The sequence below is a fragment of the Veillonella sp. CNR 79/14 genome (assembly GCF_003992185.1).
GTDB lineage: Bacteria > Bacillota > Negativicutes > Veillonellales > Veillonellaceae > F0422.
Genome location: NZ_RQVH01000003.1, coordinates 115,344 through 230,686 on the forward strand (window position 1 = coordinate 115,344; position 115,343 = coordinate 230,686).

Here is a 115,343-nt window from a genome sequence, read left to right on the forward strand (position 1 = left end):
ATCGATCAGATGAAAGAATACCAAGTATACCCAAAGCAATCAAAATAAGCGGCAGTTCAAACGTAATTCCAAAGGGTAAAATAAAGGCAATCACAAAATCGATATATTGCCCTATAGAAAATAATGGTTGTAATTCATCTGTACCAAAGCCAATAAAAAACTGAATAGCCATAGGCAATACTAAGTAATATGAAAATAGTACACCTACCACAAATAAGACCACCGCTGTAGGCACCACCATAAAAGTGACCCTCTTCTCGCCTTTCGACAAGGCCGGTACAATGAAAGCCCAAATCTGATAAAACCATACAGGACTAGATACAATACAACCTGCTACTAAGGAAATCTTCATATATGTAAAAAAGGCTTCTGTTGGTTTTGTATAATATAATTTTCCTGCTGGTGCCACTAAAATTTGCAGAATATCTTCCACATAATAGTACGCCCCCAAGGTACCTATAATAATTGCCACTATAGCGATTACTAAACGTGTGCGAAGTTCACTTAAGTGGTCCACCACAGACATGGAGGACGCCTCTTGCATAAGTTTCGCTTCTGTTTCCGTATAGGTATCCTGTTGCAACAAGGCGTCTTGCTCTACCTGTTGTTGAGCAAGACGCTTTCTTTGTTCTATGACACTATTCAAGGATGGACGTTTGGCACTCATTTCAAAGTTTTTTACTTGAAATTCTTTCATACTACACCTTACGGTTCGACAATTTATCAAGAACAGTTTGCAAAATATCTTTTCCTTTGAAAGATGGTAGTTGTTGTAGGGCTGTCTCCGCTTGTTTACGATATGTTGCCTCAAGAGCTAAGGCTTGATCGATACCACCTTTAGCCGTCACATACTCCATCAATTCCTTTGTATCTTTTCCATTGCGAATGTCTTCAATCATATTCGTTACATGCGTTGTATTGTCAGGAGTTACGACAGATAATAAAGGATATGTCAAAATACCTTCTTTCACATCTTTGCCGACTGGCTTACCTGTAGTGACTGTTTGCTCACGATAGTCCATCACGTCATCAGTAATTTGGAAAGCCATGCCTAAACCATGACCATAGGTGCGCAATAATGAAATATGCTCCTCTGACCATCCACCAAGAATGCCACCTAATGCTAAGCAACCTTCAATGAAATCTGCTGTTTTCTTTTGTGTTTTTAGTAGGTATCGTTCTGTACCTTGATCTAATCGGTACACATCTTCCATTTGCATAAATTCGCCTTCTACCAAGGCAGAAATAATTTCAGAAAAAATGGTTAAACATGGAATGGACCCGATTTCAGCTACAATACCAAATGCTTTAGCAAACAAATAGTCTCCACTAAGGATGGCCACTTTATTGCCTTTTGTGCAATGAATAGACGTAACTCCTCGGCGTACTTCTGCTTGGTCTAACACATCATCATGAATGAGTGTAGCCAAGTGCAGCATCTCAATAGCTGCCGCCATACGCACTCTATCTTCTTGATTAGAATCTCCACTCAAAGCAATCAACAAACACAATTGCGCCCGTAATCGCTTGCCGCCCCCTGCGGAAAGAGGACGAATGAGTGCATTAAAATCCTCTGCACCAGTTTGTAGAGATTGTTGCAAATATGTTTCTACACGCTCTAAATCTTTAGATACGCGCAGTTTCATTTGTGCATCTGTAAGAATACTCATTCCTCTTCCCCCAATAAGACTGCATTAATACGTGCTAATAAACGATCACGACCTGTATGCTTTAAAGAGCTGTACAAAATTGGTGGATACCCTGTTGGGTATCGCTCTTCAATAGTTTTTAACTGTTTTTGTCGCTCATTCATTTTTAACTTATCCGCTTTTGTTACCACAATTTGCAAAGGTACGCCGTGTGATTGCAACCAATCAAAGGCCTCCTGATCAATGGGCAACTCTGGATGACGCCCATCAATGAGTAAACAAAGTAGCATCATCCGTTCGCTTTGTAAAATGTAATTAGCAATAAAAGAAGACCAAATATTGGTATTGGAGCCTCCTGTTTTAGCATATCCATACCCTGGTAAATCCACTAAGAACCAATCAAAACGACGTTCCATATCATCTGGTAAATCTTCTTTTGATTCTATACTAAAGAAGTTGATCGTTTTCGTTTTACCCGGCGTACCACTGACCAGTGCTAATCCTCTATAATTACATAAAGAGTTAATCAAAGAAGATTTTCCCACATTGGATCGTCCCAAAAAGGCGATTTCAATGGTATCACCTTCTGGGTATTGATCCGCCTTTACCGCAGACGCTATATATTTTGCTGCGATGATGCGTGGACCTGTTATCTCTTTTCTAGTATACACTGGTTTTGGATGGCGTTTTACTGCTGGTTTTTTCTTCATAGTAATGCCTTTTCTAATACTTGTTCCATCGTTTTTACAGGAGTAATAAGCAATCCTTCTTTTACGATATCTGGTAAGTCTTGGATATCCTTTTTATTGCCTTCAGGAATAAGTACTTCTTTCACTCCATAGCGAAGTGCAGCTAATAATTTTTCTTTCAAACCACCGATTGGCAACACTCTACCACGCAAAGTAATTTCACCTGTCATGGCAATATCAGATCGTACTTTTCTACCGGTTAACGCAGATACAATAGCCAAGGTCATCGTAATCCCTGCAGATGGGCCATCTTTAGGCGTAGCCCCTTCTGGTAAGTGCACATGAATATCCAGTTCCTTATGGAATTTTTCTGGTAATTTCAACTCACTTTGGCGATGACGAATATAAGACATAGCCGCTTGACCAGATTCTTGCATGACCTTGCCTAAACTACCGGTTAAGTTTAATTTCCCTGTGCCTTGCATGGTTGTCGCTTCACATGGCAATACCACGCCACCTACAGAGGTCCAAGCAAGACCATATACAAGACCTACTTGAGCTTGTTTTTCACGAGACTCTTCTACAAATTTAGGGGTACCTAAATAATCTTCCAAATTCTTTACCGTTACTTTTGGTGCTTTTTCACCTTCTGTAACCACAGCAAATGCTAGTTTTCGACAAATCTTAGCAATCGTTTTTTCTAGGGTACGTACACCAGCTTCACGAGTATATTCAGCGATAACACGTTTTAATACAGCATCGGATAGTTTCACTCCTTGCTCTTGCAAACCATGTTTTTCAATTTGTTTTGGCACTAAGTAGCGTTTAGCAATTTCTAGTTTTTCTTCCTCTGTATAGCTGCTGAGCTCGATGATTTCCATACGATCCAATAATGGTCTAGGAATATTCCCTGCTACATTAGCAGTAGTAATCCAAAATACATCAGAGAAGTCAAATGGAATTTCAATGTAATGGTCACTGAATGTACTGTTTTGTTCAGGGTCCAACACCTCTAATAAGGCAGAGGATGGATCCCCTTTATAATCAGACGCTAACTTATCAATTTCATCAAGCAAGAATACAGGGTTTCGAGTACCAGCGTTCTTTAGTCCTTGAATCATACGACCAGGCAAGGCGCCTACATAGGTACGACGATGGCCACGAATTTCAGCTTCATCTCGAACACCACCTAAGGAAGCACGGATAAACTTACGATTCATTGCTTTTGCAATGGAACTAGCCAAGGATGTTTTACCCACCCCTGGAGGCCCTACTAAACATAAAATAGAACCGCCTTGTTTACCAGATAACTTGCGCACTGCCAAAAATTCTAGAATCCGTTTCTTGATTTTTTCTAAACCATAATGGTCACCATCAAGCACCTCGCTGGCTTCTTTCAATTCTAAGCGATCATCAGACAGTGTATTCCAAGGGAGCTGCAATAACCAATCAATATAATTACGCAAAATATTGGATTCTGGCATCATTTGTGGCATACGACTATATCGCGTAATCTCTTTGTCGATACGATTATGGATATCCTCTGGCAACTCTAGTTTCGCTAGCTCTTCTCGTAACTCTTCTGCCTCTTGATCAGGATCCATTTTGTCACCTAATTCATCATGGATAATACGAATCTTTTCACGCAAGAAATATTCTTTTTGTGCTTTTTCCATAGATTGACGAACTTGGTTATTGATAGAGTTTTCCATATCATTGATTTGCAGTTCTGTATTTAATACACCAACTACCATATTCAATCTACGGCTAACAGATAACTCTTCTAAAATGCTTTGACGCACCTTTGTTTGGATAGGTACAAGAAAGGCTACCTGATCTGCCCATTCACTAGCATCAGCACTGCCTAATACTTGGTCCAATCCTTCATCTGTTGTTGGTTTAATAACCTCTACCCATTGAGCAAATTTAGATTGCAAAATGCGACGATATGCTTCTTCTTCCATTGGGTCTTCATGAATAACCTCTAATGGTGTTACAACGGCTTCGTAAAAAGGTTCAGTACTTAGAATAGTATCAATGTTAACACGTGTCACACCTTCTACTAAAATACGAACTACACCACCTGGCAAACGAAGCATTTGATTTATTTTAACAATTGTCCCTACACGACCTAACTCTTCTAATGTAGGACTTTCGATACTTTCATCTTTTTGAGTAGATACCACTAAATATTGATCTTTATCCATAGCTGCCTTTACAGCTTGTACAGATGTAGTACGACCAATATCTAATTGTGTTACTACTTTGGGAAATACGACCATTCCACGTAAGGGAACCATCGGTAATGTCATAGGTTTAGTTTCCATTGAACCCCCAGTACTATATGATAAAAAGAAACCCATTCCGCCTATGAAATGAGTTTCTTTGCCTTTACTATCTGATTTCTTCAGCGTGGACTCATTTATTGAGTATTGGCTCTTCTTCGCCACGAACCGCTTTATCTGTTACGATGCATTCTTTTACATCTTTCATAGATGGTACTTCATACATCACACGTTTCATAACTTTTTCGATAATGGCCCGTAATCCGCGTGCTCCCGTATTGCGTTCTAAGGCTTCTTTCGCAATCTCACGGAGTGCATCTGATTCAAAGACTAATTTTACATCATCTAAAGACAGCATTTTTTCGTATTGCTTAGTCAATGCATTTTTAGGCTCTGTCAAAATTTTAATTAATGCCTCTTCATCAAGTGGGCTGAGCGTAACCATCACTGGCAATCGTCCGATAAATTCAGGAATTAATCCGAATTTTTGTAAATCTTCTGGTACGACTTCTTTTAAAATAGAGGCTACATCTTGTTCCTCTTTCTTTTGAATGTCTGCACCAAAACCTAATGTTTTTTTCGCAGTTCGTTTCGTGATCACTTTTTCCATGCCATCGAAAGCACCACCGCAAATAAACAAGATATTTGTTGTATCTAAGTGTAACATCTCTTGATTTGGATGTTTCCGTCCCCCTTGTGGTGGCACAGAGGCTACTGTTCCTTCTAGGATTTTCAGTAATGCTTGTTGTACCCCTTCACCAGATACATCACGAGTAATAGACGGATTTTCTGATTTGCGAGCAATTTTATCGATTTCATCAATGTAGATGATACCGCGTTCAGCTAGCTCTATATCATGGTCGGCAGCTTGGATCAGTTTAAGAAGAATATTCTCTACATCTTCCCCTACATAGCCTGCCTCTGTCAAACTAGTAGCATCTGCCATAGCAAATGGTACTTGTAACATTTTTGCTAATGTTTGAGCCAATAATGTTTTACCACTACCAGTAGGTCCAATAAATAATACATTGGACTTTTGTAGTTCCACATCATCGATGACATTATCATGTTGCAAACGTTTGTAATGATTATATACGGCTACAGCCAAGGAAACTTTAGCGTCATCTTGACCAATTACGTATTGATCAAGATGAGCTTTAATCTCTTTTGGAGTCGGGATATCGTTTAAATCAAACGTCTCCGGTAGTTCTTCAATTTTGTCTTCCTCAATAATATGTTGGCATACATCAATGCATTCATTACAAATGAATACATTAGGGCCCGCTATTAATCGTTCGACTTCTGTTTCTGCTCTACCACAAAAATTACAACGTCTTTCTTTATCGTCTTTATTCAAACCCCTGTCTCCTTATTTTTCTGTTGAAGATGGACGAGTTAACACTTCATCAATTAAGCCATATCGTTTTGCATCTTCTGCAGACATGAAATTATCACGATCTGTATCTTGTGCAATCACCTCAATAGGCTGACCTGTATGATGTGCTAACACGCCATTCAATTCTTCTCGCAAACGCAATATCTCACGAGCATGAATTTCAATTTCAGAAGCTTGCCCTTGGACACCGCCCAATGGTTGGTGAATCATAATACGAGAGTGAGGCAATGCATAGCGTTTACCAGGTGCTCCCGCTGTGAGCAACAATGAACCCATACTAGCCGCTGAGCCTACACAGATTGTAGACACATCAGGTTTAATGTACTGCATAGTATCGTAAATCGCCATACCTGCTGTTACCACACCACCTGGGCTATTGATGTATAAATGAATATCTTTATCTGGATCTTCAGATTCTAAGAACAGCAATTGCGCTACGATACTATTTGCTACCGTATCATCAATGGGGCCACTTAATAGAATAATTCGATCTTTCAATAGACGAGAATAAATATCGTAGGATCGCTCACCACGACCAGTTTGCTCTACTACGATTGGCACATACATAGACATCTAACACCTCTTATACATGTACCTGCATTAGCAATTATTCAGCTTTTTCAGCACCTTTAGCATTCTCTATGATGAAACGAGCTGCTTTTTTACGTGCTACAGAACTTGCTAACATAGATACACGACCTTCTTTTACAATGATATCGTATACTTCTTTAGGGTCAGCACCAAATTGTTGGGACATAGCAAAGATTTCATAGTTCATATCTTCTGGAGTAACTTGAACGTTTTCTGCTTTTGCAATTTCATCTAATACTAAGTCAGCGCGAACGTTTTCAGCTGCTGCGGCTTTATTTTCTTCACGTAATGCTTCGATAGTTTTGTTAGAGAATTTTAAGTAGTCTTCCAATTTCAAACCACGGCCTTCAAGATTCATTGCTAATTCTTGAACCATTTGCTCAGCACGGTCTTCAATCATGATTTCAGGAATATCTACTGTTGCATTTTTAACAGCTAGTTCCACTAAACCTGCATTGTATGCGTCAATAGCGCGACGTGCAGCATCATCTTCCATACGTTTGCGAAGATCTGCTTTGAATTCTTCTGCTGTATTGTATGCTGGTTCAGTTTTACCTTGACCTACAGATACGGAACGTACGAATTCATCAGTGATTTCAGGCAATTCTTTACGTTTAATATCATGGATATGACATTCAAATTTTGCTTCTTTACCAGCTAATTCTGCTACGAAATAGTCTTCTGGGAAAGAAACAGTGACAGTCACATCCTCACCAGCTTTGTGACCGATTAATTGATCTTCAAAGCCAGGGATGAAGCTGCCAGATCCGATTTGTAATGGGTAGGATTTACCTTCACCACCATCAAATGCTTCACCATCGATGAAACCTTTAAAATCGATTGTTGCAAAATCATCCTTTTGTACAGTTGCATCTGCTGGGGCTGCTACCATTTTAGCTTGTTGGCTACGGATATTATTTAATTGTTCTTCTACTTGTTCGTCAGTAACAGTAGCATCTTGTTTTTCTACTTCTAAGCCTTTGTAGTCGCCTAATGTAACTTCTGGTTGTTTAACTACTGTAGCCTTGAAAATCAAATCTTTACCTTCTTCGAATTGTTCACGATCGATTTCTGGCTCACTAACAGGAATAATTTCATTTTCACGAAGTGCTTCTGTATAAGCACGACCTGCTAATAATTCAAACGCTTCTTCAGCGATAGCTTCTTTACCATAGTTCATTTCCAAAATTTTACGAGGTGCTTTACCTTTACGGAAGCCTGGAATATTAACTTGACCAGCGATGCGTTTTACAGCTTGTGCAAAGCCTTTTTTCACATCTTCCGCTGGAATTTCGATTGTAATAGATACCTTGTGCTGATCAACAGCAGTTACAGTTGCTTTCATGAAACTATTTCCTCCTTAGGGTATAGTACACCCAAATTATAAGTTTTAATATTGCATTCTTAATATTATCATAAAGTTGTCAATAGTGCAATTATTTCCCTATTTACCTTGTTCTTCAGCAATAAGTTTCATAATATCATGACGGCTTACCATACCAACTAGATGATATGCATCATCAACAACTGGTAAGTTTTTTAAATGCTTTTCTACCATAGCTCCTACAGTCACTTCTACTTCTGCATCTGCATAGGCAGTAATCACTTCTGTAGTCATGATTTCTTCAACATGAGTAGCCATTAATTTTTTAAATTGTCCATCGTATTCACCGATGCCACCATAATAAATATTAGCACCTAAGATATTGATATAATGTGGCGCATGAGGACGAACTTTTTTATACAACAAATCCCCTTCCGACACAATACCGATTAATTTATTCTCTTCATCTACGACAGCAATGGCTGTTAAATTGTGTTTTACCATCAATTTAGCTACATTTGTAATTTGTTCATCTTTACCAACAGTAATTGGATATTTGTTCATAATCTCTTGTAATGTCATGGTTACATCCTCCTATTTCATATATACATATGCAGCAAAGATAGCAATCACTATCGCTGTTACAACCAAAATGGCAGTCAAACTTTTACGGTTACCACCATCGCCCCCTTCTTGAGTTCCGATGTGGTTTCCTTCCACATCATAAGCATGACGATATTGCCCTTCTAAATCCACGTAATCTGTTACATCTTCTATTTTCGCTTGTTGACGTAATTCTTGCAATCGCTTTCTACGTTCTTCTACATCATTTGTTACAGAATGAACCTGTACTTTCATCACATCTTCTCGTAACCCTTCGAGGCGAGGTACCATTAATTGTAATCGTTCCACTAACAATTTATTGATATCTACACAAGTACTCAATGCTGTCTGATGTAGAAATAAAATATGCACTGTCTCCTCTTCAGATACAGTGTGCTTGCTCTCTAGCATAGCTTTTACCACATCTGTTTCCTTTGCAAGCATATCCACCACTGTAGAAATATAATAATCTACACGGTCAAAAATTTTATTCAGTTCTACATTCTGTTCTAATAATTCTTGTTTACGATGCAATAAATACGCTGGATTACCACCAGAAGTTTCCATTTGATGAATCATATTAGCCATATCTATATAAGTATCTAAAACGGTGCAAATCGTAGCTGTTACATTTTTATACTCACGTATATTATCGCTAACCATACCATGATGTTCGTCTAATGTCTCAGATTGCCCTATTTCTTTTAATTCGACAAAGAGAGCCTCATATCCTTGTACCAAATTTTGGATTTCACCTTCAATGGCAAGAATATCTTCCTTCCCTTCGGTTAATTCTGTTTTATAATGCCCAATAAATTCAGGATCCTCCAAGGGTAGTTCCTGTATATCCGCTGACACATAAGTAATTCCTTTTTCAATTGCACTTGCCATGCATATCTCCTTTCCTACCAATGATATGGTTCATTTCGATTAATCTTACAAGCTCTATATAATTGTTCTACTAGCACAAGTCGCACCATTTGATGGGTGAAAGTCATGGGACTAATGGATAATTTCCACTGTGCCCGCTGTCGTAATTCTTCCGATACACCAAAGGCTCCTCCAATGAAAAAGATCATCTCACTATGCCCTTGTACTTCTAATTCACTAATCCGCTTTGCCAACTCCTCTGAGCTCATTTGTTTGCCGTACACATCTAGCAACACAACAAAGGCTTGGGGATTGCAATATTTCAATAACCGTTGCCCTTCATCATAGAGTGCTTTTTGCTTATCTGATGGGCTAGGTTTATCTCCTAATTTACTTTCCGGCAGTTCTGTAATCGTCACTCCCCCATAGGGTTGCAATCGTTTAACAAATTCCGCTACTCCTTCCCGCAAATAAGGTTCTTTTAACTTTCCTATACAATAGATAGAAAATTTCATACTATCATATCTCCTAAGACGTTTACTATATTTCAAACTAAGACGTTTTATATATGACTAAACTACACCAATCGAGGTATACTCTTTGGGATCCCCATGATATGCAGTAAATCCCATTTGTCCTTGTGTTTTACACCACTTTAACAAACGATCTGATAATTGTTCTACTAAGTGGAGAGAATTATTCTGCTCTGAACGATGGGCAAAAATAACTTCCATATTCTTAGGTCGTCTCAAGGCTGATAATACTTTCATAGCCGTCATATTACATAGATGACCTGCATGACCCTTCACTCGACGTTTTAAATCTGGTGAGTATGGCCCATATAACAACATATGCTCATCATAGTTGGCTTCCAATACCAACAAATCTGTATCATGTAAATGCTCTAGCATCTCCTTTGATACCATGCCTGTATCCGTTAATAAAGCTGCTTTTGTCTGCCCTTTATAACAAGTGATACCAATGGGATCTACCGCATCATGACTCGTAGAAAATGGTTGCAGTACCATATCTCCTATGGTTACTTCTTTCGTCCCTAACGTTTGAAAGCACTCTGCAGATACGCTAAATTTATCCATAAGGCGCCGTGCTGTATTAGGTCTCGTGATAATAGGTAAACCCATTTGCTTAATCATTTGTGGTACCCCTGCAATATGGTCAGAATGTTCATGGGTAATAACAATCCCTTCTACCATATGTTTGGGTATCTCTAAATCCTGCAAAGCATTAGTAATCCTTCGGCAACTAATACCTGCATCAACAATCACTGCACTGTGAGAACTGCGAATAATGGTGCAATTCCCTTTACTACCGCTAGCCACGACATGAACTTCTAACTCTTTCTCTTTTGTTGTCATTGTTCCTAGCTTCTTTCTAATACATCTATGAAAGCTTTCATATTCTCTGTTAAATCTGGTCCTCGTCGGAACATATCGCCCCCTACAAGGAACATGGTATCTTTGCCGTAAATGTTTACCAACTCTGGCAAACGGGCCTCAGTCACGCCACCACCTGGAGATGGACAAGACGATTTAATCGACGCCAATGGTCCACGATTACTATCACAAATTTGACGACACAAGTCTGGTTTAAATGTAAATCGTCCACCATAAGACACGAAAATATTCATATCCCCGCCGAAAATACGTGGCAATAAGCCCATCCAAATCGTAGCGGCAATTCCTGATGTACCGGGTAATGTGAATCCACCCATCATAGCAGGATGCACGATGAGCGGCAAGTTCAAAGAATCATCGGTAGCCAATCGATGTAGCCAGCCAAATCCGATTAAGGAAGGGGCTACCATCAGAGCTGTAGCACCTGCTTCTTTCGCATAATGGGCCCGCTCTAGCACATCTGTACCATCCCCAGATACATTGGCTGCATAGAGGGTGTGATGACCACTTTTAGCATTCGCCTCCTGTACTGCATGGGCACATCGTGACACACGATCTTTGAAGGGCGAAAAAGATTGATTCGTCAATCCATGGTCATCCTTGATCACATCGGCGCCTCCCATAGTATAGGCATGACACATACGAGCCAACTCTTCATTGGGTGTCCCCATAGGTTTAATCACGGCTTGAATCATGGGGCGAGTTGGGGTCTGGCATAATTCTCGAATGCCAGCTAAGCCGAACTTAGGCCCTGTAAACACATCTAGCAAACTAGGACTAAACTCAATATCCACTACCCAAATGTGTGGTTGTAGGGAAGAATTGCCAAAGACTACATTTAAAAACTGTGTTACTTCAAAGCCTGATGTTTCTACAGGATAGGCGATTTTTGCCAAAAAACAATCTTCTTTTTCTTCCAAGGAAAGCAATTGTCCCACCATTTGACGACGTGGGTCGCTTTCCCCTAATAATTCATAAGGAAATTCAATGGTTTGCTCCACCTGTATGGACCAAGCCACTTGCTTCGCCTCTTCATACGTTGGAACATGCAATGCATAGGTAACGGAAAATGTTTCCATCGGTAACTCCTTTCCCATCATTACAATATACTCTATTTTATCTTTTTATAATCAATCTGAAGGTCTGTTACCAAAATGCTACGGCAACAGTGTTTGAGAATCTGTTATCTGATTCTCTATCTTTATAGTATGACATAAGTTCTTATGAAATGCTATGTCATACCTACAATTATACACTATATGCAATAAAAAAGAACCTCTAATCCACTAGGTTCTTTTCTAAGAATGTGGTACACTGTTACTATTATTTATTCTATCATTCTACTAGGTGTTGTGACCGCCTGTATACACTCTTAAGAGCAACTATCCATATCAGTCGGCACAACATCCTGACATTTGACATAGAGATACATGCATCATGTATCAGAAAGGACAATCTATGAACTGGAACAATTATCTTTCAACTATGACACAAACATTGCCCCCTTCTGGGATTCGTAAATTTTGGGAAAAAGCCATAGCTATGGACGATGTGATTTCTCTTTGCGTTGGGGAACCCGATTACATCCCACCACAACCTGTACTAGATGCACTGGTAGCCAGCGTGGAACGAGGGGAAACGAATTACTCCCCCAATGCAGGCATCTTGCCATTACGCGAAGCCATTAGCAATTGGTACAACCGCCGTTACCACGTACACTACGGCACAGATGAAATGATGCTCACCATCGGTGCTAGTGAAGCCATCGATTTGTCTTTACGTGCCCTCTTGAACGAAGGAGACGAGGTGTTAATCCCAAATCCATCCTACGTAGCTCACCAAGCAGAAGTTCACATGTGTGGTGGCAAAGCAGTTCCTGTACCCACACATTTAGAAGATGGCTTTAAACTTCGTGTAGAAGAATTGGAAAAGCTTGTAACAGAAAAAACAAAAGCTATTTTAATGTGTTACCCAAGCAATCCTACAGGAGCCATCATGGACTACGAAGATTTATTGCCTATTGCAGAGTTCGCTAAAGCCCATGACCTGATCATCATCTCTGACGAAATTTACTCAGAGCTCACCTACCACAAGGATCATGTATCTATGGCGTCCTTACCGGGCATGAAAGAGCGCACTATCATCTTAAACGGTTTCTCCAAGTCCTATGCTATGACAGGTCTTCGCATCGGCTTCCTTTGTGCACCTTCTGAGTTTATTACAGCTTGCATTAAATTGCACCAGTACAGCATCGTCGCACCTGCTACACCAGTGCAACACGCTGCCATCGTAGCTCTAAACGAATGCGATGACTCCGTTATCGCTATGCGTCAAGATTACCTAGAGCGGCGCGACATGATCGTGAAAGGATTCCAAGACATGGGCCTACCGATTGCCGTACCAGAAGGAGCTTTCTATGTGTTCCCAGATATTTCTCAAACAGGTTTATCCGATGAAGATTTCTGCGAACAGTTATTAGAGCAACAACATGTAGCCGTTGTACCAGGCTCTGCCTTCGGCACCTGCGGTGCTAACCGCATCCGTTGTTCCTATGCTTCTTCTAAGGAAACCATCCAAGAGGCATTACGCCGTATTAAGTTATTTTTAGATACTATCCATAATTAATATATACATAAAACAACATTGGGAAATAAATGTACTCTTAGCAATTTTCTTCTATTGTATATGGTACTATCTATGTATGTATCATCTTATTCATGGAATCGCTTAATTGCATTACATCTTATCCTAAATAACATGTAAACAACTATGCATACCACAAAAGGGTTGTACCAACACTACTACAGTAGTTCGGTACAACCCTTTTTCTATCTCTTCGATATGTAATTAGGCACGTTCACAAGAGGCTGTCGTGATATACACAGAGTTGTTTTCCACTTCTAGGAATCCTCCTGGAAGGATAAACTCTTCACTCTTGCCATCATGGTCAATGCGAATCGCCCCTGGCGCCAAAGCGCTCACTAAGGGCATATGATGTGGTTGGATACCAAACTCTCCATCGAGAGCTTTCCCTACCACCATCGTTGCGTCTCCAGAAAACACTGTTTCATCAGGAGTAATAATTGTTACATGCATGGTACTCATAGATTATTCTCCTTTCCCTAACATGTCCCTTCCTTTGGCAACAGCTTCATCGATAGTTCCCACCATGTAGAAAGCACTTTCCGGTAAGTCATCATGTTTACCTTCTAGGATTTCACGGAAACCGCGCAATGTTTCCTTCAATGGCACATATTTACCAGGACTGCCTGTAAATACTTCGGCTACGAAGAATGGTTGACTCAAGAAACGTTGAATTTTACGAGCACGAGCTACGGTCAATTTATCCGCTTCAGACAATTCTTCCATACCTAAGATGGCAATGATATCTTGTAAATCTTTGTATTTTTGAAGTACTTCTTGTACGCCACGAGCTACGGAGTAATGTTCTTCCCCTAATACTAATGGATCCAAGATACGGCTTGTGGAATCCAATGGATCCACAGCTGGGTAAATACCAAGTTCTGCAATGGAACGAGACAATACTGTAGTAGCATCCAAGTGAGCAAATGTCGCTGCTGGCGCTGGGTCAGTCAAGTCATCGGCAGGTACATATACGGCTTGTACAGACGTAATGGAACCTTCTTTTGTCGATGTAATACGTTCTTGTAAGGCCCCTACGTCATTGGCCAATGTTGGTTGGTAACCAACGGCAGATGGCATACGACCTAGCAAGGCAGATACTTCGGAACCAGCTTGGATGAAACGGAAAATGTTATCTACGAATAACAACACGTCTTGTTGTTGCACATCACGGAAATATTCCGCCATCGTCAAACCTGTTAAAGCTACACGCATACGTGCTCCAGGAGGCTCATTCATCTGTCCATAAACAAGCGCTGTTTTAGACAATACGCCAGACTCTTTCATTTCATTCCAAAGGTCATTCCCTTCACGGGTACGTTCACCAACGCCTGCGAATACGGAGTAACCACCATGTTCTGTAGCGATGTTATGAATCAATTCCATGATTAGAACTGTTTTACCTACACCGGCACCGCCAAATAGACCGATTTTACCACCTTTTACATATGGCGCAATTAAGTCTACGACTTTAATACCAGTTTCTAAAATATTAGTTTCTGGTGCTAATTCATCAAATTTTGGAGCCGCACGGTGAATTGGCCAATGTTCATTCACTTTCACTTCTGCTGGATCGTGGTCTACTGTTTCGCCTAATACGTTGAAAATACGACCTAGTACACCATCACCAACAGGAACGGAAATAGCGGCTCCTGTGTCCACTGCTTCCATACCACGAGTCAATCCATCAGTGGAACTCATAGCAACACAACGAACTGTGTCATCACCTAAATGTTGCATCACTTCTACAACAATCTTAGATGCTTGTTCGTCGCCTTTTGTAATAGTAATTGCGTTGTAAATAGCAGGCAATTCACCTTTTGGGAAGACTACGTCTACCACCGGTCCAATAACCTGAACTACTTTACCTATATTTGTACTCATATACGAGATACTCCTTTATCTATTATTGCAATGCGTTTGCACCGCCTACGATTTCAGAAATTTCGTTAGTAATACCTGCTTGGCGCAACTTATTGTATTCTAAGTGCAAGGTACCAATCAATTCGCCTGCATTATCAGTAGCGGATGTCATGGCCGTCATACGGGCACCTAATTCACTAGCAGCCCCATGTAGCAATGCATTATACACAGTGCTTTCTACATAGGCTGGCAACAATTGTTCCAATACAGACCCTTGATCCGGATAGAATAAACTTTCACCGTTCTCTGCTGTATCGGACTCTAATGAAAGAGGTAATAAGCGCTCATGAGTCACTTCTTGCAATAAGGAGTTCACAAACTTAGTGTATACCAATACCACTTCATCCACCTCACCAGACAAGAACATGGTTTTCACTTGTTCCACAATGTCTTGAGCATGATGAAAGCCTGGTTTATCAGAAAAGCCTTGCAACTCAGAGACTACAGAATAGCCATGGCCTGTGAAATATTCGGTTGGCTTACGACCCACTGTGAATAAACCATAGGCATCTGTTGGCGTATCCTTGAGCAAGGATTGCACGTATTTAATGATATTACTAGTATAAGCACCAGCCAAACCTTTATCAGCACCTACCACCACATAGGCTACCTTATTCACAGGACGAACTGTGAGTAGCGGTAAATCTGCGCCCCCATCTAGAGAGGACATGCTTTGATGCAGCATGTGGCGGAGACGTTCAGTATAAGGTTCAGTACCTTTCGCTTTTTGTTGTGCACGACGTAGACGAGCAGATGCTACCATTTTCATAGCTTTTGTAATTTGCTGCGTATTAGTGACACTTTTTATACGCTTGCGTAAGTCTTGTGCACTACTCATAGATTACGCCTCCTCTGGTAATAATTCGTGAGTAGCACCAAAGACATCAATACATTCTAAAATCGCTTGTTGCAATGTTTTTTCTGTATCTTCTTCTAATTTCTTAGTATCTCTAATTGATGCTAATACATTGGCATAATTACCATGTACATAGTGTAATAAGGCATCTTGGAATGCTGGTACATCATGAACAGCTAATCGTTTGAAATAGCCATTAATACCTGCATATAAACATACCACTTGTTCTTCTACTTTTAACGGAGAGTATTGTGGTTGTTTCAACATTTCAGTTAAGCGTTCACCACGATCTAATTGTGCTTTTGTGGAGGCATCCAAATCAGAACCGAACTGCGCGAAAGCCGCCAATTCACGATATTGTGCCAATTCCAAGCGCAATTTACCAGCTACTTGTTTCATCGCTTTAATTTGCGCACTACCACCTACACGAGATACGGATAAACCTACGTCAACTGCCGGACGAACGCCAGAGTAGAACATATCTGTACCCAAGAAAATTTGTCCATCAGTGATGGAGATTACATTCGTTGGGATATAGGCAGATACGTCACCTGCTTGTGTTTCGATAATTGGTAAAGCTGTAATAGATCCGCCACCCAATTCATCAGATACTTTTGCCGAACGTTCCAATAAACGAGAATGTAAGTAGAACACGTCACCAGGGTACGCTTCACGTCCTGGAGGACGACGTAACAACAAACTCATCGCACGATAGGCAGCAGCTTGTTTTGTTAAATCATCATATACGCAAAGTACATGTTTACCTTGGTACATGAAATGTTCACCCATAGCTACCCCAGAATATGGTGCTAAGTACTGCATAGGAGCCCCTTCAGAAGCACCAGCAGACACAACGATTGTATAGTCCATAGCCCCTGCTTCTTCTAATTTTTGTACTACACGAGCTACAGTAGATTCTTTTTGACCAATCGCTACATAGATACAAATCACATCTTGTCCTTTTTGGTTCAAGATCGTATCAATAGCAATCGCTGTTTTACCAGTACCACGGTCACCAATGATCAACTCCCGTTGACCACGACCGATTGGTACCATCGCATCAATGGCTTTCAAACCAGTTTGCATTGGCTCAAATACAGATTTACGATCTGCAATACCAGGTGCTGGGTATTCTACAGGACGATATGTTTCTGCCACAATTTCACCTTTACCATCGATAGGTTGACCAAGGGCATTCACAACACGACCAATTAAGCCATCTCCTACAGGAACCTGCATGATGCGGCCTGTACGGCGCACTTCATCACCTTCTTTAATCAAGAAGTCATTACCTAGGAGAACGGCGCCTACATTATCTTGTTCTAAATTGAGTACCATGCCATATACGCCATGAGGTAACTCTAACAATTCGCCAGCCATGGCTTTTTCAAGACCGTAGATATGCGCAATACCGTCCCCTACTTCCAGAACAGTTCCTACGTCATCTACGTTTAATTCAACATTATAGTCCTGAATCTGCTGTTTAATAATGGCAGTAATTTCTTCAGGCGTCATTTTCATAATTAACCATTCACCCCAATCTTATTGGTACTTGCATTAAGCAATGATTTTTTTAATTCTTCCAATCGTCTAGCCATACTTCCATCAATCCGAGTGTCTCCCACTTGAATGACCATGCCACCTAAGATGGATGGATCCACATATTCTTCGATGACACATTCTTTGCCAGTGATCTCTTGTAACTTACGTAATACTTTTTCCCGCATTGCCTCTGAAAGTGGTTCTATAACCGTTACTTTCGCTTCCAAAATACCGCGACTTTCACGGGAGCGTTTTACGTAAGCACGAGCTGTTTCCATGATATAGGGACTGCGACGGCGGTCCACCATAACATTGAGAAAATTCATAATCAATGGATGCACTTCACTACCAAAGATTTGTTGTAAAATTTTCTTTTTTCCCGCTACTTCTAACATAGGATTGATTAAAATTTGGCGTAATTCCTCATGGGTGGAAAATAAATCTTGCACATAGGAAAGATCTGTATCAAATTGTGGTAACAAACCTGATTCCTGTCCTAATTCAAATATAGCGGAGCTATATGTTTCTGCAATTCTTTCTACACTCATCGTATCACGACCTTATAGTTGTACTATCAAGTTTTGCAATGGTATCCTCTACAAGAGCTACATTATCAGCACTGGAAAAGTCTTTTCCAATTAACTTACCAGCCACTTGTACAGACAAATTCACAACTTCTGCACGGATTTGTTGCATTGCTTTTTCCCGTTCCCGTTCAATTTCTTGGCGGGCGATTTCTTTTTCTTTCACTAGTTGAGCTCGTAACTCTTTGATTTGTGCTTGTGATTCTGCTTCTGCTTGTTGTTTTGCGGTCTCGATAATCCCTTGTGCTTCTTTACGAGCTTCTTGCAATTGCGCTGTATATTCAGCTTTCAACGCAGCCGCTTCTTCTCTAGCTTGTTCTGCACTAGTAAGATCATTCTCAATGCGACGTTTCCGTTCTTCCATGGTTTGCAATAACGGTTTATACGCATACTTTGCTAAAATCAACACTAGCACAATAAAGTTCAAAATCTGAAGTACGAGTGTGCCGTTTAAATCTACCAACGGTCATACCTCCTCTTAGCTAATGTCTATTATTTAAGTAAGTCTACCAATGGGTTTGCGAACACTAATACAATCGCGATAACTGCTGCGATAATAGGCACCGCTTCGATTAAGCCTACAGAAATTAACATATTTGTAAATAATTTACCAGATTGTTCTGGTTGACGAGTCATACCTTCTAAAGCTTTACCAGATACAAGACCGTCACCAATACCTGCACCAATCGCAGCTAAACCAATTGCTAAACCAGCGCCAATGGCAGAACCAACCAATACATACGCTTTTGCTAATAATAATTCCATTATGATTTCCTCCTAAACTATTAATGTCCATCTCCAATTGTCATCCCCAAATACGAGGTAACGAGCATGGCAAAAATAAACGCTTGAATAATACCGATTGCTAGACTAAAGGCTAACCATACGATAGGAAGTACATAGGGTACCAAGGCATATAATAATTCTAAAAGAATTTCTCCCGCTAGTATGTTACCAAACAAACGGAAGGCTAATGTGACAGGTTTCGCTATTTCTTCCATTAAGTTGATGATGATAAATAATTTAAATGGCTGCACAAAATGCTTAAAATAGCCAATTCCTTTGACTTTCAAGCCTACAATCCATACAAGAATTGAGCTTGAAATGGCTAATCCCAAGGTGGTGTTAATGTCATTTGTTGGCGATGCCAAGATATGCGGACTTGGAATCAAGCCCAATTCATTACTCACCAAAATAAACAGAAAATACGTAAATAGGATGGAGCTTAAAAACTTCCACTGATTGCCTAGGTTCGTTTTAAACTGACCAGTCAATCCTTCTAGCACGCCTTCCATCACATTTTGAATCCCCTGTGGTACCATGGCCCGTGACCGTGTAGCTAATAGTGTGACTACAATAATGATTGCCATCACTAACCACGTCATGTATAGCGTATCCATATTAAAGGATATGCCCATCCATTGAACAACATGATGATGCCCTGCATGTAACTCCATATTCCCACCCCCTTTCACATAGATGATTCCCTATTACGTTGACGTACATACATACTATACTCAACATATTGCATAGGAACAAACACACAGATTCCGCCTAGTACACCTTTCATGGAAATAGAAGGGATCTGCGTGCTTATGCCTACTAACAATACGATTAAGCTAAACCGACTCATAACACCAATCCAAACTCGACGTTTCACATCGTCTAAGGTGGCGCCTTTCATCTTGTAGGTTTGAAAGGCTAAATACAAGAAATATACAACATATGTCATCATGCCCCATAGCCAACCCGTGATGTGCTGAGTCCAGTCCAGTATCCATAACACGACTACACCTAGTATAGCCACTGACAGTATCCATCGGCAATGACTTTTGATATAGGTTATATATTCTTTCATACAGTCTCCTTACATACACTGACGTATGACACCGTAGAGGCCTAGAAATCCACCGATTAATCCACCTAGGAGCACGCCCCAAGGGTGCGTTCCCACATAGTGATCAATGGCATAACCAAGACCCATACAGATACCGATAGAACAAAGTATGGTAAATCCCGTAGTTGATGCTTTGGAGATAGCCATCCATAGATCTGATTTTTCTTTCCCCATAGACATACCTCCTATACCTCTAACATCGTAGATTATACCACCAATGAAAACAATTTTAACAATATATAAATTTTATATCTATCAAAACTTTCCATACGATTTGATTCAAAACCGTGTACATTCCTCAATTACACAGTCAATGAAAGTAGCTATCAACTTAATTATAACTAGAATGCATACATCGACTATTATTTTCCAAAGGACGATGGTTTTTCTTGATGCTCAAAAAATTCATGCCGTAAGGCTTGTACAATTCGTTCTGATGCTAATCCATCCCCATAAGGGTTCACTGCATTTGACATAGTAGTATACATTTCTGCATTCGTAATTAACTCTTTAGCTGTGGAGTATACAGTTGCTTTATCAGTGCCCACTAATTTTACTGTACCTGCTTGGACTGCTTCAGGTCGCTCTGTCGTATCACGAAGAACTAGTACAGGTTTACCCAAAGATGGCGCTTCCTCTTGAATACCACCAGAGTCTGTCATAATAAGATAGGTCCGATCCATTAAGTTTGCAAATGGTTCATATTCTAATGGCTCAATCAAATGTACACGTGGCATATCACCTAGTACCTCTTGTACAATACTGCGTACCTTTGGATTTCGGTGCATAGGGAATATAACTTCAACCTCTTCATGTTCTCCAATAATATCACGAATTGCCTCATATACATTACGCATTGGATTGCCTAAATTCTCACGACGATGAGTGGTGACCAAAATAACCTTTTGGTTCACGTAATCAATTTTGTTCAGCAACTCTTCAGTAAATGTGTAGTCTTCCTTTACTGTAGTTTGCAGCGCATCGATAACCGTATTCCCTGTTACATACAAGTGATCTGGATTTATATTTTCTTTCAATAAATTCGCTTCCGATGTAGTGGTGGGTGCAAAATGGTACGTCCCAATAGCACCTGTCAACTTACGATTCATCTCCTCAGGAAATGGAGAGTAAATATTACCCGTCCGAAGACCTGCCTCCACATGCCCAACAGGAATCCCTTCATAAAATGCCGCTAGCGCCCCCACAAAAGTAGTGGTCGTATCGCCATGAACAAGAACCACATCAGGTTTTGCTTCTTTCAATACCTCTTGCAGTCCCATTAAGGCACGGCAAGTTACATCATACAAGGTCTGCCCTTGACTCATAATATTTAAATCATAATTAGGTGTTATGGAAAACAAATGCAACACCTGATCTAACATTTCTCTATGCTGTGCCGTTACCGTAACGATGGACTCCATATCAGGCGCTGCTTCCAAAGCCTTAACAACTGGTGCCATCTTTATTGCCTCAGGACGTGTCCCAAATATGGTCATGACTTTTAACATAGTACCTCCCACATATTTCGTTTACTTCCTTTACCATGAAAGCCGTCATATACAAACTTTCCTAAATCACTTTATTAAGCTTTTTCAATTATCTCTATTGTATCATGTACAAGCCTTCCATACTAGTAGAAACTGTAAAGAAGTACATCAAAATAAAACGTCACAACCCTCCCCTCACAGAGTGAGCAAACACTAGACAAAACGCCATAAGCGTAAACAACATGGTGTAATATGCCTAATTTTGCAAACGCCAGAAAGCGTGGCACCTCCTCCCCTACAGAGTGAGTAAGCACTAGACAAAACGCCTTCAACCGCAAAGTAGATTATCTAAGGCATATGGCATTTCATTACTTGCCTTAAGAAAATGCAAAAAAACCGCGGTATGTTCCCACTCCTCCCCTACAAAGTGAGCAAACACTAGGCAAAACACCATAAGCGTAAGCAACATGGCGTAATATACTTAATTCTACAAACACTAGAAAGCGTGGCATGTTCCTGAACAAACATTATGAAATACCGTTTGTGAAGGAATGTGCCACGCTTTCCCTTTGCCTAAAAGCAAAAAACGCCATGAAGCCTGAGCTCCTGGCGTTTTGCATAGCTATTTACGAACGTCGTTGTCTTTGGATATAATCCCAATTTTTGTTGCTGTCCACACGCATGCACAAAGTATAACAAGCACTAGCAAGACTCCTATGACAAAGTTTGCTTTTGCCGCCACGATAGACACACAGCCTAAAAGTGCGGTGATGGCATACATGAGCAACACAGCTTGTTTTTGTGTGAGCCCCATCGCCAGTAGACGATGATGCAAATGTCCTTTATCTGGTTGGAATACAGGGCGTCCATTAATACGTCGACGTACAATGGCAAATAAAGTATCTAAAATTGGTAATCCTAACACAATCACAGGTACCACCAATGCCACAGTCGCTGCCGTTTTTACACTACCCATGACAGAGATAGCTGCCATGGTATAACCCAATAGCATACTGCCTGTATCACCCATAAATATTTTGGCAGGATTAAAGTTGTAGCGCAAGAATCCGCAAGCCGCCCCAGCTAATGCCAAAGTAATGCAAGCCAATTCGATTTGCCCCATTTGCAAAGTCACGATACAAATCGTAATACACGCAATGAGAGAAATCCCTGCTGCCAATCCATCTAATCCATCAATGAGATTCACAATATTCGTAAATCCTACAATCCAAAATACCGTCAACGGTATAGCAAAATATTCTAAATACAATAGATGGTCACCAATGCTAATAAAATGCACCGCATTGCCAAATAGTGGCAACATAAGAGCCGCCAAAATTTGTCCCATCAATTTTGTTTTGGGACCAATTTGCTTAATATCGTCCCAAATCCCTACTGTTACTAGGATGATTGAACCTACAATCAATCCTTTGACAGAAGACACATCTTTCACACTATATAGCAAAGATACCATATAGCCAATATAGATGGCCAATCCACCTAATCGTGGAGTTGACACTTGATGCACCTTACGTGCATCTGGTTTATCAATAGCACCTACCTTAACAGCAAATTGTTTCACCAAAGGCGTGCAAATATACGTTACTACGAGAGCAATGACAAAGGCCCATAAATATACTGTCATTCCACCACCTCCATACGTGGTATTTCATGATTATAACAAGTGATTGTCAATAGTCTGTTATTCGAATACTTAGTTCATTGTATATAGACCATATTTATTAATTATATCAGTTAAACACTGGACATACAAGAACAGACTCAGTAAGTACATGGACTCCCTTCTCTTTATGGACATGTTAAAGACGGTTACCAACTAAACAGATTTTGTTACTAACCCTTCAATAATGCGTTTACCATCTTCCATCAGCTGCGCCAGCCCTTCTTCGCCTAAATAGGACTCTGCATACATTTTATATAAGTTTTCTGTTCCTGATGGTCGTGCTACAAACCAACCTGTATCTGTCACAATTTTAACACCATCGATAGGTTGTTCTTCAAACAAAGAGGTCGTACGAATATCTAGAATCGGACTGCCTCCTAATTTTGTCATAGTCACATCACTAGGTTTCATACCTTTTAAAGCACTTTTTATTTCCGCTGTACAAGGCATATCCACACGTTGGAACACCGGTGTTCCCCATTGTTCCGTCATATTTACATAGTGTTGTGCAGGAGTTTTCCCTGTAGTGGCTACCATTTCCACCGCTAAAAGTCCTAAAATGATGCCATCTTTATCAGTAGTCCATACGGTTCCATCCTGTTGCAAGAAGGACGCTCCTGCACTCTCCTCTGCCCCTAGGCCTATGCGTCCATCAAATAATAATGGAGCAAAATATTTAAAACCTACTGGCACTTCATAGACTGGATGATTGGAATCTTTGCAATAGGCATCCATCAAGCTTGTCACAACAGCTGTTTTTCCAACACCTTTTCCTTCCCAAGGGCGAGTTTCATTCAAATACTTAGCAGCTACTACTAAATATTGATTGGGTGCTAACAAACCTTCTTCTGTGACGATGCCATGACGATCATAGTCTGGGTCATTGCCAATAGCTAGTTCATGATCACCTAAATTTTTTGCTACCTCTGCCATAGCATATGGGGAAGAACAGTCCATACGAATAGCACCATCATGGTCATAGGACATGAAGCTAAATGTTGGATCATAGTCACTATTAATGATAGTAAAGTTTAGGTTATACTCCTCAGCAATGGCATGCCAATAGGCCCCTCCACTGCCTCCTAACGCATTAATTAACACCTTTGGATTGGCTTCTTGGATTGCTTTCATATTGATAATCTGAGGCAATTCTTTTACATAGGCCATTTTAAAATCATATGGTTCTAAATATTGTCCCGCTTCGTCTATAGAAATCGCAGCAGGTGCTACTGCTTTCTCTTCTTCATGATGACAGCAACCACAATGAGCACTTTCATGAGCCCCCACTAGATGATGAAAGGAAAATCGTTGAATGCTATCTAATCCTTTTTGCAAATATTCGTTAGCTAAGGCTTCAATTCGTTTGGTTACAGCTGTATCTGCTGGGCCCCCATGAGGTGGGTTATATTTAATCCCGCCATGTTCTGGCGGATTATGCGACGGCGTAATAATAATACCATCTGCCACATTCTCTACTGTCGTATCTGCATTGTGTCGCAAAATAGCCCGAGATACACTTGGAGTAGGCACAAATTCACGATGTGCATCCACACGTGTTTTCACACGATTTCCCAACAAGACTTCAATGGCTACTTGCAAAGCTGGTTGTGATAAGGCATGTGTATCTTGTCCAATATAGCAAGGTCCTGTAGCACCAAATTCTTGACGCACATCACAAATTGCTTGTACAATGGCTGCCACATGAAGTTCATTAAAGGTCCCTTTGGATGCAATCCCTCGATGTCCAGACGTACCAAAGCTTACTCGTTCTTCTAAAGTCTCATGATTAGGAACAATGCGAAAAAAGTCTTTCACAACTGTATCTACATGAATCAAATCTTCTTTTTTTACAGGTTGTCCTGCCAATGGATGTACCATATTAGTGTTCCTCCTTATGCTCTTGGGAAGGGATTTCATTTCTTGCCATTTGCACTTCATGAATCATTTGCTCTGCTTCAGCCGCTTTCACTGGATCACAGGTTTGCAATACCCGTTCTACAGCACCATTCGTAGACCTTGCCGAGAAACCTGTGCCGATAACCTCTGCTGCATCCGTGATAACCATAAATGCTGTTGGATCTTCCGCTTCTACGGCAGCTTTCAAGCGAGCCACTTGCAACAAACTTACTACTACCATAATAACCTGTTTAGGCTGATGTGTATAGGCGCCTTCTCCATTCAAAATCGTAGCACCACGACCGATTTTATCAATGATTAAATTACAAATCGTCACTGGTTTATAGGAAATGATAAACATTGCCTTGCGTTGGTTAAAACCAGTAATTACCTTATTGGTTACCATCGCTGCTAAATAGGTACTAATCAAAGTGGTAGCCGCCGCCTCAATATTGATAACAATAGCACCAACGATGAGAATCATCATATTAATACCAAATAAGATACTGCCTATTTGTAATCCAAAACGATTCCGAATAATCATAGCAATGGGATCCATACCACCCGTATTACCGCCACCACGGTATACGATACCAAGACCCAATCCAGAGAATAGACCCCCTAAGATACCTCCAATAATTGGATTCTTTGTTAATTCCAAGGCTTCCAATGGAGACAATAGGTTGATCAAAATAGACATGATAATAGTGCCTAAGATGGTAATCCCTAGGTGCCAACGTCCTAACCATCTCCATGCCGCGTACAGCACTGGTATATTCAAAAGAAAGTTAATAGAACCTAAACTTAATATACCTTGTGTCACATAATAAATAATCAAGCTTAGACCACTAATTCCACCACTTAAAAGTTTATGCGGTACAATAAATCCTTGTACCCCTACTGCAAACACCGTCGATCCAATAATAATATGTATTATGGCTTTCACCGTACTTAAATATTTTGGTTTACTTAACATAATTTCACCTATTCTATCACTACTTCCATCATCTGACCATAAGCAAAAAGCTGCCACATTAAGAGTCAATCATAATGTAACAGCTTTTTAGTACTTATTAAACCGCTTATGGTATAATACAATATACTATTCTGCTAGGGCAATCACTTCTACTTCTACTAAGAAGTTAGCTGGTAATGTTTTGACTGCCACACAACTACGAGCTGGTTTAGATGTAAAATACTCAGCATAAATAGCATTAAATTTGGCAAAGTCACCCATATCTGCTAAAAAGCATGTTGTTTTTACAACTTTAGAAAAATCAGTGCCTGCTTCTTTTAAGATAGCTTCGATGTTTTTCATCGCTTGCAATGTTTGTGCTTCCACGCCACCTTCTACTAGAGCGCCTTGTGCTGGATCAATACCGCCTTGACCAGAAATGAACACAAAACCATTCGCTTTGTAAGCTTGAGAATATGGTCCTAATGCTGCTGGTGCTTGCTCTGTATACACTTGTTTCATAGTTGTCCCCTTTCATTACCATAAGACATTTATAATATATCACTAGTATAGCATGTAATGGTATCGAAGTGTAGCTATTTTTCATACTTCTATTGTACTTTATTTGCATACCTCTATAAGGAGTACCTATATGTCTATTATTTATACTACTTATGAAAGCCCTTTGGGCACTCTTACACTATATGCCACAGCCTCTGCCTTAGTAGGGCTCACATTTCCAACTCAATCTGTAAATTTTCAAGAACCAGTGGTCATAGATAAGACTATTTCTTCCCCCATTTTGCAACAAACTATCCAATGGCTAGATCAATACTTCGTCGGACAAGTCCCAACGATGATGATTCCTTTAGCACCTCAAGGCACAACGTTCCAACAAAAAGTATGGTCTCAGTTACAACATATTCCCTACGGCACATCCCTTACCTACGGAGAGCTAAGCCAACGTGTATTTAACTCCCCTATTCCTAAAGGAGCCCAAGCCATAGGATCTGCGGTTGGTGCTAACCCTATTTCTCTCATCATCCCTTGTCATCGTGTGTTAGGCAAAGGAAACGCCCTCACTGGTTACACAGGAGGGCTATCCATTAAGCGAGCCTTACTATCCATCGAAAATATATCTTTCGTAGACAAGTAAGATTACTTCATATGTTGTGATTGATATAACATTTTAACTTAACTAGGATCTCCTACTTTTTCCAGTAATAATTTAGATTTTAATTGATGTAATTCTTCGCTGATGTTAACTTTCACCTCTGGTGCTCTACGAAGTCGTAAAAATTCTGGCCATAGTAATTGAATTTGCTCTTCTCCATAGGCTTTCACCTGTGCCAAGGAAGGTAGATTGTACACCAATTCTCCATCTACAAAAATAGGCACTAATAGTTCTTGTATTTTAAAGCTATTTGCCTTTAATACAGTTTGTTTCCATGGATGCAATGGATTTTTAAACACATAATCCTGTGTGGGGTCTACTGTTTCGTGGTCTAAGCAAATTAAATCACCAATGAGCTTATGATTTCGTACATTGATGAGGCGCAATACTTTTTTCTTGCCAGGATTTGTTACCTTTTCAATATTATCTGAAAATTTCATAGCTGGCATAAAGGTGTCCCCTTCCCATTGGCCCGCTAATTTGTATACACCACCTAGAGCTGGTGTTTCATCAGCAGTAATCAGTTTTGTACCTACACCCCACGCTGTGATCTCTGCTCCTTGCTGTTTCAAGTCTGCAATTTTATATTCATCTAGATCATTGGTGGCAAAAATTAATGCCTCTTTAAATCCTGCCTCATCTAGCATCTTACGAGCCTCGATAGATAAATATGCCAAATCTCCACTATCCAAGCGAATACCATAAATGGACGGCATCGTGCCCCCACGGCGTTCACGAATCTCTTGGAACACTTGGATGGCCGCAGGCACACCTTTATGTAGTGTATTATAGGTGTCCACTAAAAACACCAAATTATTTTCGTATTGGTCTGCATACGCACGGAATGCATCAATTTCAGTAGGAAAACTCATGACCCAACTGTGTGCCATAGTCCCTACAGGTCGCATGCCATACAAAGCAGCACTGTACACATCACTAGTGCTATCAAAGCCTCCTATGAAAGCTGCTCTAGCTCCTTGTACAGCTGCGCTCACCCCTTGGGCTCTTCGCATACCAAACTCTGCTACTCCATCCTTGCCAATGACAGATCGGATACGACGTGCTTTGGTCGCAATCAAGGACTCATGATTTAAAAACATAGATAATGCTGTTTCCAATAAAATGGCCTCATCCTTGGCAGATTCTACTCGAAGTAACACTTCCCCCGGGAATACCACAGATCCTTCTGGGGCCGCATAGATAGTTCCAGTAAAGCGGAATGTGCTTAAATATGTCAAGAATTCTTCTGTAAACACACCCGTTTGTCGTAAATAGATAATATCATCCTCAGAGAAACGTAAGCCTTTCACATACTCGATAACTTGTTCCAATCCAGCGACCACAGTATAGGCGCCTTGAAATGGATTCATCCGGTAAAAGCGATCGAATACACAACGAGTACGATGTTTGTTTTGCGTAAATAAACCTTGCATCATGGTAAATTGATACATATCTGTTAATAGAGCATGTGTAATCATAAACAACTCCTATATCTACTCGCAACTAGTGTTATCTCTTGCATCACCAGATCATTACGAGTTAACCACTTATATACTTATAGTGTTTCTATTATTTTTTATTATACCCTATATTTCAAATTATACACTATATTTTTTATTTATCAACATAGGTGCTTTATCATTTCCTCCTTATTGCAACGAGGCCTCTGCATATTGGTTTGTCACTATACTTGTGGTATGATAATTATATTATTTACAGCGAGTACATCTTGCTAACATGAGCATACATTAGCTGTTAAAGATCCACATAACATTTTGAAAGAAAGGACACTCTATGAATCTTTCACAATTCTTTGCATTAATACGTCCACGCACCTTGACTGCAGCTTTCAGTCCTGTTGTACTAGGCGCTGCTATGGGGGCTACGCAGTTTGAAACCGTACAACCTATTTGGCTATCCTTGGTGTATACCGTAGGCATTCTAATTTGTGTGTTAAGCGCGCAAATCGCAGCCAATATTTGGAATGAATATTTTGATTTTAAATCTGGTCTTGACCTCACACAAGCAGCTGGAAATAGTGGTTCTATTGTCCGTGATGGCATCTCTCCAGCGATTATCAAACGTTGGGGATATATGACGACTATACTTCCACTCATCTTAGGCATTGCCCTCGCTAAGGCTGTCACATGGTGGTATATTCCTGTAGGCACGCTTTGCATACTGACTAGCATCTTATACTCTGGTGGACCTAAACCCATTTCTCGTACCCCTTTTGGTGAACTCGCCTCTGGTCTTGCCATGGGTTTTGCCATCGTGGGCATTACCCTCTTTGCTTGGACTCACACCTTGCACTGGACCTATCTAATTCCTGCCGTACCGTCCACCATCTTAATCGGTGCTATTATGATGACTAACAATTTACGTGACTTTACAAACGATGCGAACCACGGTCGTCGTACCTTAGTCATTCTTCTTGGCCGTGAAAGAGGCCTCCAACTGTTACAAGGGCTCTTCCTCATTAGCTCTCTATGGATACTAATATGGACTATCTGCGGAGTTATCCCATGGCCTTCCTTAGTAGCTTTACTTTCCTTACTGCCTGCTATGAAAGTCATCCATATCTTCAACACCTATGCAGATCCAATACGATTAAACGAAGCTATGAAGTTTACTTCTATATCTTGTACACTGTATCACTTCTTGTGGGCTATAGGACTCCTATGTAATACAATCATATAAAACTAGCATTCTTTATGAGGGGAGTCTTTATTACTTTCACAGTAGTAGCCATCTAATTCATAGTCAATAACTATAACACCTTAGATATATAACATATTTTACTTATAACAAAACTCTTGTTATACTAAGCAAGTAGAAATTCACTATGTAAGTACACAAAGAAAAGGAGATAAGACATGAAGAAATTATTTAGTTTAGCCGCTACGGCTGTATTAGGCGCTGCCTTATTGTTAGGTGGCTGTGGTTCCACTGGCACTAGCTCCACTGGTTCCGATGCAGGTAAAACATTGAAAATTGGTGCTTCCCCAGTACCTCACGCTGAAATCCTAGAGCAAGTAAAACCAATCCTTGCTAAAGAAGGCATTAAATTAGAAATCATCGAGTTCAGCGACTATGTACAACCAAACGTGTCCTTGAATGACAAAGAAATTGATGCGAACTTCTTTGCTCACATTCCTTACCAAGAAAACTTCAACAAAGAAAAAGGTACTCACATTGCAACAGCAGGTGCCGTACACATCGAGCCAATGGGCATTTACTCTAAAAAAGTAAAAGATTTGAAAGAAGTACAAGATGGCGCTCAAGTAGCAATCCCATCTGATGCGACAAATGGTGGTCGTGCATTACTATTGCTTTCCAAAGCTGGTTTAATCACTTTGAACGATCCTAACAGCATTTCTGCTACAGTACAAGATATCAAAGATAACCCTAAAAACTTAAAATTCGTTGAATTAGAGGCGGCTCAATTACCTCGTACATTAGATGATTCCACAATTTCTGTAATCAACACAAACTTTGCATTAGGTGCTAACTTGAACCCAACAAAAGATGCATTGTTCTTAGAATCTAAAGATTCCCCATATGTAAACATCGTATCCGTTCGTGAAGGTGATGAAAAACGTGAAGATATTCAAAAATTGATCAAAGCTTTACAAAGCCCTGAAATCAAAAAATTTATCGAAGATAAATACAAAGGTGCTATTCTTCCAGCATTCTAATGGAATCGCTTAGAATAGACTCCTCCAAATAAAAAAACACTAACAACTATCATACATACTTAACTATACAACAACAGAGGCAAGTTGATTCGCTCAACTTGCCTCTGTTGTTTTTGCATATACCCTTGTTCTTCTATACAAGCTCACAAACCATCATACTCATTTCTAGCATACAAAAAAGGGTCCCGAAGGACCCCTTTTATTATTTACGAACAATTGTAAAGTATCTCCATCAACCATTGATATTATCACATTCTCAATGATACAGGTTGAGCAACGGTTGAGCAACCGACACTGAAATAGCAGAATGGAGCCTGTATTTATATTTAACAATAATAAATAATTAAGCCTACCAACCTATTACAGGCGGTAGGCTTTTAGTCTATTTAGTCTTTTCTTTTCCATATAATCGAGACATGCCAGCTACTGTGACTAACCATGATTTACCAGACTTACGACATTCCTCATCGGTAAACTGCTTTTTAGGATATCTCTTTAGGCAACATTGTTTAATTGAATCCGAAGGAATCCCCCAACGTTCGCCCGCTTCTTGTGTAGTCATTACATCCTCAAGTTTCATTACAGCACTCCTAATACCATTAATAGCGTGCTATTCATAAATTTTTATTTTTATAAAAGAGTCTCTCTGTATTATCTATAGAGATTTTACTTATTATAATTTCTATTACTTAACAGGAAAAATGAAATGATCCTTATCATACCACAAAGGGTAAAAAGTCCCCCTCAATACATATCCAATTAATCTCTTTTTCCCTGTTAACCGCAATGAAAATACTTGTTCGAACTCCCTCATATAGCCTGATGCTATATATTGCTCTTTATATTCTTTTGGCAATTTATTAGCCAGGATAGAGTGATTATTAGTACCATTACCCTCACCTTTGCCTCCTGATGCAGATTTCACTGCGGACCACGTTTGTGTAGCATAATCCTCTAACTTATGAATAATATTAGTGATAACATCATTACCTTCTAACTCACACCAGCATTTATGTTCCTTATAATACGATTTGAAAGACCATTTAAATAACTCTGCGTCATGGTTGCGCCCCTTAGAAATTGGTTTTGTAGAACGCTTTATTGTAGTCCTACCTTTTTTAGTTGCCATATCACCAATTTCCTTGATAATACTCTTCCATAGATTGTTTAGAGATAATTCTATCGCAATGTGCGCCAACTGGCAATCCATCTCTAGCATCTATCCAAGGTCTTTCGGAATGTGTCATTTGACTTAACTCATATCCGGACACATCTTTAAGACTATTGCAAACCGCATTTATAGTATCTTTGTGATCTTCGCTTATTCTGTTAATATCTGGTTTATATATATCTAAAAATTCTGCACTCTCGATCATAAACATCCCTTTATGTGCTTGAAATAGAGTTCTACAAACTGGCCCCTTAGACCATGCTTCAAAATCATCTTCAAAAATTGGAACGTCATCCCACACTAATGCCATTGCTTGTGAATAGAAAGCTAACTTTTGTAATTTCATCGCTGACATTGGTCCAAAGTTATCAATTATATATTTTGCTACATCATAGATAGTACTTTGTTGCCCTTTTCCTTTCATTATATTTACACCCCTTAACTCTACAACACTTGATAAAGCAGTATATACCCCTTTTGTTAAGCTTACACGCAAAATGATTAAAAGTAAAATTTATCTTATACTACTTTCGTTAATAACTTTATTATCTTGCAATATTATTATACACCTTATCATATGTAGAGTTAAGTGTTTCCTTAAATTTCAACTAAAAATATATCAATTATACATTAATGGCTGGTAGGCTTTTTTATTATATTAAATTTTATTTTACAGCTAATCCAACAAGTAATAAACCGCTAACGATTGCCCACCTGTTGCGTTGTCGGTGTAGCCGTTGTTCTGTCGCCTTGTTGCGCTTGATGTCCTTGCTCAACATCTCTAACGAGCTGTTCATTTCGTTCAAGTAATCTTTCTGCCTCATCAAGTCGTTTTGTGCTTTCATCAATTCTTGTGATTGCTTGATGTTGATAGACTTCAATTCTTTCAATTCGCTCGCTTGCTTCACGGTTAAGGCTTGCGCTTCTGTCAACGGAAGCCTTGATTGTCTGATTAAGGTCAAGGCTTTCTCGTTGTTGCTCTTGAGCTCGTTCCAAGTGGTCAGTGGCACGTTGATAGTCTGAGTCGTTACCTCCATCGAAGATAAATCTGCCGAATAAGAGAATGAACACGGCAGCGCAAATGTAGTAAATCCAAGAATAACGGCTAATATAAGTTTTGATGCGTTCATACATAGCTACTCCCCGTCATACATGTAGTTGACATCAACTTCTTTACCAGCTACCATTCCGCAATCGCTATATTGCCATATTCTGATATTTGGATAATCGCATTGCGAATCATATTGGGCACACCATACAGGGACGCTAGGCATTTGGCTATATGCATATGTTTCATCCCACAATAAGGAATATCCACTATACACACCTACATTTTTAAAACCAGCTCCCCATAATATATTTACAAACTTGCTAATACAATTCGTCATTTCTTGGCTTGTCAATGCCCCAGCATTAATCATGTTACGTAGTTGTCTATGCTCTTCATAATCATACCAAATGCCCGCTTGTAAATGATAGTCAGTATATCCATAACTATTTAACGTATTAAGTACCCATTCTGCTTCTTGTACTGCAGTTACCTCATCGTATGCATGGCTGAAATAATACACCCCTACTTCAAGGCCCGCATTTAATGCTGCTGCGATATGCTGCTCAAAGAATTCATCAACAGTATAGTTCTCGCCCAATTTAATAATTACGAATTCATTGCCTTCGTCTTTAGCTTGTTGCATACGGTGCTCATCATAATAAGGTATTCCGCTTTCCGTCTCTTGCCATGCTGAAATATCAAATCCTTTTTTCATCGTTTGTCCTCCTTTTCTAACTGATCTGGAATGCCGTCCCCGTCTCTATCCACCCATAGGGCAAGGAACCCTACTAATGCGGTCAACACTGACGGAATAAAAATATGGTCGATTATGTTAATACCGACTGTAATTAGCTTGCCAAGGTCATCCGATACATGTCCTTTCACAAAGGCAAGCATGTATTCAACCACTACTAATAAGATAGGTACTAACATAACTAGCACCAATAACCGTGTAGCCAACACACCAGTAGGGTGGATATTGGCTATTCTGATATTTTGGAATATTCGCTTAGCCTTACCAATCAATTCTAGCTTATCTATGGTCATTAACAATCCCTCTTTCGTTTAACTCATTAATTCTTTTATGTGCTGACTTAACACTTTCCTTTGTTGCGCTTTGCTCTGTCGCAAGGTCTACAATTTTATCTTGCATTAAATCCACCGCACTATTTAATTTATCAATGCTTTTCGCAAGTGTTGTAATTGCTTGCGTATTGAGTTCTAAAGTATGAGTGTTGCCTTTGTAAACTTCCTCAATCTCTAGTCTTAACTTTAGTAGTTCATTTTCTCGTTCTGTCTGTACTTTTAAATCGTAAAGATGCACTACGACTGTTGAGATTCCTATCGCACCACTAATTAGTGTAATGGTTTCTATCAAATTGTATCCCCACATTATTTATCCTTTCCTAATTTCCGAAATAGTCAAACGGCCTTGGAGTGGGTCGTTGATTTCTTTAGTCGGCGGGTTATCTTCTGTTAACCACGTGCACACCCCTAACCGTAGTAATCGTGTAGGAATTGCATTCCTTGCTTGTGTTCCTTTTCCATCAAAATGGAAGCGGATCAGCCTCTGATTATCGAGGTCGCCGAACATAACCGACCCTACTGTTAAGCCATTGTCGTTTACTAAGTCAGCATACACCGAGCTGATTGGAGTAAATCCCTCGGGAATTATATAGTTCCCTTGAAAGGCTCCCCCATTAGTAGGTTTCTGAACTATTAACCACGTCCCTCCACGACCGTTGACATCTGACTCACGTTTAGGCAGTTTAGCAAAGTTTTGGTCATTGGGAGGTGTAATCGAAATGGTCGCCCATGGCGCCCCCTTAGCACCTACTACAACCGAATTCCCTATTCTCGTAAGTAGGAAATGACTATCACCATCCATCCATGATGAGCCTTTTGGTGTTTTGTATGTATATTTCTTTTGTGTAGTCGATTCTGCCGCACTACCACCACTTGATGTGGTCGGAATGGTAACTGTATTCCCTCCACTGATTGATAGTTGACCGTTGTTGAATGATAGAGTTTGAGGTGTTGCATTAGCACCAGCAGGACCAGGTGGACCTTGAGGACCTATTTCTCCTTTTGGTCCTTTCAACGAAAGTAATTGCTCAGCCGTAAAGTCTGAGTATCGGAATGGCTCGCCTTTATCCCCTTTGGGTCCTATAGGACCTGTGACACCTTGTGGACCTTGTTCACCTTGTTGCCCTCGTGGACCCACGTCACCTTGCTCACCTTTAGGTCCTGTTAATCCAATTGGCCCTTGTGGGCCTACATCACCTTTAACCCCTTTTAAAAGTTCTAATTGTTCTGTGGTAAAATCAGAGAATTTGAAAGCCTCTCCCTTTGGTCCTGGTGGTCCTTGCTCTCCACGGGGTCCTTGTTGTCCATCTTCGCCCTTAAGGCCTCGCTCGCCAATGTCTCCCTTAGGACCTACTGGGCCTTCTGGACCACGTTCGCCTTTAGGACCTTGTTCACCTTTATCGCCTTTAGGACCACGTGGACCGACGCCACCTGATCCCGAATAGTCAGCGACCTTGACGATATCGCTCTCTTCACCATCAATAATGCGTACTACGTCACCCATTCAATCGCCCCCTATCTGAGATACTAGCTTTTATCAAGATGTGTCCTTTTAAAATTTTAGATTTAGGCTTATTATTTGAATCATAAACAAAGACATCATAGATGTATCGACCGTGAGGAATATCACCATTCAATGTCAATTTGAATGTAACAATGGCATCTTCACTCACATTCTCTACCTTTGCAATGTTGAACTTTGCCACGAACTCCTCATCACTAGCATTGCCCCTCACCACGGCGAATAGGTTATCCGCCTGTATCTCCTTGTTATACTCTAACAAGAAGGAGCAAGGCACGCCCTGCTCCATCACGAAATTATGCTGTTTGATTTGATTCATCTTTCTTTTCCTCGGATTCTTGCTTGGGTTCTTCTTCGGCATCTTGTAACGCATCTAGCAATACATTTTGTACACAACCCTCAATAGGGCAACGTCCGTTTTCCAATAATACCGAACCGCACCATTCACAATATGTTTCTTTCATAATGAGTACCTCCTATTTCAACTCGCGGATTTTCTTGATTAAATCAATATCAATTTGCTTGAACTTATCTTTGATGTCATCAACGGGTAGCCCCTTCATCTGTTTTGTGAGGAAGGCTTCCTTCAATTGTTCTCTTTCCTTTTCAGCTTCCTTCTTTAGCACTTCGATTTTATCTTTTTTGGATGGCTCTACTGCCTCTGGCACGTAGTCTATGAACTCGCCGTTTACATAGCATTTGTAGTCGATGAATTGACGCTGCATTTCATCCCCACCTGTAACATACGTATGATTAGGGTAGTCACGTTTTGCAATCTCAATACACGCCTCTTCTGTTTCGCCATGCACACCGACTAATAAGGATGTGATACGTGTACCTTTTTCATCCAATACAAATACATATTGATTTTCCATGTTTATTCTCCTTTCTAAGAGATAAAAAATTGCACAAAAAAAGCACCTATACGGTGCTAGTATGTTATAATTGTCATAAGAACTCGATGTGAGTTAGGTTCATCACCGAAAGGTGGTGATACTATGCGTAATTATGAAAAGATTCAATTAATCATTTCCATTCTTACTTTAGTAGTTGCCATATTACAGTTACTTAAATAGTTTCTGATAATACAACGACCCTAGCGCTTACACGTTAGGGTCATCACACTGTGAATTGATTTTAAGATGAACCTAACGCCTTCACACATCGGGTTCTTCTTATTTGTAATTTCATTATATCATATTCTCCGCTCTCGTCAATGGACGAGGGCTTTTTTATGTTGAAAGAGGAATACAATGAAACTTATACAAAAAATAAAGCATGCTACGAAACGTCCTTATGTGGTATATTCTGTCCTAGGCTATTACTCCACCTACGATGAAGCGGTTGATGCACTCCAACAATCTCGCCAATCCCTAACACTTCATGAAGTCTACGAAATGTGGATACCGTCGCATGCTAAGAGTGTAAGCACTAACACTCTTAACAACTACGGCTCCGCCTTTGCGCACCTGGTTAGTATTCACGATGTAGCAATTGGTGACATCTCTTACCTCCAATTACAGTCAATCATTGACAACATGCTTAGTACTGGACTATCTTACAGTTCCTGCAAGAAGATCCGAACCTTAATTAGTCAATTATTTGACTATGCAATAATCAATGGATGGTGTACCACTAATTATGCCAAGTTCCTAAACCTTGGCCATAATAAGCCAGTACGACCACACAAGCCTTTCACTACCCAAGCAATCAACCGCTTATGGCGTTTAGAATCACCACTGCATGATATTCCATTGATTCTTCTTTATACGGGAATGCGTGCATCGGAATTGATTAATCTGAAAGCTCGTGATGTTAACCGTAAGCAACGAACGATTAAAATCACATCGGCCAAGACTAAATCAGGCATCCGTACTATTCCTATCCACGAACGAATATGGCCTATCATCGAGCGTAGACTCAATACTATTTACGTAATTCAGGAATGTCGTACCTATTCATCTCTAAGTAGAGAATTTGACAAAGCAATGAAAGCCATTAATGCCAAACACACCACCCACGATTGTCGCCACACCTTCGCTACACGCCTTGATAACGAGGGCGCCAATTACAACGCCAAGCGATTACTGCTTGGCCATGCTAGTGGAAACGTTACCGACGGAGTGTATACTCACAAATCATTAGGTCAATTGCGTAAGGCTATTCGCTTACTAAAATGACCAAGGGGGAAAAGCCAATGTTGAAGTATCCTCCAGGATATTTGCTGATTTCATTAACTTTCCAATAACATTTACAAGAACGTCAATTGTTTCAGCTACCAATGTCGCTGAAACTCTTGATCGAGACGAATGGGCAACCAGCGCAATATCTGCAATCAGCTTAACAAAATTTAAATATCAAAGTGCCCAAAACGGAGTTACTAAATTACATTGGATTGCCATTGGTAGTTAAATCCCTAACGCTACATATCTTACGGCGGGTGTTATTCCATCTGATGAGTAATCATTCCCCAAGCCACATAAGAACCTAGACTTATCCACAACTTTGCACCATGCTCCTACATTGAATTGAGGCAAAATTGATATTGCATTTGCATAAAAACATTTAGATTTGAAAGAAATAGGATATGTTTTATACCCATATTCACCGACACTCTCAACAGATATTCCCCCTTGGATAATTAGCCCCCCGAATGCCTCGCCAAAGCAGATATACCAGGCATTCTCGTTGCTAAAGTCGTACCGAACTCCTTTGGATTTTAGTAGACTCGTTACATCCAAATTAATATCACCAATTAATGCTTTTACAACCGCTAGTGTTGGTGCAAGGGCGGTGTTAGTATCTGCTTTATTTGACGTTAGTAGTTGAAGATCTGAGGAACTGTTGCCCTTTCTTACCGTAAGCCCTGTGTTATTCTTTGTGACGGTTACCTCTTTCGCATTAACGTCCGAACGGACGGAATTAACCGAGGATTCTACATCCCCAATAAGAGATTTGACAACGGCTAATGTAGGTGCTAATCCTGTATTGGTCTCGGCCTTATTTGTTGTTAATAGTTGAAGGTCAGATGTAGTACTACCTTTGCGAACTGTCAAGCCAATAGTGTTTTTTGTCACGGTCACTTCTTTCGCATTAACGTCCGAACGGACGGAATTAACTGAAGCTTCAACGTCACCAATAAGAGATTTAACTACAGCTAATGTAGGTGCCAATCCTGTATTTGTATCAGCCTTATTTGTCGTTAATAGTTGAAGATCTGAGGATGAGGATCCTTTCCTTACGCTAATACCCGTATTATTCTTAGTGACCGTTACCTCTTTATTCATAACATCGCTACGTAAAGTTCTAACAGAAGCTTCAACCCCACCAATAAGGGACTTTACTACTGCTAAGGTAGGCGCCAAACCTGAATTAGTATCAGAACTGTCTGTGGTTAGTAAATTAATTGGTGTACTATTCCCACCCTTATTTACATTAAAACCTTGTGTCGTTTTGGTGATTGTCACATCGCCATTACTAATTGACGAGTTTACCCCACTAATTGACGAGTTTACACCTGCGATTAACTCCTTCACAACTCCAAGCGTTGGTGCCAAATTCGTATTTGAATCGGATTTATTTGTAGTCAACAATTGTAAGAATGTAGGTGAGCCGTCACCCTTCTTAACGTTAATTCCAGTAGTAGATTTTGTAATGTCAGTAATTAAACTATCCCAATCAGCTAAGTACTGCCACGATGACCAGGCATTATAGAATGTCCGAGTCGCTATTTTAATATCCTTGCCTTGTCCGTAAGAATAAAAGGTCTGATTAATTATGTTCCCTTCCGTTTTGGTCACTTGAATTTGACCATACGAATAAATTTTGCTTGACGATGGCGCATTAGCCCACCCAAAATTACGAGCGTTTCCTTCGTAAATTCCTGGGGTCGTCAAGGAATTCCAGTCGCTTATCCCTGCTGGAATTGGTGTACCGCCTGCATATCTGCTGAGGTTATGGGCATTAGGGTCTGACTTATGTGCATTCAGCTGGCTTTCTAAAGAATTTTTAACTCCATCTACCATTTCTTTAGTTACATATATTTGACTGTTTAAATTAATGGTTACATTCTCTGCATTGCCGACATAAAATGTAATAGTAATTAACTTTTCATCCAACGAGGTTCCGGCTGTAGTATAACTCGCCTGTGATCCCGCATTAGTGTAGGCAAACAGTTTCTCTGTACCACTCTCACCGACCTTTGCAAATACGCCCAATTCACGAGCATAAAATCCTGTAGTTAGTCTACTGTTAGAAATAGTAGCTACTACATCAATTTCGCCATTCCCTTTTTTCTTAACAGCCTCAACCCCATTATCACAGATTTTGTGCTTAAGGTCAGTTAATAGCTCTATGTTTTCATTATCTGATACAGCGCCATCACCTAATGCAATTTTTGTAAAAATCAAAGGTTTTTTCTGATTAATGGACTCTACAAGCATGTTGTTACCAGCTAATGTTGTGGTTATTTTATTATAATTACTCACTACTTCCTCCTTTAAAACTGTAACCGACTTCTAATAGCGATTGCGCCAACTGGTTTACTTATAGGACCATTTGTCGTGATCGTTCTATCAGATTTTTGCGGCATAATATAAATTCGTTCAATTTGCGACACCGCCCCACTAATCCTCATAGGGGCTTTGCCAGTAAAGGCATGACTAAGCAAATACGATAGATGCGCGGGTTTATAAATCTCTACGACTCTTCTGATTTCATCAAGTGCATCTATTGTATTAACGATAATCTTAAACGTATTAGGACCTGTATTTTCTAGTACTATCGCATTCTTTGGTGGATACACCAAATTTACAATCTCTTGTAATTGACTTTCCGTAATTGTTTGTGCTCCACGCATTTTGACTAACAACAAATTACGCCGTTGGTCTATGGGCAAATGCTTATTCTGTAATCCATATACTCGCTCCCAATCATCTAAGCCCCAGGTTGCACTTTCCACAAATAGCTGCTTACATATATCAATAATAAGCAACCGCTGTTTCTCATGTTCTTCGCTTAAGGAATCTTGCGCTCCTTTAAAAGTATTGTCGTTGCTCAAGAACTTAGGCAAATATCGCAAGACATCTACTTTATAGGTTCTCAACAAATTAAACATCATACGACTTGTACCTCGCCTAATACAGCTAATTGATCCACACCTAATGTAATAGACTCGGTTCGACCATTTACCAATAATCTCGTATAATCTATCGCTCCTGCATCTAGTGCCAAACTACCAATTTTAGCAACTGATAACTTAACTGTCTGATTACCTTTAATTACCTGTTGTTCCAAAGCAATAAAATATGCTTTGACCAATTCCTTAAATACGTCTTTGCTAAATGCGCCTTCAGGGTGAATAGATAGATTAATTGTTGTAGGTTCCACCGTTTTTACTGTAACAACAGCCCCCATTGGGCGCACCTTGTCAACGTAAGATTGTACCTTAGCAACAATATCTTTGGATGCAGCTTTATATTCCGTATCTACGACAATCACTTTTACTGTTCCTGGGCCATTCCACGTAGGAATAACTTTAGCCCCTCCGACTCCTGCCACTGACATCGCCCACTCATAATAATGGTTAACATTACCTGATGTGCCAGGATTTCGTACATGATTTAGGTATCTTGTTCTAAGTTCTTCATCCGTCTCCGCTTCAAAACCGTCTTGCATAGGTTCGACATTTGAAACACTTAGCATCCCTGGTATCGACATAGGTATTACAGAAATCGCTTGCGCCGTTACATTACCAATACTACCAGGTATCACAGCCTCCACTTTCACAGTAGCCTGTGTATCCACCGTCACAGCCTCTAAGGTTTCAAACAACACGCCTGTTTGTGTTGCAAATTGACTCCCTTTAGGAAGTTCTCCATTGCCTTTTACCGTAACAAATCCAACAGCCTTTGTAGATTCTTTTCGAATTACTCCACTGTCGGCGGCCTTTCTTGTTAAGAAATCACCATATGCCGTATCACCAAATGCTACTTTGTATAGTTCTCCAAGTTCTACATAGGTTTTCATAAATTCAATAGCATTTGACGAAAATACATCGTACTCAAATGTACCCTCAAATTTGCTAAATGGTGATGTACACTGGTTTTGTAATTCCTTAAGTATTTCATCTGAATTAGGTATTTTAAACATTAATATTTAAACCTCCATATATTGTCGTAAGAGTGACAAAGCACTCTACTTTGTCCTGAACCTCTTCAAATTCAACACTATCAACAGATTTAATATACGGATTAACCATTAGGCATTCGATAATCACACGTTTCAACTCGCTATAGCGCTCACCTACACTCATCACATCACCAATAAATGGTTTAAGTTCTATTCCATATCTCCTAGAATAGGCTAGATATTGATTGCGTTCCGTCATTAAGGCTTTATAAACCCAAACCTTTAGTGCATCATCAGCAGTCACTTTAATTCGATTACCAAGACTATCGAGTTTGAAAGTATTATGTTCAAAATCCCAATCATATTCAATGAATACGGGTAATTCTTGCTCTCTTTCTTGTATGGTTAAGCCACCTACAAAAGGGAACTCCGCACTCATAGTTTCACCACTTTCTGCCCAATATAATATAATTGTTCTTCTTGACCGTATACAGGGAATACCGTTACCTCATCCCCTACTCGGAGCGTATCCGTCATAATGATAGTATCTGTATAATCGTTATGAATATCATGGGTATGGCTAGCGAACTCAGCATATCCACCACCACCTGAACGAGGCTGTGTTGCACTTATGATATGCCCTTTTGCTTCCCGATAATGATCTGGCTTCCAATAATCATTAATATAAATCTGTTCGTTGGTAATATCGATGTTATCGACCCTAATTACAAGGTTTGGATATGGAGAGGTAACAACACCTATACGCATTCCCATAGGTTGTTCGCCTTTTGCAATTCCATGGATAGTGTCCACTACCTTTGCCATAGAATGCGCCGCGCTCGGTATATCATTGTACATAGTGTATCTCTACCTTTCTTTTACTTTGTTTCTTTGTTGACCGCCGGCCTTTCCCTTGAGCGGCCTTTTCAGTTTTTTTAACTTCGCGCTCATTTCGTTTTGCTTCCTTTTCTTCTAAAGAATGATCTACTTTTTCTTCGGTCATAATATTTTCAAACTCAATCTCTAATTTCATCGTGTGTTGCCCATTTTGGAAAGTATGGGTATCACTTTTAATCCAAAATTTACCGCTCAATTGAGCAATGATATCGCGTATCTCAATTGAATACGAAGATAAAGCATCGTAATCTCCTAAGCAATCAATCGTACCACTACGCTCTGGCCCTTTAAAGATCGCCTTTACCTCTTCAGCGGTGTTTTTGTTTTTACTCTCCTTGTAAACCTCTTGTATCATGGAATATCGTTTGATATGGTCGTCATTACTTTCATAACGAATTAAGTTACCTTTATCATCCGTAACCATCACCTTATTGACCATGTTTTCGATACTTTCCTTGTAGGATGAATCCGTAATATTCCTATACTGGTCGATTACTAAGCCCTCAATTAATGAGCCTTTTTCTATAACATCTAACTCATCGCCCTCCATCATGGTTTGGTATTTCTTGCCAGTCTTTTTAGAGGCCTCTGTATATGCCATAACAATAATCTGGTACCCTGATTTATTATTCGCAATAAAGGTCATCTTTTCTTTTGTTTCAGCCAAATTACCTACTTTAATTCCCATTTCCTTACATACAGCCTTAGTGATATCCTCAGCTGTCATGTTAGTAAACTTCCTAGTAGTTTTTGACTTACTTAATACAAAGAGATTATCGTAACATGTCACCGTAATCGCTGATGCAGATGTTTTACGCTCCGTTGCATAAATATTACCTACAAATTGAAGGTCCCCATCTTCGGAATACGCCTTTACTGTTTCCCCTATATTCAGCGCATATACTGGAAAGTTCGGATCTCTTGGATCTTGCGTATAAGAAAACTCTAGTTTTCTAGCCGCCTGTATCCTTGAACCTGACCATGTAGCAGAATTAACTAAATGAGTAATGTCATTTTCAACAGAATCTATATGTTTAATAATCATCATTTCACCTTTAGCTTTCTAAGTTGGCTTAGATTATTAATCGCCAAGTTCTTTAAATCATTAGATTGGATAATGCGTTCATATTGTTTGTAATTTCCATAAGCTTTTTTGGCTGCATCTAATACATCTGAACCTCGATTAAATAAGGTTGCCGTTGTTGGCTTACTTTCCATTGTCGGTCTATCTTTTAAACCTGTAGTAGAATCTACCGCCTTTGTTTCATCACTTACGGTGGATGTGTTCAAATCTTTGTACTCTTTAAAACTAAGAGTAAAATACAAATCCCCTGTATTTTCTTGTTTCTTCCATGGAAATGACATAATTGCCATCATTAAATTAATAGGCCCATCGGAAATAATCACACGAACTGGCTTTTTAGATACTGACCACTTTTCAATAAGCGATACAATTTCTGATGGCTTTCTTTTATCACCTACGATAAAAGGGTAATCTTTCGCTGGAAAGAATCCATCAAACGAAAGTGTCTTTAGTTTAGGATTGCCAAATAATAAGACCTCACCAATTTGTGTAATGTCTACAGATTTATGTTCTTGTTCAAATCCTACATCATACTTTGTAGGGGTCACGGGCAAGACTAACCGTTCATTCCCTTGGGATAAGATAATAGTAGGGTACTGATTGCCACTTTTACCCATAATAACGGATAGGTAGGACAATGCCCTACCTATTCCTGCTACTAATTTTGCCATTAAACACCTCCATAGTTCGTTTCAGCGGACGCAATCATAGAAAATAAAGAATGTGCAATTCTATCAATATCAGCCTCTTCACGTACTACAAATGTATTGCCACTAATAGAATAGTTATTACCGCCACTATTCGCACCGCTAAATTGTTCAGTTAACATTTTTTCGGTAGTTGCATGTGGGTATATTCTTGATCCGCTAGGTAAATCTACAATCTCACCGCCACGTTCATTAATTTCAGTCCAGCCACCGCCAAAGTAATTACTACCTGTCGCATGGCCACTTAATTTTAAACCTGTAATAGATGAGCCTTTTTCCATAGCAGAATTTATTCCACCACCAATGGTAGATAACGCTTCTTGCCCAAATTGTTTTAACGGCCCCCATACATTTTCATTGAACCATCCAACGATTCCGCTCCACGCTCCCTTTACCGCACTACATGCGCCATCAAAAGCGCTTGTAATTGCATCGGTAGTGCTTTGCGCAAAATTGCTAATTGGTTGCCACACGGTAGAGCTAAACCAATCTGCTAACGGTGAGCATATAGAAACGATACCATCATAAGCCATTGCGACTACACCCACTATCGTATTAATGATAGGTGTACATGTGCTAACAACAGTATCCCATGTATCACTAAACCATTGCTTAATGCCATCAAAATTAGAAACAACACCATCATATATGCTTTTCCATGTATTAGAGAACCACTGCTTTAATCCCTCAAGATTATTTGTGATTCCTTCATAGATACTGTTACCTATTTCTTCACCAAAGATAGCGCCACCAACACCGCCAATTAAGCCCCCTAACGCACCACCTACGGCTGTACCAATGCCAGGTATGATAGAGCCTAATGCCGCTCCACCCATAGCTCCTAATTTGGCACCAGCTAAACCACCTGCCAAACTACCAGCCATGCCACTTGCAGCTTTTCCTTTATTCTCAGATGTAGCGATATCATAAGCACCCATGGCCAAAGATAAAGGTATTGCCGCCTTGCCTCCGACTTTCATTAAGCCTTCTTTGCTTATTCCTTTAAAAGACTTAGCAGACACTTCGCCAATGCCTTTCCTGATTTCATTACTAATGCCCCAAGATTTTTGTGCAGTAGATTTAGCAACCCCTAAAGACTTGCTTCCTACGATTTTAATAACATCACGAGACTTGCCGCCTAAAGCTTTAGTCATATCCCAAGATTTACGTACTGCGCTTTTAGTATTATCCCAGGCTTTTCGACCATACTTGCGACCTTTGCCACTAGCAGGAGTTGAAGGTGTATTAGTAGGATAGTTATTCGGATAATTAGGGGTTGTGTTCGGTGGATAATTTGAAGGTCGCTTGCCTCCGCTGCCTCCTGGCAAGCCCGGTAAATTACCTTCACCAACTCCAGGCAATAGTTTGGCAGCATTTAAAGTGACCTGTAGGGCATTTACTGTCATTTCGCCAACAGTTCCATCTCCACCGCCAGAGGAACTTCCTTTACCTTTCTTAAATAGGTTCTTTATTTTCTTTCCGAATTTAAAAGCTCCCACGCCAGCTACCGCCAACGCAATTCCAGATAAAATGGATGGCAGGCCTTCCATTTTTACGGTTTGCCCTACTAGCTCTTTAACCGCAGATGTAATGCCGTCTATGATAGATTTAACATTGAGCCCATTTGTCTCCACATTCTCAGCAAATCCAGCGAACCAATTATCGATGCCTTGTACAATCTCACGGAAACCTCCAATACCACCGCCCATAATTTTTGTAGTGAAAGAGTCCCAGTCTCCTGATAGTTGCTCCAAATCACCTTTTAGGCTGTCCATTCTAATGTTGGCCATGTTTTGCGCAGCACCATTAGAATTATCAATCGCACTCGCTAACTTATCAAAATCTGCATCTGAGGAATTAACCAAAGCCAATAACCCAGACATAGCTTCTTGACCTGCCAACATAGCTGCCACTGAAGCTTTACTTTCTGGAGTTAACTTACTCATCCCGGAACGAATATCTTTAATAATATCTCTAAAAGGCTTCATTTTGCCATTAGCATCTAATATATTGAGCCCTAATATTTGCATCGCTTCAGCAGAATCATTTGTAGGTTTGACCATTCTTGTCATCGTAGATCGTAACGCTGTACCAGCTTCACTTCCTTTGATGCCTTGGTTAGCCATAAGACCAATTGCAGTTGCGGTATCTTGAACTGTGAAACCTAAAGCACCAGCTACTGGTGCAGCATATTTGAAGGTTTGCCCCATAAGAGCAACATTCGTATTCGAATTAATAGCAGCTGCTGCCAATACATCCGCAAACATAGCGGAGTCTTTAGCTTGCAAACCAAAAGCAGATAAGCTATCTGTCACAATATCAGCAGTCATAGCCAAATCTTCACCAGATGCCGCAGCTAAGTTCATGATACCCGCAATACCGTCTATCATCTCTCCGGTCTTCCAGCCGGCCATCCCCATATAACGGAATGCTTGAGCTGATTCTAATGCGCTGTACTTTGTATCCGCACCCATTTGGATTGCTTTCTCTTTAAGCCGATTAAATTCATCACCTGTAGCTCCTGAGATAGCTTTTACCGCTGACATCTCTTCTTCAAAGTCTGCATAGCCTTTTACAGCATCAAATACGCCAAATCCAATGCCTGCCATGCCTGCCATTTGTGCAGTTGCACCAAACATTGCTCCACTTACCGTATCCGCTGCCTTACCTGCGACACCAGATAAGTTCTGCTTCACATTTACGGTTGCGGTATAGACCTTGCCTTTAAATTTGTTCAGTTCATCTTTTATCTTTTTAACGGTAGGAGTAGCGTCATCCTTAACTCGAAGCTTAACAATAGTATCCCTTGCTGCACGTTTAAACTTATCTAATGTACCGTTAGCCTCTTTGATTTTATTACTGATGCCTTGGGCGGCGCCTGAAGCCGTCCCCATACTCTTTTCAACAGAGGATAATCCCGGAACTAATGCTTTTGTTGACTGCGATAACCCATCTGTGGAATTTTTAGCTTTCTTTATTCCGTCTGTAAATCCCTTGTCATCAAGAGATATTACAACGCCTAATATTTCTGTATCAGCCACCGAATACCTCCTTTATAGCAAGTTTAGCGACATTTACCTGATCTTCTCGTTCTTTGTTCATTCCTACATAGCACATCACTTTTTCTGCCATAGATAGGTTAAAAAAGTATTCAAAAGTATGACCTTTCAGTACTAGATAGGCGGCCGTAGCCGCCTCCCAGTCTTCTTCTATTACTTTTTTATTTCATCTAAAATAGCGTAGTCAAGCTTCTTGCCCATGCCAACTGCACTAATTAATATAGTTGAAATCCCTTTGATTTCGCCGAAGTCAAACAGTTTGTTCACAATATCGATTGGATCATGACAATCATATGCCTCCTGTAATTCTTTGTCCTTCAAATTTGGTTCTTCAATGCAATTATAAACTAAGTATTCATCGCCACCTTCGTCCAGCCCAAATGCCTCTGCCATTAAATACGCAGATGGTTTCTTTGCCACTACCTCACCAATAGAAGTCATAATAGTCATTTTTTGAGCCTTGCGCTCTTTAATCTCTTCACGTTTTGCAATTAAATCACTGATTGATACTGCCATATTTGTAATCCCTTTCTATTAGTCAATTGATTCAATATACTTTAAGTCTTCTGGTGTAAAACCAAACGGAATTTCAGTTTCCACGACTTTACCTTTTTCAAAGTGTAACGGCGTTAATTTCGTAAACCACACATTATCAATAGTAAGGCGCTCTTTTTGACCCTCTACCGCATCAGGATCATCAAGCAACCCAGAAATGACGGAACGAGGATCATGCCCTGCACACCATGCCTCATGTAATTTTCGGAAGTTTCGATTGATAACATTTTTGATCTTAAACGTACCCTCACCTTTTAACGCTGTAGTTTTTGAGTCAACAGAATTACCGATAATTACATCTTCACGTTGTGCCTCTACAGTACACTCAAAACTCTCAATTTCAAACACTAACTCGCCGTCTAACCACACTTTGCCGTGAGATCCATTCCAACGACGACGACCTCTGTATTTTACATCTTCGCTTGCTCTTGCCATGTGTTATTGCCTCCTATTACATCGTAAAGCTAATTTTTAAATCTTCCATTGCATCCACGAATTTAACCTTACCAGCTAATCCAATTTCAGAACCAGTGTTGTATTCACGGATTTGCATTGGAGTCATTGTAGATACATCCTCGCCTTTAATGATGGCATAGTCTTTTTGGAACTGTTCATCAATATCTACGGTGTTGCCTGCTCGATTATCTAATACATTGCCTTCCAATTGTCCGAAATATACCAAAATTGCCGAAATAAATAGCATTTTATGGTTGTAATCATTGATGTATTTACCAACATAGTATTTTTTGAACGTATCCCGGATATCGTCTGTTACCATGTCCACGCCTTCCATAATTTTGATTTTACGGAACTCTTGGCCTTCATCAGTAGTGAATGTTTGTAAGGAATTGCATGCACGTGCGATTTTAACTCCTTCACCATCTTCTTCATCAAATAAATGTAACTCTCCACGATCAATGCGGTCAGTCAAATCTTCAAATACTTTAACAGATTCTACCTCTGTCAATTTAAAGTACGTTGCTGAGCGGTCTAGTGCAAGACCTGCAAGAATACCTGCAATACGGGCTGTATATTCAATAGCAGTATACGTTTTGTATGTAGGTTTACCGGAGCTTTCCTTGCCTTTAACCACCTTAATTTCATCTGCACAGAAATTAATAATGCCTTTATGATCTGCTGCCACATTAGCAACAACAGCTTTCACTGTTTTACGAGCATTATTACGCTCCGCTTTTACATAAGATGCTAAATCTTGTTGATCTTGTTCCGTACCTGTAGGCGCTGCAATGTAGTTGTATCGAATGTGCTTCAATTGTTTTAACAATGTAGCTTGTGTGTGTTGTGCACCTACTACATCTTCTTTCGGTAATGTATATACTAATACTCGCAATGGAGTTCCATCTAAACACTTTTTAATCAAGTCTGTAGTCGCTTCATCAAATACTTTGCTTGGGATTTCAGAAACATCTGAGATGCGATATTTGTTACTCACATCTGTTGTTTCACATTTTAAAATCAGCACTACAACCCCACGCGCCGACCGTTTAATGGCTGTTACCCCCTTAGTTTTAAAGTCAATCAAGACCTGCGGTAAACCAAATTTTTCTGTTTCATTCGCCATGTTCATTCTCCTTTAAATTAATATTATTTAAACGCAATGACAACGTTTGCATTAACTCTGCTTTTATGAATCCAACCTCTTCATCTGTAAAGACGTCGGCAAACTCTAAATTAAAAATGAAGTGCAATACTTCATCCATAAACGTATGCTCAAAGCCATTGATAGTAATATGCCTATCATCGACTGCGAAGCCTGGTCTAATTAAGCATTCCAAACTATCCGACATATCATATAATTCGGATCGCTTAATTCTTCCTTGCTTATCCTCCATCGTCCTAAATGCGATATCAATTTGCACCGTTCTATCAAAATAGGTATCGTCTCCTATCCCAGTATGCACAAACATTTCTACATAAAAATAAGGCACATTCGACTTTTCTACGTTGTCGAAATATACCTTATAATTTGGATATTTACTTTTTAAAAGCTCTAACAGAGCCTTTTGTATGTGCCGTAATCTAATCATCTAATAGGTTCCTCATAATCACCCTGGTATTGTTAAGGAATTTACTTTTAAACCCTACCATAGACCTATGCAGCATTTTACGACCTTTCACAAATCCGCCTTTTGGTGTCCGATGACCATACTCAACATGGTTCGCATACTCTGTATTATTGTACACTTCTACAGACCCACCATTAACAGGTGTACGTTTCCATGCATTACGAAGTGTACCTGTATCAACAGGGGTTTTCATCTTCACATCATTGGTGAGCAATTCTGCTTGTTGTGCCAACAATGTATCCCTATGCTCTGGATGCTTTGCAAGTATTCGTTTCCATTTTGAGTTCAGTTTATCAAAACCATTAATTGTTACTCCCATACTACGCCTCACTAATCCTAAATAATGCTATCTCTTGATGCGACATGTACTTGAACGGAGTATCAGAGCGCATAACAAAGGTCTGTCCTTTATGCTGAATGGTGATGATGTCATTCTCTTTCACATCATATCCAATCGGCAACGATAGTCGCAAATGGTCTTGGATCATAAACGCCCTATCTGTAGATTGTCCATTCATGCTACTTTGACCGGTTTGCCCTAGCTTGCAAGGTACATTCGTATATATATCTTTCATTTCATATACGTCTGCTCCTATATCATCGGTTGTTTCTACTTGCCTAGCAATCGTACATCTGTCCTTATACATGTACTGAGCAAGTAACGCACTACAGGGGTTAAGCATTAGACCATACCACCTTACGATACAAATTCAGCTTAGGCTTGATAGAATTGAAGTCTTGTTCACTAATACATCCAATCGGTGACATATCAGTTACAGCCCATGTAAACTCTACATCATTTTCTTTTAGGGACTTCAACGGACCTTGTGATTGGTTCAATGTATCCTTGCTATACTTAACGGCAAGTTCAGCACCAGTATACACCAACGAACGAGGGAAATCTGTCCTATGGCAATAGTCCATACAATCTAATACGAATTTTTCAGCAAATAAAGAAATAGGCTCTAGGCTTTTTTCATGCACAGCAGTATCCACCATAAACAACATTCGATTAGCAGTATCTGTAATACACTGGACCGCCTCTTCATAGCTTATATATTTCACATTTCCCATGCCACACCTCCTTTTGGGTACTAAAAAAGCACCCTATGTAGAGTGCTTAAAATATAATTTCTTGCCATAATTCCTCTGGCATTTGTTCAAAAGGTTGATTATTTGCAATAGCATTAGCAAGTTTTCTTGTGGTTTCATTTATGCTATCTACAGAATCATCTAATGGGTCGCAATAAATAGCTCTATCTAAAGAATGTTCACCGAACGTAGATAAATATAAATCATGCATTTTATTGCATCTCTCTATTGCTTTATAGTATTCTGTATCATTCATCAACTCCACCACCTTTTACGCCTTTAAAATCATGCCAACAATAAAATGTAAATACTCAATATCATCTGAAATTGTAGCATATTCATAAGAGTTTGTTTTGTAATTAAACTTCTTTATATGTCCATTTTCGTTGGGAGAAAAAACACTTTCAAGTCCCATGCTTAGAATTTCTGAAGCATGCTCACCATAATCCTTACCTATATATGGGTTTATAAAATTATCAGCATATGTGAGCTCTCTTCCATATCCTTTATAATTTAATAGCTCGCTAAGATATTGTAAATGCTCCCCTTGTACTCTAATGCTTCTATACTCTAGAGATAATCTCAATGCATCTTTATTGAAATGTTCAACCATATGACCAATTTCATGGTATGGTGTAGTTTTTTTTACGCCATTCATCGCAATGGTTATATAGTTAGAATCAGAATCATATTTACCCTTAATAAAATCAACTCTGCCATTAGGAGTTCCATAATGGAAGTATCCTCTACTAGCTTTATGGGCACAAATTTTACAATTATTGTCTTGTACATATTGCAACCAATCACTCGGATAGAATGAAAACGCTTCTTGCAGCATTGTTTTATTTTGCTTATTGCCATATTTAGCCCACATCTCTTTTGGTACGACAGAGCCCATCTCTCTGTATTCACTGAATACTTTCTTCAACGCCTCTTTATCCCCTATGATGTCGACTATCGAATGTTTCTCAGCAACCATTTTACCTAAGTTTATTATATCTTGAGGATTAGCTTTTGACAAATCAATATTAGCCATTTTTTTGCGTATCATATCTGCTGTGATTTCTTTTGTAGGCTTATCTGATAATACTTCTTTTGTTGGTTTATTTGCCTTTTGTTCAGTACGCCACTCACCAAACGTCTTAGATTTATCTACATACACCGCTTTCCAGTCTTCATAAGCCATATTTCGTGGGACTTTAGTATATTTTACTGTATCCCCTTTTTTTGAAGGCTCTACTTTTACTGTACGTGATCCACTAGTTCCCTTTTTAGGCCCTAATGCACCAGCTATGGTAGAACGGCACCTAGGATGTAATGGCGGTACATTACTGCCTACCTCTGCTTCATCCAAAGGGTATACATTATTATCGTGATTCCGACATACCGACGATGTTCGCTTATCCAGGGTTGCAATAAATTGAAAATACCCCATCTTAGCCTCTCGTAATGAGTCAAGAGTAGCTTGATTATGAATATAGTTGAGTTCCGTCCGAACCAATCGAACAGCATCGCTTTTGCCTACTTCCATTCGTTTTTGTACTTCTTTGGCTAGCGTATTAACAGATACACCCCGATGCACGCCATTCACAATAGTAGCTTGTATTGTTTTGGCGAGCTTATCGGAGTTCTTCCATATCCGTTCACTATAGTTTTTACCGCTCCAAGGGGTCCTTAGCACATCTTGCATACGTTTACTATCTACAGCAACTTGCAAGGGCCCATTGCCACGTTTAGCGAGTTCATATGCAGAATGTAAGCGGTTGTCTTTATACGCCTCTTTCAGAAACCTTGTTACCGCCCTATCTGCATGCTGACCTAGCTTATCTAGCTCAATGAGCGTTTCACTATACAGCTTATCTAGTCTAGATATACGGGACCTCATAGCAAGAGTATTGAGTTCTAGTAATGTTTTTGGATTGCCTGTTTCTTTGTATTCCTTCACATATTCTTCAATATCTTTTCGCCAAGTCCTATATTCTGTGCCAGTAATCAGCTTTCTAGCCTCTTCCTTACTTAAGCCGTTATCTCTAGCAAACTTACCGTACAACTTTTCTATATTCCCCTGGATGCGTATCGCTGACCTCTCATATTGGGATGTCAGCTCTTTTTCGATCGTTTCACGGCTCTTTTTATTCCATTCTTCCTCTCGTTCGATACTGCGCTTTGCCCAATATGATTCAGCGCCCATAGTCCTAACCTAATTTGTGTACGAATTTAACGATGCGAATTTGTTTAGGCTCGTATACACGTTTCCAGTTTTTAGCATCTTTTAACTCTGTACGAGATACAGACTCTGCATGTGCACGGGATTTGTTTTGCCATGCTACTCCACGTGGATGCATAATAAACGCTTTACGCATGATTAAGTAATCAATACCAGAGCCTTTCTTTTCATCACGATCAACTGCCGCTTGTTTTAAGCCCACTGGATTACCTACCCCATAGGCAATTGCACCCTCGCCAAATAAGTATGTTGTGTATTTATCTGTTTCAACAGGGCAACTATCATCCACGATAACACGGCGACCCATGTATGTATCAAAAGATAACGCATCAGATTGACGAATTGTTTGGATTAAATTCAATTTATCCAAATAAGACTTTGTAGCAGAGTGCATCACTACTGCTGTTAAGGAGTTTCGTGCGTCCCCCATAAGTTGCATTGCATCAATGAAAGCCTCCCCTGAGAAGTTTCCTGCTTTACCTTCTTTCACAGAAATATCAAGGATATGATCTGTCATACTAGTAGAAGCGAACACACCATCAAGAATATTCAACAACTCTTTTTGATGGTCGCGAGCCCAGAATCCTGCTGCCAAATCACCAATCGCTTTCATTGGGTCTGTACCTGCCAATTGTGCAGCTAAGTCAGTAGAGCTCCACATTTTAGCACGACGAATAGTAGTAGATGTATCCTGGTTAGATGTAATTTTATCTGCCGTTAAGTCTTGCCCTTCCACTACATCTTCAGAATCTCCAGTTAAGTCGTTGAAAAACGGCATATTGTGAACTTGTGCAGGTTCGCTTGCTAATTTGTCAAAGCGAGAATCGCGAGTGATAATTCCAGATTGGAAAATTGCAGATAATTGAGCCGTACGATTGACTACATAATTCGCAAAAAACGGCGTAGGATTAATGATGTCTTGTAAAGTTGTTCCCATTAGTTACCTCCCATGGTTAAAAATTAATCTCGACACCTGCTTCACTTGCTAATTGTTTAGCTCGCACAGGGTCTTTAGAGAATAGTTCTGCTTGTTGCGTTAGATTGTAATGTTCTTTAGAGAATGGGTTATTTGTAGGCGTACCGCTTCCTTTATTAGGGTCATATTTGAATTTAGGGTCGCCTTCAGGTTTGAACAAGAATGCTTTATTTGTTTTTAATTCCTTCAATTGTTCATTTAAGCCAGTTACTTTGCCATCTTCACCAAGAATGAGTTTAGACTTATCAATCAAGTTAGCTACGAGTTCAGCGTCCTGAGCCGTATCACCGATTGCTAATTGAACAGCAGTAGATATTTTCAAATTCTTCAAATCTTGCTCCGCTTTTAAAGCATTAGCTTTATTTTCGGCTTGCAGTTTAGTGATTTTATCTTTAAGAGCTGTAATATCACCCTCACTGTCCTTTAATGTCTTTAACTGCTTATCACGATCTGCAACAGCAGTTTCAAGGTTTTTCTTTTCCGCGTTAACCTCGTTAAAACGCGACTTCGGAACATATTCACCATCGAGAAATTCTTTAAATTGTTTTGTCGCTTCGTCAATTTTATCCTCTGCGATACCCAATTTTTCTAATAGTTCCTTAAATGTCATATGTTTTCTCCTTCCGGTTTTTACCGTGGTTTACCTGCCACGAGTTACTAGAGATTAAATTTATATATATATATGACTATTGGTCCCCGTGTTCATCATCGTCATCATGGTCGTTTATAGAGCCATTGTCACGATGTTCATGTTGCCAATCATCATAAATACCATTGTTAGATTCCGCCTCTTCGGCTTCAATTTGTTTAAGTTCCTCGTTTACATCTTCAACAAATGGGTGATGTGCGAGAATACTGCGTTTAGAAACAACTCCCATTGATTGAGAGCACATGTTAACTAAATCACTATCATTCTTAACCGATGTACGAGTCCATGTTTGATTGATGGTTATCTTGTCATTACCATGAAATTTACAAATAGCACGAATGAGTTGATTAAATCCTAACTGGAATTCTGTTTCCATCATGCCAGCTTTTAATTCAAGCAACGTATACAAGAACTTCATTGCCTCGCCACTTGTTCCATCTAAGCCTTGTTGCTGTGGATCCACACCTTGCCCCATATCGAAGATAGCTTTACGAGTAATAGCAAGAAGTTCTTTACGTGCTTCAATCGGAATATCAATCGTTAATGTAGAAATACCGCTTTTATCATCAGGACCAGTAGAGTCCATTTGAATTGCCTTATATTTCTTCATTCCATTTAAAAACTCGGCTAAATCTTCGCCACCATAATTAGTCAGGACAAATATAACTTCTTGCACATCCTCAAGATCATTTAAGAAACCGCTGTATGTTTTGTCATACACATCAATAAGTTTCTTAATTCGGTTTAAATCAGGCGTATATGTAGCATTGTTAGCAAACGGAATAAAAGGAACTGCGCCCATATCATGTGGCATAATATCGACTTCAACCATAGCACCAGTAGGGTCAATCATTGCAAATGCTAAATAAGGTTGGAGCTGGTCTACTACATCACCGCTTCGAATAGAGAAGGCTTGTACTTCTTTATCGTTCCAAAATTCATAAACCGTGATGTTTTCACCTGCTTCGTTTGTGTCTTCATACACCCTAAACACGCCCTCTAATTTAGTATTGATATGATTATTCCATACAGGCACGATTTGAGTTGCCGGAATGGTGCCCCATTGAAAGTTCTTCTCTTCATCTATCCAATAATGAACCCAAGCGATACCGCCATTTGTAGCTTTAACGCATAAATCTTTACATTTCTTTTCGTAAGCGTCACCTAAATCTTCAAGAATAGCATCGTTTAATGCATCATTCTTAACGTCAAATATAGGTGGAGCTGTAAACATGTATGCGGTTTTTTGATCCACAAGCAAAGGGTAAAAAGAATAGGCGATACGATTATCTGCTTGATGCATAGGGTTAAACGTGTCGCCTTTTCGTTGTGCCTCTTCCTGGCTTTTGGGTTTTTCTTTTAGATAGTTGATATCGTTATCTACCATGTAATAGCGTTCAGATACCATCATTTGTGAAATTACATCACCATGTCGAGGCATGTGCTTTTTAATTAGCTTTTTAATTAATTCAATGTCCAATCTTTCACCTTCCTTATTTCAATATACGAACGCCCTTACGCCCATCAAAATCTTCCATGGCGTATCGCATGGCATCCATTAAATGGTTAAAATCATCAATAGGCTTGTTGATTCGATTATCGAATTTATCTACGTCCCAAGTGTAACTATTTATTTCTGTTAAGAAGTTCACACATCTAGGATGAATGATAATCTTATAATCTTGTATTAAAGATATACCCGCACGAATAGAATCAGCCCCTTTCTTTGCACTCCGTATATTCCTAAGGCCATGCTTACGCAAATAGGCAATAGATTTGGGTTCGGCACTATCTGCACGTATCCGTTCTTTGGCATAGCCCATTTCTGTCACTTTAGTCAGGATATCTTCATTACTCATACCCTTTTGGTACATCTCATCGAATACATATATTTCACGGGCTACCGTATCCACCAGCCCACAAAATAATGTACTGGGGTCGTTGACATACCCAAAATCCATACCAAATGCGGACTTTACACTCGGCCGTTTCGCTATTTCTTCTACATCGAATACTCGCTCTTCCCAATTATCGAATACTAGCCCTTCTACTATGCCCCAATCCTCTTTCGAAGAATAGACTATATCTTCATAGCTCTTAGCTATGCCCACCGTTTCGAGCGTTTTGCTCTACTCTACTCAGTTCACTTTAACAAGCGCTTTTCGATAGTCGTTAGACACTATAAATATCTCACGATATACCCTTTGCACGTAGACATTTTTAATAACTCATTATTTTTAGCGCATTTGTCTACTGTACTTCTACTGCATCCGATTTCACGGCTTAGTTGCGTACAACTATCGCACACAATTTCTTCTCCAGTAATTTCGTTTATCGCTACAACTCTTCTAGCATTAGATGGCTTGTAATTTCGTTTAATAGTCATCAAACCAGTAGCATATGCATGCTTTTGATTTTCAGAATAAGTACTCCATTCAAGATTTTGCACATTATTGTTTAGCGCATTTCCATCTATATGGTTTACCGTTTCTTTATTTTCAGGATTTTCTAAAAAAGCACTAGCAACTAACCGATGAACCTGTAGCAATCTAGATTTGTTATTTCTCCATAACTGTACCCTTGCCCTAGGTTTATGCCCTCGGTTATCAATTTTACTTATTGTAAAGAATAACTCCTTACCTTTCAGCTTCATCGGTCGCCCGTTTTTATCATTCACAATTCTATCTACGCTGCGAACCTTTCCTGTGTTAGAAACCTCATAAAGACCTTCATATCCTTTAATAGTTTTCCATAGCTCAATCATTGCTTACCTCCTATTTTTGAAGTAATAAATATTTAATTGGTACGGGATTGTACATCACTGTAGTTCCCCCGTTTAGATGGGTTTATTAACGTCTCGGCAATCGGGGTTTTCCACCGAGACCTGCTGTTCTATATCGACGAGGGTTCTTTTTCATCTCCTCAAACAGTATTAGGTCAGAGTCACTCAAGAACTCGTTACACAGATAATTCGTTGTAATGGCTAATATATTAGGACTATCTGCGTCAAAGAATCGCTTTTTCAACCAATGTTTATCCGACCAGGGGTTAAAGGTGAGCACTACTTGATGATACATTCCTTCGGGCAATCGTCCACGTATGGATTCATCCAATCTATCGAATGCTTCCTCTGATGTTATCTCAAAAGCTTCTTCAATCCACAATCTACATAAGGATCCCACATCAACCGTAATAGATGTTACTTTTAGCGGATCATCCAACCCACGAAATAATATTTTCTGCCCAGTCGGTATATAAGTGATTTCTAATGGAGAGGTAGAGCATTTGAAATATCTATCCAACTGCAAGCGTCGTATCGCCCATTTTAACTGGGCAAAACAACTATCACGAAGTGTTCGCTCTACCTTACGCACTACGAGCCAGTTGATATGTGGATTCTCCACGATCTCTGTGATGACCTTCAACGATTGTGTAGAGGACTTCTTGCTAGCACGGCTACCTTTTACCACTTTATACCGCCCCTTAAATCGCCAAAAGTCGCCATAGCCCTTTCCTACGATATCAGGTAGATATACGGTATTAGTCCGCAATCTTATCACCGCCCATAATGATTACTGGCTGTACATCTATGGTCGTATCTCCACTCAAAATCCTATGACGTTTAGCCATTAACTCTAGTGCTTTAAGCCTTGATTTCTCATCAGGCGGCTTATCGATAATACGGGCTTCTGAGATTCCCTCGCCTAGACCTTCGATGACAACCTGCTTTTCATTCGATAGCCCCAATGCAATTTTAGTCAATTCATACTCAACCTGCTTTGCCGTCATAATATTTTCATCTAAGTAGGCATCTCGTAATTCTGCAACTCTTTGTTTAATGTTTGGATTTGTTAATAAGGTGCTACCTTGTGACCTTGCTGTTTTTTCAGAGTAGCCGGCTCTAATAGCGGCTTGTGTCGCATTCATATCTTTCACATATTCAGTACAAAATTTTTCGTGCTTTTTGTTATGTAACCCAGCCACTATCTCACCTCCTAACTACTTTAATACGTGCTTACCTGCAGCTGTTTTTCGTCCATTTGTACGCACCGTCCTTTGATGCCTCCCATTCATAACTGAAGAGGGTGAAGCATATGACCGACATGCACCATCAATATGAATCGCTTTTGCTTTGCACCATCCTTTACAATTATTTAGGCACTGCTTTCTATCGCAATGTACATCTGTCATATATTCACCACCTTTCATTTTTTTTGCAACAAAAAATGACGTCGCAGCTTTTGACGTCATTTCTTGTGTGTTAGGTTTTATAAAATTTGTAAGGAGTGTAAAACGTTGAAAACTCGTAACCAACATTCTTACAGTACTATAATATCACATTGCCTTGACATTGTTGGCAATTTTGGCATAACTTTTTTTAAATTCTTTTAAGGCCGCCTTATGCAGCTTCGTTCGGAGTTTTTCACGGCTAATATTTAGTACTTGTTCAATATCTCTCCACGATTCATTGTACAAATAGTGATTCCGTATGATCGTTGCATACTCCATTGTTGGCATATTGTCCAATACCTCGTTGATTGTATCAACGTAAGTATATCGTCTTTCAATCAATTCCTTGAGTCGCTCAATCCTATCCTCTAGCTTGATAACTCTGTCATCAATGCCCGTTGGTGTACCGCCTTGCACCTTGGGAGCGCTATAATCAGTCGCCTTTAAGCCGTCGCACTCCGCTCTGAGTTTTCGTATTTCATCACGTAGACAATCAATTTGCCTCGCTATACTCCTCATTTCTTCGAGTATATTCTCTATCTCCAACCTATCCCACCTTTCACGGTTCAACCACGCTGTAAAACTCAAATTTTAGTGTCATATTGCTCGACTTTGTGAACTTTGGATAGATTTCCTATCATCCACAAAATCGAGCTTATACGCCACATTAGAACGGAATTTCCTCATGTGATGTCGTCATGCTGTCAAAGTTGCTCGTTGATGTTTGCGCCCCTGGTGTCTGTTCTTGACCTGTGCAGAAGTCTACCACGACTTCTGTTACATAACGTTTTGAACCGTCTTGCGCTTCATAGGAACGTGTTTGTAAGCGCCCTTGAACGAATACCTTTTGCCCTTTCATGAATTGGCTCATATACTCGCCATTCTTTCCCCATGCCACGCAATTCACAAACGCCGTAAGTTCTTTCGCTTCACCAGTTTGTCCTTTATAGGTAGTAGTCGCTGCTACCGTAAATGTAGCTACCGATGAACCACTTTGCGTATATCGCAACTCCACATCTCTAACCAAATTTCCTAACAACTGTACGTTATTCATTTGTTTCCTCCCATATCACTTCCACATAATCAGTATGTAATTTTTCCACATCTCTGTAAATGTAATCTGCCAAATGTCGTACGAACTTAGGGCTATCATTTTCCAACAAACCAGCTTGCACCATGCCATCTAATACGAATTTCTTAGCAAATGCTATATTATCGCTATCGTGACGGCCCTTCACATGCCACTTGAAAATCATATCTACTTTACCTTTTGGCTTAACAATCAGTCTGTCTTTACATTGCCACGCTACCTCATTAGTAAGCTCGTCCTTAATCTTAGCAGCTGCGTATTTGTTCCTTCGCTCTGTATTAATGTACTCGTTTAGGTAAACAAAGTCGCAATAAATTTTAATTGTATTTACCATCATTCCACCTTGTAGGGGCAACCATCGGCGCATTCATCATATACTGGTACACATGCGTGAATGAAGGCTGTCCGTAATTCGCAATTCGTAAAATCTTTCCTATTGCAGTTTTTGCAAGTACCACCTAACGCATGATCCACTAGCACCGCTAGATATTCGTCGCTTTCCTCTTCCTCTTTCTTTGTATAGGCGGATGTCTGCACTGTCTTTACACCATAATGCGCAACTAACCGCATCACCTGACGACGTTGCTCCATATCCAAATCTTCAATGACATGTTTCATCAAACTTTCAGCAAACGTCGCTATCGTATTCGCCTTACGTTTCCATTCGCCCTGGAGATTAAACGATTCAATCATATTCTTTGATTCTTGGTTCATACAGGCCAATAACAGCACGTTTTGTTTGTTGCGACTATTTAAATATCGTCTCTTCACCTACTCACCCCTCCACCCAAATAATCGCTTGTTCATACATTTCGTATAATTCTTCAAATTCAGTATCATCGAGTACAGGCTTCAACTGTTTTAGTAATGGCAATGCCTGATACTTTACCTTCCAAAACTCTTCATCATTGTTACCTGGCCAATATGCCATGGTCATGATTAAATCTAAGGCTTCCGCTTTCAATTCTTCAATTTCATATTCTGTCATAACTTACCTCATTCTTTTAAAGCGGTTTCAATAATCGCCAATGCATGGCCTACTACTATGCGTTTTTTGCCACTCAAATTACAACCATCCATTAATTTGCTTACATATGCCTTTAATCCGTTAATATCAACTATTGTACAATTATTACTAATTACTAAATGCTCTGTTACTTCTTCGGTGATTATAATCTCGTCATCATATCCAGCCAAATATTCCTCGCTAACTCCTAACAGATCAGATAGTTTTGTTAGGTTTACACCTGTCAAGCTTGATGTGCCATTCTCCCACATTCTAACGCTTTGAATGGATACCGCAATTTGTTGCGCCATTTGTAATTGTGTTAGTCCTTTAATAACCCTTGCCTCTCTAAGTCGTTTAGAGAACGTTACCAAATTCTTTACTTTCATGTTTTACTCCTTATTTATTAAACCTTCATCCTTTATTTGTTATAAATCCATGTATCTCGTTCCCTAAGTGTAACTGATTCACCAAAGTCTCTTAAAGCGTCAATTATCCACTCGAAACTAGCCCATGCTTCATCACTGTTCTCACAAACTTCTAACACGTCTCGCAATTCCAATACCCTGCTGGTGTAAACACTATAGAGCAAATAGTAACATCCCATCATATCAACAACGAATGTATCCCATTGATATATCGCCTTTGAGCGACTCATAGTATATGTAGCAATTGTATCGCATACATGATATAACACCATCGCTTGCGCCTTAATCTTTTGGCGATAACTGTGGTTCATGATAGTTTGCATTTCACGCTTTAAAAGCTCTGCATGGTCATGTAATTTTTTGATTGCATCGTAATTAATTTGTACTTCTTCCTCAGATTTCAAGCCATCCTCACCACCAATCCACTTCAATTTCAATCGGTTTTGAATGCAACCAATTATCTATGCGCTCCCTTTCTTTAATCGCCTTCTGTAATTCACGGAATTTACCACCGAATTGTTGCAATACGGAAATAGACTCTTTCATATTCTCTTTTGATACAATTCCCTCATCGATTAACTTCATTTCTGAATCGTATTCAAAATCAATTTTTGTCAGGGTTAAAACTTCATCCCACACCGTTACATCATATGCAGTATCTGCATCAAAATGTAATGATGTGCTAGTGTTTTTAATTTTCTTTTCATTGGATCCAAGGATAACTTTGTATGCCTCACCATTTCCAAATCGTTCATCCCAAATTGGCAGTAATAAAATGTTCATTACATCAACTCCTTAACAAGCCACTCAAAAATTCCATCTTACTCTTATGAGTTTTACAATACGCCGTCTTTCTCTAAAACACGTCCAAAATTTTCTAACTTCTCGTTATACTTGACTTGTCGTAACAACCCTTTATACTCACTAGCAACATAGTATGCAATTATGCAATTCAATTTATTAATCTCATTTTGGTCCTTATGATACTCCGAAATATAATCCTCCAATAGTTTCAATCTTTCATTGTATCTCCACTCTAAATAACGTAGTTGGTGCGGTAACAAAAGTTCTTCAAAAGTCTTATTTTCTTTCTCTGCCTTGATATTTGTTAACACTTTAATTTTACGCTCTAAAAATGCCACTGCCTTTTGCAAGTCCTCAATCTCTTTTGATGGGTCTTTATATCCAGCACGAGCAATATACTTGACCGCATTCCCTGTATGGTAATCCAACCCTTGATCTTCAATAAATTCCCACACCTCAATCTTTCCTCGATTGTAATGTGATGGATTCTTTACATTATCGCTCATTATTTTCCTCCTTATTTACTCGTAAGCTTTGACCTTTAAATTTAAGTACTCCGCATGTTTCTCTCAATCTATCGTATATTCTAGTGTTATACCGTTCTACTAAGGCTTCATGGCTTAAATTCGTCGTAATAATAACAGGTAGCATTCGGTCGTATCGTTCGCCAATAATGCTTTCCATTTTCTCTACGAGCCATGAATGGTTGTTTCTGTCAGATTCTGCGCCAAAATCATCAATTACTAGCAACGGTACCGTTCTAAGAAGGTGATCATAATTCGCAAGCTCCTTACGATCACTGTTCAGCAGGTTGAGTAGCTTATCATTTAGGCTGATATTGTTTACAAATAGACAACGTATGCCTTGTTCTACTGCCTTGCGCATAATCGCAATAGCCAGTGTAGTCTTTCCAGTTCCTACTAATCCTTTTAACACTAGTCCTTGCCCATCATTTATGTGGTTGTATATTTCTTTTCCATATAAATAAGCTTTTCTATAGCTTTCTCTGTCACACTCATTAAAATTATTATTATCAATAATCCACTCAAATGTAATGTGTTGCTGTCTTTTTTGAACCCCATATTTACCTAATATAGGTCTTGGGTCTATATATACTGGTTCGTCATACTGAGGCTTGTCAAAAAAATACTCTTTAGGATTGCTATTTTCTTTATCTAATAAATTAGCGATAAACTTAGATCGCTCGCTAGAGTCCATCTGGCTCTGTGCTCCAATCAATTTCCCTACGCTTTCCACGGATTACACCACCTCCATTTTTACTATCTATCTCCTTATTCCTTAAAATGCCCTGCACGTAGTTCAACATAGGCTTACCTTTATTTACAGCAGTCTCCATTGCATCAAGTACACTAGATTCTCCAAAATCGTCAACCATCGATGCCAATAGGTCACTAGTAAATGCGGTAAGCTCTCCAAAATGATTCATAAAATAAGAAACAACACGATTCACTTCTTTTGTTTTGTTTTCTTTTATTTTATTTTCTTTACTTTTCTTTTCTTTACTTTGTTCATTATGAGATACATTAATTGAGTTAATGTCGACATTAACTAAGTTATTGTGCCCATTAATAGAAATAAGCAGAAATCTCCCGTCGTACTGAACCCCTTTTCTTTTTTTTGTTGCTTCAAAAAAAGTCTTCTGGATAGACTCGGAAGTCAGTATTCCAAAGTCGTCCAACATATTGGCATCAAAGAATCCAAGCTCAATCGCTTTCTTAATTATCTCTTCAACAGCGCCCTCACTAATCCCAGATCGCAATGCGTCCGAAATAAGGAAAGCAAGGTCGTTACTCCGCTCAATGTAGTACCCTTTACCTTGGTAGATACGACACAGCAGCTCAATAATCACTGCGATTGAGTTGATTCCTTGTGCACTTATTAAGCGCCTTACCTTTAAATTAGTAAGTAAGTTAACGTCTAAGGGGAAGTAGTCAAGGCCTTGTTTGTTAGGTCTTGCCATTAGTTGCCCTCGCTAACTATTTACTAAACATGGATTCCATGTATTCCCCTGTTTCAGTATCCACAGTTCCACCATCTTCGGTGGTAATTACCGTTGGTTCTTCATCATAAACTACCACCGCATCGGCTTCAATGGAGTCTCCATCGAACTCCGCTTCCAGTGTTCCATCATCGTTCATTACCATCTTTCCGCCGTCATTGGTGATCGCATCTACCATTGGTTGCCCTTGCATCTCAATGGATAGGATGCCGTATTTGCTGATTAACCGTTTGAGTACGGTTTTAATGGCCATGCTGTGGAAGTCTGTGATGCCCCATTTGTTAGTCCCGCCTTTATAGTTCTTACTGAACTTCTTGGCATGGGCTTGCATTTCCTCAATGCTCATATACAAGTACTTTTCAAACCCGTTAACCAACTTGAAGTAGGCGATATATCCCACGATCTTATCAGATGTCTTTTCACCAAACTCGTATTCGCCTGTAAAGCGGTTTTGTTTGACGATTTCACCCTCATATACCTCAGCTGCATTGATAGTCTGATATTGGCCAGTCCGCATTGCCAATTGAATGTAGCCTTTGTACCCCATTTGGAATTGGGCCTCATCTTTATACGGGATAATATAGGCGAATCCTAAGTTTTGATTAATTGGTAAGTCTAATGATGCCGCCATAGCACCAGCTGCGATGACCGTCTTCGGGTCTACCCTTGATAGCAGTTTGTTGTTATTTACTACCGCTAGTAAGCTACTAATAAACCCTGGTGCTTTCTTTCCCAGTAACTCTTCAAATCGTGCCTTTACACTATCTTGGGACACCAACCCTTGGATGGTCACCGCCTTTTGTGATTCTGCCGTTTGTACAGCACCCTTCTTGATGCTTAACCCTTGTGATACGCTTGCCATGTTGTAATTCCTCCTTATTTAATGCTAAATGTTGAACGAGTATCTTCGCCTTTTACCATGTATTGCTTATGTAATTCTGGATGATCCGCTTGGAATTGTTTTGTATTGAAACGGCTTGCACCTTTTCGCATTTTCCAAGTAACCTTGAACCCGCCAACAGTTCCTACCTCATTTTCTCCAAGCAAGGATTTCAGGATATTTTCAGCTTCATCCTTAGCCTCTGTGGCTTCTTTAATCTTTGCCTTTGCGGTGTTGTATTGGTTAATGTAATTCACCGCCACATCATCAAGTTCTATTGTCTGTTCGTTGGATTTTCCGTACATCATCTTGAGTGCTTCGGAGCTTGATTCGCTACCAGTAACAGCAGGCACTGTAGCGCTTTCAACCATATCCCAAAACACTTTACCCTCTCGAATGATAGCCTCGATGACTTCCTCATTTCTTGGGATTTCCTTGTATATAAAGGTGTTGCCACCAAGTAAGCAAGCAATCCACCAAGATGACTTGCCTGTAACTGCCATATAGTGCTGACATTGGATATAGTAGGATGTAGGAACTTCATCCCCTTCCCACTCATCCTTTTTAAAGGCATTAGCAGTTTTACATTCTAACCCCGCATCGATGCCAACGATCTCACGATCAATGTTGGCCAATAGGTAAGGATATTCCGTTGATTGAAGGGTGTAATTATTGTTTCGGATTTTCCACCCAGTCCTTTTCGCAAACTCCTGGGCGACCACTTCCTCAAGTACGTTTCCCCAATACATTGGTTCGTTTTCCTCGACTGGTGGTAATTCTCCACGTTTATCGAGCCACACACTCACCGCATCACGGTATTTGTTAAACCCTAGGATTGCAGCCATATCACTGCCACCAATGCCTTGTTTACGAGCCTCTAACCACTCATCATGAGTGGCATTCTTGCCGTTAAAGATTTTCTTATACATGTTTTAGTGAACCTCCTCAATTTCATCTATTTCAGCCTTGATGATATATGGGATATTGCTATGCAAAATGAAATCAGCATAATCGCTATCATCAAAGTTATCTGCCACATCATCAGGGTCTTGCCCCTCATTGAGGGGGATGGTGATATCAATTGGCACCATTGCGTACCCCCTCATTCGATACGTTTTACCACAATTCATCGCTTTTCCTTTCTATTTGTTAGCGAATAGTTTTTTTAACCCTGAAACGTCAGTAAGCATCACCTTACTGGCGTTTCTTTCATACTCTCTATTCACCTCTATTACTAATGCATCCCATTGATGTTTCGGAATGCCCTGTAACATATCAATTATTAGATACAATTTTTTGCTATTATCTTCCATGGTTCCTCCCACCTGTGATATACTATAGTTACATTATTTTAATTAAGTCCCTCGATGTTAGCGCATCCTTGAGGGGCTTTTTCTTTTAAGTAGAACTTTTGGCTATCCATAAATACGGCGTAACCGCTTGTTACCTCTGATGGTTTTAATCCTAAGAATTTACAAAACTTCATCAACTCTAGAATCGTTAGGTTAACTGGTTTACCATTAACCAATCGACATAGCCTATCTTTTGGGATGCCAACCAATCTAACAATTCTACTTTGCTTGATTCCTAGGCCTTTACAGTATGCTTTTAAATCCATATGCTTACTCCTTGATTGCTCTAACTCTGAGCGTCATTCCAGGATGAATTGTTCCATCTTGCAATTTGTTGGTAGTCATAATCTCCCTAATCGTTTGGCGCACATCTTCCGATTCTCCCACCGCATCTTTTGCGATAGTCCACAATGTATCACCGTTTTGAACGATTACCTCACGGTCTTCATACTCAACCACATTGCTAGGGAATGCCGCATTATATAAAGCTACTGTCATGATAGGCACCATAGCAACCATTGCCACCCTATCCCAATAGATTTTAAAATTCTTCCGTTTCGAGCATTTGCTCGATTTTTTTTGTTTTTGCATCACTTTGTCCCCACCATTCTTTGAATTTGTGCCAGTACACGTAGTATGTGTACGCTTTGCCATGCATCTGAACTGCATCGCCCCATTCCCATTTGTTGGCACGCAGTCCGCACCGAACAAATTGGGGTGATACGCCCATGATGTCAGCAATATGTGTAGGTGTTACCTTCATGTTGCCTCCTTAAAAGAAAACCGACTTAACAACTTGCGCCAATACATAAACAATGAATGCCACCACTGCCAACCACACTAAAAATGTTGTTAGTAAACCTCCGATTAATTTTGCCAGTTCTTTAGCCATAATTACCTCCTAAATAATAATTGAAATAAACCATGCGATTAAGATCACTACAAACACTAGTGTGATTGTTGCTCCTATATTTTCTAAGCGTTTATTATGCTTGCTCTCTTCATCTTCTTGGAGTTGCTTACGCTTACGCTCTTCTTGCTGTTGAATATAAGCGAGCTGTTGCTCCACTTTCTTTTCAACCTCTAGCTTTTTCTTGTGCTTGGCCATAATGTGGTACGGCTTTTGCTTGCGTGTTCTTGCGTTTTTGTTTCTTCTTGGCATTAACCCTCCAATATTTTGTATATGTGACTTAATATAAATAATCCTACTCCCGCACCAAATCCAAGCGCTAAAAACATATAAGTCATTTCTAAGAAATCCACTGCTTTATCTGCCAATTTCCCCATTAGAGTTTTCTCTAACTTATTGTTGCGGGGCACTAGTGCCATATTCTTTTGATGGTTATCTTTAATCTCTTGAAGCTCTTGCTTCGCTTTAAGATACTCCAATGGTGCATATCTATTTAATAAGATATGGAGTTCCTTAGCACATTCTAAGCTAACTTCTATTCTCCGGATAAGTTCTTCACTCGGATTATCCTTGCATTCATTGATGCAAGTATTTGCTAATTGTAAGTACGCATCTCGTCTATTAGCAATAAATTCCTCTTGTTCTTCGCTAAGGGTCCCAGCAAATTCTCCTCTATCCATTTACATCCTCCATCTATATTCAATTTCCAATCGTAATAACTCCAGCAACGTATTCACATCGCCTTTTGAAAGTGCTATTCCATCGTCTTCAATGCCATCAGTGATAGATGTAGCAAGTTCTTTCAGCTCTATGTATTTGTCTTTTACATAGTTACCAGTTTTTGGGGTCACATTGTTGTTTAGTAAAAGGTTAAGTGTACCTTCACCATTTTGGTAAAAGCTCATCTTTCCACTTCCTTCCCATATCATCGGTTCTCCGTCATCATCACCCAGATACAAACGATCAGGCGAAATATCTAAAGCCTTTGCAATAAGTAATCGCTTATCTTGCTTTGGCAAATACTTCCCATTAATCCAATCAGATATGGTTGATGCACGAATGCCTGTTAGTTTAGCAAGGTCAGTTTGAGACAATCCTCGCTCTTCTAGCAAATTGGATAAGTGTTTACTAAAATCTTCCTTTGTCATTCTCCTTCACATCTCCTTAGTTACCCCTTATCAAATCTCAAAAGCTCAAAAGTTACATCCATTGAATACTCAGAAGCTTTCTCACTTAAATCGCTTGCATCACTTCCCGATAAGAATTTAAACCAATTTGCAGCATAATATTTTTTCTCGAACTCAACTAATTCTCTTAAATTATTTTGAACATACTTATAACGCTCAAAATGCTTAATCGCCTCTTCTAACTGCTTTTCATATCATTCTTGTAAATATTCCCGTTGTTCTTTCGTTAATGTTCTTACGAAGTCTTCATTTATCATAATCATCTTTCTGCCACTTATTCATTCTTATTAATTCGCATTAGCAAAGTGTGCGATTGCTTGTACTGCCTCATCAACAAATGCATCAATCTCACTTTCACTGCAAATACTTCTTAAATCTTTCAAAACAAATGAAATGTGAGTGCTTTTATATCCGAACTCTTCCATATCTTTAGCATTCAATAATTCATTCAAAGTGCTATAAAAGTCTTGTTTTAATCTAATTTGTTTTTCTATCATGTTTTACTCCTTATTAGCGAGCCTCTCTTGCAGGGGTCTATTTACTTTTTCTTGTAATTCGTGTAACCTTTCCATTTCTTTAATTGCTTCATCTAATTCTGTTTTATCTACTGAAATAGTGATTGCTACTTTGATTTCTTTACTCACCTCATCACCTCACTTCCGTGGTTGCTATACTTTAACCATACAGTTTACTTTTAGTGAACTATGTGGCTAAAAAAATAAGCTTTGAACTGACGTATCAAAAAAATGCGCTAAGCGAACTTTTACTTCATCTCTTGGCACTCGTTCATTTGCTTCATACATAGCGATTGCAGATGCTGATACTCCAACTCTTTCAGCTAATTGTCTTTGAGATAAATTCATTTTTAATCTTAACTTCATAATTTTTTTACCGATTTTATTGTTCATCATTACACCTCCTTTAAGTTCACTTAAAGTTTACACCCAAAACAATTCTTTGTCAATCACTTTTTGTGAACTTTTTTCTTGAACTTTGTTCACAAAATGTGATATATTATTTATGAAAGGAGTGATGAATATGTCATTCGGTAAAATATTAAAAGAATTGCGTACCGAACGTAAGGTTACACAACAAGAACTTTCAGACTATTTAAATATATCTAAAAGCATGATTAGTATGTATGAATCCAATCAAAGAAAACCTAGCTATGAAATGTTAGAGGCTATAGCAGATTTTTTCAATGTTGATATGAATAGATTATATGGAGCGCCAAGTAATGCTTATTACATCGACCCAGCAGTCAGTGCCAAAGCAGAATATGCAAGGGCTCAAGAAGGTATCTTATTAGATGCAGCTAAAGACCTAAGCGATGAAGATTTAGATTATGTGGTTGATTTGGTAAAACGATTAAGGGGGAAATAATCATTTATAACATAACGATCATATACCACGACTTGCCAAGCTCAATCAATGCTACATTATGCACGAGCGAGGATACAGATTGTTACACCATATTAGTCAATAAGAATAAGCCTATTGATGTGTTAAGGGAAAGCATCGCCCACGAGGTGTGCCACATCATGGAGGGGCATTTTACACAAGACATGCATGCAGGGATTATAGAATCCCTCTTACATGGAAATGAAATAGGGTTCAATGAAGATGAAATAAACTTCTTCTATCAGTTTGTAGATTAAAAAAACTCCCCTACTCCACGGTGATGAAGTAAGGGAGAGCCCTATATACAATGCGTATCCGCACGAATTTGTTGAGGTCAACAAAATGCACACCAATCAAGTAGCACAACTTATACTGCTTCTAAATCAATTTTTTATTATTGATTTTTTATGATTTCTTCCATATAATAGAGACAAGATAAGTGCAGATGTTATCCCTCAGGGGACCTGTATGAAAAGTAACCTTCTCTATTATATCGAGTAATAGAGGGGGTTATTTTTTTTGAAACCATTCTTTAATTATTTTCATATATATATTTATTCGCTTTTACCATGAGGTTATTCTATGAAAATCACTAAATTAGATATTCATTCATTTCGATTATTTAAAGATGTTTCTCTAACTTTAGGATCTAGAATCACGGTCATTACTGGTACTAATGCCGTAGGAAAATCTACTATCCTTGGGTTATTAGGAAATTCCAGTGAGTTAAAGAAAAAAGAAGGAGCACCCATTCTAAAACCTCGATTCCGTTGTGAGTTTAGTGAAATTTTTAAAATGTCACAAGAGTTTGACAAAAAAGAGCCAAAGGTTGCAACTGTTACCTTTGATACTGGTAAAGAACTCTACTATCGTATATCTTGGCAAAAAAATAAAGATAAAGATACCAATCGTGGTCGTTTAATCCCTAACTCTGAGGTAGATGGCTCAAAAAGCAGCGCTAAGAATAAATGGCCTGTCTTATATTTAGGCTTAACCCGCCTTTACCCTTTAGGTGAAGCTATTCTTTCTACCAATAAAAATAAACCATTTAAAATATCTGAGGACTTATTAAATACATACTCTAACATTTTATCTCTACATGAAACGATTGAATATACTAATGAAGTGCATCTAACTGATATTCAAAAAAAGGTTTCCTTTGGAGTTAATACCTCGACCTATAATTACATCTCTAACTCTGCAGGTCAAGATAATTTAGCTCAAATTTTGTTAGCAGTAGAATCATTTGCAAAACTAAAGGAAAAACAAGGTGATGATTACCAAGGTGGTTTACTACTAATTGATGAACTTGACGCTGCTCTACACCCTTCTGCACAAGTTAAACTTTTCAAATATTTATATGATATTTCTAAGAAACTATCGTTACAAATTGTATTTACCACACACAGCATTACATTACTAGAATACGCTATAAAAAAACGTGATGAAAGTTATCATAGTAATGCAACGGAATCACCTATTCTAGTTCATTATTTTTCACGGGCTAATCATGAAATATCCCCAAAACACTATGACTCACCAGATATTGATAAAATACGTGACCTATTAACTGAGTCTATCTCTATGGTTTCTAAACCCAAAGTAAAAATTATCTCAGAAGATGCTGAAGCTCGTTGGCTAATAAAAGAGCTTATCCCTGATGAGTATATTTCTAAAATAGATTTACTTGATACAACTGTTGGTAGTAATGAAGTCATATCACTAGCCAAGTGTGATAGAAGCTTTTTCAATAATAGAGTTATTATTATTGATGGAGATATTAGAACTGAATCATCTAAAATTAATGAAATTAACTCTTTAAATGCTCAAAAATCTCATATTCTGATATTACCAACGTCAACCTCCATCGAAAAGGGCCTATTGGATTTTCTATTAAGTGATTCAACAAACATAGCGAATTACTATGAAAATGAATGTGCTGATAGATACAATATTACAAAAAATGCAATCATCAACAAAGCAGAAGAACTCGAACATCTATGCACTAGAAGAACTGATCGCGAGGTATATAAGGAATGGTTTAATGAGTTCCTAATTATTTTTAAAGAAACACATCTGTTAGAATATTGGAAACTAGAACACCAAGAGGAAGTCAATACATTTATTGCCGAGTTTACTCAAGCTGTAGATGAGTTATATTAGTATGCTTTTTATATATTGGCCAACACAACTAGTTCTGAGTTATCCTTAGATAAGGAGGTGAAATTATGTCACATACAAAATCTATTTTACGGTACCCAGGTGGTAAATCTAGTCTCTCTAAGTTCGTATCTCATCTATTAACAATTAATCATCTAGATAAAGGAATTTATTGTGAACCTTTTTCTGGTGGAGCAGGAATTTCAATAGATCTTCTACTTTCCGATACAGTAAAATCTATCATCCTAAATGATTTAGACATCAGTATTTTCTCTGTTTGGAATGCTGTACTGAATGAAACTGAACAATTAATTGATTCTATCATCAATACACCTGTGACAATTGAGGAATGGCACAAGCAACGAGAAATCTACTTACAACATTGCAATGATGCAAATTATAGCTTTGAACTTGCCTACGCTACTTTCTTTTTAAATCGTACTAATAGAGCCGGTATTATTACTGGTGGCCCCATTGGTGGTCTAAAACAGGCTTCAACATATTCCATCGACTGTCGCTTTACAAAGCAGACTTTAATAAAAAAAATATCTCAAATCTCTAGCAAAAAAGATAAAATCCAGCTATATAATCTCGATGCCTCCGACCTCTTAACTTCTGTTATTAGACATATACCGCCTAATGAACTATTTGTATTTTTTGATCCACCTTATTATAGACAAGGTAAAAACCTCTATAAAAACTCTTTTACTCATCAAGATCATGTATCGTTATATCATGCAATCCGAAACTTTGATGAGTATAATTGGATAACAACATACGATAAAACTGATGAGATTTATGATATTTATAAAAATCTTCCCTCTTTTACATATTCATTACAATACTCTGCCAATGTGACAAGGTTGGAAAAAGAATATTTGTTTACTAGTCCAACTTTAAAAGTAGAATCTTATAAAAATATTCAACTATATCCAGTTTCATAACTCTTATTTACCTCAGTAAATTTTATATAAAAAATACCTCCCCAGCGCCAACTGGAGAGGTAGAATATGAACATACCTAAAGGGTGGTACATCACATATATTCAACACATATATTGTACCACTTTTTAGGTGTATTTGCTACACATGAAAGGTGGTTATTTTTATGGCATTAAAACGTTCTAACGGATCAGGTTCCGTTTACAAAATGAAACATAAAAAACTGCGCAAGCCGTTTCGTGCAGTCATCACAACTGGATGGACTGATGAGGGCAAGCCAATTCGCAAAACTCTAGGAACCTATGCGAGCCAGAAGGAAGCCTACGAAGCATTGGCACTATTCTCTAATGACCCAACGGCGCTAGAGAGAAAACGAGTGATTACTGTTGAGCAGTGCTTTCAATGGTACTTTGAAGAAGCGGAGCGAATGGGGCTTTCAGCTGGTCGAATAGAAGTCATTGATTCCGTTAAGAAATTAATGAAACCTATTCACCACATGGATATTACCATATTGAAAACGGCGCATGTGCAAGCTATATTTGATAAGTTTACTTATAGTCAATCATACCAACAAGCTATCAAATCTGTTTTAGTTAAAATTTGTAATATAGCCATTAAAAATGAAGTAATTTCTAAAAATTATATGAGTGATATTATTATTAGCAAGAAGGCTGCTCCAATTAAGAGAGCGACACCGTTTACTCAAGAAGATATTTATAAGTTATGGCTACACCAGGATGATCTAACCGTCCGCATCATTCTTATCTATATTTACACAGGAGTCCGCTTAAACGAACTCTTAAATATGAAAGTGGATGATATTCACTTGAAGGAACGGTATATGGTTGGCGGTTCAAAGACAGACGCAGGGCGTGACCGTATCATTCCTATTGCAGAATGTATCGTACCGTTTGTACAAGAATTGTACTCCACAGCAAAATTTAAACGGTCAATGCATCTATTTGATGGAGTGATGGGAAAAACAAATTACAGGGGTAGACTCGCATCAGTTTGTGAGAAATTAGGTATAAAGAAACGCAAGCCACATGATACACGTCACACGTTCATCACATTGTGCAGCGACTATGAAATCCCAGAAATCATAGTAAAGCATATTGTTGGGCATGCTACATCTAAGAATATCACCCAGGGCGTGTACACCCATAAAACAATCGAGCAATATATCGATGCAGTGAATAAACTTCCACATGGTGATGACCTCAAAAAGGTTGAGCAACGGTTGAGCAACCGTGTCGAAAACTCATAAAATTAGAGCAAATCATAAATGAGAAAACCCCGTAAACACGCATGGTTACGGGGTTTATATATTTTACTGATTATTTACGAACCATAGCTCGTAATTCTTGCATTTCCTGTTGCAATGTCACAATATCTTGACGTAAGTTATCATTTTCCGCTGTCAGAACTGTAAGTTCACGACCATAGGCTTCTTTCATAGCTACCATTTCATCATGCAATACTAGCACAGAAGAAATTGGGCCATTACGATAACGTTCTGGTATAGCTTTTTTCTCTGGACTATTACCAAATTTAAAAGTTGCACCACCATTAACCATAGTGCCACCACGTACCATAGATACACCAGCATGGAACATAGTAGATTCTTTAGTATAATGAGCCACCCCTAATGCTACGGCATTCACATTTTTATAATGTCCAACGCCAGCCATAATTTGTGTTGGTTCTAATGGATCATATTGAATTGGTTTTAATGCAGATAATGCAGCGCCTAGGGCATCACCTCTACGGCTTTCCTTACGTAATTCTTGTAAATCACTACCAAGTTCACCAATTTGGCGCTCTAATTTTTCATAGTTATGATTATCTCCTTTAGAACCGCCTTCTAAAGATTTACGGAAATCATCTTCTGTTTTATTTTCATTACCTTTGATTTCTTTCCAGTATTCATAAGCGGATTTGCCTTTAGCGCCATCTTTACCGGCTTTCCCAGCATCACCTTTGTCGCCTTTAGGGCCTACTACGCCAGTTTCACCTTTATCGCCTTTAGGTCCTACTGCACCTGTTGCGCCGGCTTCACCTTTTTCACCTTTAGGACCTACTGCACCATCTTTACCTTTTTCACCTGTAATGGCCTTGATAAAGTCGTCTTTTGTCTTGCTTTCGTTACCTGGTAATCCTTTCCACACTTCGAAAGCAGACTTACCTTCAGCTCCATCTTTACCAGCTATGCCAACATCGCCTTTGTCGCCTTTAGGTCCTGCTGCACCAGCTACTCCAGCGTCACCTTTTTCTCCCTTCTCACCTTGTGGCCCTTCTGCACCATCATTACCTTTTTCACCTGTAATGGCCTTGATAAAGTCATCTTCTGTCTTGCTTCCGTTACCTGGCATGTCTTTCCACACTTCGAAAGCAGATTTACCTTTAGGCCCTACTTCACCTTGTATCCCTTGATCACCTTTAGGACCTACTGCACCTGTATCGCCCTTAGGACCCTGAACACCTTGTGGGCCTTGTGGACCTACTCCACCAGTACCACCACCAGCACCACCTGGCCCCTGTGGTCCTTGTGGGCCTTGAGGACCTTGTGGGCCTACTGCACCGGTTTCACCTTGCGGACCAGTAATAGCTTTGATAAAATCATCTTTTGTCTTGCTTCCATTGCCTGGCATTTCTTTCCATACTTCAAAAGCAGACTTTCCGTCAGCCCCAGTATCACCTTTGGCTCCAGTTTCACCTTTTTCGCCTTGAATGCCTTGGTCACCTTTAGCACCTGGATCGCCTTTATCACCTTTATCACCTTTGAAGTCTGGATCACCTTTTAACTCATCCTTATTTAAGCTGAAAGTATATGTTTTACCATATTCTCCACCGTCATTCGTAGTAATCGAGATACCTTTACCTGGTTTTAATACTTCTTTCAAGGAATCTACAGTCAATACAGGGCTTGTAGTAGAGGAAGAACCATCTTTACCGCCTGTAGTCAAAGTTAATTGACCTTTATCGTTTCCACCCAAGGTAATATTCATTGTAGGATGAGCAAAGTTAACACCTGTAAACGTTGGCGTATTAAGCATGCCAATACGCAAAATAGAGTCTGTTGGGTCTTTATAAGTAATTAGATTATCAGAGCTATATAACGTTGGTGCCGCATACTCGCTTTTACCATCTGGAGCTTTGGCACCAGCTTGTGGAGCAACTCCATACACAGTATTTGCCTTGCCTTGGATCTTAATCTCTTTATCACCTGGTGTGTACACACGTGTATCAGGTGTTGTAGTAGCTACAGTTCCATCTGCATTGAATGGCACATCATTACCTGCCAAAATAGTATTACGTTTTTCTAAGGCTTTTAATTGCGCTACATTGACAGCATCAGTATCTTCTCCACCGGCTGCTACATTAATAATTTGGCGAGTTTTACGATAGCCTGGACGTCTATCACCTACAGACACAGCGGAATTAGTTGCTTTCCACGTAGGATCATTTGCACTCGCAAATGCAGCACTGGAAAAATGTGGACCATGTAAAGCTGCATCATAACCATTAGTAGAGGCATCATTCGTCCCGCGATCCGCATAGGACTCTCCACCTAATGCAACACCATGTCTTACAAATGTCTTCGCACTTAAGCCAAGGCTAACACCAGCATAGGCCTCCTTATTTTTTCCTGATTCTCCAACCTCACTACCATGACCAATAGCAATAGCCCCATTTCCATAGGTCTTTGTATTGCCACCTACTGCAATGGCTGCAAAATCATTTGCATAAGCACTATATCCCACGCTTACAGACTGACTTCCCTCTGCATGTGCGGAATCACCTAGCGATGTTGCACCTACTGCAGTTGCAGTCGCTGTACGACCTACAGCGACTGTATTGTCTGCACTTGCCTTGGATGAAGCACCGATAGCCAAGGAGGAGTTTGCAGCCAATGCACGAGTACCCACCGCTGTACTATGTTCTCCTGCTGTTCTTGTGCCTTCACCAATATTGACACTATAGATACCAGTTTCACTAATTCCTTTACCAATAGCTACTGTATTTTCAGACTTATCGCCAATTTGTACATTACGTCCAATCGCAATGGCATTCTCACTCTTAGAATACGCCCTTGGACCAATGGCAATAGCCCCCTCTTTGGTAGCTCCATTATTTTTCTCATTGCTATCTACCCCAAGGTCTCGACTTTTTATAGAAATGTAACGTGGCTTTTCACGTTCTACACGATTGCGAAGTACTTTTAATTGTCCCACTGTGGCAGCATCGGTATCTTCAAAGCCTGCTGCTACATTAGTAATTTGACGAGTATGTTGTCCATCAGCTTTAGTACCACCTACAGATACAGCTCCATCAGTAGCATTCCAAGCGCTACTAATAGCCGCATTGCCAGCTTCATTGGCTTTTTCTATAGCATCTGCATAGGCCTTTTCTGCAACTACCAAATCTTGATCTGCTTTTTTCTTTTGGGCCTCCGCAGCTGCTATTGCAGCATCTGCATCACTCTCTTTTTTTTCTTTTTTACTCTTAGCTCGTTCAACATCTTCTTCTGCTTGTAGCACTTTATAATTCGCTTGACGAATCTTTTCATATAAAGCTTCTAGCGCTGGATTATCTGCTCCCGCTTCGCCTACTTTATAATGTGTGTTACTCATTGGATTATAACCAATGTAATCATTACTTTTGCCAACACGATCTGCAATAGAACCACTGCCTAGTGCTACGCCACTTACTGCACTAGTAGTTGCCTCATATCCTATGGCTAATCCATCCACTGCATTCACATTAGAACTAGCACCTACAGCAATGGCATTCGCACCATCGACCTGACCACCAGTTACTGTATACTCTGTACTAGCTGCATAGCCTGCTATATGGCCTCCCAAGATTAATACACTTGCTGCATATACTGCGGCATTATGTTTTCTCATACTACACCCCTTATAGTTTGATAAAATCCTTAATTCATGCTAACAAATCGCTATGAATTAAGTTGAAACATTTCTTATTAATATTGATTATATACCACTTTTGTATACTATTCAAATCGAATTTTTTAAACATTATCGATGACTTTTGACATATAAAAAGCCTCTGACTTTTACAAATATGCAAAAGCCAGAGGCTAATACCTTACTGCTCTAGATTATTTACGAGCCATAGATTTACGTACGTCGAAAGCAACCGCTACGACAATAATCAAACCTTTAATAATCAACTGCCAGTATGGTCCCATTCCAACGAATGTTAAACCATAGTTAATAACTGTAAAGATCAACACACCAGCGATGATACCAGGTACAGTACCGATACCACCAGTGATGGATACACCACCTACAACAGATGCTGCGATAGCATCTAACTCGTACATGTTGCCATAGTTATTAGTAGCACCACCAGTACGAGCTGCTTCCAAGATACCACCTACGCCATACAAAGCGCCAGCGATAACGTAGATAATCACTAGTGTTACTGCTACGTTGATGCCAGATACGACAGCTGCTTGTGGATTACCACCAATAGCAAACATGTTTTTACCAAGAATTGTTTTGTTATATACCACATACATGATTAAAGAAATCACAGCAGCGATAATAACAATGTATGGAATCGTCATAAATCCAAGGTCTAAAGAGCCTGTACCAATTTGTGTAAACTCTGGACGTAAACCACCAATCGGTTGGGAATTATTCGGCTCCATATCAAAATATAAGGAACAAATACCGTAAGTAATAACCATAGTACCTAGTGTGGAAATAAATGGTACGATTTTTAAATACGCTACGATCACACCAGAAACTAAACCGATGATAGCACCCACCACGATAGCAATCACGATTGGTAGAATCAAAGGCAATTCTGGTAAGTGTTCAAAGAACGGACGTGGATAATCTGGCAACTGAGTTAAGGACGCAGATACCACTGCCGTCAAACCAACCACACGACCTGCAGATAAGTCACACCCTGCGGTAATCAAGATCATAGCAGAACCTAATGCAATGATAATACGTGGGGAAGACTGAATTAAAATATCACGAAAACTTGTGACGGATAAAAAGTTCGGGCTATACATAGAAATAGCCGCTACTAGTACTACTAGTACCAAATAGATAATATTCTGGGAAAGAAACTTTCCTAATTTACCTTGGCTCATACGATACCTCCTAGACTAAACCAGCTGTCGCTAGTTCCATTATTTTTTCTTCTGTCGCTTCATGTGCATCCAAGATGCCACTCATATATCCATTACTCATAACCATAATGCGATCACTCATACCCAATAACTCAGGCATTTCTGAGGAAATCATAATGATACTTTTACCGGCACTAGCTAGTTCATTAATAATGGAATAAATTTCATATTTCGCCCCTACATCGATGCCCCGTGTCGGTTCATCCAAGAGTAGGATTTCTGGATTCGTATTTAACCAACGGGCAATCAATACCTTTTGTTGGTTACCACCAGAAAGACTTTGAATTTTCGTTTCTGTAGATGGTGTCTTCACTCGCAAGGAAGTCACACCTTCTTTTGTATCGTCTAGTCGTTTTTCGTCATTTAATAGTTTGAACTTATTTTCATATTTCGGTAGCGCTGCCATCGTTGTATTATCTACAATGGTGAGCATTGGGAAAATCCCTGTAGTACGGCGTTCTTCTGTAAGCAATGCCATACCCAGTTTTTTCGCATCTCGAGGGTGACGAATACGCACTTCTTTGTCGTGTAAATAAATCTTTCCAGATTCAATGCCACGAAGACCAAATAAGGCTTCGATAACCTCTGTTCGTTGCGCTCCTACTAGACCACCTACACCAAGAACTTCACCTTTACGAAGAGAGAAGCTTACATCTTTAAAAGAATGTGGATGAATAGATGTTAATTTTTCTACACGTAATACTTCTTCACTTGGAGTATTTGTTTTTTCAGGGAATAACTGAGTCATTTCACGACCTACCATTCGTTGAATGATAAGATCTGTCGTTAATTCATCAGCATGCCAAGTACCTATATATTGACCATCACGCATGATCGTTACTTCATCAGATATGCGTAGGATTTCTTCCATTTTATGAGAAATATATATAATTGCAACTCCTTTTTTACGTAAGGAGTTAATGATTTTGAAAAGATGCTCTACTTCATCACTCGTTAAGGAAGAGGTAGGTTCATCCATAACAATAATTCTAGATTGGTGGGAAACTGCTTTTGCAATCTCAATATTTTGTAGCTTAGAAACAGATAAATCACCAGCTAATTGTTCTGGGTCGATATCTACATCGATTTCATTAAACAAGGCCAGTGTGTCTTCTTTCATTTTTTTATGGTCCACAAATGTAAAAGGACCAATTTTTTTGGTTGGGAATCGACCTAACCATAGATTTTCCATAACATTACGCTGTAATACAGGGTATAACTCTTGATGGATCATGGAAATTCCCATTCCAAGAGCTTTTCGGGAATCTGTCATTTCTACTACTTCGCCGTCAATGACCACGTCCCCTTGATCAGGCTTATAAATACCGAACAGGCATTTCATAAGAGTAGACTTTCCCGCGCCATTCTCTCCCATTAGAGCATGTACGGTGCCTGGTCGGACTTTGAAAGTGACATTATCCAAGGCCTTTACGCCAGGAAATTCCTTCGTAATTTGGCGCATTTCTAATATGTACTCGCCCATACATTTTCCTCCTACTAATCAGATAATAAAGGGGGCAAAATGCCCCCTTACTGCATTTTCTTATTTGTCACCTAAAATCTTATCCGCATTTTCTTTTGTTACGATTTCGTAAGGTACCCAAATATATTTACCATCAACAATATCAAAACCTGTATTGTCTTTATTTGGTGTTTCGCCTTTAGCTAACACATAGGAAAGATTAAATACAGCTTGACCTTGTTTTTTAGCATTGTTTAATACTGTACCCAATAATGTGCCGTCTTTCAACGCTTGTACTGCTGGAGTTGTAGCGTCAACGCCTACTACTGGAATGTATTTGCCATTTGTGAAGTAGCCTGCTGCTTTCAACGCTTCAATAGCACCTAATGCCATGTCGTCATTGTTACAGATAACAGCATCAATTTTATCGCCGTAACGGCTCAAGAACGCTGCCATTTTTTCTTGACCTTTAACGCGGTCCCACATACCTGTATCGCTAGCTAACTCTTCTACTTTCATACCTTCTGCTTTAAGAGCTTTAACGGAGTGTTCTGTACGAAGTACTGCGTCTTGGTGACCTGGTTCACCAGTAATCATAACATAGTGGATAACACCATCATTGCTATGGTATGCTTCAGGATGTTTTTTGAAGTAATCTGCTAAGATTTTACCTTGCATTTCACCACTTTGTTCAGCTTTCGCACCTACATAGTATACTTTATCCCATTTAGCCATATCTTCTTTCAATGGTTCACGGTTCAAGAATACCAATGGAATGTTAGCTGCTTTCGCTTTATCAATGATAACGCCTGCTGCTGTGCGGTCTACCACGTTAACGCCGATTGCTTTGTACTTCTTATTGATGAATAAGTCAATCTTTTCGTTTTGTGTTGGTTGAGAGTTTTGGCTATCTACGATATCCACTTTAGCTTTGTCTTTGGCAGCTTTATCAATTTCTGCACGAACGCCACTCATGAAAGTGTCATCAAATTTGTAAATAGCAACCCCAATTTGAGGTTTGTCACCGCTTGCTCCTTGATCGCTTCCGCAACCACCTAACACAAGTGCACCTACTGCTGCAGATGCAAGCATCGCTGCTTTCCAAGATCGTTTCATAATAATATCCTCCTTTTAGATATCCTATATACCTATAAGACTAGTGTATCTAGTCGTGGTACCTACCGTAACCAAGCTTCTTCAGCTCGTTTTGCACTGACAATATCAATCATACCTAACAATGTATAATAAGAGCCATTGCCGGAATATTCTAGATTAATCGTATGTGCTTTGTATGAATTGCGTTCTAATACACCTCGCAAAATAGGATCCATTACTCCTACTGCATTACCCATAGCACTGCTCAAAATAATCCGCTCTGGATTAAATAAGTTCGCTATATTGGCTAAAGCAATTCCTAAATAATGCCCTACTCTTGAAAGAGCCTCTAAACACACTTCATCACCTTCTACTGCGGCCTCATAAATAGGCTCTACACGAAATGCTTTGCTCACAACCAATGGGTTATCTTGTACCGACGTATATCGGCCTTTTTCCATTTGTTCCACTACATAGGAATGAATCGATGTTTCCGATGCGATATCTTCCAAGCGCACTTCATTGCCCTCTTCATCTAATCGAATCACACCATATCCAATTTCACCAGCACTATCGTTAAAACCGCGGTAGAGTTCACCATGATAAATCAAGGATATACCGAGTCCATAACTAAATTTAAGGACAATGAGATTATCCATTTCTTTACCACTGCCATAGTAATATTCACCCGTTGATAAACAACGAACATCATTTTCTACATATACCGGCACATGGAATCGCTCTTCTAAGATATACTTGAAAGGAATATTATTCCATTTTCCATTAGGAGAGTAAATAGAAATCCCTTTTCCTGAATCTACAGGTCCACGCAAAACGAGGCCTATACTTTTAATTTTATAGTCTTCTTTGAAAATATCCTGTATGCCACGATACATATGTTGCATGATTTCATCAGCACTACAACCAATAATAGATGTTTCTAATTGCTGTAAAATTTGACGTCCTACTGTAGCCACATAAAAGACAATCGTATGTGTTCTTATATGGACAATCAAATAGGTTTCAATATCATGATTAAAGTCTAACAACATTGATGGGCGTCCCAATGCAGACCGCTCTTGACGATCTTCATAGACCAATCCTTTCCGAATTAAATTCGTACAAATATTAGTCACTGTGGGAGGCGTTATTTTGGTCTGTCTTGCAATCAAGGCCTTTGATACGGGGCCATGACGCCTGATGTAATTCAAAATAATTTCATCATTGCTTATTTGTGGCTTTATCATGATTCTATCTCCTTTACAGTGAATACACCCCATCACCAATTTCAGCAATATATAGACTAGGGGTAACACCTATTTGTTTCTCGTACTCTTCTGGAATAGCTCTCATAAAAGCCTCAACATGCTCATCTTTTACAAGGGCAATGGCACAACCACCGAAACCTGCACCTGTCATACGAGATGCAATACAGCCTTCTTGAGATCGTGCTAACTCAACAATCGTATCCAATTCTTTACCTGTCACTTCAAAGTCAACTTGTAAAGATCTATGAGATTCATTCAAGCAATGTGCAATCCCTGTTAAATCAGCGGCTTCCAAAGCTTTCATGAAATCTAATACACGTAAATTTTCAGTGATGACGTGACGAGCTCTACGCATCAACACATCATCAGAAATAGATTCTAAATCATCCAATGTAGCCAATGCCAAGCCAGAGATATCTTTATGCTTGCGGATAATTTCAAGAGCTGCATCGCACTCACCTTTGCGCTCATTAAATTTAGAATCCACAAGACCTCTTTGTTTATTTGTATTCATGATGACAAGAGTATGTCCATGCCAGTTCAAAGGAACTAGTTTTCGTTCCATATGCGTGCAATCTAACAAGACACCATGGCCTTCTTTACCGTGTGCAATAGCATACATATCCATGATGCCTACTTTTACACCTACGAAATGGTATTCTACATGCATGGCCATTTTTGCCAATTCCGTACGATCAATTGGAGTTAGACCCAACTCTGAAAGCAACATATAACTAGTTAAATCTAGCATACATGCAGAAGAGGACAAGCCTGCACCAGCTGGCAAATTACCATTATAATAAATGTCCATACCTGGTACCTTGTGACCCTTATCTTTTAAGAATTGAATCACACCTAATGGATAATTAGCCCAATCGTGTTCAATATTATATTGGAAAATTTCATTTACATCAACCACTACAGTCTTTTCCATATTATCAGAGTGTAAACGTACCTTGCTATCTTCACGTAAACGGATGGCTCCATAAATACCTACTTTAAGTGCCGCTGGGAATACATGACCACCATTATAGTCTTGGTGCTCACCAATAACATTCACGCGACCTGGAGCAAAATAACAATGCACCTCTCCTGAACCTTCGCCAAAGAAGGGCAGAAAACGCTGTTGTAATTTTTCTTTATTCATTTGCTTGTTCAACCTCACTATATAGTTTGCGCAATTCCGGTGCTGTTTCTTCTACGGCACTTGTATTCGCTGCTGCCCATGCTCCCATTTCAGAGGATGCATAGTATTTAATTTTATTGGCTTCTCTGAAAGGAGGATAGAATTGAATATTAAAGTGATAATATTCTTCATGTCCTGCATATTCAAGGCTATTTACAGGATTTTGATGATATACCATCATGTATGGGAATGGCATATTAAATAAACGATCGAAGGCTTCCGTTAATGTTTTTAACATATGCGCCAAATCTTTGGTTTCTTTTTCAGTACAATCTGTGATGTAATTCATGTGACGTTTTGGCACGACAAATACACCATAGGGATAATCTGTAAAGAACGGAATATAGGCTAAGAAAGAGTCATTTTCTCCTACAATGCGAGCATCTTTTTCTTTCTCAACTTGATTCATTTTACAGAATAAGCATTCACCATGTTCATGATGATGATCTTTCGCACTATCTAGTTCCACTTGTAGCTTCTGCGGTACAAAGGAATAGCCATATAATTGACCATGTGGATGTGGCATTGTCACACCTACAGCTTCCCCTTTATTTTCAAAAGGATAAATATATTTAATTTTTTCATCTTTTGCTAATTCACTATGACGCTCTTTAATAAGGTTTAGTAATTTAACAATATGATCTTCGGATAATTCGTAAAATTTAGCAGTATGCTCCGGAGAATATAAGATAACTTCGCATTTCCCATAGTTTTCTTGACTTTTGTAAAAGTCATTACCATCTTCATAAGGAGCCTCTGGCATTTGCGTTAAGGCTGGAAAGTCGTTATCATATTTCAACACATCATAATCTGCAGGGACTTTTTTATTAATACCTGGGCAGAATGGGCACCAATCCTTTGGCATCGTTGGGCGTGCTTTACGGTTTGAAGCGACCATTGTCCAAGTCCGCAATAAAGGATTCCATCGTAATTCCGACATGGAATACCTCCAATCTATAGTTATATGCTTTAAAAAATGAAAGATAATTTTTATACATACCTATTCTTTCATATTTTAACATTTTTTTCAATACTTAATTAAATAATAAGTTATATGATTTACTCATAATTTAATCTTTTTTCATGTTTTTCCACTTTTTTGATATCTTATGATACAAAACAATGCCACATCCCCCTTCTCTCACTGCATTCTGAATGTTCGTTCAGGGGAATATGGCATTGTTTTTTCTTTATTTGGGGATATCAATATATATTGAAACTCCTGTAATACGCACAAATTATGAGTAAATCATATGGGGGCTTATTCGGAGGGAGAATGGGATAATGTAGTATATTTACTATTATCTTTTCTTCCAAAGATAATTAGTAGTTAACTCCCCTCTATTTTTCTTATATCATAGGCATGTATCGTTTCGATATCTGTAGGACTCCTATCCATATCATACAAAATATTTTTTAAATATTTTTCTTACTTTTATATATACAAATACAATTTACTAGTAGTATGACTAAATGTAATAGATACTAAAGTTCACTAGAAGAAGGTATCTTGTGTGCCGCTTTGTTTGACTTCCATTTGGGCCCGTCGTTCATCGGTGATGAAGGAGTCTGTTTTCATATTAATGACATGCAACAAGCCTCGCATGGAATCTACACCTTTTTCTTTCGCTGCTGCAATGGCTACTTTGGCACATACTTCAGAGTCGTCCAAGGCATTGTGATGGTTAAATTTGATACCTAAGAATCCGCCCAAGGTATTCAACTTATGATTCACTAAATCAGGCCATACTTTTCGTGTGATGCGGACGGTGCAAGTATATTCTAAATCAGGCCATTCAATATTGTAGTGGTCCAAGGTGGCACGTAACACGTCGATGTCGAACTTCGCATTGTGTGCTACTAACAGTTTACCTTTTAAATGGTTATTATAAATCGCCGGCCACAACTGATCAAAGGTAGGCTTATTCAACACTTCTTCCGGTTGGATACCATGGATACCAATGAACTCTTGGTTGAACTGCATCACTGGGGGCTTGATTAAACTATAGCCACGTTTTGTGATCCGCCCATCTTCCACAGTCACCACAGCTAAGGAAATAGCACTATTCTTACTTTCATTAGCCGTTTCAAAATCTAAGGCCACAAAATTTAACATATATCCTCCTCACGCAAGACTTTAACATCTGTGATTACATCAAGAAAAAGCAGATGCATCATAGCATCTGCTTTTATTATATAGTATTTTTAATGAAAGTAAAATCGATTATTGAATCGCTTTCTCAAACACTGCTTTGATTAAAGATTTTGTTTGTTCGTAGCTTTCACCAGGTTGTGCCTCATATTGTTTGTCCAAATCAAACCACAAATTTGGATAGTATTCGTATGGATGTGTTTTGAACAATTCTACAGCATCTTGATCTTCTACCCAGTTAATTTTGATTTCTTTGAACGCAGGGTTTTCTGCTTGCAATTCTTCGATAGCGCGGAATGCGTTAGCGCAATATGGACAATGATGTAAATGGAAACCTAAAATTTCTTTCATAGTATACTCCTTTCATCGAATCGATATATTATATCGAATTTATTCAATTATAAGATTAGTATACCACAAGAAAATTCATTTTACAACTATAAGCCAGCGTGGTATGTCAAAATTGCAGTCCAAGATGTATGAATCCAACTAGACACATCAACCGTTGTATGTAGTGCAACGGCTAAAAACATGGCTCCTGTAATTACGGTGGCAGCAGTACTGCTCATAATCGCATCAATTCGTTCTAACATAAGAACACATCCTCTCTAATCTCTTACTTTATACGGCTGAAAGTCATCACTATACCCAGTCTTTGTAGTAGATGCTCTCAGTTAAAATCTAAACTATCTTTCATAATAACAAAGATATGAAACACTTTGTCACTTATGATATACTATTAGTATAGTGGAATTAAAAGATTTGACAAGAATCACTTTTTCTATTTTGTTATTTACGAAACATATATAGAAAAGTATCCTATATTGAATAAGTATCTCATTTTGTTTGATTCATATATGTAAGGAGGAATTATGGATAAACGACAAATGAAAACTAGAAAAGCTATTTTCGACGCCTTTGTTAGGCTTTTAGAACATAAAAATTATAATGCTATCATCGTGCAAGACATTATCGATGAAGCCCTCATTGGCCGTAGTACATTTTACGCACACTTTGAAACAAAAGAAGATCTATTAGAAGCGCTCTGTCACGAATTATTCTCTCATATTATCGACACTGCATCAGACTTCTCCCATGCTCATGGCTTATATAAAAACAGCCACATCAAGGAAGCTATCTTCCTCCATATCTTGCAGCATTTAGAGGACAACGATAATAATATTTTGGGTCTTCTTTCCTGTGAAAGTAACGAACTCTTCCTACGTCATTTCAAGAGCAGTCTGAAAGAACTCATCCAAAGTCATTTCTTAAACAATCAAACTTGTCCACACAACAATATCCCTCATGATTTTATCTCTAATCACATTGCAGGATCTTTTGTAGAAATGGTTCTTTGGTGGCTGGAAACTGGTCGAGAGTATTCCATTGAAGACATGTCACGATACTTTTACCATATTACAGAACCATTGATTTTGGAACATCAACATTAATACCATAAACAAACGCAACAAGGCGCTACCTTAAGCAAATTCGCTCATCGGTAACGCCTTTTTGTAGTAATATCAACTGTATATGTTTTTAATTGTCATTAAGATATTCTTTATGGCATATTGTTGTGCCGACTAGAATGTAAAACATCCATCTACTATCGATTACGCTATTTTGTAAAACAACAATTTTCATTAGAAACATATTAGACCGCCAAGGAAAACCGTTTTTTTGCCAATGGAAGGAACAGCACTAAAATGATAGATTCTAATAGGTACGTGAGCACATAGGTCATCCATATGCCGTCATTACCGAATGGAGGGATCAGTAATTCTTGCATGCCTACAAAGAAGACCACTGCAATGAACATCATATTCCGGATAGATGCGGTCTGACCGATGCCATTATACATACCATATAATAATAATCCTACTGCCGCACAGATAGGATAGAGCAATAGATAATGGGAATATTCCAAGGCCATCGTGTAAATCTCTGGTACTGAGGTCATAACCATAATGATATCATTACGGAATAATCCCAGCACGATTTCTACAATAACCACATATACCGCTAAGCATTGCAGGGAAATCTTCAACGTATCTTTCCAAAGCACCAAGTCACGTTTTCCAAATGCTTTTCCAGTAAATACGCTGACTCCGTTCGCCTGTCCATCTGTGAAGTATGCCATGATAAAGATAATCTCCAAAATCACCGCATTCGTCGCTAATACATCACTGCCCATAGCACTGCCTGCTTTGGCAAACAAATTGTTGATAGTCAACAAACAAAATGTACGAAGCATAAGGTCTGTGTTGACTTTCATGATAGATAGGAAGGGTTTCACTCGTTTTAAGGTATTCCATATATGGGGTGTTAGGTCTAACCGTTCACGAACTAAGTACATAGCACCTAGGCCTACTAAGAACGCATAGATTTGGGAAATCAAAGAGGCCCAAGCCACCCCCTTTACTCCAAAGTCAAAGCCAAATACAAAGAGAAAGGACAAACCAATATTCAACACATTCATGGAGATTTGCATGATCATAGTGGCGCGAATCATCATCTGTCCCATAAGCCAGCCTAACGTAACATAATTGACCAATACAAAAGGAGTTCCCCAGATTAAAATATCTGTATAGTCCGCCATCAAAGCGATCACCTCTGGGTCGGGATGCATAAAACTTGCATAGTAATCAAATATCCAAGGATATCCCACGATAAAAGCGGCACTGATAAGTAAAGCAATGATGAGAGGCCGAAAAAAACTTAAGGATGCACTTTCCTTCGATTGTTCTCCCAAAGCCTGTGCAGAAAAAACTGTTGTGGCCACCCGCAAAAATCCAAAGAGCCAATACATATTATTAAATAAGATAACTCCTAATGCTACTGCAGCGATGTACATAGCATTATCCATATGCCCCATAATAGCCGTATTCACGGCCCCTAATAAAGGTTGTGTCACGGTAGAAATCATAAATGGAACTGTCACTTTTAAATACTCTTTGTAGGTCAATCGTTCTTCCATCTTACCCTCACAAAAAAAGAGGAACACCTAGGTGTTCCTCTTGAAACATTTTCATACACCATTTGATACGTTTATTATATCAAAGTATGTTCATATAGCACAAATATATCTTATTCATACAATTTATGTTATATTACAAAACAATCTATTCATCTAATGAAAAATAATGTTAGCCATAGATTAGCGCTCTAAATTATAAACCGCACTTAACAATTGTTTTGTATACGGATGCTGCGCCTCTGCTAAGGCATCTCCATTCAGGCGTTCTACCACTTCCCCTTTATACATGACCACAACTTTGTGGCAGAATAAATGGACTAATGCCAAATCATGGCAAATAAATAGGTAGGTAATGCCTTTTTCTTTTTGTAACCGTACCAATAGCTCGATGATTGTATCTTGTACAGATACATCTAGAGCACTCGTGGCTTCATCGCAAACGATAATTTCTGGTTCTAATGCTAATGCTCTAGCAATAGCCACACGTTGCCGTTGCCCGCCACTCATATTATTCGGATATCGGTCTGCAAAATCTTCTGGTAAATCTACCATTTTTAACAATTCTCTAGCTTTCGCATCTACATCTGCTTTGCTAATGAGATCAAAGTTACGCAATGGTTCACAAATGATGTCACGCACTTTCATCTTCGGATTGAAAGCGGCTGTTGGATCTTGGAATACCATTTGAATATGACGATAATTTTGGCGTTTTTCTTCACCTGTTAATTTCGTAATATCTTTACCTCGGAAAATAACAGAGCCAGATGTAGGCGCATGCATATTCATAATAGTCTTCACCAAGGTAGACTTACCACACCCAGACTCCCCTACGATAGCTAAGGTTTCGCCTCGCTCTACATCGATAGAAATGCCATTACATGCACGCAAGGTAGAACCGTCAGCGAGAGGAAATTCTTTCACAATATCTTGAATTTGCATAATAATCTCAGACATAGCGTTTTCCTCCAATTTCTGGCACAGCATTGAGTAATTGTTTCGTATACTCCGCTTGTGGGTTGCGAATGATTTCCTCAGCTGGACCATATTCCACCACAGCCCCTTGTTTCATCACCATGATTTTATCAGACATATGAGCTGCTACGCCAATATTATGAGTGACAATAATCATGGAAGTTTTATTTTCACGGTTAATGCGCAATAATTCTTCTACAATTTGCGCTTGTGTTGTTACATCTAGGGCTGATGTAGGTTCATCTCCCAATAATAACTTAGGAGAGAATGTGATGGCCATGGCAATCCCAACACGTTGGCGCATACCACCACTGAGTTCAAATGGATAGGACTTCATGATGGCCTCAGGATGTGGCAAATTGGTGAGCGCCAACATTTCGATAGCTTTTGCCTCTGCCTCTTGTTTAGACATCGTGCTATGCAATTGAATGAACTCTACAAATTGTTTGCCAATCGTTTGGATAGGATTCATCATATTGCCACTATCTTGGAAAATCATAGCAATGTGATTGCCCCGCAAATCCAACCAATCCTTTGTGGAAAACCCTAATAAGTCTTGCCCATCAAAGGTAATACTCCCTTCAGACACACGACCTGTATTTGGTAATACACCTAGCAATGCACGGATGACCGTTGTCTTACCACTGCCGGACTCCCCCACAATGGAAACTATCTCCCCTTCTGCTAGATCTAAGTTAACCCCTGCAATCGTAGGATTTGAATTATTTCCGTAGGTAACGGCTAAATTTTTAATACTAAGTAACATATAGATCCTTTCTGACTATTTCGTGAGTATGGTACTGAAAGTTACTGCTACATGCAACAAGGGGAGGCACAGTGCCTCCCGATTGTTGCGGACATCTACAAAGGATTATTTTGCTGGTTTAATATTTTTCGTCAACCAGTAGTAGTCTGTTGGGTACATCACTACATTTGTTAACCAATTTTTATTGACAATATTTGCTTTAGCGTAACCTAAGAACAATGCCGCACCATCATCCAATAAGATTTGTTGTGCTTCGATAATTAAGCTTCGACGTTTAGATTTGTCGAATTCAACTGCTAATTGATCCATGATGGCATCGAATTTAGGATTGCTGTAACCAGAACCATTTTGAGGGTTTTCACCATTCAAGTTAGTTTTCCAGTACCATTTCAAGAAGATTTCTGGGTCACCAGTGTTCGCTGTTATGGTGTTGGAAATCAACAAGTCATAGTCGCCATCGATACCCATTTTATCTAGTAAATTATAGTCAACAGTTTCAATATTTACTTTAATACCGATTTTTTTCATATCGGATTGAACGCCTTCTGCATAGATTGGAAGCTCTTGACGACTGTTGTAAACTACGAAACGTACTTCTAAGTTTTTGCCGTCTTTATCTACATAACCGTCTCCATTAGTATCTTTCCAGCCAGCTTCTGCCAACAATTGTTTGGAACGTTCAGGATTGTATGCATTAGGGTCTTTCAACTCATCGAAACCATAATCCAAGCTTGGTGGAATTGGAGCTTTACCAGGAATGAAAGTACCTTTCAGCAATACTTCGTTGTAGGATTTACGGTCAGTACCACTGATAAAGGCAGCACGCACTTTTGGATCACCTAATACACCTTTTTGGTTAATACGAGCTAATACTGTACGCAAGGATGCCATTTCTTCTACGTTGAATTTGCTGTCATTACGCAAAGTTTCAATGTCGCCAGCAGCGATGTTAACTGCCACATCTACGTCGCCGTTTTGCAATGCTAAGGCACGAGTTGTAGGGTCATCGATGGATGGGAATTCTACCGTTTTGAAAGGAACTTCCCCATCCCAGTAGTTTTCGTTAGCCTCTACCACTGCTTTTTCTTTAGTGAAGGATTTCACTTTGTATGGGCCAGTACCGATAGGACCTTCTTTCGCGAAGTTACGGCCAGCTTTTTCAGCGGACACATCTACGATGATAAATAATGGGTCAGCCAAGAAACCAGGCACATTTGGATAGGCTTTATCAGTAGTGATAATCAAGTTTTGACCTTCTGCTTTGATATCTGTGTATTGGAAGAATGTAAAAGCACGTTTATTTTTCTCAAACGAACGCTCAATGGATGCTTTTACCGCTTCAGCAGTCACTTTATTGCCATTGGAGAATTTAGCTTTGTCGTTGATTTTAAAAGTCCAAGTCATTTTATCGTCAGATACAGACCAGCTTTCCGCCAACCAAGGTTGTGTATTCATTTTTTCATCGAATTTAACTAATGTTTCACCAATACCGTAACGCATAACTGTCCAACCGAAGTAGTTTTGTGTTGTCTCCAATGTGTCTGCGAAGTTTGTAACCCCAAATTTTAACACACTTTTGTCAGCTGGTGCCGCATTGTCGTTACCACAACCTGCCATCACACCTAACGCCGCTACTGCCATAACACCAAATGTAGCATTACGAAGCCATTTTTTCCAACTTTGTTTCATCTTAAGTTCCTTTCTATAAAACTTAACTACTAACACATTAATGTGAATCTTTACTACGTGGATCTAAGATATCCCGCAGCGAATCGCCCCATAAATTGAAGATGGTCACCACAATGAAAATGGCCATCCCTGGATATAACATCAATTCTGGTGACGATAAAATATATTGACGGTTCTCATTGAGCATTAAACCCCATTCTGGCGTCGGAGGCTGTGCCCCAAAGCCCAAGAAGGAAAGTCCCGCAACTTCCATCATCATAGTCCCAATATCCATAGCCCCTGTGATAACAATCAGAGGCAGAACATTCGGTAAAATATGGCGCCATAAAATGGTCATTTGTTTTGTTCCATTCACTCTGGCTGCCGCAATAAAATCGTTATGGCGAAGTTTGATCACGGCAGAACGGGTCATTCGTGCATATTTCGCCCAGCTCACCACCACGAGAGCCAAGATAGCATTGATGGCGCTACCACCCATAATGCCGGCAATGGCAATGGCCAATACCACCCCTGGAAAGGATAACATAATATCTGTAAAGCGCATCAATACAAGCTCTACTTTACCTCCAAAAAATCCAGACAAAATTCCCACTACTGTACCAACAATGGCTGTTAGAATTACTAGAATCATTGTCATGAACAAGGAAGTTTGTGTACCATAAATGATACGGGAGAACGTGTCACGCCCTAATTTATCTGTCCCCATCAGATGTTCCGCAGAGGGCTTTAAGAAAGCTTTTGACATATCTGCATTGAACGCATCATGTGGTGTGATATAGGGAGCAAATATAGCAATTCCTACTACGATAGCCACTAAGAGGGAGTAGAAAGAAAAGCGTTTGTGTTGCAAAATAAATTCTTTCATCTTATCCCCTCCCTTTCAACCGTGGATCTAATATAGAGTAGGACAAATCTACTAAGAAGTTGACGGCTGTATAAATGAGAGCTACCCATAATACGAAGCCTTCAATCAACGGATAGTCACGCATGGCAATGGAATAGACTGCCATTTTACCCATCCCTGGCCAAGCGAATACGATTTCAATCACCGCAGCCCCTGCCAAGAGCCAACCGACATGCATACCCATGATCGTTATCAATGGTAATATAGCATTGGGCAATACATGTTTCCACAAAATTTGAGATTCACTCATACCACGTGCACGAGCCCCCATCACATAATCTTGATGCAATTCTTCAATGATGACAGTCCGCACTTGGCGCGTAAACTTTGCAGACATAACGCAAGCCAATGTGATAGCCGGTAAAATCAAAGCTTTAAAACTGATTGCCGACGTAGCAATCGGCACCAAGTGCAATTTAAAACCGAAGATGTACAGCAGAATCATGCCTAACCAGAAACTAGGCATTGATACATTCACAAAAGCAAAGAATCGAATGATAAAGTCTGGCAGTTTATTGGCTTTCACAGCCGAATAAATCCCCATTGGTATGGAAATGAGTACATTTAGTGCAAAGGCTGACACTGCTAATAAAGCCGTAGCGCCCAAGCCTTCTAATAATTTGTCGGTCACTGGTTTTTTCCCTGAATAGGAAATCCCCAAGTCACCTTGTACGGCACCTGCTACCCAGTGCACATACTGTTCCATAAATGGCCTATCTAAGCCCATCTCTTTTCGTGTAGCCTCAATCATTTCCTGCGACACAATAGTGTCCCCTGCTTCTAACACCATCAAAGCTGGATCCCCAGGAGCAATGTAGGTCAAGCAAAACGTCAGAAACGTAACACCAATTAATGTAATTAGCAATTGTGACACCTTACTTAGTATAGTTTTCAATCATCCACATCCTTCCCTTAAAATTAGTGAGCATGCATTCATATTTTCAATAAATACCCAAAAGAAAAAACCACCCTTTGGGTGGATCTACATTAAGTTAGCAAGGGCTATAGTTTAGACAATCTTGCTCCATCTTGCCCATAACCCTATACAACTTTTAGCAATATCTCCCCCAAAATATTCTTCCCTTATTTAAGGTATTCATAGTCAATATCTACGCCCAACTATATTATAGATATTACATAAATATGTTAATTTCTTTTATCAAAAAAGTCAAATGACTAATGTGAATATTGCAAGACATGGAGTGCATACTTGTTTGAAAGTGTACATTTCTAGCTATTTATCTGTGATTTATATCATTTTAAATCATCGTTTTTACACAAATTGAAAAATATCTATATAGTAATTTTATTCATTTTGTATAATATTAATGACTTTTAAAGATAGATATAAGAAACTTTCATAATTAACCTGAATCGTGACATAAGAAAACACACCCCAGGGAGCCCCTTAGGTGTGTTCCATTTTACTATGCAATTAAAAGAAATCGTTTTTCCAAAGCCAATAGCCTGCCAGGGCTGCAAAGCTTATACCAATACCAATCACATACTCAAAGCCATATTCCATATCAGCAAATGGCACCGGTACATTGATACCCCACAAGCTAAAGATGGCCGTTGGTACAGCTAACATAATTGTCATGGCTGCCAATAATTTCATAACTAAGTTTAAATTGTTAGAAATAATGGATGTAAAGGCATTCATCATATTCATCAAAATATTAGAATACATTTCAACCATTTCCACAGCCTGCTTGTTCTCAATGATCACATCTTCTAATAGATCCTCATCTTCTTCATAGATTTTTAATAAGTATCGCACATCATCATGGCGGCGAATGCGTAAAATCCGTTCCATTACCGTACCATTACCACGCAGTGCGGAGGTAAAATAGGTCATGGATTTTTGTAATTCCAACAATTGAAACAAATCTTTATTCCGTGTCGTATGTCGTAATGTTTTTTCAATGTCATCCGTACGGCGGTCAATTTGTTGTAAATATCGCAAATATAGTACCGCTGTGCGATACATGATTTGGAACAGAAATCTTGTCTTTTTAAAAGTATAGAAGGTTGGCATTTGATTGCTCAAGAACGGATATAGCACTTCTGCTTCTTCTAAACAGATGGTAATAAAGAAATCTTCTGTCACAAATACACCCAAAGGTACTGCATCATATACATCAGAACCGCGCAGTACCGGAATGTTAATAACGACGAAAATGTATTCATCTTCAATTTCTACGTGAGACCGTTCTTCCGTATCCAAAGCTGCTTTCAGTACGTCCGTTGGAATCTGTGTCATCATATTGACGATAGCCAACTCATCGGGGTCTGGGTTCACCAAATTTATCCATGAACCTTTTGTAGCATCTTGTACAGTGGAATCTGTAAATAATTCCCCCTCTACGTGTTTGTGTACCGTTAACATGTGACACCTCCTTAACGTCTTAATAACCCTACCCTTTATCTTAATCAATCGAGGCCGATTCGTCAATTTTTTTATGATTTCTCGTGAAAGTTTCTAACAATCTTTTACTGTTTCCACTCAATCAATGTATAGGGGTAAATACGATACCCATGTACAACAAAAAGGACCTGGCCTAATACCAAGTCCTTTTTGCTGTATAGTTGTTATGTAGTGATATATGCCTTGTATAACTACAAGGAGGGAAGATATCACAATGCCTCCTGCTACATAGTTGGGCGTACATGCTAGCAGGAGGGGTTATGTTATTTGCTGTAGAAAATACGGATAGAGTTCAAGATACAAAGAATGGATACCCCTGTATCTGCAAAGATAGCTACCCACATATTAGCAAAACCAAATACACCTGCTACCATAACGATGATTTTTACAGCAATAGCGAAGAAAATATTTTGCCATGCAATAGATAAAGTACGATCCGCAATACTTAAGGAGCGCCATACAGAATCTAGGTTAGAGTTCATGTACACTACGTCTGCTGCTTCGATGGCAGAATCTGCACCACTACCCATAGCACCGCCTACGTCAGCACCTGTCAATACAGGCGCATCGTTGATGCCATCACCTACGAACATAACAGAACCACGATCATTACGTAGAGACTGTACCACTTCTAATTTATCTTGTGGTAATAACTCAGCACGCACTCCTTGGATACCTACTTGTTGAGCAATATACTTTGCACTAGCTGCCACATCACCTGTAAGCATCACTGTTTGATATCCTTTGCCGTTCATGCGACGAATGGCTTCCTTAGAATCAGCTTTTAAAGCGTCAGCGATGATGATACGGCCTATGTATTGACTATCAACAGCTACGAATACTTCACTACCATACACATAATCAATCAATGGGGTTGCAATATTTTCTTTCGCCAACAAACGAGCATTGCCGACTAATACAGCATGACCTTCTACGTTGCCTACCATGCCGTGACCGGAAATTTCTTTTACATCCTTGGCCGTAGTAAACTCTACCCCTCTACGTTGTACTTCTTCTACGATAGACATCGCAATTGGGTGTGTAGATACGGCTTCTAAGGCTGCTGCATATTGCAACACTTCGTTTTCTGTATAGCCACTAGCTACTTCTACTGTTTGTACGTTGAAAGTACCAGTTGTGATGGTACCAGTTTTATCAAATGCAATCGCTTTCACACGGCTCATAGCCTCGATTGCTTTACCACCTTTAAATAAGATACCTTGTCGAGAACCAGCACCAATGCCAGAGAAGAATGCCAATGGCACAGATAATACTAAGGCGCATGGACAAGATACTACTAAGAATGTTAAAGCTGTATAAATCCAATATTGCCATTCTCCTGTGAATAGAGGAGGTACTATGGCAACGATAATCGCCAATGCCACTACGATTGGCGTATATACGCGAGAGAAACGAGTAATGAATCGGTCGATTTTTGGCTTGGATGCTGCTGCGTTTTCCACAGCATCTAAAATGCGCATAACCATGGAATCTTTTAATTCGTGAGTTACTTCTAAGACAATGCGACCATCCACGTTAATACAACCAGACATCACTTCTGTACCTACTGTGGCACTCACTGGAACAGGTTCCCCCGTCACCGCTGCTGTGTCGATACGTGTAGTGCCTTCTACTACGCGACCATCCAATGGGATACGATCGCCAGGGCGAATTTCAATATGAGATCCTACTTGTACATCTTCTGGATTTACAACTTGTACGCTACCGTCACAAGCGATTAAACGTACTTCTTCTGGGCGAAGATCCACTGCATCCATGACCGCATTACGACTGCGCTCTGTAGCACGTTCTTCAAAATAAATCCCTACTTGGAAGAACAACATAACACCTACAGCCTCTGCATATTCACCGATGATTAAAGCACCGATAGTAGCAATAGACATCAAGAAATTCTCGTCAAAGAATTTACCTTTCATACCATTTTTAACAGCTGCCCATACAATACGCCATCCTAATACAACAAATGTTACGATTAACAATGGAGTCATATATTGTTCTGGTACCCAATTCGTAAGCTCTGCCACTGCCATCACGATAGCGCCAACGATTATGGCAGATAAACTTGCATTGTGTTCATGGTCATGATCATCTTGCTTTGCTTTTTTCGCCGCTCGTACAAATGGTACCACCACAACACCATCTTCTGTAGCATCACAAACCGCTTGAATTTGTTCTTGCAAAGCATCCATATCTTCTAAAGTAGAGGTAATTCGCAATTGTTTCGTACCAATTGTAAAAGTCGCTGCCGACACAGATTCTAGTTGAATTAATTTTTCTTCAATGACACTAGCGCAATTTGCACAGTTCAAATTTTGTAATGTAAAAATGCGTTCCATAGTAACTCCTTTTTATTGATATATTACATATATTTTATGATTGAGTATTCATTCATATATTCATTATATCTACAAAATTCTATTTTGTCAACATATGATTACATATTTATTTATTATTTTTTTATCCCTAGTTTTATCTCATTTCGATAATAAAAAAGCACCCTAGTACTTAGAGCGCTGTATGCGAATTCGAACCGCATCTTTATAACAATATGTTATCGTCGTTCCAGTAGGCCAACAGCGATTTTTTATTTATTCTATTATCTCATGGATTTAATAGACTTGCAAATAAATCGTTTTTATAACCAAATCTACCAATCAGGAGAAGAAAATATGTAATATAATGTTCTATTTAAAGACGAAACATTTTGGATGACACAAAAAGATAAATTACTTCTAAAGCAACACAAGTAGATCTATACACAAAAGCCAGCAGTCCCTATGTTCTGCTGGCTTTCAGGGTTATAGGACAAAATGAGTTGGTAGACTATCTCCCTACACGACAAAGAGGACTTAGCCTAATGGCCAAGTCCTCTTCGCTGTATAGTTGTTATGTAGTGATATATATCTTGTATAACTACAAGTAGGGAAGATATCACAATGCCTCCTGCTACATAGTTGGGCATACATGCTAGCAGGAGGACTTATACTATTTACTGTAGAAAATACGGACAGAGTTAAAGATACAAAGAATGGATACCCCTGTATCTGCAAAAACTGCCACCCACATATTTGCAAAGCCAAATACACCAGCCACCATAACGATAATTTTTACAGCAATGGCGAAGAAAATATTTTGCCATGCAATGGACAAGGTACGTTCTGCAATACTTAAGGAACGCCATACAGAATCTAGGTTGGAGTTCATATATACCACGTCTGCTGCTTCGATGGCAGAGTCTGCACCACTACCCATAGCACCACCTACATCAGCACCTGTCAATACAGGTGCATCATTGATACCATCACCTACGAACATAACAGAGCCATAGTCATTACGAAGAGATTGGACAACCTCCAGTTTATCTTGTGGTAATAGCTCGGCACGCACACCTTGGATACCTACTTCTTGGGCAATGTGATTCGCACTAGCTTGTACATCACCTGTGAGCATCACTGTATGATATCCTTTGCCATTCATGCGGCGGATAGCCTCTTTAGAATCCGCTTTCACAGCATCGGCAATGACGATACGACCTACATATTGACCATCAATAGCTACGAACACTTCACTACCATATACATGTTCAATGGTTGGTACCGTTACATGTTCTGTTTCTAATAAACGACCATTACCAACCAATACGGTATGGCCTTCTACAATGCCTACCATACCATGACCAGAGATTTCTTTTACATCCTTAGCCGTATTAAACTCTACTCCTCTACGCTGTACTTCTTCTACAATGGACATAGCAATCGGGTGTGTAGAACCAGCTTCTAGAGCCGCTGCATATTGCAACACTTCATTATCTGTATAAGTACCAGCTACTTCTACTGTTTGTACGTTGAAAGTGCCTGTTGTGATAGTACCAGTTTTGTCGAAAGCAATTGCTTTCACTCGGTTCATAGCCTCGATCGCTTTACCACCTTTGAACAAGATACCTTGTTTAGAGCCAGCACCGATACCAGAGAAGAATGCCAAAGGCACAGACAATGCAAGAGCACATGGGCAAGATACTACTAAAAACGTTAAAGCTGTATAAATCCAATATTGCCATTCTCCTGTGAATAGAGGAGGTACTACGGCAACGATAATCGCCAATGCCACTACAATTGGCGTATATACGCGAGAGAAACGAGTAATGAAACGATCAATCTTTGGTTTCGATGCCGCTGCATGTTCTACAGCATCAAGAATGCGCATAACCATGGAATCTTTTAATTCATGCGTTACTTCTAAGACAATACGCCCATCCACATTGATGCACCCAGACATCACTTCTGTACCTACGGTAGCGCTCACTGGAACTGGTTCACCAGTTACCGCTGCTGTATCGATACGCGTAGTACCTTCTACTATACGGCCATCCAATGGAATACGATCACCAGGACGAATTTCGATATGAGACCCTACTTGTACATCTTCTGGATTCACCACCTGCACGCTACCATCACAAACGATTAAACGCACTTCTTCTGGACGAAGATCCACTGCATCCATAACCGCATTACGACTGCGTTCTGTAGCACGTTCCTCAAAATAAATCCCTACTTGGAAGAACAACATAACCCAAACAGCCTCTACATATTCACCAATGATTAAAGCGCCGATAGTGGCAATGGACATCAAGAAATTCTCATCAAAGAATTTACCTTTCATAACATTTTTAATCGCTGCCCATGCAATGCGCCAACCTAATATAACAAAGGTTACAATTAATAATGGAGTCAGGTATTGCTCTGGCACCCAATTTGTAAACTCTGCTACCACTATCACGATAGCGCCTATAATAATCCCCGCTAAACTAGAATTATGCTCATGGTCATCCTCTACTTGTTGTGCTTTTTTAGGTGCACGCACAAATGGTACCACTACTACACCATCTTCCGTAGCATCGCACACCGCTTGGATTTGATCTCGTAACATATCTGTATCTTCTATACTAGAGGTAATGCGCAATTGCTGGGTGCCAAGCGTGAAAGTTGCTGCTGACACAGATTCTAGTTGATTTAATTTTGCTTCAATCACGCTAGCGCAATTGGCACAATTCAAATTTTGTAGTTTAAAAATGCGTTCCATCGTATCTCCTTATGAAATTATAATATGTAACCTTACTACTTACTTTACTGTTTGTTTTAACACTGCTTTAACACTTAAGTGTTTATTTATATGTTATCGTCGTGCCAGTAAACCAACAGCGATTTTTTATTTATTCTATTATCTCATGGATTTAATAGACTTGCAAAATCACTTTACCCCTAATACTTTAGATATCTCTGCCTCTATATAAATGTATCCCATTTCTTCTTGACTTTGCCCCTCTTATAAGATGTAATATAATGTTCTATTTAAAGACGAAACATTTTGGATGACACAAAAAGATATGGCAACGTTGTTTTGCGTTGATATATCCACCATTAATTACCATTTAAAAGAAACATTTGATTCTGAAGAATTATCAGAAGAGTCAACTATTGGAAAATTTCCAATAGTTCGCTTAGAGGGTACCAGAAAAGTAACTCGCACCATCACTTTCTACAACCTAGACGCCATCATAGCTGTTGGCTACCGTGTAAACTCAAAAGAGGCTACACAATTCCGCATCTGGGCTACAAAGGTATTGCGTGAATATATTGTGAAAGGTTTTGCCCTCAACGACGATATGTTGAAGAATGGTACTCCTTTCGGTCAAAACTATTTTAAAGAACTCCTACGCAAAGTCCAATCCATTCGAGCAAGCGAACGTCAAATCTATCAACAAATTACAGATATATTCGCAGAATGCTCCATTGATTACGATGTACAGGATCCTTTCACCCGCCAATTTTACGCTATGGTGCAAAACAAATTCCATTATGCTATCACAGACAAAACTGCAGCTGAAATTATTTATAATGCCGTTGATAGAGATAAACCACAAATTCCTATCTTTTAACGAATACGAAGTGCTCACTAATAAAGGGCATATTTCAAAACTACAAGCTGATAAGAAAGCAGTTACTGAGTATAAAGAATTTAATCGTACGCAGAAAGTATTCTCTGATTTTGACAGAATCATACACAAGCAAAACAAGTAATAGAGCAAATCAAAAATGAGAAAACCCCGTAAACACGTATGTTTACGGGGTTTGTTATTTGCTTGAATTATTCAGCTGTGATTGTTGCTACTGGGCAAACGGATTCGCAAGAACCGCAATCGATACAAGTATCGTTAATTTCGTATTTAACTTCGCCTTCAGAAATTGCTCCTACTGGACAAACAGAAGCACAAGAACCACATTTAATGCATGCATCACCAATAACGCGCATGAGACACCTCCATAAAAAAATAGAATTCGCTAACTTTATGATTATCATTTAACTAAGGTACTTACCTTTTTTATATTCTCATTATTGCACGTTTTTTTAGTCTTGTCAAATACTTGTCTATACTTTTTGTATCCAATTTTTACAATTGATGTTGCATTTTTTGTATCGCTGAACCTATATATTGCGCTATTTGATAGATTTTATCATTTGTATTCAACTATATATACAAAAAATAACTATAGGTGCCGATATTCTCAATTATTACTTCTCAATATAGTTTTTGATAATAATTATATTATCAATTAGATATCTAAGAACACAAACTAATTTCCATCCAGTTAGTGCAACTGATTCGATTCATATCCCATGACTCGTCGCTTAATCTTGTACATCCGTACCCGCTGGTAATCGATTTCATCATGACACACCAAAGTTGCCACATCAACCTGCAAAGTCTTGGCGATCAAATACAACACCTGCACAGATGTCCCTAAGGAACCTTTAGCACCTTCAATTTTTGCTAAATAACTTGGACTAATACCACATCGTTTAGATAACTCTTTTTGTGAAAGTCCCTGACAACGTCTAACCCAAGCAATTTTTCTGCCTAAACAAATACAAAACTCTTCATACTCTGGCATAGATTCCATTGATTGTAAATGCGTCCCCATCTCTATACACCTCATTTCAAAAGTATATAACTGAACTGCTCTACTCACATTATATATAGGCAAAATTCATAAATCAAGAGTGTATCGTATAAGATTCTTTTCAAAGATGCCTATCTAAAAGCTCTAAATGCACCATCTGTTCTTGTTCTAGCAGCATATATCTATACCAATATATAGCCTATACATTTCATTACTTTCTCTCTAGCCCTATCTGTCCAGACCGGAGAATCCTAGCCTCAGTTATAATGTTATCATCCCAAGTGGATTCAGAGGTAATCCCTTCATCGGTAATTCGTATTTCTTTCTGTATACGCTTCGATGGCTTGCCTTGTACTAATTCTTCATGGTATAGGCCTTCAAGGGTAGTTACATCTAAAGCTGACATAGAATTCCCTGAAACAAGTTCTTTAGGAAGTTGATCATGCATGCTAGATGGATCTTCACTTAATCGATGAGAAGGTGTTATTTCTTTACTTTCATCATTTTCCATATACACAAAATCATCTAATAAGTGCAACAAGGTCTGCAAATCATATCTATGAATATCATCATATTCTACCTCCATCAAGTATCGATGTGTAGGATCCTCTTTCATAATCATATCAATGGTGAACCTTACATAGGGTCCATCCTGTGTAGGCTGTTCAAATCTATCCCAGCGAACCGCTGTCATATCTTCTCGAGATAGAAGGCCTCCTTCAGATATTGTGTGCTTTTTAAAAGTATGTAGATTGTTTCGACGCCAAATCTCCATGTACTTCGCATCTGTCATACCTTGGATAGGCTGGTCATACCAGGTAGTATTCCACTGTTCTTGAGATACTCCTTTCGGCGGTACATTATCTCTACGTGTAACCATCACATTCACATCTTTGTCTAATTGCAACAGAACCCCTACTACATGCCCACTATCTGTAGGTACTACCTTATCAATCCAAGTAAGACTTTGTACTGCCCAAGGAATGGTAAAACGAAAATGCCCTGCCCGACTACTAATATACGTATGGTTCGGTATATTTTCTATTCCCTCACCTTTTGCACGTAGACTACTATCTGTATAGTGTTCCCCTACAGGAACGGGCATACCTACTGGCATTCCTTGCTGTCCTATGAATGTAATTTTAGGTTTTGCCTCTATATCTTCTGCCATACCTACAGCACCTGTGAAAGTGGCCATCGCCACGCCACATACCACAACTTTCCACCATATATTTCCAACTAGTTTGCTTTTCATTCGTTGATTTCCTTTCTTATCTGCGCCTCTATACATCCTATGTCAAGTTTTATACTCATCTAACGTTGACCTCATCTCAATATCTATCTTGGATTCAATAGTTCTTGCTGTATCATTAAATGTTACTTAGTACAACTACATATCTAGTATACCATAGCTAAAAAGAGAACCCACTATTGTGAGTTCCCTTATATACTACTATACAGTTGCTATATCTTACAGTTTGTCCAATGCTTGTGCTAAGTCAGCAATGATATCCTCAACATTTTCAATACCGATAGATACACGTAATTGTTCTGGTTTTACACCTGCTGTCAATTGTTCCTCAGGGCTCAATTGGGCATGTGTTGTACTTGCTGGGTGGATAACCAAGGATTTAGCATCCGCCACATTGGCAAGGTTAGAGAAGATTTCAAGAGCATCAACGAATTTGATACCTTCCTCTTTACCACCTTTCACACCGAATGTGAACACTGCGCCAACCCCTTTCGGGAAGTATTTATCAGCCAACGCTTTATATGGGCTGTTTGGCAATTCAGGATAATTTACATAAGCAATTTTTGGATGGTTTACCAAGAAATCTACAACTTTACGAGTGTTTTCTACATGGCGTTCTACACGCAAGGACAATGTTTCAATACCTTGAATAATCAACCATGCTGCTAGAGGAGTAATGGCTGCCCCAGTGTCACGCAATAATTGAGCACGTACTTTCACAGTGAAAGGAATTGGAAGATCGCCATATACTAAACCATTGTAATGTACGTCGCCTTCTACAAATCCAGGATAACGGCCGCTTGCTTTGTAGTCGAACTTCCCACTTTCCACGATCACACCAGCGATAGTTGTACCATGACCGCCTAAGTATTTAGTTGCGGAGTGAACCACTACGTCTGCACCGTGTTCAAATGGACGGAACAAGTATGGAGTACCGAATGTATTGTCCACGATTACGATGATACCATGAGAGTGAGCGATCTCAGCAATCGCTTCTAAATCTACTAAGTTAGCTCCTGGGTTACCAACGGATTCTACATACACAGCTTTTGTGTTGTCGTCGATAGCTGCTTTGAACTCTTCTAAATTATCTGGGTTCACAAATTTTGTAGTGATACCGAAACGTGGCAATGTTGCACTGAATAAATTGTAAGTACCACCGTACAATGTGGAAGCTGCTACAATGTTATCGCCAGCAGATGCTACGTTTTGGATAGCATAGGCAATCGCTGCAGAACCAGAGGCTACGGCGATGGCACCAGCACCACCTTCTAAAGCGGCTACACGGCCTTCCAATACGTCTTGTGTAGGGTTACCTAAACGAGTGTAGATAGGACCTGCATCAGTTAAAGCAAAACGTCCTGCTGCTTGTTCTGCATCTTTAAATACATAAGAAGTAGTTTGATAAATTGGCACCGCACGGGAACCTGTTGCGTCTACTGTATGACCTGCATGTAATTGTAATGTTTCAAATTTGTAATTGCTCATGTTAAACTCCTCATCATTCTTAAATCTTTACTATCTATTGACTAGGATTAAATGACCCAGTCTTGTATATATGCTTCTTCAATCGGTCTCGATTGTAATTCACTGACCTCATACGGTGTTTCTTGGTACACATAATAGTTTAACCAGTTTGAATAGAGTATGGTCGATGCGGATCGCCATCGAATGATGGGCCCTTTCGTCGGATCATCATCAGGGAAATAATTTTCTGGAATTTCAATCTCTAATCCTAACTTTCTATCCCTATCATACTCTTGGTATAAAGTATCTCGATCATATTCTGGATGTCCAAAGATAAACACATGTTTATTATCATAGGACCGGGCGATACCAACACCTGTCTTATCCGCGCGGGCTAGCACTTCTAACTGAGGGTGAGCGTTGATTTCGCTTTCACTCACCGTCGTATGCCGTGAATGAGGCATATAGAAGAGTTCATCTAGGCCACGCATAAGCATGGGCTTACTGTTCTGCACTTCTTGTTCATATACACCGAATAACTTGGTAGGCAAATCTTCCTTGTGGATACCGAAGTGCTTATAAATCCCGGCTTGGGCTCCCCAACAAATGTAGAGAGTAGAACACACATGGGTTTTACTCCATTCCATAATTCCTGAAAGCTCATCCCAATAGTTCACTTCCTCAAAAGGCATTTGCTCTACCGGAGCGCCTGTTATAATCAAACCATCAAAGTATTGATCTTTGATTTCCTCGAAAGTTCTATAAAAGGTTTCCAAATATTCTTGACTTGTATGACTTGCTGTATAGGACGCCGTGTACAGAAAAGTCACCTTTGTTTGTAACGGTGTATTACTCAAAGCACGAAGCAGTTGAATTTCCGTAGTCTCTTTCCGTGGCATCAAGTTCACAACCACAATGTGGAGTGGTCGAATATCTTGTGACTCTGCCCGTTCCGAATCCATGACGAATATATTCTCTTCTGAAAGTTTCCCTATGGCTGGTAATCCTTTCACTACTCGTATAGGCATTCAATCCACCTCTCTTTCCAGTAAAACCTATCGATTAACGATGAATTAAGTATACTAGGATGTCCATCATATGTCAACAATATACGTACATTTATCCTTATACAGGATACATATTATTATATATAGCAAAAAACTATAAGGAAAGTTATAAACATATATTTTCCCAATATTGCTTATATGTCATACATACCCTTGAAATCTATTCTATTATATCAATATGTTACTTTTACACACTTTCAGAAAAAATAACTTGCTATTGAGTGGATTTTGATATATAATTTCATCAACATATATAGATGTCATTTTTCATTACATGTAATAGCAATTTACAGTAAATGAGCTATATATCAACAGGCCTGTGATACTATAGAAACTATGATGTAAGTACGCCCCTTATACATCATCCATGACAATCATGTTAGGTAATATTATATATAAGGAGGTAAACTATGAGTCAGTCTTATATTAAACACTCATTACTGATGACAGCCACTGACATCCAAGATGATTCCTACACTGATGAAGAACTTGTGGCCTTCATCCAAGCTGGATATCATCATATGACTGTTATCTTATGTCAACGGTACGTACCTCTCATTACAAAATACGCGCATGTGCGCCAACTCCGTTCTATAGACAGTGATTTAGAGTCTGCCTTATGGGAATGTTTCTTGCAGGCTATTAAGACCTATGATATAACTAGCAACATCCCCTTTGCTGGCTTTGTAAAATCTCGCATACGCTTCACCCAGTGGAATCTATATCGAAAGAGTCTACGACAATGGACTCATGAAACGGTGTTAGCCCCACAAGAAGATGAAACAGATCCTCTAGCATCTATCCCATCCAGCCATGATACTGCAGAGGAAGCCATTCATCATTTAGAACTATTAGCATTGCACACAGCTCTATCAGAAATGGAGCCGGTGCATGCAAACCTATTACGGCAAGTCTTACTAAAAGGCAAATCCATCAGCGAAATTGCTAATACCTATGGCATGAGTCGACAGGCTATGCATAAGAAATACAAACGAGCGCTCGCCTTGCTAAAAGAGGCTTTAGAAACAGTTCAATAACATAACATTGAAAAGAAGTAAAACCTGAATCTCTTAAAGAGATTCAGGTTTTCTTATCATGCAGTACACTAATATATAACAATAGCCATCCTGCTATGTATCAGCAGGATGGCTACGGTAATTCTTGGTACTAAGTCTTATCACTATCATTTACATATACCCTTCTTGGTGTGGTTCTCAGCTGTCTAAAGGTCCTATCCTACCTTATCGTTTTAACCACTTTAATACCCAAAGGGTAATTCTAATAATTTTTAATGCTTTTTCAAGCTTTTCCATATTACGCCTCTAAAGCGATGGCATTATTTCGCACAACCCCTACCAAAGGATAGGCATATAGCTTGCCCAATGCATCGCCTACAGCTTTTACATCCTCATCTGTAGCACTTTCATTGACATAGGCAAAATTAGCCACTTTTAAATTATGTGCACCTTCACCTTTTTTAAATTGTAATTGTAATTTAGTTACCATTGTTGTTGTCATAGTCTAATCCTCCTTATTCTACCACCGTGGACTCTGTTGTCACTAATGCACCATGTTGAAAGTTAGTCAAGCGTTGATCTTTACGACCACGAAGTACATCTTTCTCCACCATCAGTTGACCTACTGTGTCAATTTCAGTTTTTGTAACACCTTCTTTGGGGAATGCTACCACAATATTGACTTCTTCCTTAGATGTGTCTGTAAAGACCAAATGTAATTCTTTTTTCACTACTGTACTTGCTGCCATAATGTTCTCCTTTCCCAGTACCAAGTGCTTACACTTAGATACATTCAAAAAAAGAAGACTTGTCAACCAAATTCATAATCTTATCGGAGTAAACAAAAAAAGACTGTAATCAGAATGATATATTTCATTCGATTACAGTCTTTTCTATATAACGCTTAGATTACGTTCACAATTCTATATTAACCTTGTAAACGGCTTAATACTGTTGCTAATTGAGCTTTTACAGCATCAAGTTCTGCACGTTGAGATTTGTTTTCTTCACGTAATGCGTTAATTTCACCTTTTTGTTCAAGGTTTTGCGCTTCTAATGCACCCATTTTATCTTGCAATACGTATGCGGAACTAATTGGACCTTGTCTGTATACATCTGCTACAGCTGTTTCGTCTGCTTTAGATCCTACTTTCCAAGTAATACCAGCATTTGCCATCACTTGGCTACGGTTACCACCAATAGCAGCACCTGCATGGAACATCAAAGATTCATTTTTATAATGTGCCACACCTAATGCTAAGGAGTTTTGACCTTGGTAGTGACCTACACCAGCCATGATTTGAGTTGGTTCTAATGGATCGTATTGGATAGGTTTCAAGGCGGATAATGCAGCCGCTTGAGAACCAACATGGTTCACTTGACCTTGTAATTGGTTAGTAATTGCTTGCATATTGCCTGCTGCATCACGTAATTGGCTTACATTAACTGCATCAGTAGGGTCAGTACCTGCTGCCACATTAGTGATTTTGTTACCACCGTTGTTCAAGCCAGCATTTGTTAAGGAAACTGCTCCTTTACCCTCTCCTGCTGGAGTCAAAGTAATTCCCTTACCATCAATCTTAGTTGTATTGTTACCAGCTTTGAATTCAGCACTAGTTAAACCAGTTAATGTAGGGTTAAGTTCATATGTGAAGGAAGAGCCAGTTTGAGTAAGTTTCAAGTTATTTCCAGCATTGAAAGTAACAACATCACCAGCTTTAACAGGTTGCGCTGCACCATTTCCAGTGAAAACGCCATTTTCTGTTTTGCCACCTTTGGCTTGCCATGCTGCATTATTAATAGCATTTACTACAGTATCAACAGTAGCAATTTTACCAGCACCATCTGTAGGAACAGATACAGTACCAGCTTTTACAGGCTTATCATCTGCATCTTTGCCATCTTTATCATTAACAGTAATTGTGCCAGTGTTAACCTTAATACCTTTCTCACCAACAGTGATAGTATCTCCATCGGCTTTTACTTTGACATTGCCAATTGCATCTTTTAATTGTTTTACGTTAACTGCATCAGTAGGGTCAGTACCTTCTGCCACTTTAGTGATTTTGTTACCACCATTGTTCAAGCCATCTTTGGAAAGAACTACATTACCAGCAGTCACTTTACCAGCTTTACCATCGATTGCTACTGGATTGTCTCCACCAACAGTAACAACACCGTTTGATCCGAAAGATACTTTACCAGCACCATCACCTTCGCCAGCAATAGATGTCATATCTTTTAATTCAGGATTTACTTTAATACCCTTATCACTTACAGTGATTGTATCTCCATCGGCTTTAACAGTGATTTTATTGTCCGTAACTTTTAAGCCATCACCAAGGTTTACACTGTATTTCACAGTAGATGTCTTGCCATCTGCACTTTCCACAGTAGCTGTTGTACCAACACCATTTACGAAGTTTACAGTATCGTATGGTTTTACAAAATCAACATCCTTATCATTACCTTGTAAGTTCCAACCTGCATTTAGTACGTCACCTACAGTAGCTGCGTTATTTGGGTTAACCTCATTTTCACCAGTACCCATTGTTGGAGCTGCTTGAGATTTAGTAGCTTCACCTTTATCATCTTTATTTTTAGTTTCAGGTAAGTTGCTTGCAACATTAGTAATATGTTTATCAGCAGTAACAGTAACAGGTTTTTCTTCACCTGTTTTACCGATTGTTACATCTCCGCTCTCTTTTAAGGTAATAACAGTAGGTGCAGCACCTTTACCAGCGATAGAAGTAATACCTGTCAACTCTGGATTCAAGGAATATGTGAAGTTTGTACCATCTTGTTTAATTTCAAGATTATTACCAGCTTTAAGCGTTATTTTGTTGCCATCTTTAACTTCTTCAGTAGATGTAGTATTACCTTTTGCTTTTTTACCAGTACCTTCAACATCAGATGTAATGGAGAATCCAGAAGAATTAATATGTTTCTCTAATTCATCTTTAAGATCTTGTACATCATTTTTAACGCCAGTTAATTGATTTACGTTAACACCATCTGTACCATCTGTACCTTCTTTAACGTTTTTAATTTGATTACCACCATTGTCCAAGCCATCTTTTGTCAAGGAAACTGGTTTTTTATCCGCTGCTTTAGGAGTGATAGTCATACCATCTGCATTGATTACAGTTGTATCACCTGCATCATTTTTGAAAGATGCACTTGTTAAATCTTTCAATTCTGGATTTAAAGAATATGTGAACTCTTTACCAGCTTGTTTAAGTTTTAAGTTGTTTCCAGCTTTTAATGTTACAGTGTCACCAGCTTTTACAGCTTCTTTCGTTGTACCTTCAGCTTTGCCAGTTCCATCTTCACCACTTGTTGCATTCCAAGCTGCATTGTTGATAGCATCTGCTACATTACCGATAGTAGCAACTTTACCTTTATCTGTCTCAGGAACAGATACAGTACCAGCTTTGTCACCTTCTGTTACATTAGTAATAGAACCAGTATTAACTTGTAAACCTTTGTCTCCTACAGTGATTGTAGTGCCGTCAGCTTTTACTTTTAAGCCTTCCTCAGTAGTTTCTAAGGATTTATCAGCTGGTTTAACTTTCACACCTTCAGCTGTTACTTCGATAGATTTATCAGCTGGTTTTACCTTAATGTTACCATCTGTATCTTTTTCCAATCCATCGCTTGTTTTAACAGTGGATTTACCGAGTTCATCTTTTAATTGTTTTACGTTAACTGCATCAGTATCTTTTTCACCAGCTTTAACATTAGTGATTGTTTTATTGCCATTGTCTAAGCCATCTTTGGAAAGAACTACATCACCAGCAGTTACTTTACCATCTTTACCATCGATTGCTACAGGGTTATCTCCACCTACAGTAACAACACCATTTGGTCCAAAGGATACTTTACCAGCACCTTCACCTTCACCAGTGATAGATTTGATACCTTTTAACTCAGGTTGTAAGGAATATGTGAACTCTTTACCAGCTTGTTTAAGTTTTAAGTTATTACCAGCTTTTAACGTAACTTTGTCACCAGCTTTAACTTTTTCTTCTGTTGTGCCTTCAACTTCGCCAGAGTCTTCTTTATCACTTGTTGCTTTCCAAGCTGCACTGTTGATAGCATCTGCTACATTACCGATGGTAGCAATTTTGCCTTTATCTGCCTCAGGAACAGATACAGTACCAGCTTTATCGCCTTCTGTTACATTAGTAATATTACCAGTATTAACTTGTAAACCCTTGTCTCCTACAGTAATTGTAGTGCCGTCAGTTTTAACTTTTACACCATTTGCTGTTACACTAATGGATTTATCTGCAGGTTGTACTACGATTTTACCATCACTATTAGTCAAACCGTTGCCAATTTTTGGAGATGCATTGTTGATCATATCAGCTACGTTTTGAGCTGTTGTTAAGGCATTGCCTTTCGTTTCATCTTTAGGTTTTACTTGACCTGTAGCTGGGTCTTTTTCAAGTTCAGCTGTAACAGGAGTGATTGTAATTGTGTTATTGGTAGCATCTGTTGTCAATACAGCTTTGTTAGCAGATACCACTTTTAATGTCTGGCTATCTAATAATACGTCAGCTTTAGATGTACCATCAGTTGTCGGTGCAGCTTGATCTACTGTATCACCAGCGATTTTTAAATTCACAGAGCGAAGTTGCGCTACGTTTACTGCATCAGTATCATCTGTACCTGCTGCTACATAATTAATTTGACGAGTCATGCGAGGCGTACCTACAGCCACAGCTGCTGTAGATGCAGTTAATGCATTACCTCGTAAACCAGCATATGTATTCATACGGTTTTCGTTAAGATCATAGCCTTTACGCGCTTCTGTATCTGCTACGGAGTAGGAACCTAAACCAACACCATTATCCACTGTAGCTTGTGCTTTTACACCGATAGCTACTGCATGGTCAGCAGTAGATTTAGCTTGTGTACCGATGGCTACAGAGTTTTCATTTGTTGCATTTGCATCAGTACCGATAGCAATAGATGTTTTACCTTCTGCCACAGCACGTGTACCAATAGCTAACGCAGATTCCTTCGCACTTTTATAAGCCGCTTCTAATGTTGCCTTAGCTGTCTTTAACTTATCTGCTTCTGCTGTTGCAGCAGCTGTTGTATCTGTTACTTTTTGTTTTAAAGCTTCATCATCTGTATTTTCTGCAATCAAATCTTGAGCACGTTTAATCAAACGTGTTACATCCGCTGTAGTTGTACTAGCTGCATTTTCATCAAGTGCCGCTATTTTTTTCAACGCAGCCAATTGAGCTGTTACAACTGGTTTAGCACTATCATAGTTATTATTGGACTGTATGTTTCCAAAAAACTCATCTTGTAGAGCTGCATTATCTACACCTAATGTTTGAAGCAATTGCTTCTCTTCATTAGTTAATGTATATAAAGAAATCCCAAAGTCACGAGCATCACTAGCCAAACGTTTTTGTGTCGCTTTACTATCGCTTTCTGCTGTTAACTTAGCATCTTGAGCATCAGTGAAAGTCTTATACGCTGTATTATACGTATCCAACGCTGTAGATACAGTGGTTGCTAAGTCTGCATTACCACCTGCTACAGAGTCATTACCAAAGGCAAAACCATGTGTACCCATAGCGCGAGCTGTTGTACCTAAGGCAATCGCTCCTTGTCCTGTAGCAAAGGCATTTTCCCCAGCTTTGCCATCCGCTTTACCGCCATTACCGATTGCAATGGCTTGTGCTCCATAAGACGTAGCAGCACGACCGATAGCCATTCCACCTGCTGTAAAGGCACGAGCTCGGTCACCTACAGCAACGCCAGATGTTTCTGCTACATGAGATCCAAAACCTACCGCTACTGCACGACCAGCACTAGTCCCAGTACCAGACTCTGTACCTACAATCGTATCGCTTGCTGCTCGTGTAACTGCATGATTACCTACTGCTGTAGCAAATGGATTATAAGTAGCTGATGTAGTACCTACTGCCGTAGAGTAAGCCCCACTTGCTCTAGAAATATTACCAATGGCAGCTGCACCTATTTCATAGGCCTTTGCAATTGGACCTACCGCCGTAGCCGCACCTTGTTGACCTGTTGTTTCCGCTTGGTAACCTACCGCTACGGATTGAGTGAAATTCGTACGAGCTTCTGGACCAATGGCTACAGATTCTTTATAATCACTTTTTGCATTTCTACCGATAGCAATCGCACCAGTACCCGATTGGTATGTCACGCCACCATGGTCACGTAACGAAGATGCATTTGTACCAATAACAACCGTATCAGTATAGGACGCATAGGCATTCCTACCAATAGCCACTGTATTTGCTGTATGCTTTTCTTGATCTGCTTCTGGAATAACTGATTCACTAACACCGGCTAAGCTAGATTTACCAATCGCCACACCAGCTTTGGCATTAGTCACTGCTAAATTACCTACAGCAATAGACCCTTCTTGTACAGCCTTACTATTGGTGCCAAATGCAGTACCTTCACCTGTACCTGCCACATTATCTACAGCGAATGTAGTGGTCATACCAGCTACGCTAAACGCCGTCACACCTAAAATAGCAGCCATAGCGGCTAAACGATTTACTTTTTGTTGACTTTGTGCATGTGCTGCATTCGTTCGAACAATTTCATTACGCTTTTTCATGATTCTCCT

General features: G+C 39.3%; 126 protein-coding genes (1 of these 126 only partly in view). 12 read left to right on the forward strand and 114 right to left on the reverse strand.

The features are described 5' to 3' along the window. The 12 genes from tatC to EO119_RS01670 form a co-directional block, all read right to left on the reverse strand. Positions 1 to 697 carry the 5' portion of a twin-arginine translocase subunit TatC gene (gene tatC / locus EO119_RS01615; protein ID WP_009353409.1) on the reverse strand. It extends 158 nt beyond the left edge of the window, so the window shows 697 of its 855 coding nt (coding positions 1–697); the start codon lies at positions 695 to 697; the stop codon falls past the left edge of the window. A gap of 1 nt (position 698) precedes the next feature. Next, a complete protein-coding gene (locus EO119_RS01620) occupies positions 699 to 1,670 on the reverse strand; it encodes a polyprenyl synthetase family protein (RefSeq protein ID WP_126940429.1) in 972 nt (323 codons plus the stop codon). Beyond that, on the reverse strand, positions 1,667 to 2,359 hold the full coding sequence (gene yihA / locus EO119_RS01625; protein ID WP_009353280.1) for a ribosome biogenesis GTP-binding protein YihA/YsxC: 693 nt from the start codon (positions 2,357 to 2,359) through the stop codon (positions 1,667 to 1,669). The genes EO119_RS01620 and yihA overlap by 4 nt, the downstream gene beginning before the upstream one ends. Further along, on the reverse strand, positions 2,356 to 4,665 hold the full coding sequence (gene lon / locus EO119_RS01630; RefSeq protein ID WP_009353271.1) for an endopeptidase La: 2,310 nt from the start codon (positions 4,663 to 4,665) through the stop codon (positions 2,356 to 2,358). The genes yihA and lon overlap by 4 nt, the downstream gene beginning before the upstream one ends. Positions 4,666 to 4,756: 91 nt before the next feature. Further along, complete coding sequence (clpX, locus tag EO119_RS01635; RefSeq protein ID WP_009353388.1) at positions 4,757 to 5,980, reverse strand: ATP-dependent Clp protease ATP-binding subunit ClpX; 1,224 nt, start codon at positions 5,978 to 5,980, stop codon at positions 4,757 to 4,759. 12 nt (positions 5,981 to 5,992) lie between these two features. Then, on the reverse strand, positions 5,993 to 6,586 hold the full coding sequence (gene clpP / locus EO119_RS01640) for an ATP-dependent Clp endopeptidase proteolytic subunit ClpP (protein WP_197413483.1): 594 nt from the start codon (positions 6,584 to 6,586) through the stop codon (positions 5,993 to 5,995). A gap of 40 nt (positions 6,587 to 6,626) precedes the next feature. Continuing rightward, positions 6,627 to 7,955, reverse strand: coding sequence for a trigger factor (gene tig / locus EO119_RS01645; RefSeq protein WP_009353430.1), 1,329 nt, complete (start codon positions 7,953 to 7,955; stop codon positions 6,627 to 6,629). 99 nt (positions 7,956 to 8,054) lie between these two features. After that, complete coding sequence (locus tag EO119_RS01650; protein ID WP_009353341.1) at positions 8,055 to 8,516, reverse strand: CBS domain-containing protein; 462 nt, start codon at positions 8,514 to 8,516, stop codon at positions 8,055 to 8,057. A gap of 12 nt (positions 8,517 to 8,528) precedes the next feature. Continuing rightward, positions 8,529 to 9,428 (reverse strand): hypothetical protein, encoded by a 900-nt coding sequence (locus EO119_RS01655; protein WP_126940430.1) that lies wholly within the window; start codon positions 9,426 to 9,428, stop codon positions 8,529 to 8,531. Positions 9,429 to 9,442: 14 nt separating this feature from the next. After that, positions 9,443 to 9,922 carry a 23S rRNA (pseudouridine(1915)-N(3))-methyltransferase RlmH gene (rlmH, locus tag EO119_RS01660; protein WP_009353345.1) on the reverse strand — a complete coding sequence of 160 codons (480 nt, stop codon included), beginning with the start codon at positions 9,920 to 9,922 and terminating at the stop codon, positions 9,443 to 9,445. Positions 9,923 to 9,979: 57 nt separating this feature from the next. Next, positions 9,980 to 10,783, reverse strand: a complete 804-nt coding sequence (locus EO119_RS01665) for an MBL fold metallo-hydrolase (protein ID WP_126940431.1) — start codon at positions 10,781 to 10,783, stop codon at positions 9,980 to 9,982. 5 nt (positions 10,784 to 10,788) lie between these two features. Continuing rightward, positions 10,789 to 11,901 (reverse strand): RuBisCO large subunit C-terminal-like domain-containing protein, encoded by a 1,113-nt coding sequence (locus EO119_RS01670; protein ID WP_126940432.1) that lies wholly within the window; start codon positions 11,899 to 11,901, stop codon positions 10,789 to 10,791. Positions 11,902 to 12,280: 379 nt separating this feature from the next. On the opposite strand from EO119_RS01670, the gene EO119_RS01675 reads away from it, so the two are divergent. Further along, positions 12,281 to 13,447, forward strand: a complete 1,167-nt coding sequence (locus tag EO119_RS01675) for a pyridoxal phosphate-dependent aminotransferase (protein ID WP_126940433.1) — start codon at positions 12,281 to 12,283, stop codon at positions 13,445 to 13,447. A 222-nt stretch (positions 13,448 to 13,669) separates the two neighbouring features. Here EO119_RS01675 and atpC read toward each other — a convergent pair whose 3' ends face one another. The 15 genes from atpC to EO119_RS01750 all read right to left on the reverse strand — a co-directional run bounded on the left by atpC (position 13,670) and on the right by EO119_RS01750 (position 26,811). Then, entirely contained in the window at positions 13,670 to 13,927 is a 258-nt protein-coding gene (gene atpC, locus EO119_RS01680) for an ATP synthase F1 subunit epsilon (RefSeq protein ID WP_062401503.1), read from the reverse strand. A gap of 3 nt (positions 13,928 to 13,930) precedes the next feature. Further along, on the reverse strand, positions 13,931 to 15,349 hold the full coding sequence (atpD, locus tag EO119_RS01685) for a F0F1 ATP synthase subunit beta (RefSeq protein WP_009353331.1): 1,419 nt from the start codon (positions 15,347 to 15,349) through the stop codon (positions 13,931 to 13,933). 22 nt (positions 15,350 to 15,371) lie between these two features. Continuing rightward, complete coding sequence (gene atpG, locus EO119_RS01690; protein ID WP_126940434.1) at positions 15,372 to 16,226, reverse strand: ATP synthase F1 subunit gamma; 855 nt, start codon at positions 16,224 to 16,226, stop codon at positions 15,372 to 15,374. Between the two features lie 3 nt (positions 16,227 to 16,229). After that, a complete protein-coding gene (gene atpA / locus EO119_RS01695) occupies positions 16,230 to 17,765 on the reverse strand; it encodes a F0F1 ATP synthase subunit alpha (RefSeq protein ID WP_009353315.1) in 1,536 nt (511 codons plus the stop codon). 2 nt (positions 17,766 to 17,767) lie between these two features. After that, a complete protein-coding gene (gene atpH, locus EO119_RS01700; RefSeq protein WP_062401500.1) occupies positions 17,768 to 18,334 on the reverse strand; it encodes an ATP synthase F1 subunit delta in 567 nt (188 codons plus the stop codon). Positions 18,335 to 18,338: 4 nt separating this feature from the next. Beyond that, a complete protein-coding gene (gene atpF / locus EO119_RS01705) occupies positions 18,339 to 18,833 on the reverse strand; it encodes a F0F1 ATP synthase subunit B (protein WP_009353350.1) in 495 nt (164 codons plus the stop codon). Positions 18,834 to 18,862: 29 nt separating this feature from the next. Continuing rightward, positions 18,863 to 19,135, reverse strand: coding sequence for a F0F1 ATP synthase subunit C (gene atpE / locus EO119_RS01710; RefSeq protein WP_009353316.1), 273 nt, complete (start codon positions 19,133 to 19,135; stop codon positions 18,863 to 18,865). A gap of 20 nt (positions 19,136 to 19,155) precedes the next feature. Continuing rightward, positions 19,156 to 19,827 (reverse strand): F0F1 ATP synthase subunit A, encoded by a 672-nt coding sequence (atpB, locus tag EO119_RS01715; protein ID WP_009353413.1) that lies wholly within the window; start codon positions 19,825 to 19,827, stop codon positions 19,156 to 19,158. A gap of 14 nt (positions 19,828 to 19,841) precedes the next feature. Next, on the reverse strand, positions 19,842 to 20,228 hold the full coding sequence (locus EO119_RS01720; protein WP_126940435.1) for an ATP synthase subunit I: 387 nt from the start codon (positions 20,226 to 20,228) through the stop codon (positions 19,842 to 19,844). 9 nt (positions 20,229 to 20,237) lie between these two features. Then, positions 20,238 to 20,441 carry an AtpZ/AtpI family protein gene (locus EO119_RS01725; RefSeq protein ID WP_164723754.1) on the reverse strand — a complete coding sequence of 68 codons (204 nt, stop codon included), beginning with the start codon at positions 20,439 to 20,441 and terminating at the stop codon, positions 20,238 to 20,240. Positions 20,442 to 20,629: 188 nt separating this feature from the next. After that, positions 20,630 to 21,775 carry a non-hydrolyzing UDP-N-acetylglucosamine 2-epimerase gene (wecB, locus tag EO119_RS01730; protein WP_126940437.1) on the reverse strand — a complete coding sequence of 382 codons (1,146 nt, stop codon included), beginning with the start codon at positions 21,773 to 21,775 and terminating at the stop codon, positions 20,630 to 20,632. Between the two features lie 601 nt (positions 21,776 to 22,376). Further along, positions 22,377 to 23,399, reverse strand: a complete 1,023-nt coding sequence (locus EO119_RS01735) for a glycosyltransferase family 4 protein (RefSeq protein WP_126940438.1) — start codon at positions 23,397 to 23,399, stop codon at positions 22,377 to 22,379. Between the two features lie 192 nt (positions 23,400 to 23,591). Next, entirely contained in the window at positions 23,592 to 25,316 is a 1,725-nt protein-coding gene (locus EO119_RS01740) for a phosphoglucomutase (RefSeq protein ID WP_126940439.1), read from the reverse strand. A 1-nt stretch (position 25,317) separates the two neighbouring features. Further along, positions 25,318 to 26,310 carry a YitT family protein gene (locus EO119_RS01745; RefSeq protein WP_009353335.1) on the reverse strand — a complete coding sequence of 331 codons (993 nt, stop codon included), beginning with the start codon at positions 26,308 to 26,310 and terminating at the stop codon, positions 25,318 to 25,320. 126 nt (positions 26,311 to 26,436) lie between these two features. Next, the gene (locus tag EO119_RS01750; protein WP_009353332.1) at positions 26,437 to 26,811 is read right to left on the reverse strand and encodes a RidA family protein; all 375 of its coding nucleotides are present in this window, start codon (positions 26,809 to 26,811) and stop codon (positions 26,437 to 26,439) included. A 130-nt stretch (positions 26,812 to 26,941) separates the two neighbouring features. Here EO119_RS01750 and EO119_RS01755 point away from each other — a divergent pair, with 130 nt between their 5' ends. Beyond that, the gene (locus EO119_RS01755) at positions 26,942 to 27,445 is read left to right on the forward strand and encodes a methylated-DNA--[protein]-cysteine S-methyltransferase (protein ID WP_126940440.1); all 504 of its coding nucleotides are present in this window, start codon (positions 26,942 to 26,944) and stop codon (positions 27,443 to 27,445) included. Between the two features lie 38 nt (positions 27,446 to 27,483). On the opposite strand, the gene EO119_RS01760 is transcribed toward EO119_RS01755, so the two are convergent. Then, positions 27,484 to 28,941 carry a nicotinate phosphoribosyltransferase gene (locus EO119_RS01760; protein WP_126940441.1) on the reverse strand — a complete coding sequence of 486 codons (1,458 nt, stop codon included), beginning with the start codon at positions 28,939 to 28,941 and terminating at the stop codon, positions 27,484 to 27,486. Positions 28,942 to 29,257: 316 nt separating this feature from the next. Between EO119_RS01760 and menA the strand changes: the two genes are divergently transcribed. Together menA and EO119_RS01770 are read left to right on the forward strand one after the other, a co-directional pair. Next, positions 29,258 to 30,163: a 1,4-dihydroxy-2-naphthoate octaprenyltransferase gene (gene menA, locus EO119_RS01765; RefSeq protein ID WP_009353274.1), complete on the forward strand. Its 906-nt coding sequence runs from the start codon at positions 29,258 to 29,260 to the stop codon at positions 30,161 to 30,163. A 176-nt stretch (positions 30,164 to 30,339) separates the two neighbouring features. Next, positions 30,340 to 31,161 (forward strand): MetQ/NlpA family ABC transporter substrate-binding protein, encoded by an 822-nt coding sequence (locus tag EO119_RS01770; RefSeq protein WP_009353368.1) that lies wholly within the window; start codon positions 30,340 to 30,342, stop codon positions 31,159 to 31,161. A gap of 382 nt (positions 31,162 to 31,543) precedes the next feature. Here the strand turns inward: EO119_RS01770 and EO119_RS01775 are convergent, their stop codons facing one another. The 11 genes from EO119_RS01775 to EO119_RS01820 form a co-directional block, all read right to left on the reverse strand. Next, positions 31,544 to 31,741, reverse strand: a complete 198-nt coding sequence (locus EO119_RS01775) for a helix-turn-helix domain-containing protein (RefSeq protein WP_126940442.1) — start codon at positions 31,739 to 31,741, stop codon at positions 31,544 to 31,546. Between the two features lie 105 nt (positions 31,742 to 31,846). Beyond that, positions 31,847 to 32,290, reverse strand: coding sequence for a hypothetical protein (locus EO119_RS01780; RefSeq protein WP_126940443.1), 444 nt, complete (start codon positions 32,288 to 32,290; stop codon positions 31,847 to 31,849). 1 nt (position 32,291) lies between these two features. Beyond that, positions 32,292 to 32,756: a Panacea domain-containing protein gene (locus EO119_RS01785; RefSeq protein ID WP_126940444.1), complete on the reverse strand. Its 465-nt coding sequence runs from the start codon at positions 32,754 to 32,756 to the stop codon at positions 32,292 to 32,294. A gap of 241 nt (positions 32,757 to 32,997) precedes the next feature. Next, positions 32,998 to 33,462 carry a hypothetical protein gene (locus EO119_RS01790; RefSeq protein ID WP_126940445.1) on the reverse strand — a complete coding sequence of 155 codons (465 nt, stop codon included), beginning with the start codon at positions 33,460 to 33,462 and terminating at the stop codon, positions 32,998 to 33,000. Between the two features lie 6 nt (positions 33,463 to 33,468). Further along, a complete protein-coding gene (locus tag EO119_RS01795; protein WP_126940446.1) occupies positions 33,469 to 34,098 on the reverse strand; it encodes a GH25 family lysozyme in 630 nt (209 codons plus the stop codon). Then, on the reverse strand, positions 34,095 to 34,430 hold the full coding sequence (locus EO119_RS01800) for a hypothetical protein (RefSeq protein ID WP_126940447.1): 336 nt from the start codon (positions 34,428 to 34,430) through the stop codon (positions 34,095 to 34,097). The genes EO119_RS01795 and EO119_RS01800 overlap by 4 nt, the downstream gene beginning before the upstream one ends. Beyond that, a complete protein-coding gene (locus tag EO119_RS01805) occupies positions 34,417 to 34,776 on the reverse strand; it encodes a hypothetical protein (protein ID WP_126940448.1) in 360 nt (119 codons plus the stop codon). Before EO119_RS01805 ends, EO119_RS01800 begins: the two co-directional genes overlap by 14 nt. Positions 34,777 to 34,779: 3 nt before the next feature. Further along, positions 34,780 to 35,973, reverse strand: coding sequence for a collagen-like protein (locus EO119_RS01810; protein WP_126940449.1), 1,194 nt, complete (start codon positions 35,971 to 35,973; stop codon positions 34,780 to 34,782). Then, positions 35,966 to 36,310, reverse strand: a complete 345-nt coding sequence (locus EO119_RS01815; protein ID WP_126940450.1) for a hypothetical protein — start codon at positions 36,308 to 36,310, stop codon at positions 35,966 to 35,968. Before EO119_RS01815 ends, EO119_RS01810 begins: the two co-directional genes overlap by 8 nt. Further along, positions 36,288 to 36,455 (reverse strand): hypothetical protein, encoded by a 168-nt coding sequence (locus tag EO119_RS08070; protein WP_164725658.1) that lies wholly within the window; start codon positions 36,453 to 36,455, stop codon positions 36,288 to 36,290. Before EO119_RS08070 ends, EO119_RS01815 begins: the two co-directional genes overlap by 23 nt. A gap of 12 nt (positions 36,456 to 36,467) precedes the next feature. Then, positions 36,468 to 36,866: a hypothetical protein gene (locus tag EO119_RS01820; protein WP_126940451.1), complete on the reverse strand. Its 399-nt coding sequence runs from the start codon at positions 36,864 to 36,866 to the stop codon at positions 36,468 to 36,470. 378 nt (positions 36,867 to 37,244) lie between these two features. Between EO119_RS01820 and EO119_RS01825 the strand changes: the two genes are divergently transcribed. Continuing rightward, complete coding sequence (locus tag EO119_RS01825) at positions 37,245 to 38,171, forward strand: site-specific integrase (protein ID WP_126940452.1); 927 nt, start codon at positions 37,245 to 37,247, stop codon at positions 38,169 to 38,171. A 228-nt stretch (positions 38,172 to 38,399) separates the two neighbouring features. Here the strand turns inward: EO119_RS01825 and EO119_RS01830 are convergent, their stop codons facing one another. The 48 genes from EO119_RS01830 to EO119_RS02045 form a co-directional block, all read right to left on the reverse strand. Beyond that, on the reverse strand, positions 38,400 to 40,478 hold the full coding sequence (locus EO119_RS01830; protein WP_126940453.1) for a phage tail protein: 2,079 nt from the start codon (positions 40,476 to 40,478) through the stop codon (positions 38,400 to 38,402). An 11-nt stretch (positions 40,479 to 40,489) separates the two neighbouring features. Further along, the gene (locus tag EO119_RS01835; protein ID WP_126940454.1) at positions 40,490 to 41,110 is read right to left on the reverse strand and encodes a putative phage tail protein; all 621 of its coding nucleotides are present in this window, start codon (positions 41,108 to 41,110) and stop codon (positions 40,490 to 40,492) included. After that, positions 41,107 to 42,141 (reverse strand): baseplate J/gp47 family protein, encoded by a 1,035-nt coding sequence (locus EO119_RS01840; RefSeq protein ID WP_126940455.1) that lies wholly within the window; start codon positions 42,139 to 42,141, stop codon positions 41,107 to 41,109. The genes EO119_RS01835 and EO119_RS01840 overlap by 4 nt, the downstream gene beginning before the upstream one ends. Beyond that, positions 42,134 to 42,559 (reverse strand): DUF2634 domain-containing protein, encoded by a 426-nt coding sequence (locus EO119_RS01845; RefSeq protein ID WP_126940456.1) that lies wholly within the window; start codon positions 42,557 to 42,559, stop codon positions 42,134 to 42,136. Before EO119_RS01845 ends, EO119_RS01840 begins: the two co-directional genes overlap by 8 nt. Further along, complete coding sequence (locus EO119_RS01850) at positions 42,556 to 42,978, reverse strand: DUF2577 family protein (protein ID WP_126940457.1); 423 nt, start codon at positions 42,976 to 42,978, stop codon at positions 42,556 to 42,558. Before EO119_RS01850 ends, EO119_RS01845 begins: the two co-directional genes overlap by 4 nt. Continuing rightward, the gene (locus EO119_RS01855; protein WP_206168782.1) at positions 42,968 to 44,062 is read right to left on the reverse strand and encodes a hypothetical protein; all 1,095 of its coding nucleotides are present in this window, start codon (positions 44,060 to 44,062) and stop codon (positions 42,968 to 42,970) included. Before EO119_RS01855 ends, EO119_RS01850 begins: the two co-directional genes overlap by 11 nt. Further along, positions 44,062 to 44,772 carry a phage baseplate protein gene (locus EO119_RS01860; RefSeq protein WP_126940458.1) on the reverse strand — a complete coding sequence of 237 codons (711 nt, stop codon included), beginning with the start codon at positions 44,770 to 44,772 and terminating at the stop codon, positions 44,062 to 44,064. The genes EO119_RS01855 and EO119_RS01860 overlap by 1 nt, the downstream gene beginning before the upstream one ends. Continuing rightward, positions 44,772 to 47,849: a phage tail tape measure protein gene (locus tag EO119_RS08235; RefSeq protein ID WP_126940459.1), complete on the reverse strand. Its 3,078-nt coding sequence runs from the start codon at positions 47,847 to 47,849 to the stop codon at positions 44,772 to 44,774. Before EO119_RS08235 ends, EO119_RS01860 begins: the two co-directional genes overlap by 1 nt. A gap of 171 nt (positions 47,850 to 48,020) precedes the next feature. Next, positions 48,021 to 48,383 carry a hypothetical protein gene (locus tag EO119_RS01870; protein ID WP_126940460.1) on the reverse strand — a complete coding sequence of 121 codons (363 nt, stop codon included), beginning with the start codon at positions 48,381 to 48,383 and terminating at the stop codon, positions 48,021 to 48,023. 18 nt (positions 48,384 to 48,401) lie between these two features. Next, positions 48,402 to 48,857 (reverse strand): phage tail tube protein, encoded by a 456-nt coding sequence (locus tag EO119_RS01875; RefSeq protein ID WP_126940461.1) that lies wholly within the window; start codon positions 48,855 to 48,857, stop codon positions 48,402 to 48,404. Between the two features lie 16 nt (positions 48,858 to 48,873). Continuing rightward, positions 48,874 to 50,004 carry a phage tail sheath C-terminal domain-containing protein gene (locus tag EO119_RS01880; RefSeq protein WP_126940462.1) on the reverse strand — a complete coding sequence of 377 codons (1,131 nt, stop codon included), beginning with the start codon at positions 50,002 to 50,004 and terminating at the stop codon, positions 48,874 to 48,876. Further along, entirely contained in the window at positions 49,994 to 50,470 is a 477-nt protein-coding gene (locus tag EO119_RS01885) for a DUF6838 family protein (protein WP_126940463.1), read from the reverse strand. Before EO119_RS01885 ends, EO119_RS01880 begins: the two co-directional genes overlap by 11 nt. Beyond that, on the reverse strand, positions 50,463 to 50,828 hold the full coding sequence (locus EO119_RS01890) for an HK97 gp10 family phage protein (RefSeq protein WP_126940464.1): 366 nt from the start codon (positions 50,826 to 50,828) through the stop codon (positions 50,463 to 50,465). Before EO119_RS01890 ends, EO119_RS01885 begins: the two co-directional genes overlap by 8 nt. 1 nt (position 50,829) lies before the next feature. Further along, complete coding sequence (locus EO119_RS01895; RefSeq protein WP_126940465.1) at positions 50,830 to 51,192, reverse strand: hypothetical protein; 363 nt, start codon at positions 51,190 to 51,192, stop codon at positions 50,830 to 50,832. After that, a complete protein-coding gene (locus EO119_RS01900) occupies positions 51,185 to 51,583 on the reverse strand; it encodes a hypothetical protein (protein WP_126940466.1) in 399 nt (132 codons plus the stop codon). The genes EO119_RS01895 and EO119_RS01900 overlap by 8 nt, the downstream gene beginning before the upstream one ends. A gap of 46 nt (positions 51,584 to 51,629) precedes the next feature. After that, positions 51,630 to 51,857, reverse strand: a complete 228-nt coding sequence (locus EO119_RS01905; protein WP_126940467.1) for a hypothetical protein — start codon at positions 51,855 to 51,857, stop codon at positions 51,630 to 51,632. Between the two features lie 15 nt (positions 51,858 to 51,872). Further along, the gene (locus EO119_RS01910) at positions 51,873 to 53,792 is read right to left on the reverse strand and encodes a minor capsid protein (protein WP_126940468.1); all 1,920 of its coding nucleotides are present in this window, start codon (positions 53,790 to 53,792) and stop codon (positions 51,873 to 51,875) included. Between the two features lie 4 nt (positions 53,793 to 53,796). Then, complete coding sequence (locus EO119_RS01915; protein WP_126940469.1) at positions 53,797 to 54,765, reverse strand: major capsid protein; 969 nt, start codon at positions 54,763 to 54,765, stop codon at positions 53,797 to 53,799. A 16-nt stretch (positions 54,766 to 54,781) separates the two neighbouring features. Then, positions 54,782 to 55,414 (reverse strand): phage scaffolding protein, encoded by a 633-nt coding sequence (locus EO119_RS01920; protein WP_126940470.1) that lies wholly within the window; start codon positions 55,412 to 55,414, stop codon positions 54,782 to 54,784. Between the two features lie 76 nt (positions 55,415 to 55,490). After that, complete coding sequence (locus EO119_RS01925; protein ID WP_126940471.1) at positions 55,491 to 56,933, reverse strand: phage portal protein; 1,443 nt, start codon at positions 56,931 to 56,933, stop codon at positions 55,491 to 55,493. A 13-nt stretch (positions 56,934 to 56,946) separates the two neighbouring features. Beyond that, a complete protein-coding gene (locus EO119_RS01930; RefSeq protein WP_126940472.1) occupies positions 56,947 to 57,564 on the reverse strand; it encodes a PBSX family phage terminase large subunit in 618 nt (205 codons plus the stop codon). A 68-nt stretch (positions 57,565 to 57,632) separates the two neighbouring features. Then, positions 57,633 to 58,217, reverse strand: coding sequence for an NUMOD4 domain-containing protein (locus EO119_RS01935; protein WP_126940473.1), 585 nt, complete (start codon positions 58,215 to 58,217; stop codon positions 57,633 to 57,635). Between the two features lie 85 nt (positions 58,218 to 58,302). Then, positions 58,303 to 59,004 carry a PBSX family phage terminase large subunit gene (locus EO119_RS01940; protein ID WP_240632795.1) on the reverse strand — a complete coding sequence of 234 codons (702 nt, stop codon included), beginning with the start codon at positions 59,002 to 59,004 and terminating at the stop codon, positions 58,303 to 58,305. Beyond that, entirely contained in the window at positions 58,994 to 59,437 is a 444-nt protein-coding gene (locus EO119_RS01945; RefSeq protein ID WP_126940474.1) for a terminase small subunit, read from the reverse strand. Before EO119_RS01945 ends, EO119_RS01940 begins: the two co-directional genes overlap by 11 nt. A gap of 351 nt (positions 59,438 to 59,788) precedes the next feature. Next, the gene (locus EO119_RS01950; RefSeq protein WP_126940475.1) at positions 59,789 to 60,229 is read right to left on the reverse strand and encodes a DUF1492 domain-containing protein; all 441 of its coding nucleotides are present in this window, start codon (positions 60,227 to 60,229) and stop codon (positions 59,789 to 59,791) included. 121 nt (positions 60,230 to 60,350) lie between these two features. After that, positions 60,351 to 60,737 carry a single-stranded DNA-binding protein gene (locus tag EO119_RS01955; RefSeq protein WP_126940476.1) on the reverse strand — a complete coding sequence of 129 codons (387 nt, stop codon included), beginning with the start codon at positions 60,735 to 60,737 and terminating at the stop codon, positions 60,351 to 60,353. Beyond that, complete coding sequence (locus tag EO119_RS01960; RefSeq protein WP_126940477.1) at positions 60,730 to 61,110, reverse strand: hypothetical protein; 381 nt, start codon at positions 61,108 to 61,110, stop codon at positions 60,730 to 60,732. The genes EO119_RS01955 and EO119_RS01960 overlap by 8 nt, the downstream gene beginning before the upstream one ends. Further along, positions 61,107 to 61,544, reverse strand: a complete 438-nt coding sequence (locus EO119_RS01965; protein ID WP_126940478.1) for a DUF5651 domain-containing protein — start codon at positions 61,542 to 61,544, stop codon at positions 61,107 to 61,109. The genes EO119_RS01960 and EO119_RS01965 overlap by 4 nt, the downstream gene beginning before the upstream one ends. A 4-nt stretch (positions 61,545 to 61,548) precedes the next feature. Then, positions 61,549 to 61,761, reverse strand: a complete 213-nt coding sequence (locus EO119_RS01970) for a hypothetical protein (RefSeq protein ID WP_126940479.1) — start codon at positions 61,759 to 61,761, stop codon at positions 61,549 to 61,551. Positions 61,762 to 61,769: 8 nt separating this feature from the next. After that, positions 61,770 to 62,168 (reverse strand): helix-turn-helix domain-containing protein, encoded by a 399-nt coding sequence (locus EO119_RS01975; RefSeq protein WP_126940480.1) that lies wholly within the window; start codon positions 62,166 to 62,168, stop codon positions 61,770 to 61,772. A gap of 32 nt (positions 62,169 to 62,200) precedes the next feature. Continuing rightward, the gene (locus EO119_RS01980; RefSeq protein ID WP_126940481.1) at positions 62,201 to 62,611 is read right to left on the reverse strand and encodes a hypothetical protein; all 411 of its coding nucleotides are present in this window, start codon (positions 62,609 to 62,611) and stop codon (positions 62,201 to 62,203) included. 7 nt (positions 62,612 to 62,618) lie between these two features. Further along, the gene (locus tag EO119_RS01985) at positions 62,619 to 62,990 is read right to left on the reverse strand and encodes a hypothetical protein (protein ID WP_126940482.1); all 372 of its coding nucleotides are present in this window, start codon (positions 62,988 to 62,990) and stop codon (positions 62,619 to 62,621) included. A gap of 53 nt (positions 62,991 to 63,043) precedes the next feature. Further along, positions 63,044 to 63,517, reverse strand: coding sequence for a DUF3310 domain-containing protein (locus EO119_RS01990; RefSeq protein WP_126940483.1), 474 nt, complete (start codon positions 63,515 to 63,517; stop codon positions 63,044 to 63,046). After that, positions 63,507 to 64,268, reverse strand: a complete 762-nt coding sequence (locus EO119_RS01995) for an ATP-binding protein (protein ID WP_126940484.1) — start codon at positions 64,266 to 64,268, stop codon at positions 63,507 to 63,509. The genes EO119_RS01990 and EO119_RS01995 overlap by 11 nt, the downstream gene beginning before the upstream one ends. Further along, positions 64,219 to 64,992 (reverse strand): Lin1244/Lin1753 domain-containing protein, encoded by a 774-nt coding sequence (locus EO119_RS02000; protein ID WP_126940485.1) that lies wholly within the window; start codon positions 64,990 to 64,992, stop codon positions 64,219 to 64,221. The genes EO119_RS01995 and EO119_RS02000 overlap by 50 nt, the downstream gene beginning before the upstream one ends. Before the next feature lie 16 nt (positions 64,993 to 65,008). Beyond that, positions 65,009 to 65,893, reverse strand: coding sequence for a recombinase RecT (locus EO119_RS02005; protein WP_126940486.1), 885 nt, complete (start codon positions 65,891 to 65,893; stop codon positions 65,009 to 65,011). A 14-nt stretch (positions 65,894 to 65,907) separates the two neighbouring features. After that, complete coding sequence (locus EO119_RS02010) at positions 65,908 to 66,840, reverse strand: YqaJ viral recombinase family protein (RefSeq protein WP_126940487.1); 933 nt, start codon at positions 66,838 to 66,840, stop codon at positions 65,908 to 65,910. A 3-nt stretch (positions 66,841 to 66,843) separates the two neighbouring features. Next, positions 66,844 to 67,002, reverse strand: coding sequence for a hypothetical protein (locus EO119_RS08075; RefSeq protein WP_164725659.1), 159 nt, complete (start codon positions 67,000 to 67,002; stop codon positions 66,844 to 66,846). A gap of 51 nt (positions 67,003 to 67,053) precedes the next feature. Continuing rightward, complete coding sequence (locus EO119_RS08080) at positions 67,054 to 67,224, reverse strand: hypothetical protein (protein ID WP_164725660.1); 171 nt, start codon at positions 67,222 to 67,224, stop codon at positions 67,054 to 67,056. Between the two features lie 38 nt (positions 67,225 to 67,262). Then, complete coding sequence (locus EO119_RS02015) at positions 67,263 to 67,529, reverse strand: helix-turn-helix transcriptional regulator (protein ID WP_126940488.1); 267 nt, start codon at positions 67,527 to 67,529, stop codon at positions 67,263 to 67,265. A 4-nt stretch (positions 67,530 to 67,533) separates the two neighbouring features. Further along, positions 67,534 to 67,854, reverse strand: a complete 321-nt coding sequence (locus tag EO119_RS02020; protein WP_164725661.1) for a LysM peptidoglycan-binding domain-containing protein — start codon at positions 67,852 to 67,854, stop codon at positions 67,534 to 67,536. Then, complete coding sequence (locus EO119_RS08085; RefSeq protein ID WP_164725662.1) at positions 67,805 to 68,026, reverse strand: hypothetical protein; 222 nt, start codon at positions 68,024 to 68,026, stop codon at positions 67,805 to 67,807. The genes EO119_RS02020 and EO119_RS08085 overlap by 50 nt, the downstream gene beginning before the upstream one ends. 138 nt (positions 68,027 to 68,164) lie before the next feature. Continuing rightward, positions 68,165 to 68,425, reverse strand: coding sequence for a hypothetical protein (locus EO119_RS02025; protein WP_126940490.1), 261 nt, complete (start codon positions 68,423 to 68,425; stop codon positions 68,165 to 68,167). Next, positions 68,425 to 68,853, reverse strand: a complete 429-nt coding sequence (locus EO119_RS02030; protein WP_126940491.1) for a hypothetical protein — start codon at positions 68,851 to 68,853, stop codon at positions 68,425 to 68,427. The genes EO119_RS02025 and EO119_RS02030 overlap by 1 nt, the downstream gene beginning before the upstream one ends. Beyond that, on the reverse strand, positions 68,854 to 69,321 hold the full coding sequence (locus tag EO119_RS02035) for a helix-turn-helix transcriptional regulator (protein WP_126940492.1): 468 nt from the start codon (positions 69,319 to 69,321) through the stop codon (positions 68,854 to 68,856). 326 nt (positions 69,322 to 69,647) lie between these two features. After that, complete coding sequence (locus tag EO119_RS02040) at positions 69,648 to 69,857, reverse strand: hypothetical protein (protein ID WP_126940493.1); 210 nt, start codon at positions 69,855 to 69,857, stop codon at positions 69,648 to 69,650. A gap of 3 nt (positions 69,858 to 69,860) precedes the next feature. Beyond that, positions 69,861 to 70,004: a hypothetical protein gene (locus EO119_RS08090; RefSeq protein ID WP_164725663.1), complete on the reverse strand. Its 144-nt coding sequence runs from the start codon at positions 70,002 to 70,004 to the stop codon at positions 69,861 to 69,863. 66 nt (positions 70,005 to 70,070) lie between these two features. Beyond that, positions 70,071 to 70,271: a helix-turn-helix transcriptional regulator gene (locus EO119_RS02045; protein WP_206168783.1), complete on the reverse strand. Its 201-nt coding sequence runs from the start codon at positions 70,269 to 70,271 to the stop codon at positions 70,071 to 70,073. Positions 70,272 to 70,392: 121 nt separating this feature from the next. On the opposite strand from EO119_RS02045, the gene EO119_RS02050 reads away from it, so the two are divergent. The 4 genes from EO119_RS02050 to EO119_RS02065 all read left to right on the forward strand — a co-directional run bounded on the left by EO119_RS02050 (position 70,393) and on the right by EO119_RS02065 (position 75,129). Further along, the gene (locus EO119_RS02050; protein ID WP_164725664.1) at positions 70,393 to 70,743 is read left to right on the forward strand and encodes a helix-turn-helix domain-containing protein; all 351 of its coding nucleotides are present in this window, start codon (positions 70,393 to 70,395) and stop codon (positions 70,741 to 70,743) included. Between the two features lie 600 nt (positions 70,744 to 71,343). Continuing rightward, positions 71,344 to 72,924: an ATP-dependent endonuclease gene (locus EO119_RS02055; RefSeq protein WP_126940495.1), complete on the forward strand. Its 1,581-nt coding sequence runs from the start codon at positions 71,344 to 71,346 to the stop codon at positions 72,922 to 72,924. A gap of 65 nt (positions 72,925 to 72,989) precedes the next feature. Continuing rightward, on the forward strand, positions 72,990 to 73,865 hold the full coding sequence (locus EO119_RS02060) for a DNA adenine methylase (protein ID WP_126940496.1): 876 nt from the start codon (positions 72,990 to 72,992) through the stop codon (positions 73,863 to 73,865). A gap of 163 nt (positions 73,866 to 74,028) precedes the next feature. After that, the gene (locus EO119_RS02065) at positions 74,029 to 75,129 is read left to right on the forward strand and encodes a tyrosine-type recombinase/integrase (RefSeq protein ID WP_126940497.1); all 1,101 of its coding nucleotides are present in this window, start codon (positions 74,029 to 74,031) and stop codon (positions 75,127 to 75,129) included. A 70-nt stretch (positions 75,130 to 75,199) separates the two neighbouring features. On the opposite strand, the gene EO119_RS02070 is transcribed toward EO119_RS02065, so the two are convergent. The 10 genes from EO119_RS02070 to EO119_RS08095 form a co-directional block, all read right to left on the reverse strand. Further along, a complete protein-coding gene (locus EO119_RS02070; protein ID WP_126940498.1) occupies positions 75,200 to 78,772 on the reverse strand; it encodes a YadA-like family protein in 3,573 nt (1,190 codons plus the stop codon). Between the two features lie 215 nt (positions 78,773 to 78,987). Next, complete coding sequence (gene mglC / locus EO119_RS02075) at positions 78,988 to 79,995, reverse strand: galactose/methyl galactoside ABC transporter permease MglC (protein ID WP_009353422.1); 1,008 nt, start codon at positions 79,993 to 79,995, stop codon at positions 78,988 to 78,990. A 10-nt stretch (positions 79,996 to 80,005) separates the two neighbouring features. After that, complete coding sequence (locus EO119_RS02080) at positions 80,006 to 81,517, reverse strand: sugar ABC transporter ATP-binding protein (protein WP_062401480.1); 1,512 nt, start codon at positions 81,515 to 81,517, stop codon at positions 80,006 to 80,008. Positions 81,518 to 81,577: 60 nt separating this feature from the next. Then, complete coding sequence (locus EO119_RS02085) at positions 81,578 to 82,612, reverse strand: galactose ABC transporter substrate-binding protein (RefSeq protein ID WP_009353273.1); 1,035 nt, start codon at positions 82,610 to 82,612, stop codon at positions 81,578 to 81,580. Between the two features lie 62 nt (positions 82,613 to 82,674). After that, entirely contained in the window at positions 82,675 to 83,838 is a 1,164-nt protein-coding gene (locus EO119_RS02090) for an ROK family transcriptional regulator (protein WP_126940499.1), read from the reverse strand. Between the two features lie 13 nt (positions 83,839 to 83,851). Further along, positions 83,852 to 85,006 (reverse strand): galactokinase, encoded by a 1,155-nt coding sequence (locus tag EO119_RS02095; protein WP_126940500.1) that lies wholly within the window; start codon positions 85,004 to 85,006, stop codon positions 83,852 to 83,854. Then, complete coding sequence (gene galT / locus EO119_RS02100; RefSeq protein WP_126940501.1) at positions 84,999 to 85,985, reverse strand: galactose-1-phosphate uridylyltransferase; 987 nt, start codon at positions 85,983 to 85,985, stop codon at positions 84,999 to 85,001. The genes EO119_RS02095 and galT overlap by 8 nt, the downstream gene beginning before the upstream one ends. A gap of 555 nt (positions 85,986 to 86,540) precedes the next feature. Beyond that, entirely contained in the window at positions 86,541 to 87,161 is a 621-nt protein-coding gene (locus EO119_RS02105) for a 3'-5' exonuclease (RefSeq protein ID WP_126940502.1), read from the reverse strand. Positions 87,162 to 87,269: 108 nt separating this feature from the next. Further along, entirely contained in the window at positions 87,270 to 87,548 is a 279-nt protein-coding gene (locus tag EO119_RS02110) for a hypothetical protein (RefSeq protein WP_009353288.1), read from the reverse strand. An 86-nt stretch (positions 87,549 to 87,634) separates the two neighbouring features. Continuing rightward, positions 87,635 to 87,790 carry a hypothetical protein gene (locus EO119_RS08095; protein ID WP_009353348.1) on the reverse strand — a complete coding sequence of 52 codons (156 nt, stop codon included), beginning with the start codon at positions 87,788 to 87,790 and terminating at the stop codon, positions 87,635 to 87,637. Between the two features lie 279 nt (positions 87,791 to 88,069). Here EO119_RS08095 and EO119_RS02115 point away from each other — a divergent pair, with 279 nt between their 5' ends. After that, positions 88,070 to 88,648, forward strand: coding sequence for a TetR/AcrR family transcriptional regulator (locus EO119_RS02115; RefSeq protein ID WP_009353294.1), 579 nt, complete (start codon positions 88,070 to 88,072; stop codon positions 88,646 to 88,648). A 203-nt stretch (positions 88,649 to 88,851) separates the two neighbouring features. Here the strand turns inward: EO119_RS02115 and EO119_RS02120 are convergent, their stop codons facing one another. From EO119_RS02120 to EO119_RS02165, 9 genes are all read right to left on the reverse strand, one after another. After that, positions 88,852 to 90,174 (reverse strand): MATE family efflux transporter, encoded by a 1,323-nt coding sequence (locus tag EO119_RS02120; protein ID WP_126940503.1) that lies wholly within the window; start codon positions 90,172 to 90,174, stop codon positions 88,852 to 88,854. A 180-nt stretch (positions 90,175 to 90,354) separates the two neighbouring features. Then, positions 90,355 to 91,128: an ABC transporter ATP-binding protein gene (locus EO119_RS02125; RefSeq protein WP_126940504.1), complete on the reverse strand. Its 774-nt coding sequence runs from the start codon at positions 91,126 to 91,128 to the stop codon at positions 90,355 to 90,357. Next, positions 91,121 to 91,912, reverse strand: coding sequence for an ABC transporter ATP-binding protein (locus EO119_RS02130; protein ID WP_126940505.1), 792 nt, complete (start codon positions 91,910 to 91,912; stop codon positions 91,121 to 91,123). Before EO119_RS02130 ends, EO119_RS02125 begins: the two co-directional genes overlap by 8 nt. Positions 91,913 to 92,017: 105 nt before the next feature. After that, a complete protein-coding gene (locus tag EO119_RS02135) occupies positions 92,018 to 93,601 on the reverse strand; it encodes an ABC transporter substrate-binding protein (protein WP_176782567.1) in 1,584 nt (527 codons plus the stop codon). A 37-nt stretch (positions 93,602 to 93,638) separates the two neighbouring features. After that, positions 93,639 to 94,466 carry a nickel transporter permease gene (gene nikC / locus EO119_RS02140; protein ID WP_126940506.1) on the reverse strand — a complete coding sequence of 276 codons (828 nt, stop codon included), beginning with the start codon at positions 94,464 to 94,466 and terminating at the stop codon, positions 93,639 to 93,641. 1 nt (position 94,467) lies between these two features. Continuing rightward, positions 94,468 to 95,400, reverse strand: coding sequence for a nickel ABC transporter permease (gene nikB, locus EO119_RS02145; protein WP_126940507.1), 933 nt, complete (start codon positions 95,398 to 95,400; stop codon positions 94,468 to 94,470). A gap of 540 nt (positions 95,401 to 95,940) precedes the next feature. Then, on the reverse strand, positions 95,941 to 96,894 hold the full coding sequence (locus tag EO119_RS02150; RefSeq protein ID WP_009353462.1) for a magnesium transporter CorA family protein: 954 nt from the start codon (positions 96,892 to 96,894) through the stop codon (positions 95,941 to 95,943). 302 nt (positions 96,895 to 97,196) lie between these two features. Further along, the gene (locus EO119_RS02155) at positions 97,197 to 99,290 is read right to left on the reverse strand and encodes a heavy metal translocating P-type ATPase (RefSeq protein WP_126940508.1); all 2,094 of its coding nucleotides are present in this window, start codon (positions 99,288 to 99,290) and stop codon (positions 97,197 to 97,199) included. Between the two features lie 649 nt (positions 99,291 to 99,939). Further along, on the reverse strand, positions 99,940 to 102,033 hold the full coding sequence (locus EO119_RS02165) for a heavy metal translocating P-type ATPase (protein ID WP_126940509.1): 2,094 nt from the start codon (positions 102,031 to 102,033) through the stop codon (positions 99,940 to 99,942). Positions 102,034 to 102,322: 289 nt separating this feature from the next. On the opposite strand from EO119_RS02165, the gene rhuM reads away from it, so the two are divergent. Continuing rightward, a complete protein-coding gene (gene rhuM / locus EO119_RS02170; protein WP_240632796.1) occupies positions 102,323 to 102,889 on the forward strand; it encodes a RhuM family protein in 567 nt (188 codons plus the stop codon). Between the two features lie 209 nt (positions 102,890 to 103,098). Here rhuM and EO119_RS02175 read toward each other — a convergent pair whose 3' ends face one another. The 5 genes from EO119_RS02175 to metA form a co-directional block, all read right to left on the reverse strand. Then, positions 103,099 to 103,263 (reverse strand): 4Fe-4S binding protein, encoded by a 165-nt coding sequence (locus EO119_RS02175; protein ID WP_009353470.1) that lies wholly within the window; start codon positions 103,261 to 103,263, stop codon positions 103,099 to 103,101. A 338-nt stretch (positions 103,264 to 103,601) separates the two neighbouring features. Further along, on the reverse strand, positions 103,602 to 103,934 hold the full coding sequence (locus tag EO119_RS02180; protein ID WP_206168651.1) for a helix-turn-helix domain-containing protein: 333 nt from the start codon (positions 103,932 to 103,934) through the stop codon (positions 103,602 to 103,604). A gap of 190 nt (positions 103,935 to 104,124) precedes the next feature. Further along, positions 104,125 to 105,168: a hypothetical protein gene (locus EO119_RS02185; protein ID WP_126940510.1), complete on the reverse strand. Its 1,044-nt coding sequence runs from the start codon at positions 105,166 to 105,168 to the stop codon at positions 104,125 to 104,127. 216 nt (positions 105,169 to 105,384) lie between these two features. Next, a complete protein-coding gene (locus tag EO119_RS02190; RefSeq protein WP_126940511.1) occupies positions 105,385 to 106,653 on the reverse strand; it encodes an O-acetylhomoserine aminocarboxypropyltransferase/cysteine synthase family protein in 1,269 nt (422 codons plus the stop codon). A gap of 47 nt (positions 106,654 to 106,700) precedes the next feature. Then, complete coding sequence (metA, locus tag EO119_RS02195; RefSeq protein WP_126940512.1) at positions 106,701 to 107,660, reverse strand: homoserine O-succinyltransferase; 960 nt, start codon at positions 107,658 to 107,660, stop codon at positions 106,701 to 106,703. A 449-nt stretch (positions 107,661 to 108,109) separates the two neighbouring features. Here metA and EO119_RS02200 point away from each other — a divergent pair, with 449 nt between their 5' ends. After that, positions 108,110 to 108,736 carry an RNA polymerase sigma factor gene (locus EO119_RS02200; protein ID WP_126940513.1) on the forward strand — a complete coding sequence of 209 codons (627 nt, stop codon included), beginning with the start codon at positions 108,110 to 108,112 and terminating at the stop codon, positions 108,734 to 108,736. Positions 108,737 to 109,013: 277 nt separating this feature from the next. Here EO119_RS02200 and EO119_RS02205 read toward each other — a convergent pair whose 3' ends face one another. The 3 genes from EO119_RS02205 to EO119_RS02215 form a co-directional block, all read right to left on the reverse strand. Then, a complete protein-coding gene (locus EO119_RS02205) occupies positions 109,014 to 109,217 on the reverse strand; it encodes a DUF1659 domain-containing protein (protein ID WP_009353480.1) in 204 nt (67 codons plus the stop codon). 13 nt (positions 109,218 to 109,230) lie between these two features. Continuing rightward, a complete protein-coding gene (locus EO119_RS02210) occupies positions 109,231 to 109,464 on the reverse strand; it encodes a DUF2922 family protein (protein ID WP_062401461.1) in 234 nt (77 codons plus the stop codon). Positions 109,465 to 109,643: 179 nt separating this feature from the next. Then, positions 109,644 to 115,334, reverse strand: coding sequence for a YadA-like family protein (locus EO119_RS02215; protein ID WP_126940514.1), 5,691 nt, complete (start codon positions 115,332 to 115,334; stop codon positions 109,644 to 109,646). Between the last annotated feature and the right edge of the window lie 9 nt (positions 115,335 to 115,343).

Bases quoted from the DNA above. Each gene is read 5' to 3' on its own strand.
- EO119_RS01620 (WP_126940429.1), bottom strand. From the start codon at position 1,670: ATGAGTATTCTTACAGATGCACAAATGAAACTGCGCGTATCTAAAGAT.
- yihA (WP_009353280.1), bottom strand. From the start codon at position 2,359: ATGAAGAAAAAACCAGCAGTAAAACGCCATCCAAAACCAGTGTATACT.
- lon (WP_009353271.1), bottom strand. From the start codon at position 4,665: ATGGAAACTAAACCTATGACATTACCGATGGTTCCCTTACGTGGAATG.
- clpP (WP_197413483.1), bottom strand. From the start codon at position 6,586: ATGTATGTGCCAATCGTAGTAGAGCAAACTGGTCGTGGTGAGCGATCC.
- tig (WP_009353430.1), bottom strand. From the start codon at position 7,955: ATGAAAGCAACTGTAACTGCTGTTGATCAGCACAAGGTATCTATTACA.
- EO119_RS01650 (WP_009353341.1), bottom strand. From the start codon at position 8,516: ATGACATTACAAGAGATTATGAACAAATATCCAATTACTGTTGGTAAA.
- EO119_RS01655 (WP_126940430.1), bottom strand. From the start codon at position 9,428: ATGGCAAGTGCAATTGAAAAAGGAATTACTTATGTGTCAGCGGATATA.
- rlmH (WP_009353345.1), bottom strand. From the start codon at position 9,922: ATGAAATTTTCTATCTATTGTATAGGAAAGTTAAAAGAACCTTATTTG.
- EO119_RS01665 (WP_126940431.1), bottom strand. From the start codon at position 10,783: ATGACAACAAAAGAGAAAGAGTTAGAAGTTCATGTCGTGGCTAGCGGT.
- EO119_RS01670 (WP_126940432.1), bottom strand. From the start codon at position 11,901: ATGGAAACATTTTCCGTTACCTATGCATTGCATGTTCCAACGTATGAA.
- EO119_RS01675 (WP_126940433.1), top strand. From the start codon at position 12,281: ATGAACTGGAACAATTATCTTTCAACTATGACACAAACATTGCCCCCT.
- atpC (WP_062401503.1), bottom strand. From the start codon at position 13,927: ATGAGTACCATGCATGTAACAATTATTACTCCTGATGAAACAGTGTTT.
- atpD (WP_009353331.1), bottom strand. From the start codon at position 15,349: ATGAGTACAAATATAGGTAAAGTAGTTCAGGTTATTGGACCGGTGGTA.
- atpG (WP_126940434.1), bottom strand. From the start codon at position 16,226: ATGAGTAGTGCACAAGACTTACGCAAGCGTATAAAAAGTGTCACTAAT.
- atpA (WP_009353315.1), bottom strand. From the start codon at position 17,765: ATGAAAATGACGCCTGAAGAAATTACTGCCATTATTAAACAGCAGATT.
- atpH (WP_062401500.1), bottom strand. From the start codon at position 18,334: ATGAGTGTAGAAAGAATTGCAGAAACATATAGCTCCGCTATATTTGAA.
- atpE (WP_009353316.1), bottom strand. From the start codon at position 19,135: ATGGAATTATTATTAGCAAAAGCGTATGTATTGGTTGGTTCTGCCATT.
- atpB (WP_009353413.1), bottom strand. From the start codon at position 19,827: ATGGAGTTACATGCAGGGCATCATCATGTTGTTCAATGGATGGGCATA.
- EO119_RS01720 (WP_126940435.1), bottom strand. From the start codon at position 20,228: ATGAAAGAATATATAACCTATATCAAAAGTCATTGCCGATGGATACTG.
- EO119_RS01725 (WP_164723754.1), bottom strand. From the start codon at position 20,441: ATGGGGAAAGAAAAATCAGATCTATGGATGGCTATCTCCAAAGCATCA.
- wecB (WP_126940437.1), bottom strand. From the start codon at position 21,775: ATGTTAAAAGTCATGACCATATTTGGGACACGTCCTGAGGCAATAAAG.
- EO119_RS01735 (WP_126940438.1), bottom strand. From the start codon at position 23,399: ATGACAGTATATTTATGGGCCTTTGTCATTGCTCTCGTAGTAACGTAT.
- EO119_RS01740 (WP_126940439.1), bottom strand. From the start codon at position 25,316: ATGGTACATCCATTGGCAGGACAACCTGTAAAAAAAGAAGATTTGATT.
- EO119_RS01745 (WP_009353335.1), bottom strand. From the start codon at position 26,310: ATGTTAAGTAAACCAAAATATTTAAGTACGGTGAAAGCCATAATACAT.
- EO119_RS01750 (WP_009353332.1), bottom strand. From the start codon at position 26,811: ATGAAACAAGTGTATACAGAGCAAGCACCAGCAGCATTAGGACCATAT.
- EO119_RS01755 (WP_126940440.1), top strand. From the start codon at position 26,942: ATGTCTATTATTTATACTACTTATGAAAGCCCTTTGGGCACTCTTACA.
- EO119_RS01760 (WP_126940441.1), bottom strand. From the start codon at position 28,941: ATGATTACACATGCTCTATTAACAGATATGTATCAATTTACCATGATG.
- menA (WP_009353274.1), top strand. From the start codon at position 29,258: ATGAATCTTTCACAATTCTTTGCATTAATACGTCCACGCACCTTGACT.
- EO119_RS01770 (WP_009353368.1), top strand. From the start codon at position 30,340: ATGAAGAAATTATTTAGTTTAGCCGCTACGGCTGTATTAGGCGCTGCC.
- EO119_RS01775 (WP_126940442.1), bottom strand. From the start codon at position 31,741: ATGAAACTTGAGGATGTAATGACTACACAAGAAGCGGGCGAACGTTGG.
- EO119_RS01780 (WP_126940443.1), bottom strand. From the start codon at position 32,290: ATGGCAACTAAAAAAGGTAGGACTACAATAAAGCGTTCTACAAAACCA.
- EO119_RS01785 (WP_126940444.1), bottom strand. From the start codon at position 32,756: ATGAAAGGAAAAGGGCAACAAAGTACTATCTATGATGTAGCAAAATAT.
- EO119_RS01790 (WP_126940445.1), bottom strand. From the start codon at position 33,462: ATGAACGCATCAAAACTTATATTAGCCGTTATTCTTGGATTTACTACA.
- EO119_RS01795 (WP_126940446.1), bottom strand. From the start codon at position 34,098: ATGAAAAAAGGATTTGATATTTCAGCATGGCAAGAGACGGAAAGCGGA.
- EO119_RS01800 (WP_126940447.1), bottom strand. From the start codon at position 34,430: ATGACCATAGATAAGCTAGAATTGATTGGTAAGGCTAAGCGAATATTC.
- EO119_RS01805 (WP_126940448.1), bottom strand. From the start codon at position 34,776: ATGTGGGGATACAATTTGATAGAAACCATTACACTAATTAGTGGTGCG.
- EO119_RS01810 (WP_126940449.1), bottom strand. From the start codon at position 35,973: ATGGGTGACGTAGTACGCATTATTGATGGTGAAGAGAGCGATATCGTC.
- EO119_RS01815 (WP_126940450.1), bottom strand. From the start codon at position 36,310: ATGAATCAAATCAAACAGCATAATTTCGTGATGGAGCAGGGCGTGCCT.
- EO119_RS08070 (WP_164725658.1), bottom strand. From the start codon at position 36,455: ATGAAAGAAACATATTGTGAATGGTGCGGTTCGGTATTATTGGAAAAC.
- EO119_RS01820 (WP_126940451.1), bottom strand. From the start codon at position 36,866: ATGGAAAATCAATATGTATTTGTATTGGATGAAAAAGGTACACGTATC.
- EO119_RS01825 (WP_126940452.1), top strand. From the start codon at position 37,245: ATGAAACTTATACAAAAAATAAAGCATGCTACGAAACGTCCTTATGTG.
- EO119_RS01835 (WP_126940454.1), bottom strand. From the start codon at position 41,110: ATGATGTTTAATTTGTTGAGAACCTATAAAGTAGATGTCTTGCGATAT.
- EO119_RS01840 (WP_126940455.1), bottom strand. From the start codon at position 42,141: ATGTTTAAAATACCTAATTCAGATGAAATACTTAAGGAATTACAAAAC.
- EO119_RS01845 (WP_126940456.1), bottom strand. From the start codon at position 42,559: ATGAGTGCGGAGTTCCCTTTTGTAGGTGGCTTAACCATACAAGAAAGA.
- EO119_RS01850 (WP_126940457.1), bottom strand. From the start codon at position 42,978: ATGTACAATGATATACCGAGCGCGGCGCATTCTATGGCAAAGGTAGTG.
- EO119_RS01855 (WP_206168782.1), bottom strand. From the start codon at position 44,062: ATGATTATTAAACATATAGATTCTGTTGAAAATGACATTACTCATTTA.
- EO119_RS01860 (WP_126940458.1), bottom strand. From the start codon at position 44,772: ATGGCAAAATTAGTAGCAGGAATAGGTAGGGCATTGTCCTACCTATCC.
- EO119_RS01870 (WP_126940460.1), bottom strand. From the start codon at position 48,383: ATGGCAGTATCAATCAGTGATTTAATTGCAAAACGTGAAGAGATTAAA.
- EO119_RS01875 (WP_126940461.1), bottom strand. From the start codon at position 48,857: ATGGCAAGAGCAAGCGAAGATGTAAAATACAGAGGTCGTCGTCGTTGG.
- EO119_RS01880 (WP_126940462.1), bottom strand. From the start codon at position 50,004: ATGGCGAATGAAACAGAAAAATTTGGTTTACCGCAGGTCTTGATTGAC.
- EO119_RS01885 (WP_126940463.1), bottom strand. From the start codon at position 50,470: ATGATTAGATTACGGCACATACAAAAGGCTCTGTTAGAGCTTTTAAAA.
- EO119_RS01890 (WP_126940464.1), bottom strand. From the start codon at position 50,828: ATGGGAGTAACAATTAATGGTTTTGATAAACTGAACTCAAAATGGAAA.
- EO119_RS01895 (WP_126940465.1), bottom strand. From the start codon at position 51,192: ATGCTTAACCCCTGTAGTGCGTTACTTGCTCAGTACATGTATAAGGAC.
- EO119_RS01900 (WP_126940466.1), bottom strand. From the start codon at position 51,583: ATGGGAAATGTGAAATATATAAGCTATGAAGAGGCGGTCCAGTGTATT.
- EO119_RS01905 (WP_126940467.1), bottom strand. From the start codon at position 51,857: ATGAATGATACAGAATACTATAAAGCAATAGAGAGATGCAATAAAATG.
- EO119_RS01910 (WP_126940468.1), bottom strand. From the start codon at position 53,792: ATGGGCGCTGAATCATATTGGGCAAAGCGCAGTATCGAACGAGAGGAA.
- EO119_RS01915 (WP_126940469.1), bottom strand. From the start codon at position 54,765: ATGGGAACAACTTTACAAGACATCATTAATCCTACGCCGTTTTTTGCG.
- EO119_RS01920 (WP_126940470.1), bottom strand. From the start codon at position 55,414: ATGACATTTAAGGAACTATTAGAAAAATTGGGTATCGCAGAGGATAAA.
- EO119_RS01935 (WP_126940473.1), bottom strand. From the start codon at position 58,217: ATGATTGAGCTATGGAAAACTATTAAAGGATATGAAGGTCTTTATGAG.
- EO119_RS01955 (WP_126940476.1), bottom strand. From the start codon at position 60,737: ATGAATAACGTACAGTTGTTAGGAAATTTGGTTAGAGATGTGGAGTTG.
- EO119_RS01960 (WP_126940477.1), bottom strand. From the start codon at position 61,110: ATGATGGTAAATACAATTAAAATTTATTGCGACTTTGTTTACCTAAAC.
- EO119_RS01970 (WP_126940479.1), bottom strand. From the start codon at position 61,761: ATGACAGAATATGAAATTGAAGAATTGAAAGCGGAAGCCTTAGATTTA.
- EO119_RS01975 (WP_126940480.1), bottom strand. From the start codon at position 62,168: ATGAAAGTAAAGAATTTGGTAACGTTCTCTAAACGACTTAGAGAGGCA.
- EO119_RS01985 (WP_126940482.1), bottom strand. From the start codon at position 62,990: ATGAACATTTTATTACTGCCAATTTGGGATGAACGATTTGGAAATGGT.
- EO119_RS01990 (WP_126940483.1), bottom strand. From the start codon at position 63,517: ATGAGCGATAATGTAAAGAATCCATCACATTACAATCGAGGAAAGATT.
- EO119_RS02000 (WP_126940485.1), bottom strand. From the start codon at position 64,992: ATGGCAAGACCTAACAAACAAGGCCTTGACTACTTCCCCTTAGACGTT.
- EO119_RS02005 (WP_126940486.1), bottom strand. From the start codon at position 65,893: ATGGCAAGCGTATCACAAGGGTTAAGCATCAAGAAGGGTGCTGTACAA.
- EO119_RS02010 (WP_126940487.1), bottom strand. From the start codon at position 66,840: ATGTATAAGAAAATCTTTAACGGCAAGAATGCCACTCATGATGAGTGG.
- EO119_RS08075 (WP_164725659.1), bottom strand. From the start codon at position 67,002: ATGGTGCCAATTGATATCACCATCCCCCTCAATGAGGGGCAAGACCCT.
- EO119_RS08080 (WP_164725660.1), bottom strand. From the start codon at position 67,224: ATGGAAGATAATAGCAAAAAATTGTATCTAATAATTGATATGTTACAG.
- EO119_RS02015 (WP_126940488.1), bottom strand. From the start codon at position 67,529: ATGGATTTAAAAGCATACTGTAAAGGCCTAGGAATCAAGCAAAGTAGA.
- EO119_RS02020 (WP_164725661.1), bottom strand. From the start codon at position 67,854: ATGCAAAAACAAAAAAAATCGAGCAAATGCTCGAAACGGAAGAATTTT.
- EO119_RS08085 (WP_164725662.1), bottom strand. From the start codon at position 68,026: ATGAAGGTAACACCTACACATATTGCTGACATCATGGGCGTATCACCC.
- EO119_RS02025 (WP_126940490.1), bottom strand. From the start codon at position 68,425: ATGCCAAGAAGAAACAAAAACGCAAGAACACGCAAGCAAAAGCCGTAC.
- EO119_RS02030 (WP_126940491.1), bottom strand. From the start codon at position 68,853: ATGGATAGAGGAGAATTTGCTGGGACCCTTAGCGAAGAACAAGAGGAA.
- EO119_RS02035 (WP_126940492.1), bottom strand. From the start codon at position 69,321: ATGACAAAGGAAGATTTTAGTAAACACTTATCCAATTTGCTAGAAGAG.
- EO119_RS02040 (WP_126940493.1), bottom strand. From the start codon at position 69,857: ATGATAGAAAAACAAATTAGATTAAAACAAGACTTTTATAGCACTTTG.
- EO119_RS02045 (WP_206168783.1), bottom strand. From the start codon at position 70,271: ATGATGAACAATAAAATCGGTAAAAAAATTATGAAGTTAAGATTAAAA.
- EO119_RS02050 (WP_164725664.1), top strand. From the start codon at position 70,393: ATGAATATGTCATTCGGTAAAATATTAAAAGAATTGCGTACCGAACGT.
- EO119_RS02055 (WP_126940495.1), top strand. From the start codon at position 71,344: ATGAAAATCACTAAATTAGATATTCATTCATTTCGATTATTTAAAGAT.
- EO119_RS02060 (WP_126940496.1), top strand. From the start codon at position 72,990: ATGTCACATACAAAATCTATTTTACGGTACCCAGGTGGTAAATCTAGT.
- EO119_RS02065 (WP_126940497.1), top strand. From the start codon at position 74,029: ATGGCATTAAAACGTTCTAACGGATCAGGTTCCGTTTACAAAATGAAA.
- EO119_RS02070 (WP_126940498.1), bottom strand. From the start codon at position 78,772: ATGAGAAAACATAATGCCGCAGTATATGCAGCAAGTGTATTAATCTTG.
- mglC (WP_009353422.1), bottom strand. From the start codon at position 79,995: ATGAGCCAAGGTAAATTAGGAAAGTTTCTTTCCCAGAATATTATCTAT.
- EO119_RS02080 (WP_062401480.1), bottom strand. From the start codon at position 81,517: ATGGGCGAGTACATATTAGAAATGCGCCAAATTACGAAGGAATTTCCT.
- EO119_RS02085 (WP_009353273.1), bottom strand. From the start codon at position 82,612: ATGAAACGATCTTGGAAAGCAGCGATGCTTGCATCTGCAGCAGTAGGT.
- EO119_RS02090 (WP_126940499.1), bottom strand. From the start codon at position 83,838: ATGATAAAGCCACAAATAAGCAATGATGAAATTATTTTGAATTACATC.
- EO119_RS02095 (WP_126940500.1), bottom strand. From the start codon at position 85,006: ATGAATAAAGAAAAATTACAACAGCGTTTTCTGCCCTTCTTTGGCGAA.
- galT (WP_126940501.1), bottom strand. From the start codon at position 85,985: ATGTCGGAATTACGATGGAATCCTTTATTGCGGACTTGGACAATGGTC.
- EO119_RS02105 (WP_126940502.1), bottom strand. From the start codon at position 87,161: ATGTTAAATTTTGTGGCCTTAGATTTTGAAACGGCTAATGAAAGTAAG.
- EO119_RS02110 (WP_009353288.1), bottom strand. From the start codon at position 87,548: ATGAAAGAAATTTTAGGTTTCCATTTACATCATTGTCCATATTGCGCT.
- EO119_RS08095 (WP_009353348.1), bottom strand. From the start codon at position 87,790: ATGTTAGAACGAATTGATGCGATTATGAGCAGTACTGCTGCCACCGTA.
- EO119_RS02115 (WP_009353294.1), top strand. From the start codon at position 88,070: ATGGATAAACGACAAATGAAAACTAGAAAAGCTATTTTCGACGCCTTT.
- EO119_RS02120 (WP_126940503.1), bottom strand. From the start codon at position 90,174: ATGGAAGAACGATTGACCTACAAAGAGTATTTAAAAGTGACAGTTCCA.
- EO119_RS02125 (WP_126940504.1), bottom strand. From the start codon at position 91,128: ATGTCTGAGATTATTATGCAAATTCAAGATATTGTGAAAGAATTTCCT.
- EO119_RS02130 (WP_126940505.1), bottom strand. From the start codon at position 91,912: ATGTTACTTAGTATTAAAAATTTAGCCGTTACCTACGGAAATAATTCA.
- EO119_RS02135 (WP_176782567.1), bottom strand. From the start codon at position 93,601: ATGAAACAAAGTTGGAAAAAATGGCTTCGTAATGCTACATTTGGTGTT.
- nikC (WP_126940506.1), bottom strand. From the start codon at position 94,466: ATGAAAGAATTTATTTTGCAACACAAACGCTTTTCTTTCTACTCCCTC.
- EO119_RS02150 (WP_009353462.1), bottom strand. From the start codon at position 96,894: ATGTTAACGGTACACAAACACGTAGAGGGGGAATTATTTACAGATTCC.
- EO119_RS02155 (WP_126940508.1), bottom strand. From the start codon at position 99,290: ATGGAACGCATTTTTACATTACAAAATTTGAACTGTGCAAATTGCGCT.
- EO119_RS02165 (WP_126940509.1), bottom strand. From the start codon at position 102,033: ATGGAACGCATTTTTAAACTACAAAATTTGAATTGTGCCAATTGCGCT.
- rhuM (WP_240632796.1), top strand. From the start codon at position 102,323: ATGACACAAAAAGATATGGCAACGTTGTTTTGCGTTGATATATCCACC.
- EO119_RS02175 (WP_009353470.1), bottom strand. From the start codon at position 103,263: ATGCGCGTTATTGGTGATGCATGCATTAAATGTGGTTCTTGTGCTTCT.
- EO119_RS02180 (WP_206168651.1), bottom strand. From the start codon at position 103,934: ATGGGGACGCATTTACAATCAATGGAATCTATGCCAGAGTATGAAGAG.
- EO119_RS02185 (WP_126940510.1), bottom strand. From the start codon at position 105,168: ATGAAAAGCAAACTAGTTGGAAATATATGGTGGAAAGTTGTGGTATGT.
- EO119_RS02190 (WP_126940511.1), bottom strand. From the start codon at position 106,653: ATGAGCAATTACAAATTTGAAACATTACAATTACATGCAGGTCATACA.
- metA (WP_126940512.1), bottom strand. From the start codon at position 107,660: ATGCCTATACGAGTAGTGAAAGGATTACCAGCCATAGGGAAACTTTCA.
- EO119_RS02200 (WP_126940513.1), top strand. From the start codon at position 108,110: ATGAGTCAGTCTTATATTAAACACTCATTACTGATGACAGCCACTGAC.
- EO119_RS02205 (WP_009353480.1), bottom strand. From the start codon at position 109,217: ATGACAACAACAATGGTAACTAAATTACAATTACAATTTAAAAAAGGT.
- EO119_RS02210 (WP_062401461.1), bottom strand. From the start codon at position 109,464: ATGGCAGCAAGTACAGTAGTGAAAAAAGAATTACATTTGGTCTTTACA.
- EO119_RS02215 (WP_126940514.1), bottom strand. From the start codon at position 115,334: ATGAAAAAGCGTAATGAAATTGTTCGAACGAATGCAGCACATGCACAA.